Origin of the sequence: Bacillus sp. Au-Bac7 (assembly GCF_021341655.1) — a bacterium.
GTDB lineage: Bacteria > Bacillota > Bacilli > Bacillales > Cytobacillaceae > Niallia.
The window spans coordinates 403,700-519,042 of record NZ_JAJTTG010000001.1; the positions used below are offsets into that span (position 1 = coordinate 403,700).

At 38.0% G+C, this 115,343-nt stretch carries 127 protein-coding genes, 1 tRNA gene, 1 pseudogene and 2 riboswitches (2 of these 131 running past the window's edge); of the genes and pseudogenes, 92 read left to right on the plus strand and 37 right to left on the minus strand.

Annotated elements, in window-relative coordinates:
• The 6 genes from LXM54_RS02140 to LXM54_RS02165 form a co-directional block, all read left to right on the plus strand.
• Positions 1-432: the 3' portion of a TerD family protein gene (locus tag LXM54_RS02140; protein ID WP_233313452.1), read on the plus strand. It extends 150 nt beyond the left edge of the window; the window shows 432 of its 582 coding nt (coding positions 151-582); the start codon falls outside the window, past its left edge; its stop codon occupies positions 430-432.
• 109 nt (positions 433-541) lie between these two features.
• Positions 542-1,321, plus strand: a complete 780-nt coding sequence (locus tag LXM54_RS02145; RefSeq protein WP_233313453.1) for a TerC family protein — start codon at positions 542-544, stop codon at positions 1,319-1,321.
• 223 nt (positions 1,322-1,544) lie between these two features.
• Entirely contained in the window at positions 1,545-2,744 is a 1,200-nt protein-coding gene (locus LXM54_RS02150) for an HpcH/HpaI aldolase/citrate lyase family protein (RefSeq protein WP_233313454.1), read from the plus strand.
• Positions 2,683-4,038 (plus strand): phosphoribosyltransferase family protein, encoded by a 1,356-nt coding sequence (locus tag LXM54_RS02155; protein ID WP_233313455.1) that lies wholly within the window; start codon positions 2,683-2,685, stop codon positions 4,036-4,038. Before LXM54_RS02150 ends, LXM54_RS02155 begins: the two co-directional genes overlap by 62 nt.
• 5 nt (positions 4,039-4,043) lie before the next feature.
• Positions 4,044-5,156, plus strand: coding sequence for a cysteine protease StiP family protein (locus LXM54_RS02160; RefSeq protein ID WP_233313456.1), 1,113 nt, complete (start codon positions 4,044-4,046; stop codon positions 5,154-5,156).
• A complete protein-coding gene (locus tag LXM54_RS02165) occupies positions 5,153-5,977 on the plus strand; it encodes an HAD family hydrolase (protein WP_233313457.1) in 825 nt (274 codons plus the stop codon). Before LXM54_RS02160 ends, LXM54_RS02165 begins: the two co-directional genes overlap by 4 nt.
• Here LXM54_RS02165 and LXM54_RS02170 read toward each other — a convergent pair.
• Complete coding sequence (locus LXM54_RS02170) at positions 5,952-6,206, minus strand: hypothetical protein (protein WP_233313458.1); 255 nt, start codon at positions 6,204-6,206, stop codon at positions 5,952-5,954. The two genes, LXM54_RS02165 and LXM54_RS02170, sit on opposite strands and share 26 nt — an antisense overlap.
• Before the next feature lie 291 nt (positions 6,207-6,497).
• Here LXM54_RS02170 and LXM54_RS02175 point away from each other — a divergent pair, with 291 nt between their 5' ends.
• The 7 genes from LXM54_RS02175 to LXM54_RS02205 all read left to right on the plus strand — a co-directional run bounded on the left by LXM54_RS02175 (position 6,498) and on the right by LXM54_RS02205 (position 12,782).
• Positions 6,498-8,141 (plus strand): YceG family protein, encoded by a 1,644-nt coding sequence (locus LXM54_RS02175; RefSeq protein ID WP_233313459.1) that lies wholly within the window; start codon positions 6,498-6,500, stop codon positions 8,139-8,141.
• Positions 8,142-8,149: 8 nt separating this feature from the next.
• Entirely contained in the window at positions 8,150-9,247 is a 1,098-nt protein-coding gene (locus LXM54_RS02180; RefSeq protein WP_233314726.1) for a toxic anion resistance protein, read from the plus strand.
• A gap of 62 nt (positions 9,248-9,309) precedes the next feature.
• Positions 9,310-9,924: a TerD family protein gene (locus LXM54_RS02185; RefSeq protein ID WP_233313460.1), complete on the plus strand. Its 615-nt coding sequence runs from the start codon at positions 9,310-9,312 to the stop codon at positions 9,922-9,924.
• A gap of 42 nt (positions 9,925-9,966) precedes the next feature.
• Positions 9,967-10,545 (plus strand): TerD family protein, encoded by a 579-nt coding sequence (locus LXM54_RS02190; protein WP_233313461.1) that lies wholly within the window; start codon positions 9,967-9,969, stop codon positions 10,543-10,545.
• Between the two features lie 218 nt (positions 10,546-10,763).
• A complete protein-coding gene (locus LXM54_RS02195; protein ID WP_233313462.1) occupies positions 10,764-11,471 on the plus strand; it encodes an anthrax toxin lethal factor-related metalloendopeptidase in 708 nt (235 codons plus the stop codon).
• Positions 11,472-11,502: 31 nt separating this feature from the next.
• On the plus strand, positions 11,503-12,297 hold the full coding sequence (locus LXM54_RS02200; RefSeq protein WP_233313463.1) for a thymidylate synthase: 795 nt from the start codon (positions 11,503-11,505) through the stop codon (positions 12,295-12,297).
• Positions 12,294-12,782 (plus strand): dihydrofolate reductase, encoded by a 489-nt coding sequence (locus LXM54_RS02205; RefSeq protein WP_233313464.1) that lies wholly within the window; start codon positions 12,294-12,296, stop codon positions 12,780-12,782. The genes LXM54_RS02200 and LXM54_RS02205 overlap by 4 nt, the downstream gene beginning before the upstream one ends.
• A 34-nt stretch (positions 12,783-12,816) precedes the next feature.
• Here LXM54_RS02205 and trhA read toward each other — a convergent pair whose 3' ends face one another.
• Positions 12,817-13,440, minus strand: coding sequence for a PAQR family membrane homeostasis protein TrhA (gene trhA, locus LXM54_RS02210; RefSeq protein WP_233313465.1), 624 nt, complete (start codon positions 13,438-13,440; stop codon positions 12,817-12,819).
• A 121-nt stretch (positions 13,441-13,561) separates the two neighbouring features.
• Between trhA and LXM54_RS02215 the strand changes: the two genes are divergently transcribed.
• The 7 genes from LXM54_RS02215 to LXM54_RS02245 all read left to right on the plus strand — a co-directional run bounded on the left by LXM54_RS02215 (position 13,562) and on the right by LXM54_RS02245 (position 20,285).
• Positions 13,562-14,269, plus strand: a complete 708-nt coding sequence (locus tag LXM54_RS02215; RefSeq protein ID WP_233313466.1) for a tubby C-terminal domain-like protein — start codon at positions 13,562-13,564, stop codon at positions 14,267-14,269.
• A gap of 125 nt (positions 14,270-14,394) precedes the next feature.
• Positions 14,395-15,660, plus strand: coding sequence for a threonine ammonia-lyase IlvA (gene ilvA, locus LXM54_RS02220; protein ID WP_233313467.1), 1,266 nt, complete (start codon positions 14,395-14,397; stop codon positions 15,658-15,660).
• A gap of 187 nt (positions 15,661-15,847) precedes the next feature.
• Positions 15,848-16,690: a DegV family protein gene (locus tag LXM54_RS02225; RefSeq protein WP_233313468.1), complete on the plus strand. Its 843-nt coding sequence runs from the start codon at positions 15,848-15,850 to the stop codon at positions 16,688-16,690.
• 117 nt (positions 16,691-16,807) lie between these two features.
• Positions 16,808-16,966: a YflJ family protein gene (locus tag LXM54_RS02230; RefSeq protein WP_233313469.1), complete on the plus strand. Its 159-nt coding sequence runs from the start codon at positions 16,808-16,810 to the stop codon at positions 16,964-16,966.
• A gap of 115 nt (positions 16,967-17,081) precedes the next feature.
• Positions 17,082-18,641, plus strand: a complete 1,560-nt coding sequence (locus LXM54_RS02235; RefSeq protein ID WP_233313470.1) for an ATP-binding protein — start codon at positions 17,082-17,084, stop codon at positions 18,639-18,641.
• A gap of 232 nt (positions 18,642-18,873) precedes the next feature.
• Complete coding sequence (locus tag LXM54_RS02240) at positions 18,874-19,704, plus strand: SGNH/GDSL hydrolase family protein (RefSeq protein WP_233313471.1); 831 nt, start codon at positions 18,874-18,876, stop codon at positions 19,702-19,704.
• A 2-nt stretch (positions 19,705-19,706) separates the two neighbouring features.
• Positions 19,707-20,285 (plus strand): YpmS family protein, encoded by a 579-nt coding sequence (locus tag LXM54_RS02245; protein WP_233313472.1) that lies wholly within the window; start codon positions 19,707-19,709, stop codon positions 20,283-20,285.
• A gap of 37 nt (positions 20,286-20,322) precedes the next feature.
• Here LXM54_RS02245 and LXM54_RS02250 read toward each other — a convergent pair whose 3' ends face one another.
• The gene (locus LXM54_RS02250) at positions 20,323-21,078 is read right to left on the minus strand and encodes a DUF4397 domain-containing protein (RefSeq protein ID WP_233313473.1); all 756 of its coding nucleotides are present in this window, start codon (positions 21,076-21,078) and stop codon (positions 20,323-20,325) included.
• Positions 21,079-21,395: 317 nt separating this feature from the next.
• On the opposite strand from LXM54_RS02250, the gene rsgA reads away from it, so the two are divergent.
• The 3 genes from rsgA (at position 21,396) to msrB (ending at position 23,567) form a co-directional block, all read left to right on the plus strand.
• A complete protein-coding gene (gene rsgA / locus LXM54_RS02255; protein WP_233313474.1) occupies positions 21,396-22,454 on the plus strand; it encodes a ribosome small subunit-dependent GTPase A in 1,059 nt (352 codons plus the stop codon).
• Positions 22,455-22,609: 155 nt separating this feature from the next.
• Positions 22,610-23,149 (plus strand): peptide-methionine (S)-S-oxide reductase MsrA, encoded by a 540-nt coding sequence (gene msrA, locus LXM54_RS02260; RefSeq protein ID WP_233313475.1) that lies wholly within the window; start codon positions 22,610-22,612, stop codon positions 23,147-23,149.
• Positions 23,142-23,567, plus strand: coding sequence for a peptide-methionine (R)-S-oxide reductase MsrB (gene msrB, locus LXM54_RS02265; RefSeq protein ID WP_233313476.1), 426 nt, complete (start codon positions 23,142-23,144; stop codon positions 23,565-23,567). The genes msrA and msrB overlap by 8 nt, the downstream gene beginning before the upstream one ends.
• Before the next feature lie 60 nt (positions 23,568-23,627).
• Here msrB and LXM54_RS02270 read toward each other — a convergent pair whose 3' ends face one another.
• Positions 23,628-24,716 carry an SGNH/GDSL hydrolase family protein gene (locus LXM54_RS02270; RefSeq protein ID WP_233313477.1) on the minus strand — a complete coding sequence of 363 codons (1,089 nt, stop codon included), beginning with the start codon at positions 24,714-24,716 and terminating at the stop codon, positions 23,628-23,630.
• 203 nt (positions 24,717-24,919) lie between these two features.
• Here LXM54_RS02270 and LXM54_RS02275 point away from each other — a divergent pair, with 203 nt between their 5' ends.
• Positions 24,920-25,156, plus strand: a complete 237-nt coding sequence (locus LXM54_RS02275; protein WP_233313478.1) for a YozE family protein — start codon at positions 24,920-24,922, stop codon at positions 25,154-25,156.
• A gap of 390 nt (positions 25,157-25,546) precedes the next feature.
• Entirely contained in the window at positions 25,547-26,242 is a 696-nt protein-coding gene (locus LXM54_RS02280; protein ID WP_233313479.1) for a hypothetical protein, read from the plus strand.
• 17 nt (positions 26,243-26,259) lie between these two features.
• Here LXM54_RS02280 and LXM54_RS02285 read toward each other — a convergent pair whose 3' ends face one another.
• Positions 26,260-26,412, minus strand: coding sequence for a hypothetical protein (locus LXM54_RS02285; protein ID WP_233313480.1), 153 nt, complete (start codon positions 26,410-26,412; stop codon positions 26,260-26,262).
• Positions 26,413-26,598: 186 nt separating this feature from the next.
• Here LXM54_RS02285 and LXM54_RS02290 point away from each other — a divergent pair, with 186 nt between their 5' ends.
• Entirely contained in the window at positions 26,599-26,769 is a 171-nt protein-coding gene (locus LXM54_RS02290) for a YozD family protein (RefSeq protein WP_233313481.1), read from the plus strand.
• A gap of 180 nt (positions 26,770-26,949) precedes the next feature.
• Positions 26,950-27,723 (plus strand): sporulation protein, encoded by a 774-nt coding sequence (locus LXM54_RS02295; RefSeq protein ID WP_233313482.1) that lies wholly within the window; start codon positions 26,950-26,952, stop codon positions 27,721-27,723.
• Between the two features lie 39 nt (positions 27,724-27,762).
• Here LXM54_RS02295 and LXM54_RS27850 read toward each other — a convergent pair whose 3' ends face one another.
• Positions 27,763-27,888 (minus strand): hypothetical protein, encoded by a 126-nt coding sequence (locus LXM54_RS27850; RefSeq protein ID WP_267913268.1) that lies wholly within the window; start codon positions 27,886-27,888, stop codon positions 27,763-27,765.
• A 240-nt stretch (positions 27,889-28,128) separates the two neighbouring features.
• On the opposite strand from LXM54_RS27850, the gene deoD reads away from it, so the two are divergent.
• The 5 genes from deoD to LXM54_RS02320 all read left to right on the plus strand — a co-directional run bounded on the left by deoD (position 28,129) and on the right by LXM54_RS02320 (position 33,226).
• Positions 28,129-28,833, plus strand: coding sequence for a purine-nucleoside phosphorylase (gene deoD / locus LXM54_RS02300; RefSeq protein WP_233313483.1), 705 nt, complete (start codon positions 28,129-28,131; stop codon positions 28,831-28,833).
• 35 nt (positions 28,834-28,868) lie between these two features.
• A complete protein-coding gene (locus tag LXM54_RS02305) occupies positions 28,869-29,735 on the plus strand; it encodes a M15 family metallopeptidase (RefSeq protein WP_233313484.1) in 867 nt (288 codons plus the stop codon).
• A gap of 107 nt (positions 29,736-29,842) precedes the next feature.
• The gene (locus LXM54_RS02310) at positions 29,843-31,333 is read left to right on the plus strand and encodes a S41 family peptidase (protein ID WP_282581396.1); all 1,491 of its coding nucleotides are present in this window, start codon (positions 29,843-29,845) and stop codon (positions 31,331-31,333) included.
• Between the two features lie 74 nt (positions 31,334-31,407).
• Entirely contained in the window at positions 31,408-32,313 is a 906-nt protein-coding gene (locus tag LXM54_RS02315) for a CobW family GTP-binding protein (protein ID WP_233313485.1), read from the plus strand.
• 85 nt (positions 32,314-32,398) lie between these two features.
• Positions 32,399-33,226, plus strand: a complete 828-nt coding sequence (locus tag LXM54_RS02320; RefSeq protein ID WP_233313486.1) for a hypothetical protein — start codon at positions 32,399-32,401, stop codon at positions 33,224-33,226.
• Between the two features lie 46 nt (positions 33,227-33,272).
• On the opposite strand, the gene LXM54_RS02325 is transcribed toward LXM54_RS02320, so the two are convergent.
• Positions 33,273-33,515 (minus strand): DNA alkylation repair protein, encoded by a 243-nt coding sequence (locus tag LXM54_RS02325; protein WP_233313487.1) that lies wholly within the window; start codon positions 33,513-33,515, stop codon positions 33,273-33,275.
• Positions 33,516-33,938: 423 nt separating this feature from the next.
• Between LXM54_RS02325 and LXM54_RS02330 the strand changes: the two genes are divergently transcribed.
• Both LXM54_RS02330 and LXM54_RS02335 read left to right on the plus strand, forming a co-directional pair.
• Complete coding sequence (locus tag LXM54_RS02330; RefSeq protein ID WP_233313488.1) at positions 33,939-34,691, plus strand: CAP domain-containing protein; 753 nt, start codon at positions 33,939-33,941, stop codon at positions 34,689-34,691.
• 223 nt (positions 34,692-34,914) lie between these two features.
• Positions 34,915-35,418 (plus strand): GNAT family N-acetyltransferase, encoded by a 504-nt coding sequence (locus LXM54_RS02335; RefSeq protein WP_233313489.1) that lies wholly within the window; start codon positions 34,915-34,917, stop codon positions 35,416-35,418.
• Between the two features lie 47 nt (positions 35,419-35,465).
• Here LXM54_RS02335 and LXM54_RS02340 read toward each other — a convergent pair whose 3' ends face one another.
• Together LXM54_RS02340 and LXM54_RS02345 are read right to left on the minus strand one after the other, a co-directional pair.
• Positions 35,466-35,891, minus strand: coding sequence for an Hsp20/alpha crystallin family protein (locus tag LXM54_RS02340; RefSeq protein ID WP_233313490.1), 426 nt, complete (start codon positions 35,889-35,891; stop codon positions 35,466-35,468).
• 28 nt (positions 35,892-35,919) lie between these two features.
• Positions 35,920-36,396: an Hsp20/alpha crystallin family protein gene (locus tag LXM54_RS02345; RefSeq protein ID WP_233313491.1), complete on the minus strand. Its 477-nt coding sequence runs from the start codon at positions 36,394-36,396 to the stop codon at positions 35,920-35,922.
• A 550-nt stretch (positions 36,397-36,946) separates the two neighbouring features.
• Between LXM54_RS02345 and LXM54_RS02350 the strand changes: the two genes are divergently transcribed.
• Genes LXM54_RS02350 through LXM54_RS27855 form a run of 4 tightly spaced genes read left to right on the plus strand, consistent with a single transcriptional unit; the run spans position 36,947 to position 37,601 of the window.
• A complete protein-coding gene (locus tag LXM54_RS02350; RefSeq protein ID WP_233313492.1) occupies positions 36,947-37,177 on the plus strand; it encodes a hypothetical protein in 231 nt (76 codons plus the stop codon).
• Positions 37,177-37,320 carry an HD domain-containing protein gene (locus LXM54_RS02355; protein WP_325169553.1) on the plus strand — a complete coding sequence of 48 codons (144 nt, stop codon included), beginning with the start codon at positions 37,177-37,179 and terminating at the stop codon, positions 37,318-37,320. Before LXM54_RS02350 ends, LXM54_RS02355 begins: the two co-directional genes overlap by 1 nt.
• Positions 37,321-37,375: 55 nt before the next feature.
• Positions 37,376-37,483: an HD domain-containing phosphohydrolase gene (locus LXM54_RS28385; RefSeq protein WP_396953798.1), complete on the plus strand. Its 108-nt coding sequence runs from the start codon at positions 37,376-37,378 to the stop codon at positions 37,481-37,483.
• Positions 37,470-37,601, plus strand: a complete 132-nt coding sequence (locus tag LXM54_RS27855) for a hypothetical protein (protein WP_267913269.1) — start codon at positions 37,470-37,472, stop codon at positions 37,599-37,601. Before LXM54_RS28385 ends, LXM54_RS27855 begins: the two co-directional genes overlap by 14 nt.
• 63 nt (positions 37,602-37,664) lie before the next feature.
• Here LXM54_RS27855 and LXM54_RS02365 read toward each other — a convergent pair whose 3' ends face one another.
• Both LXM54_RS02365 and LXM54_RS02370 read right to left on the minus strand, forming a co-directional pair.
• On the minus strand, positions 37,665-39,020 hold the full coding sequence (locus tag LXM54_RS02365) for an MATE family efflux transporter (RefSeq protein ID WP_233314729.1): 1,356 nt from the start codon (positions 39,018-39,020) through the stop codon (positions 37,665-37,667).
• A gap of 91 nt (positions 39,021-39,111) precedes the next feature.
• Positions 39,112-40,194, minus strand: coding sequence for a mechanosensitive ion channel family protein (locus tag LXM54_RS02370; RefSeq protein ID WP_233313494.1), 1,083 nt, complete (start codon positions 40,192-40,194; stop codon positions 39,112-39,114).
• Between the two features lie 154 nt (positions 40,195-40,348).
• On the opposite strand from LXM54_RS02370, the gene LXM54_RS02375 reads away from it, so the two are divergent.
• Positions 40,349-40,756 (plus strand): DUF4362 domain-containing protein, encoded by a 408-nt coding sequence (locus tag LXM54_RS02375; RefSeq protein WP_233313495.1) that lies wholly within the window; start codon positions 40,349-40,351, stop codon positions 40,754-40,756.
• Positions 40,757-40,798: 42 nt separating this feature from the next.
• Here the strand turns inward: LXM54_RS02375 and LXM54_RS02380 are convergent, their stop codons facing one another.
• Together LXM54_RS02380 and LXM54_RS02385 are read right to left on the minus strand one after the other, a co-directional pair.
• Positions 40,799-41,356, minus strand: coding sequence for a GNAT family N-acetyltransferase (locus LXM54_RS02380; protein ID WP_233313496.1), 558 nt, complete (start codon positions 41,354-41,356; stop codon positions 40,799-40,801).
• A gap of 262 nt (positions 41,357-41,618) precedes the next feature.
• Positions 41,619-42,212 (minus strand): DedA family protein, encoded by a 594-nt coding sequence (locus tag LXM54_RS02385; RefSeq protein ID WP_233313497.1) that lies wholly within the window; start codon positions 42,210-42,212, stop codon positions 41,619-41,621.
• A gap of 265 nt (positions 42,213-42,477) precedes the next feature.
• Here LXM54_RS02385 and LXM54_RS02390 point away from each other — a divergent pair, with 265 nt between their 5' ends.
• Positions 42,478-42,813 (plus strand): DUF4870 domain-containing protein, encoded by a 336-nt coding sequence (locus LXM54_RS02390; protein WP_233313498.1) that lies wholly within the window; start codon positions 42,478-42,480, stop codon positions 42,811-42,813.
• Positions 42,814-43,015: 202 nt separating this feature from the next.
• A complete protein-coding gene (locus LXM54_RS02395; RefSeq protein WP_233313499.1) occupies positions 43,016-43,870 on the plus strand; it encodes a patatin-like phospholipase family protein in 855 nt (284 codons plus the stop codon).
• Between the two features lie 55 nt (positions 43,871-43,925).
• Here the strand turns inward: LXM54_RS02395 and LXM54_RS02400 are convergent, their stop codons facing one another.
• On the minus strand, positions 43,926-44,480 hold the full coding sequence (locus tag LXM54_RS02400) for a YdcF family protein (protein ID WP_233314730.1): 555 nt from the start codon (positions 44,478-44,480) through the stop codon (positions 43,926-43,928).
• A gap of 103 nt (positions 44,481-44,583) precedes the next feature.
• Between LXM54_RS02400 and LXM54_RS02405 the strand changes: the two genes are divergently transcribed.
• Positions 44,584-45,372: a hypothetical protein gene (locus LXM54_RS02405; RefSeq protein ID WP_233313500.1), complete on the plus strand. Its 789-nt coding sequence runs from the start codon at positions 44,584-44,586 to the stop codon at positions 45,370-45,372.
• Between the two features lie 84 nt (positions 45,373-45,456).
• Here LXM54_RS02405 and fabF read toward each other — a convergent pair whose 3' ends face one another.
• A complete protein-coding gene (gene fabF, locus LXM54_RS02410) occupies positions 45,457-46,692 on the minus strand; it encodes a beta-ketoacyl-ACP synthase II (RefSeq protein ID WP_233313501.1) in 1,236 nt (411 codons plus the stop codon).
• A 113-nt stretch (positions 46,693-46,805) separates the two neighbouring features.
• Here fabF and LXM54_RS02415 point away from each other — a divergent pair, with 113 nt between their 5' ends.
• Together LXM54_RS02415 and LXM54_RS02420 are read left to right on the plus strand one after the other, a co-directional pair.
• Positions 46,806-47,651, plus strand: coding sequence for a helix-turn-helix transcriptional regulator (locus LXM54_RS02415; RefSeq protein ID WP_233313502.1), 846 nt, complete (start codon positions 46,806-46,808; stop codon positions 47,649-47,651).
• A gap of 64 nt (positions 47,652-47,715) precedes the next feature.
• On the plus strand, positions 47,716-48,993 hold the full coding sequence (locus LXM54_RS02420; protein ID WP_233313503.1) for a sensor histidine kinase: 1,278 nt from the start codon (positions 47,716-47,718) through the stop codon (positions 48,991-48,993).
• A gap of 28 nt (positions 48,994-49,021) precedes the next feature.
• On the opposite strand, the gene LXM54_RS02425 is transcribed toward LXM54_RS02420, so the two are convergent.
• Complete coding sequence (locus LXM54_RS02425) at positions 49,022-49,837, minus strand: EcsC family protein (protein WP_233313504.1); 816 nt, start codon at positions 49,835-49,837, stop codon at positions 49,022-49,024.
• Between the two features lie 183 nt (positions 49,838-50,020).
• Positions 50,021-50,168, plus strand: a riboswitch (FMN riboswitch).
• 403 nt (positions 50,169-50,571) lie between these two features.
• Between LXM54_RS02425 and ribE the strand changes: the two genes are divergently transcribed.
• The 9 genes and pseudogenes from ribE (at position 50,572) to LXM54_RS02470 (ending at position 58,614) form a co-directional block, all read left to right on the plus strand.
• On the plus strand, positions 50,572-51,225 hold the full coding sequence (ribE, locus tag LXM54_RS02430; RefSeq protein ID WP_233314731.1) for a riboflavin synthase: 654 nt from the start codon (positions 50,572-50,574) through the stop codon (positions 51,223-51,225).
• A gap of 37 nt (positions 51,226-51,262) precedes the next feature.
• Positions 51,263-51,865: pseudogene (ribB, locus tag LXM54_RS02435) on the plus strand (3,4-dihydroxy-2-butanone-4-phosphate synthase); the annotation flags it as partial.
• 20 nt (positions 51,866-51,885) lie between these two features.
• Complete coding sequence (gene ribH / locus LXM54_RS02440; RefSeq protein ID WP_233313505.1) at positions 51,886-52,353, plus strand: 6,7-dimethyl-8-ribityllumazine synthase; 468 nt, start codon at positions 51,886-51,888, stop codon at positions 52,351-52,353.
• 234 nt (positions 52,354-52,587) lie between these two features.
• Complete coding sequence (locus tag LXM54_RS02445; RefSeq protein ID WP_233313506.1) at positions 52,588-53,883, plus strand: NCS2 family permease; 1,296 nt, start codon at positions 52,588-52,590, stop codon at positions 53,881-53,883.
• Between the two features lie 227 nt (positions 53,884-54,110).
• Positions 54,111-55,346, plus strand: coding sequence for an EAL and HDOD domain-containing protein (locus LXM54_RS02450; protein ID WP_233313507.1), 1,236 nt, complete (start codon positions 54,111-54,113; stop codon positions 55,344-55,346).
• Positions 55,347-55,492: 146 nt separating this feature from the next.
• Entirely contained in the window at positions 55,493-56,482 is a 990-nt protein-coding gene (gene dapF / locus LXM54_RS02455; protein ID WP_233313508.1) for a diaminopimelate epimerase, read from the plus strand.
• A gap of 149 nt (positions 56,483-56,631) precedes the next feature.
• Positions 56,632-57,270 (plus strand): FMN-dependent NADH-azoreductase, encoded by a 639-nt coding sequence (locus tag LXM54_RS02460; protein WP_233313509.1) that lies wholly within the window; start codon positions 56,632-56,634, stop codon positions 57,268-57,270.
• An 86-nt stretch (positions 57,271-57,356) separates the two neighbouring features.
• On the plus strand, positions 57,357-57,545 hold the full coding sequence (locus LXM54_RS02465; RefSeq protein ID WP_233313510.1) for a hypothetical protein: 189 nt from the start codon (positions 57,357-57,359) through the stop codon (positions 57,543-57,545).
• Between the two features lie 136 nt (positions 57,546-57,681).
• Entirely contained in the window at positions 57,682-58,614 is a 933-nt protein-coding gene (locus tag LXM54_RS02470) for an ATP-dependent DNA ligase (protein ID WP_233313511.1), read from the plus strand.
• 37 nt (positions 58,615-58,651) lie between these two features.
• Here the strand turns inward: LXM54_RS02470 and LXM54_RS02475 are convergent, their stop codons facing one another.
• Positions 58,652-59,233 carry an HD-GYP domain-containing protein gene (locus LXM54_RS02475; protein ID WP_233313512.1) on the minus strand — a complete coding sequence of 194 codons (582 nt, stop codon included), beginning with the start codon at positions 59,231-59,233 and terminating at the stop codon, positions 58,652-58,654.
• 466 nt (positions 59,234-59,699) lie between these two features.
• Between LXM54_RS02475 and LXM54_RS02480 the strand changes: the two genes are divergently transcribed.
• Both LXM54_RS02480 and LXM54_RS02485 read left to right on the plus strand, forming a co-directional pair.
• Complete coding sequence (locus tag LXM54_RS02480) at positions 59,700-60,350, plus strand: LuxR C-terminal-related transcriptional regulator (RefSeq protein ID WP_233313513.1); 651 nt, start codon at positions 59,700-59,702, stop codon at positions 60,348-60,350.
• Between the two features lie 112 nt (positions 60,351-60,462).
• Positions 60,463-61,965: a helix-turn-helix domain-containing protein gene (locus tag LXM54_RS02485; protein ID WP_233313514.1), complete on the plus strand. Its 1,503-nt coding sequence runs from the start codon at positions 60,463-60,465 to the stop codon at positions 61,963-61,965.
• Positions 61,966-62,029: 64 nt separating this feature from the next.
• On the opposite strand, the gene ligD is transcribed toward LXM54_RS02485, so the two are convergent.
• Positions 62,030-63,238 carry a DNA ligase D gene (gene ligD, locus LXM54_RS02490; RefSeq protein WP_233313515.1) on the minus strand — a complete coding sequence of 403 codons (1,209 nt, stop codon included), beginning with the start codon at positions 63,236-63,238 and terminating at the stop codon, positions 62,030-62,032.
• A gap of 163 nt (positions 63,239-63,401) precedes the next feature.
• Between ligD and ku the strand changes: the two genes are divergently transcribed.
• From ku to LXM54_RS02545, 11 genes are all read left to right on the plus strand, one after another.
• A complete protein-coding gene (gene ku / locus LXM54_RS02495; protein WP_233313516.1) occupies positions 63,402-64,250 on the plus strand; it encodes a non-homologous end joining protein Ku in 849 nt (282 codons plus the stop codon).
• A gap of 114 nt (positions 64,251-64,364) precedes the next feature.
• The gene (locus LXM54_RS02500) at positions 64,365-65,018 is read left to right on the plus strand and encodes a phosphatase PAP2 family protein (RefSeq protein ID WP_233313517.1); all 654 of its coding nucleotides are present in this window, start codon (positions 64,365-64,367) and stop codon (positions 65,016-65,018) included.
• 14 nt (positions 65,019-65,032) lie between these two features.
• Positions 65,033-65,572, plus strand: a complete 540-nt coding sequence (locus LXM54_RS02505) for a glycerol-3-phosphate responsive antiterminator (RefSeq protein ID WP_233313518.1) — start codon at positions 65,033-65,035, stop codon at positions 65,570-65,572.
• Positions 65,573-65,783: 211 nt separating this feature from the next.
• Positions 65,784-66,602, plus strand: a complete 819-nt coding sequence (locus tag LXM54_RS02510) for an MIP/aquaporin family protein (protein ID WP_233313519.1) — start codon at positions 65,784-65,786, stop codon at positions 66,600-66,602.
• A gap of 52 nt (positions 66,603-66,654) precedes the next feature.
• Entirely contained in the window at positions 66,655-68,148 is a 1,494-nt protein-coding gene (gene glpK, locus LXM54_RS02515) for a glycerol kinase GlpK (RefSeq protein WP_233313520.1), read from the plus strand.
• A 175-nt stretch (positions 68,149-68,323) separates the two neighbouring features.
• Positions 68,324-70,000 carry a glycerol-3-phosphate dehydrogenase/oxidase gene (locus LXM54_RS02520; protein ID WP_233313521.1) on the plus strand — a complete coding sequence of 559 codons (1,677 nt, stop codon included), beginning with the start codon at positions 68,324-68,326 and terminating at the stop codon, positions 69,998-70,000.
• 581 nt (positions 70,001-70,581) lie between these two features.
• Positions 70,582-70,666: riboswitch (ZMP/ZTP riboswitch) on the plus strand.
• 38 nt (positions 70,667-70,704) lie between these two features.
• Positions 70,705-71,541, plus strand: a complete 837-nt coding sequence (locus tag LXM54_RS02525; protein WP_233313522.1) for a bifunctional 5,10-methylenetetrahydrofolate dehydrogenase/5,10-methenyltetrahydrofolate cyclohydrolase — start codon at positions 70,705-70,707, stop codon at positions 71,539-71,541.
• A gap of 200 nt (positions 71,542-71,741) precedes the next feature.
• Positions 71,742-71,942, plus strand: coding sequence for a cold-shock protein (locus LXM54_RS02530; RefSeq protein ID WP_233313523.1), 201 nt, complete (start codon positions 71,742-71,744; stop codon positions 71,940-71,942).
• Between the two features lie 357 nt (positions 71,943-72,299).
• Positions 72,300-73,754, plus strand: a complete 1,455-nt coding sequence (locus LXM54_RS02535) for a DEAD/DEAH box helicase (protein ID WP_233313524.1) — start codon at positions 72,300-72,302, stop codon at positions 73,752-73,754.
• Positions 73,755-73,860: 106 nt separating this feature from the next.
• The gene (locus tag LXM54_RS02540) at positions 73,861-74,061 is read left to right on the plus strand and encodes a cold-shock protein (RefSeq protein WP_233313525.1); all 201 of its coding nucleotides are present in this window, start codon (positions 73,861-73,863) and stop codon (positions 74,059-74,061) included.
• A gap of 127 nt (positions 74,062-74,188) precedes the next feature.
• Positions 74,189-74,587 carry a cytosolic protein gene (locus tag LXM54_RS02545; protein ID WP_233313526.1) on the plus strand — a complete coding sequence of 133 codons (399 nt, stop codon included), beginning with the start codon at positions 74,189-74,191 and terminating at the stop codon, positions 74,585-74,587.
• Positions 74,588-74,629: 42 nt separating this feature from the next.
• Here LXM54_RS02545 and LXM54_RS02550 read toward each other — a convergent pair whose 3' ends face one another.
• Positions 74,630-74,917, minus strand: coding sequence for a DUF6509 family protein (locus LXM54_RS02550; protein WP_233313527.1), 288 nt, complete (start codon positions 74,915-74,917; stop codon positions 74,630-74,632).
• A gap of 340 nt (positions 74,918-75,257) precedes the next feature.
• Between LXM54_RS02550 and LXM54_RS02555 the strand changes: the two genes are divergently transcribed.
• A complete protein-coding gene (locus LXM54_RS02555) occupies positions 75,258-75,461 on the plus strand; it encodes a cold-inducible protein YdjO-related protein (RefSeq protein WP_233314732.1) in 204 nt (67 codons plus the stop codon).
• A gap of 31 nt (positions 75,462-75,492) precedes the next feature.
• On the opposite strand, the gene LXM54_RS02560 is transcribed toward LXM54_RS02555, so the two are convergent.
• From LXM54_RS02560 to LXM54_RS02575, 4 genes are all read right to left on the minus strand, one after another.
• Entirely contained in the window at positions 75,493-76,182 is a 690-nt protein-coding gene (locus LXM54_RS02560; protein WP_233313528.1) for an LrgB family protein, read from the minus strand.
• Entirely contained in the window at positions 76,179-76,556 is a 378-nt protein-coding gene (locus tag LXM54_RS02565) for a CidA/LrgA family protein (protein WP_233313529.1), read from the minus strand. Before LXM54_RS02565 ends, LXM54_RS02560 begins: the two co-directional genes overlap by 4 nt.
• Positions 76,557-76,740: 184 nt before the next feature.
• Positions 76,741-77,616, minus strand: a complete 876-nt coding sequence (locus tag LXM54_RS02570) for a LysR family transcriptional regulator (protein ID WP_233313530.1) — start codon at positions 77,614-77,616, stop codon at positions 76,741-76,743.
• A 383-nt stretch (positions 77,617-77,999) separates the two neighbouring features.
• A complete protein-coding gene (locus LXM54_RS02575) occupies positions 78,000-78,326 on the minus strand; it encodes a hypothetical protein (RefSeq protein ID WP_233313531.1) in 327 nt (108 codons plus the stop codon).
• Positions 78,327-78,555: 229 nt separating this feature from the next.
• Between LXM54_RS02575 and LXM54_RS02580 the strand changes: the two genes are divergently transcribed.
• The 4 genes from LXM54_RS02580 to LXM54_RS02590 all read left to right on the plus strand — a co-directional run bounded on the left by LXM54_RS02580 (position 78,556) and on the right by LXM54_RS02590 (position 81,664).
• Positions 78,556-79,086 carry an HAD family hydrolase gene (locus LXM54_RS02580; RefSeq protein ID WP_233313532.1) on the plus strand — a complete coding sequence of 177 codons (531 nt, stop codon included), beginning with the start codon at positions 78,556-78,558 and terminating at the stop codon, positions 79,084-79,086.
• 285 nt (positions 79,087-79,371) lie between these two features.
• The gene (locus LXM54_RS02585; RefSeq protein WP_233313533.1) at positions 79,372-79,992 is read left to right on the plus strand and encodes a TetR/AcrR family transcriptional regulator; all 621 of its coding nucleotides are present in this window, start codon (positions 79,372-79,374) and stop codon (positions 79,990-79,992) included.
• Positions 79,989-80,123, plus strand: coding sequence for a hypothetical protein (locus LXM54_RS27860; protein WP_267913270.1), 135 nt, complete (start codon positions 79,989-79,991; stop codon positions 80,121-80,123). The genes LXM54_RS02585 and LXM54_RS27860 overlap by 4 nt, the downstream gene beginning before the upstream one ends.
• A gap of 29 nt (positions 80,124-80,152) precedes the next feature.
• On the plus strand, positions 80,153-81,664 hold the full coding sequence (locus LXM54_RS02590) for a DHA2 family efflux MFS transporter permease subunit (RefSeq protein WP_233313534.1): 1,512 nt from the start codon (positions 80,153-80,155) through the stop codon (positions 81,662-81,664).
• 64 nt (positions 81,665-81,728) lie between these two features.
• Here LXM54_RS02590 and LXM54_RS02595 read toward each other — a convergent pair whose 3' ends face one another.
• Positions 81,729-82,013: a late competence development ComFB family protein gene (locus tag LXM54_RS02595; RefSeq protein WP_233313535.1), complete on the minus strand. Its 285-nt coding sequence runs from the start codon at positions 82,011-82,013 to the stop codon at positions 81,729-81,731.
• Positions 82,014-82,145: 132 nt separating this feature from the next.
• Between LXM54_RS02595 and LXM54_RS02600 the strand changes: the two genes are divergently transcribed.
• Positions 82,146-82,616: a hypothetical protein gene (locus LXM54_RS02600; protein WP_233313536.1), complete on the plus strand. Its 471-nt coding sequence runs from the start codon at positions 82,146-82,148 to the stop codon at positions 82,614-82,616.
• 104 nt (positions 82,617-82,720) lie between these two features.
• Positions 82,721-82,966: a spore coat protein gene (locus tag LXM54_RS02605; protein WP_233313537.1), complete on the plus strand. Its 246-nt coding sequence runs from the start codon at positions 82,721-82,723 to the stop codon at positions 82,964-82,966.
• Positions 82,967-83,010: 44 nt separating this feature from the next.
• Here LXM54_RS02605 and LXM54_RS02610 read toward each other — a convergent pair whose 3' ends face one another.
• A complete protein-coding gene (locus LXM54_RS02610; RefSeq protein WP_233313538.1) occupies positions 83,011-83,517 on the minus strand; it encodes a YhcN/YlaJ family sporulation lipoprotein in 507 nt (168 codons plus the stop codon).
• 154 nt (positions 83,518-83,671) lie between these two features.
• Entirely contained in the window at positions 83,672-85,129 is a 1,458-nt protein-coding gene (gene hpaB / locus LXM54_RS02615) for a 4-hydroxyphenylacetate 3-monooxygenase, oxygenase component (RefSeq protein WP_233313539.1), read from the minus strand.
• Positions 85,130-85,301: 172 nt separating this feature from the next.
• Between hpaB and LXM54_RS27865 the strand changes: the two genes are divergently transcribed.
• The 7 genes from LXM54_RS27865 (at position 85,302) to LXM54_RS02645 (ending at position 91,186) form a co-directional block, all read left to right on the plus strand.
• Positions 85,302-85,430, plus strand: coding sequence for a hypothetical protein (locus LXM54_RS27865; protein WP_267913271.1), 129 nt, complete (start codon positions 85,302-85,304; stop codon positions 85,428-85,430).
• 176 nt (positions 85,431-85,606) lie between these two features.
• The gene (locus tag LXM54_RS02620; RefSeq protein ID WP_233313540.1) at positions 85,607-85,789 is read left to right on the plus strand and encodes a hypothetical protein; all 183 of its coding nucleotides are present in this window, start codon (positions 85,607-85,609) and stop codon (positions 85,787-85,789) included.
• A gap of 254 nt (positions 85,790-86,043) precedes the next feature.
• On the plus strand, positions 86,044-86,487 hold the full coding sequence (locus LXM54_RS02625) for a disulfide oxidoreductase (RefSeq protein WP_233313541.1): 444 nt from the start codon (positions 86,044-86,046) through the stop codon (positions 86,485-86,487).
• A 165-nt stretch (positions 86,488-86,652) separates the two neighbouring features.
• Positions 86,653-88,131, plus strand: a complete 1,479-nt coding sequence (locus tag LXM54_RS02630) for a sugar porter family MFS transporter (RefSeq protein ID WP_233313542.1) — start codon at positions 86,653-86,655, stop codon at positions 88,129-88,131.
• Positions 88,132-88,379: 248 nt separating this feature from the next.
• Positions 88,380-89,369, plus strand: a complete 990-nt coding sequence (locus tag LXM54_RS02635) for a ketoacyl-ACP synthase III (protein WP_233313543.1) — start codon at positions 88,380-88,382, stop codon at positions 89,367-89,369.
• Positions 89,370-89,541: 172 nt separating this feature from the next.
• On the plus strand, positions 89,542-90,027 hold the full coding sequence (locus tag LXM54_RS02640; protein ID WP_233313544.1) for a GNAT family N-acetyltransferase: 486 nt from the start codon (positions 89,542-89,544) through the stop codon (positions 90,025-90,027).
• Positions 90,028-90,379: 352 nt separating this feature from the next.
• Positions 90,380-91,186, plus strand: a complete 807-nt coding sequence (locus LXM54_RS02645) for a glycosyltransferase family 2 protein (protein ID WP_233313545.1) — start codon at positions 90,380-90,382, stop codon at positions 91,184-91,186.
• A gap of 52 nt (positions 91,187-91,238) precedes the next feature.
• Here LXM54_RS02645 and LXM54_RS02650 read toward each other — a convergent pair whose 3' ends face one another.
• Positions 91,239-91,826, minus strand: a complete 588-nt coding sequence (locus LXM54_RS02650) for a nitroreductase family protein (protein ID WP_233313546.1) — start codon at positions 91,824-91,826, stop codon at positions 91,239-91,241.
• Positions 91,827-92,239: 413 nt separating this feature from the next.
• Here LXM54_RS02650 and LXM54_RS02655 point away from each other — a divergent pair, with 413 nt between their 5' ends.
• Both LXM54_RS02655 and LXM54_RS02660 read left to right on the plus strand, forming a co-directional pair.
• Positions 92,240-92,776, plus strand: coding sequence for a cysteine hydrolase family protein (locus tag LXM54_RS02655; protein WP_233313547.1), 537 nt, complete (start codon positions 92,240-92,242; stop codon positions 92,774-92,776).
• Positions 92,777-93,118: 342 nt separating this feature from the next.
• Positions 93,119-93,733 carry a lysozyme family protein gene (locus LXM54_RS02660; protein WP_282581393.1) on the plus strand — a complete coding sequence of 205 codons (615 nt, stop codon included), beginning with the start codon at positions 93,119-93,121 and terminating at the stop codon, positions 93,731-93,733.
• Positions 93,734-93,784: 51 nt separating this feature from the next.
• On the opposite strand, the gene LXM54_RS02665 is transcribed toward LXM54_RS02660, so the two are convergent.
• Together LXM54_RS02665 and LXM54_RS02670 are read right to left on the minus strand one after the other, a co-directional pair.
• Positions 93,785-94,504, minus strand: a complete 720-nt coding sequence (locus LXM54_RS02665; protein ID WP_233313548.1) for a GntR family transcriptional regulator — start codon at positions 94,502-94,504, stop codon at positions 93,785-93,787.
• Positions 94,505-94,569: 65 nt separating this feature from the next.
• Positions 94,570-95,769, minus strand: a complete 1,200-nt coding sequence (locus tag LXM54_RS02670; protein WP_233313549.1) for an enolase C-terminal domain-like protein — start codon at positions 95,767-95,769, stop codon at positions 94,570-94,572.
• Between the two features lie 309 nt (positions 95,770-96,078).
• Here LXM54_RS02670 and LXM54_RS02675 point away from each other — a divergent pair, with 309 nt between their 5' ends.
• On the plus strand, positions 96,079-97,476 hold the full coding sequence (locus LXM54_RS02675; protein ID WP_233313550.1) for a PTS transporter subunit EIIC: 1,398 nt from the start codon (positions 96,079-96,081) through the stop codon (positions 97,474-97,476).
• Between the two features lie 43 nt (positions 97,477-97,519).
• Here LXM54_RS02675 and LXM54_RS02680 read toward each other — a convergent pair whose 3' ends face one another.
• Complete coding sequence (locus tag LXM54_RS02680; protein WP_233313551.1) at positions 97,520-98,446, minus strand: LysR family transcriptional regulator; 927 nt, start codon at positions 98,444-98,446, stop codon at positions 97,520-97,522.
• 715 nt (positions 98,447-99,161) lie between these two features.
• Here LXM54_RS02680 and LXM54_RS02685 point away from each other — a divergent pair.
• The 3 genes from LXM54_RS02685 to LXM54_RS02695 all read left to right on the plus strand — a co-directional run bounded on the left by LXM54_RS02685 (position 99,162) and on the right by LXM54_RS02695 (position 102,003).
• A complete protein-coding gene (locus tag LXM54_RS02685; RefSeq protein WP_233313552.1) occupies positions 99,162-99,434 on the plus strand; it encodes a hypothetical protein in 273 nt (90 codons plus the stop codon).
• A 249-nt stretch (positions 99,435-99,683) separates the two neighbouring features.
• A complete protein-coding gene (locus tag LXM54_RS02690; protein WP_233313553.1) occupies positions 99,684-101,402 on the plus strand; it encodes a methyl-accepting chemotaxis protein in 1,719 nt (572 codons plus the stop codon).
• Positions 101,403-101,424: 22 nt separating this feature from the next.
• Complete coding sequence (locus LXM54_RS02695; RefSeq protein ID WP_233313554.1) at positions 101,425-102,003, plus strand: DNA-binding protein; 579 nt, start codon at positions 101,425-101,427, stop codon at positions 102,001-102,003.
• A 27-nt stretch (positions 102,004-102,030) separates the two neighbouring features.
• On the opposite strand, the gene LXM54_RS02700 is transcribed toward LXM54_RS02695, so the two are convergent.
• Together LXM54_RS02700 and LXM54_RS02705 are read right to left on the minus strand one after the other, a co-directional pair.
• Positions 102,031-102,459 carry a hypothetical protein gene (locus LXM54_RS02700; RefSeq protein WP_233313555.1) on the minus strand — a complete coding sequence of 143 codons (429 nt, stop codon included), beginning with the start codon at positions 102,457-102,459 and terminating at the stop codon, positions 102,031-102,033.
• Positions 102,460-102,482: 23 nt separating this feature from the next.
• A complete protein-coding gene (locus tag LXM54_RS02705; RefSeq protein WP_233313556.1) occupies positions 102,483-103,172 on the minus strand; it encodes a DUF421 domain-containing protein in 690 nt (229 codons plus the stop codon).
• 396 nt (positions 103,173-103,568) lie between these two features.
• Here LXM54_RS02705 and LXM54_RS02710 point away from each other — a divergent pair, with 396 nt between their 5' ends.
• The 3 genes from LXM54_RS02710 to licT all read left to right on the plus strand — a co-directional run bounded on the left by LXM54_RS02710 (position 103,569) and on the right by licT (position 107,942).
• Positions 103,569-105,485, plus strand: coding sequence for a beta-glucoside-specific PTS transporter subunit IIABC (locus tag LXM54_RS02710; protein WP_233313557.1), 1,917 nt, complete (start codon positions 103,569-103,571; stop codon positions 105,483-105,485).
• A 77-nt stretch (positions 105,486-105,562) separates the two neighbouring features.
• Positions 105,563-106,984 (plus strand): 6-phospho-beta-glucosidase, encoded by a 1,422-nt coding sequence (locus tag LXM54_RS02715; protein ID WP_245399873.1) that lies wholly within the window; start codon positions 105,563-105,565, stop codon positions 106,982-106,984.
• Positions 106,985-107,111: 127 nt separating this feature from the next.
• The gene (gene licT / locus LXM54_RS02720) at positions 107,112-107,942 is read left to right on the plus strand and encodes a BglG family transcription antiterminator LicT (RefSeq protein ID WP_233313558.1); all 831 of its coding nucleotides are present in this window, start codon (positions 107,112-107,114) and stop codon (positions 107,940-107,942) included.
• 45 nt (positions 107,943-107,987) lie between these two features.
• Here the strand turns inward: licT and LXM54_RS02725 are convergent, their stop codons facing one another.
• The 5 genes from LXM54_RS02725 to LXM54_RS02745 form a co-directional block, all read right to left on the minus strand.
• The gene (locus tag LXM54_RS02725) at positions 107,988-109,364 is read right to left on the minus strand and encodes an MFS transporter (protein WP_233313559.1); all 1,377 of its coding nucleotides are present in this window, start codon (positions 109,362-109,364) and stop codon (positions 107,988-107,990) included.
• Positions 109,365-109,396: 32 nt separating this feature from the next.
• Positions 109,397-110,410 (minus strand): quercetin 2,3-dioxygenase, encoded by a 1,014-nt coding sequence (locus tag LXM54_RS02730; RefSeq protein WP_233313560.1) that lies wholly within the window; start codon positions 110,408-110,410, stop codon positions 109,397-109,399.
• A 68-nt stretch (positions 110,411-110,478) separates the two neighbouring features.
• Positions 110,479-111,054, minus strand: a complete 576-nt coding sequence (locus LXM54_RS02735; protein WP_233314735.1) for a TetR/AcrR family transcriptional regulator — start codon at positions 111,052-111,054, stop codon at positions 110,479-110,481.
• 172 nt (positions 111,055-111,226) lie between these two features.
• Positions 111,227-112,210, minus strand: coding sequence for an AraC family transcriptional regulator (locus tag LXM54_RS02740; RefSeq protein WP_233313561.1), 984 nt, complete (start codon positions 112,208-112,210; stop codon positions 111,227-111,229).
• A gap of 290 nt (positions 112,211-112,500) precedes the next feature.
• Positions 112,501-112,574, minus strand: a tRNA-Arg gene (locus LXM54_RS02745).
• 330 nt (positions 112,575-112,904) lie between these two features.
• Between LXM54_RS02745 and LXM54_RS02750 the strand changes: the two genes are divergently transcribed.
• The 3 genes from LXM54_RS02750 to LXM54_RS02760 form a co-directional block, all read left to right on the plus strand.
• Positions 112,905-113,618: a GntR family transcriptional regulator gene (locus tag LXM54_RS02750; protein ID WP_233313562.1), complete on the plus strand. Its 714-nt coding sequence runs from the start codon at positions 112,905-112,907 to the stop codon at positions 113,616-113,618.
• 227 nt (positions 113,619-113,845) lie between these two features.
• Positions 113,846-114,670: an ABC transporter permease gene (locus LXM54_RS02755; protein ID WP_233314736.1), complete on the plus strand. Its 825-nt coding sequence runs from the start codon at positions 113,846-113,848 to the stop codon at positions 114,668-114,670.
• A 39-nt stretch (positions 114,671-114,709) separates the two neighbouring features.
• Positions 114,710-115,343: the 5' portion of an ABC transporter ATP-binding protein gene (locus tag LXM54_RS02760; protein ID WP_233313563.1), read on the plus strand. 470 nt of this gene lie beyond the right edge of the window; only the first 634 of its 1,104 coding nucleotides appear in the window; it begins with the start codon at positions 114,710-114,712; its stop codon lies off the right edge, out of view.

Consider the following 115,343-nt stretch of genomic DNA (forward strand, 5'->3'; position numbering starts at 1 on the left):
GACAACGGTAAAGTAACATCTGAAGCTGATTTTGTATTCTACAACAACACATCTGGCGGAAACGGATCTGTCGTTCACTCTGGTGACAACCGAACTGGAGCAGGAGACGGTGATGATGAGCAAATTATTATTGACCTTCAAGCAGTGCCTGCAAGTGTTCAAAAGATTGCTTTTACTATTACAATTCATGACGGTGACGCACGAAACCAAAACTTCGGACAAGTTTCTAACTCATATGCGCGTATTCTGAATGAACAAAATAATGAAGAGCTTATCCGCTATGACTTAGGAGAAGATTTCTCTATTGAGACAGCGCTTGTTGTCGGAGAACTTTATCGCCATAACAACGAATGGAAATTCAGTGCAATCGGAAGCGGCTACCAAGGCGGCTTGGCAGCATTAGCAACAGATTTCGGACTGCAAGTCGGCTAATCTGTTAGTTGCTTTTAGAGGGGATAACCTTTTCAATTGCCTTTCCATTTGATTGCAGATAAAAAAATACAAAACTGATACAGCGATCAATGAGGAGGAACTTACACGAATGGATGCTATTATTCAATCCTTTATCGAAACATATTCTATGTTTTTTGATTGGGAAGCGTGGGGAAGAGTACTGTCAGACCCAGTGAGCTGGGGATATATTGGAACACTTATAATTTTGGAAGGACTGCTATCAGCTGATAACGCACTTGTGCTTGCTGTTATGGTTAAGCATCTTCCGCCTGAAAAACGTAAAAAAGCTCTTTTCTACGGTTTGCTTGGAGCATACATATTCCGCTTCATCGCAATTGGAGTCGGTGTATTACTAATTAAATTGTGGTGGGTAAAGGTACTCGGTGCAGCGTACTTGGCGTATTTAGCAATCAAGTACTTTATCGATAAACGAAAAGAGAAGGAAGCAGCAGAAAACGAAGAAGAATCGCATGGCATTAACCAAAATGGTTTGTTAATCCGCTTGTTCGGTACATTTTGGGGAACAGTTGTCGCTGTTGAGCTAATGGATATTGCCTTTTCAGTAGACAGCGTTCTTGCCGCTTTCGGTGTCAGCAACGAAGTATGGGTGCTGCTTGTCGGCGGTATGCTCGGCGTTCTGATGATGCGCGGAGTTGCAGGTGTATTCCTGAAATTGATTGACCGTGTGCCAGAATTGGAAAGCACAGCATATATTTTGATTTTAATTATTTCTGTAAAGATGTTCTTAGGTGTGTTTGGTGTTCATGTACACCATATTGTATTCTTTGGCATATTAATTATCGCTTTCGCAGCAACATTTGTTGTTCATAATCGTAATAAGAAAAAAGCAGAGCAAGGCGAAGCTTAATAAAGTAACGAGAGAGAAGGGGTATGACAAGTTGTCATCCCTTCTTTTTTCCATCTAAAGATATAATCCTCATGTTATTACAAATTTACCCATAACAAGAAAATATTAATGCAAGAAAACCGATATTATATTAAAATAAAAGGTAATTTCTAATTTTTTTTATATAATAATTATCAGAATAGTCTAATCACAAAAGGCTTTATAGTGGAATGGAGTTACTGAAATGAAATTATTTTCCGATTTAAATAATCAGCTTGTTGAAAAGCTTTTTTATAAGGAGCCTGAGGAATTGTCGATAACTTCTGATAAGGAGATTTTATCCTATGCCCTTGCCTCCACCCTGTATATGCCTGCAACTAGACCAAATATTTATCATGATCTTCTGATAAACAAGCATCCCGGCTTAACATCAATGGTTATATGCTTAGAAGATTCTATCGGTGATCATGAAGTAGAGCTTGCAGAAGCGAAATTAAAAGAAGAGCTGCTTAACATAAAGGCAAGTATCGAGCAGGGAATATTAGTGAAAAGCAAAATGCCAATGATTTTTATTAGAATTCGCTCTGTTGACCAGTTTTTACGGCTGATGAACGCTCTTAAAGATTGTATGCATTTGCTGACAGGTATTGTGATTCCTAAGTTTGATGCCCAAATTGGCAGCATCATTTTGCAAGAATTGGATTCCTATAATACGAAGGGGAATTTGCTGTATGCAATGCCGATACTAGAAACGAAGAAAATAATAGAAAAAGAGACTAGGCTCGAAGAACTGTTATCGATTAAAAAAGTTCTTGATACATATAAACATCTTATTTTAAATGTCCGCATTGGAGCGACTGATTTTTGCGGTCTTTATGGCATTCGGAGAAACAGTGATACAACGGTGTATGATGTGGCCATTATCCGCGATTGCATCACAGATATCATCAATGTATTTTTACGCGCTGACAGTCCATATGTTGTTTCAGGACCAGTTTGGGAGTACTTTTCTTCCAAAGAGAGAATGCTGATACCACAGCTGCGGGAAACGCCATTTAGAAAAAGATACGGCAAGGCAGGCATGCAGATGAGAACACAGCTTATTGATAAGCATATGGATGGCTTGATTAGAGAAGTACTGATGGACATTACGAATGGCCTGACAGGAAAAACAATCATTCACCCAACCCATATTAAGCCTGTACAAGCGTTAAATGTTGTCAGCTATGAGGAATATTTGGACGCGGCAAATATAATTGCAAGCAGTAATGGAGAGATTGGAGTAATGAAAAGCTCCTTCTCCAATAAAATGAATGAAATAAAGCCCCATTTCTATTGGGCTCAGAAAATCATGCTAAAATCTAGAGTTTATGGGGTGTTCCATGAAGAATTTACATACATTGACTTACTCAAACAAGAAAATTTTATTGCCAATTCTAAATGATTTAAAGATGCATATTGAAATAAAGGAAAATCCATTTGAGCTGCATGCAGAAGAACTATTTCAAATGGCGGCAAGAATCAATAAAAAAAGGTCGTTTTTGTTTGTCAGCAGGCTATTAGGAAAACATATTCCGATTAAACCACAGCTTGGATTATGGACGGGTTTCGCGCTTGCTGCCAGATATGAAGAATTAAAGATAGATAGTCTATCTGCAAAAAGAGAGGAATTGCTTGACTGCTATCATCATTCCATTGCGAATTTTCAGGATGCCCCTTTCATCAGGAAGGAGACGGCTGATCCTGTTATTATCGGGTTTGCCGAAACAGCAACTGCACTGGGCCACAGTTTCTATAAAGGATTTCAACATGCGTCCTTTTTTCACACGACTCGGGAGTTAGTAGAAGGCATGGAATCGATAATTTCTTTTGAGGAGGAGCACTCCCATGCTACGTCTCATCGCTGCTATATAGATGTTTCCATGCTTGATAATACTCGCGAAGTCATTCTTGTTGATGATGAACTGACGACAGGAAAGACTGCCATTAATATTATTAAGGATATTCAGGGGAAATTCCCGCGGAAAGAGTATACAATTGTCTCCATTCTGGATTGGCGCAGCAAAGAAAATGACCAAAAGCTAAAACAGTTAGAGCAGGAGCTCAAGATTAATATTCGCATTGTGAGTCTATTAAAGGGAGAATTCAGTCTTGAAGGAGCGCTGCAAATCGAAGATATTCAACAGGAAACAAATCCTTTAATCACGGATAATGTGGAGACGGAGTTTATTTCGCTTGATGATTTTACGGAAAACAGCCAGCTTCCTTATTACTCACGAACATTAGCAGGCAAGGAAAATCCTGGCTATTACTTAGGAGATACTGGAAGATTCGGACTTCTGTCAAGTGAAAATCACTGGATGGATAAAGCAGCTGATTACTTGGCTAAAAAGAGACTTGGCACCCAAACACTCTGTATTGGAACTGGCGAGTTTATGTATATTCCAATGAAAATTGCAAGTCTAATGGGACAGGGTGTTTCCTACCAATCCAGCACGAGAAGCCCGATTTATCCTCATAATGAAAACCATTATGGAGCCAAAACAGCCATCCATTTTCTAAACCCTGAAGATGAGCATATAGACCATTATTTATACAATATTCCGTCTTATGCATACGATGATATTTTTATATTCTTTGAGAGAAAAGTGGAAGAAGATAAGCTTCAGCTCTTGCTTGCAAAGCTTAAAGAAACGGGAGTAAAAAAAATAAATGTGGTGCATTGCAGTGGGAGGTAGTGTAGATGATGGAAAAGACCGATCTAAAAAAATTTGGCTCTTATAAAGAGGAAGATGTTGTTTTTCTGTTAAAGGATTTAAGCAGCTTAAATTTAGAAGGCGATACAGAGGAGCGGGAGCGCCGCATTCAGGGTGGACAGCATTACAGTGAAACGCTGCCGAAGGAATATAATCCTCCAGAAAAATATCTCCAAGTTTTTTGGGAAACTCTGGATGAATATAAGGAGAAGGTTGCCTTTTGCACTGCTGTTGTTGCTGAGCAGATTTACAGAAAAAAGGGCAATAATACGGTGCTTGTCTCTTTAGCTAGGGCAGGAACACCGATCGGTATATTGATTAAACGTTACTTAGAGCAGAAATACAGCATGAGCTTCCCGCATTATAGCATTTCCATCATCAGAGACAGAGGGATTGACGAAAATGCTCTTCTGTACATCCTAAAAACACATCCTGAGGGCAATATTCAATTTATCGATGGCTGGACAGGCAAAGGAGCCATTTCCATCGAATTAACTAAATCTCTAGCTGAATTCAAAGACAGCCACGGATTTGAGCTTGATGATGCACTCGCTGTAGTGGCAGACCCTGGGCATTGCACAAATTTATATGGAACAAGAGAGGATTTTCTAATTCCAAGCGCATGTTTAAATTCAACAGTCTCTGGTCTTATCAGCAGAACCGTGCTGAATGATGCCTATATAGGTGAGTCAGATTTCCATGGTGCAAAATTTTACGAAGAACTAACAGAATATGACGTCTCAGAGAAGTATTTGGAAGAAATCACTTCTGAGTTTCATCATATTGATACAGAAAAATTGGAGCAGGCAATTTCGGATGTTATAAAAGAAGAGGAAGTTTCTTTCAAGGGAATGAAGGAAGTCCTCGAAATGAAAGAATCTTTCGGAATTGAAACAGTTAATTACGTAAAGCCAGGAGTCGGAGAGACGACTAGGGTGCTTTTAAGGAGAGTTCCGTGGAAAATTCTCATGAAAGACCCAAGTAGCCCATATGTGCGCCATATTGTTTTGCTTGCAAAAGAACGAAATGTGGAAATCATTCCATATCCTCAAATGAGCTATACATGCTGCGGTCTTATTAAAAAGGTTGGTGCTAAATGATGATGATGTTCGCGTCAGACTTAGACAGAACCTTGATTTATTCAGAACGCGCTCTGTCTGAAATGGGAACTCCATTAAATGAAAGCATGGTACCTGTTGAAAGATTAAAGGGAAACTATATCTCCTATATGAAGATAGATGCACTAAGAAAATTAAAGGAGCTTGCATCTCAGCTGCAATTTGTGCCTGTGACGACAAGAACGTATGAGCAATATAAGCGTATCTTTATTTTCGAAGAGAACATTCCAATCACCTACAGTGTGACCTCCAATGGTGCGAATATCCATTATAAAGGAGAAATATTGTCAGATTGGACGAAAGAAGTTCAGGTAAAGCTTGCAGAGCAATGTATTGAAAAAGAAAAACTGATGGAATTAGTCAACGGGCAAGCCTTACCTGGTTCTATGAAAATAGCAGATGATCTCTTCTTTTATTATATATTAGAACAGCAAATAACTTCTGAGACGAAAAAACTGATTGGAAAGATAGCATCAGAAAATGGCTGGAAGGTTTCCCTGCAAGGGCGAAAGCTGTATTTTATGCCAGCACCTGTGTGTAAAGGAGAAGCCGTAAAATTTATCCAAAAAAGAGAAGGCATCAAAATTACAGCAGGGGCAGGAGACTCTCTCCTTGATTTTCCTTTACTGGATGCTTGTACTCATGCTTGGATGCCAAAGCATGGTGAATTAGCAGACGAAGTGCGAGATGCTAATCGTTATAATCTTACTAATTTCTCTGGTGCTGATGCTGGTGAAGAAATCATCGAAACGGTGCACCGGCTTTATAAGAGGAGTGCTACTCCTCTGTTGGAGAATCTTTAAACCATTTGGAAAGCAAGCGATAGATGCCAATAAAAACAGAATAAAAAATAAAAAAGGTGAATATTCCTAGCAAAAGAGACTTGAAGGTCACACTTATGGCAAAACTGATTATTAAACTGATAAAAAACAAATCAAAGAAAAGATAGGTTTTGGAACTTATAACTTGCTCCAATTGTTCCAGTTCTGACTCGAGTTCATGATAAGACTTTTTTCGATATAATGATCTCATATTATAACACCTGCTTAGCCTAGATTTACTGTATAATATGCAATTGCTTCAAAATGGTGAGACGTTAAAAAGGATTGAACATAGGTATATAAAGCCCAAAAGATATTGCTTGGAAGGCTAGAAAGTTAAGCAGTGCTTAAAAAATATGAAACTTTTTAGACTAGTAAACGTACTAATTTATATACGGTAAATATTTAGCAATATCTATATACTTTTGCTATGATACATATAAAGCCTTTTCAAATCACAAGGCCATATTTAACAGAGCAGTTCGTTTAGGGAAGTGGGAAAATGAATGTTAATTTACACACGCTGAATGGGCAGATACTTCCTGTATCAATGGAAAACTGGTATACAACATTGCAGCAGCCGCCAAAAAGCAGGCCGCTCTATAAAGAAGAAAATGGTGTCATCACATTCGGACAAGTGCTTGTAAAGCTGCTTGGCGTTCCGATGGATGAAGACGAATACTACAACCAGCTGTATGATTGGGTCAGTCAAGATGACAGCAGGCTTGTGCTTATCAGCAACCATCACTTGAATAGGGTGCTTGACAACAAGCATTTTCAGGCGATTCAAAGAGTGCTGAATTTGCTGCAAGAACAAAATCTTTCGGTCAATCGCTTTGTCGCTTTTTTAGATGGAGAGAATTTGCTGTTGAAATCTCAAGTCCCGTCCATTCATAGGAAATTAAGGGAAGGGATGATTAAGGTTTTGGAGCGATTTGCAGAAGCAGAGCCGAGTGGCTTAAAAAGCAGCGAATTGCGAAGAATTCTTGTCGATGTCATTAAATGGTCCATCAATCATCTTGAACCGAGTCTTGAAGCGTGCAGAGCGGAAGACAGGCTGCCGCAATTTTTGTGGTACGGGACAGGCAGCAAAAGCCAGGCTTATTTTTTGACATACTTGGCTACAATAGGCTGTGATTTAGTGGTCGTCAGTCCAAATGGTGATGACATCCTCACACAAATATCCGGTGAAGGACAGCCGGCTTTTACACATATATATCCGCAAGCAAAAGAGGCAGAAGAGTTTCCAACTGAAAAACGGCGGAGAACGGCAACGGTTGCGTACAGAGCGTCCAAAGAAATTGAAAGCATTCTTAACCATGAAGGTTCTGGCCTATATAAACCATGGCAACTAAGGGATTATACTCCTACTTCTGTCACCTTAAAAACGACATATGATGAGCTTTTTTTGTTGGAGAAAGAAAAAGCAATGATTCGCCCTAACTTTGAAGTCAGCAATGGAGTAGTGAAAATTCCAACTATTTTTGCTAAAGTATTTGGTGTAAGCAGCAATAGAAAGGAATACTGGGATCGGATGCATAGTCTTGTAAATGTCGACCATGCTCTTTTAATCAAGAATTTCCCGTTTACAAGAGCTGTTGTCAGTGATTACCGTTTCCACTACCGAAGTGCCCTCGACAGAGAAGGGAAATTAGATATTAACAAAATGATGACAGCCAATTACTGGAACTATAGCCGCTTGCCGCTAGGGCTGCAAAAGGGAATTGCCTCAAGCATACGCACAATATGCGATAAGCCGCAGCTGAAGCCCTTGCCGAATGAGACAGAAGAGGAAGCAGCTATATTTCTGTTTACACAAGGGCTGATTATTCCTGCAGATATCCTGAAGCTGCTTCAGAAGTTTGACTATTCACAGGATGTGCCGAGTGTCATTCTCTACAAAACAGAGCTTAACGGTCTGTTCACAAGGGAAGATGCGGCTATATTGCTTTTACTGAATTCATTCGGTGTAGATATTATCGTTTATAATCCGCCAGGTCATTCAGATATGGAGACATTCATTCAAGAAGGCTCCTATGATGCTCACTGGCTGGAGGATGTTGTTTTCGATATGGAATATAAGGAAGAATCATTCTTTAAGAAAATGATTCTAAACGGCTTCAAAAAAAATAGAAGGGGAGATTAGCAGTGAATATGCAATCATCTAATTCTTCAAGTAATGAACATCAAGTGATAGATGTGTTAACGGAAAATAAGGTTTCTGAAATCAAGCTTTCGTTAAGAAATGAGCCTGAAGTGCAGCAATTGGCAAGATCGATTGACGAAAGAGACCAAATTCAAATATTGGAGTTCGGAAAAGAGCCTGCTGTCCAAATTTCGAAATTCTCTGATCAAATATTAGGGAATATGAGAATGACAAAAGTTGAAGACTCGGGTGAACTTTTGAAACAGCTCGGCAGAATCATGGATAAATTTGATAAGAAGGATTTTGAACAATCCTCAAAAGGACTTTTCGGGAAGCTATTTAAGAAAAGCGAAAAATTAATGGAGAAGCTATTCGGCAAGTACCAGTCTATGGGGCAGGAAATCGATAAAGTATATGTCGAAATCTCTAAGTACCAAAATGAAATGGTCGAGTCGACAAATATGCTCGATAATATGTATGAGCAAAACTATCAGTATTACTTAACACTCGAGAAGTATGCTGTTGCAGGTGCGATGAAATCTGACCAGCTGAAAGAGGAAGTGCTACCTCCAATTGAAGCAAAAGCAATTCAAGGCGATCAGCTTGCAGCCATGCAGCTCGATACATTGCGCAATGCAATCGAGCTTATCGACCAACGAGTATATGACTTGGAAATGGCTAAAATGGTTGCCCTGCAGACAGCACCGCAAATCAGATTGCTGCAGCGGGGAAATACGAAGCTGATAGGTAAAATAAACTCTGCATTTGTAACGACAATTCCAATCTTCAAAAATGGTTTGATTCAAGCTGTTGCCGCTAAAAGACAGAAGCTTGTAGCAGACAGTATGAGCGAGCTTGACCGCCGTACAAATGAGATGCTTGTCCGCAATGCGCAGAACATATCTCAGCAAAGTGTTGATATCGCAAGGCTGGCAGGTGCGCCGAGCATTAAGATTGAGACAATCGAAGAGTCTTGGAATATCATTATGAAGGGTATGCAGGAGACAAAGTCTATCGAGGAAGAGAATAAGCGACTTCGTGAAGAAGGCACAAAAAAACTCGAGCAGCTGCAAAACAATTTCAAGCAAATGAAATTAAAAGGCTAAATATAAGGGCAGAACATTTCTGCCCTACTATATAAAAAAACAAATACATAGGGGTGGACAATATGGCAATCAATCTGCAAAAAGGACAAAAAGTTGATTTGACTAAAGGCAATCCAGGTTTATCAAAAATTATGGTAGGACTAGGCTGGGATCCTGTTCAGCAAAAGGGTGGCGGCGGTTTATTTGGCTCCTTGTTCGGCGGCGGCGGTTCTGGCGGAAATGTCGACTGTGATGCATCTGTGCTTATGCTTGATGAGAACGGGAAAGTAAAGGGCAACAGTGATGTTATTTACTTTGGCAACTTAAAGAGCAGAGATGGCAGTGTGCAGCACTCCGGCGACAACTTGACTGGAGACGGTGCAGGGGATGACGAGCAAGTTTTCGTAGAGTTGAGCCGAGTGCCTGCATCTGTTCATAGGCTTGTATTTGTTGTTAATATTTATGATGCAATCAAACGAAAACAGCATTTCGGCATGATTCAAAATGCCTTTATCCGCATTGTTAATCCAAGCTCAAACGATACTATGCTTCACTATAACTTGACCGATAATTATAATGGGATGACAAGCTTGATTGTTGGTGAACTTTACAGACACGGCCAAGAATGGAAGTTTGGCGCAATCGGATCTGGCACATCTGCTGGCAGTCTTGGTGAAGTCGTAAAATCTTATTCTTAAGGAATAGTGGCTTTAACCAGAAGAAAAAAGGAGGAGAAAAGGATGTCCATTAATCTATCTAAAGGACAAAGAATCGACTTAACAAAAACAAACCCGGGCTTAACTAGAGCGGTAATCGGATTAGGCTGGGATACGAACCGCTATGATGGCGGAGTTGATTTTGACTTAGATGCATCTGCTTTTTTGGCAGATGCAAACGGCAAGGTAGTAAATGATGTGGACTTCATTTTCTATAATAACCTTGCACATCCGAGCGGTGGTGTCGAGCATACAGGCGACAACCGGACAGGCGCAGGAGACGGAGATGATGAGCAAATTGTCATCGATTTTTCTAAGATGCCTGCACATGTAGAAAAAGTAGGCATTGCTGTAACAATTCATGATGCCGATTCAAGAAACCAAAATTTCGGCCAAGTTTCCAATGCGTTTGTCAGAGTCGTTAATGAAGAAACAAATGTGGAAATTCTTCGCTTTGACTTGGGAGAGGATTTCTCTGTGGAAACAGCAGTCGTTATTTGTGAATTGTACAAACATAATGGTGACTGGAAGTTTAATGCTATCGGAAGCGGCTTCTCAGGCGGACTTGCTGCATTATGCCGCAACTATGGACTCGACGTTTAAAGAAAAGTTATGGTAAGTTAATAACGACAAGTTAGCCTTTCAGAATAGAAGCCTTCATTGGTTCTGTTTGAAAGGTTTTTTTTGAAGGTATTTCCAATATCCTTTACTGCTCTCTTACGATTTAATATATGCTATAATCTAGTAGATTATTAATTTAGGAATCTACTTGAACCTCAAACATAATGTATAGACATCGCAAGAAAGATGGGGAGAAAAGGATGAAGCATATAAGAAGATTTATGCCGTTTTTTATGATTGGCATAGTCTCCTTCCTTATGGGGAATTCTCAACAAGACATAGATGGCATATTTCTAAAGGATTTTCCAGTTCAGTCCATTATTAAGGGAGAGCTGACTCAATCTGAACAAACGAACCTGCAAAATATTATTTTGCTGCCAAAACCAGCCTTTGACCAGAAAGAAGCAGCAGCAATTGCGAAACGTATAAATAGACTGCCGCAGTCACTTCTGCAGAAAATCGAGAAAAAAGGCATAAAAGTGAAGCTGTTTACGGGGAAGCTGACAGATAATCCAACGGCACAACAGTTTGCCGGAATTGTACCAAGAGGCTATCGGTCCGAAAAAACGTGGGATGATGTCCCAGGAATCGGCGGCGGCCAAACAGTGCTTGTAAAAATTGGAGCGAGCCCAAAGGGCAGCGGGCATGGCTCCGTTAATTTGGAGTTTCATGAGCTTGCCCATTCCATTGACTATAAGGTTTTGAATTATTATAGTAAAACGGAAGCTTTTACCGCTGCTTGGAATAAGGAGAAAGCAACGCTGTTTCCGTACAGCCAATATTTTTTGAACTATCCAGAGGAATATTTTGCCGAAACCTTTGCCATGTATTATTTGGGCGGTTCAACGAAGGAAACATTAAAGGAGCTGGCACCTTTAACTTACAAACAGATTGCCAGCATTAACTAAGAAATTTTAGCAGGAAAAGGATGTTGAATAAATGAAGCAATATTTAGATCTATGCAGGCATGTCTTGACGACGGGAACAAAGAAAGAGGACCGCACGGGAACTGGCACAGTCAGTACATTTGGATATCAAATGCGTTTCGATTTGGCAGAAGGATTTCCGCTGATTACGACAAAGAAGCTCCACTTGCGTTCGATTATTCATGAGCTGTTGTGGTTCTTAAATGGAGATACGAATATTAAATATTTACAGGACAATAATGTGCGAATTTGGAATGAGTGGGCAGATGAGGACGGAAATCTTGGCCCTGTGTATGGACATCAGTGGAGATCATGGACCGCACGCGACGGCAGCACAATAGATCAGATAGCTGAATTAATTCACACAATTAAGAACAATCCTGATTCTCGCAGGATGATAGTCAGTGCATGGAATGTCGGGGACATACCTGATATGGCATTGCCGCCATGTCATTGTCTGTTTCAATTTTATGTAGCTGACGGAAAGCTTTCATGTCAGCTGTATCAGCGTTCTGCTGACGTCTTTTTAGGGGTGCCGTTTAATATTGCGTCCTATGCACTTTTGACTTATATGATTGCCCAAGTATGTGACCTTGAGGTTGGAGAGTTTATTCATACGTTCGGTGATGTTCATATTTACAATAATCATATCGAGCAAGTTGAGCTTCAGCTTACTAGAGAACCAAAGCCGCTGCCGCAGCTTGTGATGAATAAAGATGTGAAAGATATATTCTCATTCAAATATGAAGATTTTGAAATAGTTAACTATGAAGCACATCCTCATATTAAAGGAGTGGTAAGTGTATGATTTCCATGATCGTAGCGATGGATGACAAGCAGGCAATAGGGTTTAATAACCAAATGCCTTGGCATCTGCCGGAAGATTTAAAGTACTTCAAGAAAGTAACAACAGGACATCCTATAGTCATGGGTAGAAAAACGCGGGATTCTATCGGGCGGAATCTGCCTAATCGCGAAAACGTTATACTGACAAGAGACAAGCACTATTCTTGTGAAGGCTGTACCGTTCTGTATTCCATTGCTGAATTCAATAGTTGGCAGGCAACGAAGGATGAGGAAATCTTTATTATTGGCGGCTCAGAAATATTTAAAGAAACGCTTGAAATTACAGACAGAATGTACATAACGGAAATCAGTGGTGAATTTGAGGCAGATACTTATTTCCCCGAAATTGACTGGAATGAATGGCGTGTTATCAGTGAAGAAAAAGGGATTAGAAATGAACAGAATGATTATGATTACCGCTTCCTTGTATATGAACGAAAAAGCTAAGAAAAAAACCAAATCAGCTGCTGATTTGGTTTTTTTATACATAAAATAAGATACAAAAATACATGAACGAGCTTCCAGCTAAGACGAAAACATGCCAGATCGCATGGAAGTAAGGTGTCTTTTGCAGTACATAAAAGATGCTGCCGATTGTGTAAAGGATACCGCCAATTACGAGCAGCACCGCACCTTGTGTTCCGATAGCCTGAAATAAAGGAACTATCGCTGAAACAATCAGCCAGCCCATAATAACATACAAGATGGTGGATGCGACAATAAACTTTTTCACAAAGTAACATTTAAAGACAATTCCGGCAACAGCAAGTCCCCAAACAATTCCGAATAATGTCCAGCCAAGGGGTCCTCTAATAGCTACAAGCAAAAAGGGTGTGTATGTCCCTGCGATGAGCAAATAGATGGCAGAATGGTCCAGGATTTCAAAAAAATCCTTCAGTTTTTCATATGTTGTGCTGTGAAGAAGAGTCGAGCATAGATACAGGAGCAGCATGGTCGTACCGAAAATCGAAAAGCTGACAATCCTCCACGGATTTTCTGTTTCAGCTGCATTAACAATTAAAAAAACAAGCGCTGGAATACTTAATAGTAAGCCGATTCCATGGGTGATGCTGTTAGCAATTTCTTCTTTTACAGAGAATTTCATTCGATCCCTCCTTCTTGTTTATTTTACTGGATTGAAGCAATTAAAACAAATGAAGCAATAAAATGGAAACTAAAAGCTTACTTGACTCGTACATAAAGAAGAGATAAGGAGGGGAAATGCTTTGCTGCATTTATATATTCTGTTTTTCCTAATACTCTCTGGTACTGTCGTCAGGTATTTTATCATCGGACAGATTGATGTGACAACGATTATGATAGCATCGCTCTCCTTAGTTGCTGCTGTTGTGCTGTATATCGTTGCGAACATTCTTTCCAAAAAGGAACAGGCTTATATACCGGCTAACACAGAGAACTGGTCTATTTATGTGCTACAAAAATTTCTGCACACACCAAAACCTCTATTTAAAGGAAGAGAGCAAAAGGGTGTCTATCAGCGCCTATTTACAAAGCGCTGGCACAGAGTAGTAGACAGCTGTATAGAAGGAAAAGCGCCATGGTATTTATCCTTTAGACTTTCGATTGGTGACAATGTGTATAGCGTAGAATGGGAGCGGGAGAAATTACTGGCAAACAATGAAAGCTGGCTTATTTATAAAAATGGAAAATTGTTCGGAAAAGCAGCGACTGTTTTTAACTTGAAAAATGCTGTTCATCTGAAGGAATCCATGAGAGGAACGTTAGGTGAGGAAGGATTCACCATCACTTCAAGAACAATCAATGGAGAAGCTAAAATGATGTGTGACAATAAAGTTGTCGGCAGCATCAAAAGAAACAATCTAGTCAGTGGTGTTCATACAATAACGGTTAATGACGATCAGGATGTCTATATTTTAGCATTATTGCTATTTGACATGTATTTTAAATCATAAAAATTTTCTGATTCCAACGATTGATTTGTAGAGAAAAAACAAAAAATTTAGAATTATTATGATGGATTTCCTTCTCTGACATGTTATAATGTACAAATTAAAAGCTGTGAAATGAGGGTGTGGATATGGAACAAAATGTAATGAAAAAAACGGTGCAGTTGGAGGATATTCTGATTGCGTACCAGCGAATTAAAGACATAGTGGCCCATACTCCTTTACAAAAAAATCATAGATTGTCAGAAAAATATGATTGTAATATCTATCTGAAAAGAGAAGACTTACAACATGTGCGTTCCTTTAAATTAAGAGGGGCCTTTTATTCTATGGTCATGCAGGAAAAAGAAAAGATGAAAAATGGAGTAGTCTGTGCGAGTGCTGGCAACCATGCACAAGGAGTGGCATATGCCTGCAGATATTTAGGTGTGCACGGGAAAATCTTTATGCCTGCAACAACACCGAAACAAAAAGTAACGCAGGTGAAGATGTTCGGGAAAAGTAATGTAGAGGTCGTTCTTGTAGGTGATACGTTTGATGACTCCTATGAAGAAGCAGTCGCATGTGCAACACAGGAAGAAAGAGCGTTCATCCATCCGTTCAATGATGAGCATGTCATTGCAGGTCAAGGAACGGTAGGCATTGAAATCATGAATGACATCGAGGAGCCTGTCGATTATGTGTTTGCAAGCATCGGCGGTGGCGGGCTGATGGCAGGGTTAAGCACTTATATTAAAGGTGTTTCACCTGGGACAAAAATGATCGGTGTCGAACCTGCCGGAGCACCTTCGATGAAAGAATCGGTTCTGCAGCGCAAAGTTATTACACTAGATAAAATTAATAAGTTTGTTGACGGTGCTGCTGTTAAGCGTGTTGGGGAGAAAAGCTATGATGTATGTAAACAGCTGCTCGAGGATATCCTGCTCGTTCCGGAAGGAAAGGTATGTACTTCGATTCTTTCTCTTTATAATGAGCACGCAATCGTAGCAGAGCCAGCCGGAGCGCTTCCTGTCGCAGCGTTGGACTTATATAAGGACAAGATTAAAGGCAAGAATGTTGTTGTTGTTATAAGCGGCGGAAATAATGATATTGACAGAATGCAGGACATTAAGGAAAGATCATTATTATATGAAGGGCTGTTGTACCATTTCATCGTTAACTTCCCGCAAAGAGCAGGAGCACTTAGGGAATTTCTTGATGAGGTTCTCGGTCCTGATGATGATATAACAAGATTTGAATATATCAAAAAGAACAATAAAGAAAATGGTCCAGCATTAGTCGGCTTGGAGCTGAAGCACAGAGAAGACTATAAAGGACTTATTGAAAGAATGGATCTGAAAGGCTTTCCGTATACAGAGCTGAATAAGGATTCAAACCTGTTTAACTTGCTTGTATAAAGGCGTTAACAGTTTTTAGAGAAACCCCTGATTCCATTAGGGGTTTTTTTATATAGTTGTAGACGGTGTTTTATTGCCAGATTGCCAGTTTAGGATTCTGCTTGCCATTTATAGGACTAATGATGTATAATTTTAGTTTAAGAAAACGCTTTACAAAAGGCAAGATTTTTACTAAGGGAAGTGTGAAATGAAAAAGATTAAAATTGTTACAGACTCAACGGCAGATTTGGCATCAGAATTAATTGAAAAATATGACATTGAAGTAATCCCGTTATCAATATCAATAAACGGAGAAACCTTTTTAGATAGAGTAGATATAAACCCAGCAGAATTTATTCAAAAAATGAAGGAAGCAGAAAATCTTCCGAAAACATCCCAACCTCCAGTGGGAGTTTTTCTTGAAACGTATAATAAATTGGCAGACGAAGGATATACGGTTATTTCCATCCATATGACTGGAGGAATGAGCGGAACAGTTGACTCTGCAAGAAGCGCTGCAGCACTAACAGAGGCAGATGTTACCGTAATTGATTCTGAGTATATTTCTAAAGCCTTATCCTTCCAAGTTATTGAGGCTGCTATGATGGCACAAAACGGTGTCGATAAAGAGGACATATTAGCAAAAATTCAGCATGTCAAAAAGCATACTAAATTATTTGTTGTCGTCGATACCCTTGAAAACCTAATTAAAGGTGGAAGGATTGGTAAAGGAAAAGCCTTTATAGGTTCACTCTTAAACATTAAGCCGATCGCCTCCTTGGAAGACGGAGTATACACACCCGTTACAAAAGTGCGAAGCAGAGCACAGGCAGTAAAGTTCTTAGCAAATGCGTTCGCGGAGGAATGCTTTGGGAAAACGATTAAAAGAGTAGGCATAACTCATGCCGACAGCCTTGATTATGCGAAAATGCTTTCAGATGCAATCGAAAAAGTTTCAGGGTTTAATAAAATAGAAATTGATTTCACAACACCTGTTATTAGCACACACACAGGTCAAGGAGCTTTAGGTTTTAGCTATTATGCGGAATAGCTTTTTTTAGAGATTGATATTAATCAATCTCTTTTTTTTGTACACAGCTTTAGGTCATAGGAAATAACCTATTAACATATAGTGTAAAGGGGATCTTTTTTTAAGGGGGAGAGAATAATGGCATATTATGGTTCAAAAGGCTGGTATGTTGCCCGATTAAAAGAGTTAGGGTTGAACCGGCATCCACAAGAACAAAGAAAATTAGAGTTATATAAAGTCTATATATTAAGAAATTTATATGAGGAGCAACTCGCTAAAATGAAAGGGGACAATTAAACGTCTCCTTCTTTCATAAAAAAAGTTAGCGGAATAAGAGGAATTTCGTTTAATTCTGTCGAATTCTTTTAGTTATATTTCTAGAAAAAGGAATTAAAAGGATTTGGTGGGTAACATGATGAAAAAAGTGAAGCAATTTCCTCTTTTAAATAAAATTCAATTATTCTCTTTTTGTATGCCTTTTTTCCTGTTAATTGCTGCAATAATATCCATCTATGTCATCACTTCTCATGAGTGGAAGAAAGCTGTCTCTGAACACACGGACAGTCTGTTAAACTTTGCAGCACACCATTTAACGGATGGGGAGTTTTACGCCAGCGGCTCTATGAGTGATGATGATAAGGAACACCTCTTATCGAGCTATACATTCCAACAAGAAAAAGTGCTTCAAACATATATTTGTATATATGACGAAGCTTCCTCCTGCAAGGAATGGTCAGTCCTTCAACAAGATGGAGCCTATTTCACATCAAGCAGTGCAGCGTTAACGAGCAAAATTCCTCTAATAAAAATTCCGGATTACAGCGGCTTCCGCAAGGAGAATGGCAGCCATATTTATACTGCATTCATACCTATAACAGACGAGCGCATGAATGTTATCGGCGCGATAGGAATGGATATTTCAGCAGATAGTTTGTTTAGCAGCATTCACAAGCTGTCATTGTGGCTTGTGGTTCTATTCTTGTTTTTGGCTGCACTTCTGTTTATCTATACGAAAAGAGCAATCAGCAAGCTTCTATTGCCTTTAAAAGAGGTAATATGGGGACTTAAGGAGATTAGCAGCGGCAATTTGGAAGTGGAGCTAAACAGCCATCATGCATCCGATATAAGGGCAATCAGCGACAGTCTTAACGAAATGGTTAGAAAGCTTGCTATGCTTTTTACAAGACTTTCTAAAACCTCGAAAGAATTAGGGACATTGTCTCGGGATATTGAGCTGAATTCAGTAGAAGAAGCTTTAAACGAGATGGACAATATTATGAACTACACGAAAATCCACCGGGAGCTGCAGCGTGCGGAAAAAATGAATGCGATTGGCCAATTAGCAGCCTCTGTAGCCCATGAAATAAGAAATCCAATGACTGTTGTTAAAGGTTTCCTGCAGATATTTCTTGCTAAAGAACATATTAGTGAAGAGGAACGAATGTACATAAAACTTATGATTGAAGAAATGAACAGAGCAGAGACAATTATTAATGATTACTTATCTTTAGCGAAGCCTGGAATTGAACAAAGTGAAAAAGTCGATGGAGAAGATTTAATCATGAAGGTAATTGACTTAATGCATTCTTATGCATTGATGTCGAAAAGCATTACTTTTGAACGTGACATCCAGCAGGTTTATATACGCGCAAACAGCAGTGAATTGAAGCAAGTGCTGATCAATATTCTTAAAAATGGAATAGAATCCATGCTTAACGGAGGTGTGTTAAGCGTGTGTTTATACAAAAAAGCTGGTTTTGGGGTTTTTGAAATTAAGGACACGGGTATTGGAATGACAGAAGAGGAATTAGGCAGACTAGGAACAGCTTTTTATTCCTTAAAAGAAAAGGGTACTGGCATGGGATTGATGGTCAGCTATCAAATGATTGAACAAATGAAAGGCAAGATTGAAGTCGAAAGTGAAAAAGGCAAGGGTACAACTTTTAAGGTTTATATCCCACTATATAGTTAAGTGCTTGTTTTCAAATGCCTATTCAATCATACATACTAAATGGTTTAGCTATTTTTTACCTATCATTCATTCTGTAAAACAATATAAGGCCTAATGAATAGGTCTTTTTTCAATAAAGGCAAAAAGTATTTGCATAGTTTTGGCCTAATGGTAGAAGGATAAAAATGTAAAAACCATTCTTTTATCCATATGTTATAATGATTAAAAATGCAATAAAGGTAGGTGTTAGCCAATGAGACCATTTACCTTACTGATTTCAATTATAACGCTTTTTTTGCTTACTTCTTGTACAACCAACACTTCCTTTCATAGGAATGATTCGAAAGAAACGGTTGTAGCCATGAAGCAGGAAGTCCCAGAAAGCTTTATATCGGAGGACTTGAATGTTGTCGCAGCCGGTGATTCCTTGACACAGGGTGTTGGTGACAGTACTGGCAAAGGCGGCTATGTCCCTTATCTGCAGCAACTATTTAAGCAGGAAGAGGGAGTAGGGAACGTCACTATCAGCAACTTTGGTGTTAAAGGCAATCGGACAGACCAGCTGCTCAAAAAAATTAAATCTGATGAAGTCAAGAATTCCATCAGAGATGCAGATATGGTTGTTTTAACAATAGGCGGCAATGATATTATGAAAGTTGTTCGCGATCATATCTCAAATTTGCAGCTCGATGATTTTACAGGGCAAATGAAGACATTTGAGACGAATCTTTATAATATACTGAAGGAAATTCGCAAAGATAATCAAGAAGCTGCGATAGTCCTCGTTGGTGTATATAATCCCTTTACAAAATGGTTTTCTGACGTGGATGAAATGAATGATATTGTGACAGAATGGAATATGTCGGGAGAAAATATTCTTACTCTATATAACAATACTTATTTTGTGCCCATTGAACACATTTTTGCTGATTCATCTGAAAACCTTCTTTATACAGACTATTTTCATCCGAACGATAAAGGCTATAAATTGATTGCTGACGAAATTTATCAGACAGTAAAAGAAGAGGCGATTGGGGAAATATTAGCAATGAAGCGCTTGAATAGAGAAAACAGAGGAGAATGAGTTTGTTTAAGAAAAAATGGAAAACAGCTTTTTTAATATTAGCAACCATCAATATAATTATCCTGTTAGTCCTTGTCACCCTTGTGTTTTTACCTGCTGACAAATCGGCAGACAGGGTGGATTCACAGAACGAAGATGTTATTCCGTTTCAAGTGACAACAAATAAAGAAGACTTAACTTTGCTTATCAACAATTATTTGGAAAAAGAAGGCTTAAATGGGCCTGTTCATTATGAAGTAAATCTTAATGACGAAGTAGAGCTTTTTGGCTATTTGCCGATCTTTAGCAGTGATATAGAAATGAAGCTTACATTTGAACCAATTCCATTGGACAATGGGGACCTTACATTAAGACAGAAATCGATCAGTATCGGACAGCTGTCTCTTCCCGTTTCCTATGTAATGAAATTTATTGAGAATCAGTATAAGCTTCCATCATGGGTTAATATTAATCCCGATGATGAGACTATTGATGTGCATCTTACTAATATGAAAATCGGCGACGGTATGGCGGCGGAAGTAGAGGAATTTGATTTGGAAAACAATCGAATTCGCTTCAACTTGCTCTTGCCAACGGAATAATCAATTGTAAAAAGGCAGAATGGATATTCTGCCTTTTTTATATAGATATAAGCAAGATATCTGTGGGAGCTTCCTCTGAGGAACCTTCAAGAATCAAAGCAGAATACGCTTTGTTTTCCTTTAATGTTAAAGGAGGAAGAGTTGCAATTTGTCTATTTGTGTCTGCATCTCGCGCTTCTAAATAGACAGTCATCGGGTATAGCCCTAAGTAAGAAGTAGATGCCTTCAAGTGTAAACCAGGAAAAACAACATCTCCTTTTTGGACAGCAATATTTAATGCTGGCAATTTTGGATGAAGATGAATGAAACGCAGTTTTGTTTCAGCTGCATGCACAAAAGGATCTTCCCGGTAGGAGTAAAGCTTTAAATATTGATTGGCAGATTCTAAAAAGGTAATAGTATGATAGATGTTACTTTCTACAAGGATTTTTTGGCTGCAGAGCGAATCAACCATCTTCCCTGTTTCATAAATGTCTATTTGATAGCGGCCTACTGGCAGGGTCATATCATTTGTAGTGCTTTTAAAGGGTACCTCTTTAAATATTTTTACTCCATTGATGAAAATATCAACAGCTGGCTTTTGAACAGATGCATGGATAAAGCGGATTTTGCCGTATTCTGCTTGCCTTTCCGTATCTGCTGTTATGTTTTGCGGAAGTGCCATTTTCAGGCTTTGAAGATGTTTTTGGTAATAGTAAATATGAAGTTCAGGATTTGTATACTTATAATAATCGCTTAACAGATTGTACATGCCCGCTTCATGAATGGGAAAGCTGTCTCCTTGTTTATTCATAGTATCACTCCTATTTGCTCAATTTGCTTCATCTTATGCAAAGCGAATGATACAGTGCCTATCTAAAAAATAATCTTCTAATCGGAAATTATATGTACAAAAAGAAAAAAATGGTATATACTATAACTAATTATAACGGAAAGGGTGATGTACGATGAAAAAGTTAATCAGTGTAAATAAGGCAATTGCATATATCGTACAGCCCTACGCTTACTTTATGAAGTAAGTGAATTACATTCTGCATTTGAATGCATGTGAAAACCATGGGCTGTACGTGCTTATGGTTTTTTATTATGCAAAAAAAATGGAGGATTAAAATGGATTTAAATAAAATCGGGTTCAATGAAGAGCTAAAAAGCGCATTAGCGCACTTAAATAAAGAGGGTATTATTGCAGGTCGGGTTGCATTAGAGCATAAGAGGATTTACCGGATTTTTACGGAATTCGGCGAGCTATTGTGTGAGGTGTCAGGAAAACTTTCCTTTGAAGCTGTCGGAAGAGAGGACTATCCTGCAGTAGGAGATTGGGTCGCTGTGCTGCCGCGGCTTAATGAAGGAAAAGGCACGATAATGGCAGTTCTTCCGAGAAAAAGTAAATTTTCAAGAAAAACAGCTGGCCAGACTACAGAAGAGCAAATCGTAGCAGCAAATGTGGATACGATATTCTTAGTTAATTCTCTGAATGAGGATTTAAACTTGCGCAGAATCGAAAGATATTTGACACTGACATGGGAAAGCGGCGCTAATCCAGTGATTCTCCTTACTAAATCAGAGCTTTCTAACAATGTAGAGGATTCAGTCGCTTTAGTTGAAGCAGTCGCATTCGGTGTGCCGGTAATCGCGGTAAGTGTCCATGAGAATCGGGGGCTTGATCTTTTGAACGACTACTTGCAGCCGCAAAAAACAATTGCCCTCTTAGGATCTTCCGGTGTAGGCAAATCTACATTAACGAACTATTTATTAGGTTATGAGAAGCAAGCGGTGCAAACAATTAGGGAAGACGATGACAAAGGCCGTCATACGACAACTTACCGGGAGATGCTCGTGCTGCCTAATGGCTGTGTTTTAATTGATACACCAGGGATGAGAGAATTGCAGCTGTGGAACAGCAGTGCCGGTATCTTAGAGAGTTTCACTGATATCGAGGAATTGGCTGAAAATTGCCGGTTTAGAGACTGCGGTCATACGGGGGAAGCTAATTGTGCTGTCAAACAGGCAATAGAGGACGGAGAGCTGGAGTCAGGCCGCCTGAACAGCTATTTCAAAATGAAGCGAGAACTTGCTTATCTTGACAGAAAGCAGAATAAAAAAGCTCAGTCAGATGAGAAGAAGAAATGGAAGAGTATCAAAAAAACGATAAAAGCAAAGCGAAAATAATAAAAAGGAGTGCAGGCATGCACTCCTTTTTATTATTCAGCAAGCCTCTTTTTTGCTTTCTCAGGCGATTTTGTTTAAGCTAATAAAAGAAGTGTTGTTACACTCCCTATAGGGAAAAGATAGTATACATACTAAATGGAATAGAGGTGTATCGTATGGAAAAACAATATGAAAAAGCAACATTTGCCGGCGGCTGTTTCTGGTGTATGGTGAAGCCGTTTGATCAGGAGCCTGGAATTATTTCTGTTGTTTCCGGCTATACGGGCGGCCATAAGGAAAATCCTACTTATAAGGAAGTCTGCTCTGAAACGACAGGTCATTATGAGGCAGTCCAGATTACATTCGATCCCGAATTGTTCCCTTACGAAAAACTGCTTGATATATATTGGCAGCAGATTGACCCGACAGACCCAGGCGGCCAGTTTTTTGATCGAGGACAATCCTACCAAACAGCTATTTTTTATCATAATCAAGAACAGAAACGACTTGCTGAACTTTCAAAGAAAGCATTAGGAGAAAGCGGCAAATTTAACAAGCCGATTGCAACGAAGATACTTCCGGCATCTGTTTTTTATGACGCAGAGGATTATCACCAAGATTACTACAAAAAAAATTCGCTGCATTATAACGCCTATCATGTAGGCTCAGGAAGAGCTGCTTTTATTAAAAACAACTGGGGGGAAAAGCATGAATAAAAAAGAATTAAAAGACAAACTGACACCAATTCAATATGAAGTAACTCAAAACAATGGAACAGAGCCTCCTTTCCATAATGAATATTGGAACGAATTTGCTGATGGTATTTATGTCGACATCATTTCTGGCAAGCCTTTGTTCAGTTCAAATGACAAATATGATGCAGGCTGCGGCTGGCCGAGTTTTACTAAGCCTATTAGTGAGGAAGATCTTGTAGAAAAAACAGATACTAGTCACTTTATGGTTAGGACAGAGGTTAGGACGAAAGAATCTGATTCCCATCTTGGCCATGTATTCAATGATGGCCCTGATCCAACAGGCTTAAGATACTGCATGAACTCAGCCTCTCTTCGTTTCATCAGAAAGGAAGATCTGGAGCAAGAAGGCTACGGCAAATACAAAGTGTTGTTTGATTGAAGATTAATCAATACAAAGAAAAGGGCAATCCGTTTTAGAGGATTGCCTTTTTTATGTTAACTATTTGTCTTGAACAATCACAGACGAAATCTGCACTCTGTGATACCCTGAAGTGTTATGGGAGGAAGCTTTACCTGTTGAGCGAAAGATTACCTTATGTGTTTCATCTGGAAGTCCGCCGGCAATAAACTCAGACCTTGGTTTTTCAAATGGCCACCATGTCGAAATACTTGTTACAAATTCATCGTCGATATAGACATCAACTAAGCCGCCCAGCGGACCTCTTATTACATTTGCGCCAAGATAGGTGCCCTTAAAGGTAAAGCCAAGTTCGGCACCCTTATCATCAGTAGTATAATATCCTTGCTTTTTCACATAAGAGCTGTCTTTAAATGTATAATCGTTGTTTGTTACCATATTGATTGCTTTAGCCGCATAGTCATTCAAGGGCAGTTCTGTACTCTTTTCCTTGTTCTGTATCTGTTTGTTGAAATGCTTGTAAATATATTCAGCATAAAGCTGATAGCCATTATCATTTGGATGAACCAAATCCTTCGTTAATTCTTCTGCTCTTTTTCCTGATTTACGAAATGGAATTCTCATGTCAAGATTTGTTGCCTGGTATTCCTCAGACACTTTAGAGATGACGTCTGCAAAATTTTCATTATCTAAACTGCTTTCTGTAAGGGTAATGATTTCAGCTGCAGGATATTTTTCTTTTACTTGGAGAAGAAGCTGGCTGTATAAATAATAAAAAACGTCATTATTCATGTATTTACGGTCATTTTCTCCAAAGACGATAAAGATTAGATCAATATTCTGGATACTGGAATTCTTGAATTTATATAAGCCTTCAAAAGCTGTGGCTCCACTTTGAACAATCATGTTCCGTTTTAATGGAGAACCATAATTGTCATATAATTTATCTTCAAGCAAATAAAACCATTTAGTCTGATCCTTGCTCGCACCAGAACCTCTTCCGATACTGTCTCCGATTACAAGATAGGATACTGGTTCACTTGCCTTTATTTTGTCGTAGACGTTTTTAGTACTGGAGCTTGTTTTGCCGGGATGATAGAGGCAATACAGCAAAAATAAGGCTATCCCAAATACACTGGTAATTACTAGAATAAAAGTTTTGTTTTTCATAGAAGTTACTGTATTTCCCCGCTTTCTTAAATATCGCCATGCTATATTATATCCTGCCTTTTCTGAATTAAACATAATAGGAACCAAGAGGAGCGTTAAATAGGCATAGATTGGAAGTCTTATAAAAAGTGAATAATGCTTGCACCATTATTTCTTGTTATGTATAGTATACGGTATATTATTTCGGATAAGGAAGAGGAACGATGACTAAATCTTTTTATCATTTTTTAATGAAATTCCGCAATCCCCAGCCAAAAGATAACATAAGTCACTTTGCCAATCATGCTTATTTAGATCACAGCTTCCCAAAAAACAGCTTTGATTATGATGAAATAAGCAATTATTTAGAGCTAAATGGTCATTATTTGGATAGTATGAGAATCTTTGATGAAGCTTGGGAAACGTATCTGTTTCAAGAAGAAAAGGAAATCCGTTATTAGCATTTTGCATTTTTTGCGAAATGCTTTTTTATTTGCCCATTTTTTAATGAAACCCGTGTTTTGGTTAAAGTGTATTCTAAAATAGTTTGTCAGCTACATATATTGGATTAACAAAACGTCCATTCCCTGTATAATGGCTGATTTAGAAAAAAACGAAATGAAATAGAACATGAGTATTGGCGATTAGCAAGGATGATGCATATATTATCTCAGATAAGAAAAACAGCGAACAAAAAAAGGATGAAGATGAGATGTGGATTTATGAAAGGGTAGTTTCTTATTAAAATCCCCCACTTTAGTTGTTAAGTCTTTAAGCATGACTGTGGGGGCAAGGGTGCTGCTTTTTGCGGACCGAATATCGCACAATCTGTTTAGAGAGGACTTTTTACTATGGGAAACCGAAAAAAACCGAAGTTTAAAATTGGCGATACTGTTGTCATCACTATCTATGGAACCGTTGGCAAAATCACAGACGTGAAGTGGCTTGATGACATGCATGTCTACGAAGTGAATAAAAGTGAAGGATTATATTTGGAATCCAGTCTGCAGATGCTGTCAGAATTCGAAGGAGAGCTGATGGATACGGAAAAAATAGACATTGAATATCGCTATTTTATAGGTGACCTTGTCAAAGTAAAAGGCTATGGATCCAATCTTTTTAAAATCATGGGTTTCCGCACAGAAATTTGGCGTTACAAATCAGATGCATGGGAAGATATCATTTATGAACTGTCAAGAGTTAGTGATGGAGAATGGCTTGAGGCAGGGGAAGAAGAACTCACTTTAGTGGCAGATGCAGAAAATGCTGACAGCTTTATTCAAAAGCTGGGTCTCTTATATATAATGGATAAGAAAAAGAAACCGGTAAACTTGCAAAAAACTAACAGCTCTTACCGTAAGTCGGAAAAAGAGCTGCTTGAAAGCACGAAGGAAAAGCAAGAATTGATTGATGGTTTGCTTGATATATATAATGACTATCAATTATTGTATGAGATGTTCGAAGATTTAGAGTATGAGCATGCAATGAGACTGACCATTAGAAAGCTAAAACAGTTAAGCAGCAAGGATGATAAGCAAAAGCTCTAAGCTTGTCCTACACTAGATTAGAGAATAAGGTATAGGAAGTAAGGAATACAGCCGAACAATACTAATGAAAACAATGCTTTGAGTCCTTTGTCAAATATTCCTAAAATACTGCTGTTATCTTCATTCACATCTTCTTTAAAAGCTTCGACTAAATGCTGGAACTTATTCACAGTATTTTCCCCCATTATTCACGATATTTTAGGTTTTGCAGTGTCAATAGTAATAAATATGAACCTGGCCCTCTAAACATGTCTCTTTTTTCTTGAAAAATATTTTAATTTATCCGATAATTCGTACAAAAGCTTTGCATGTTTTACCTTATGTCACATATATTCTTACAAAAGGGGGCGATATGCTTGAAAGAGATTGACGTAATAATAGATACGGAGGAAATTGCTGAGTTTTTCTTTCGTGAGCTATTAAAAAGGGGATACGTTCCCACAGAAGATGAAATGGAAGAATTAGCTGACATAACTTTTGAATATCTTCTTGAGAAATGCATTATTGATGAGGAATTGGATGAATAGTGAATGTAAGTTTGGAAAAAACAGTTTAATATAAAAGCAGGTTATTTCGTTCATATGGCAGGAGAATGCTCTTGCCATTTTTTATTGTTTTTTTTTAGTTTAATTGAAACTTTTATAACATCCCTTCCGTAAATGATTACAACAAAATCATTTTGCAAATAGCGGGAGGAAAAAATTATTATGTCTATATTTAAAAAAGCCTTGGCAAGTGTAGGCGTTGGCGCAGCAAAACTTGATACGGTGCTGAAAAAATCCGATTATTTACCAGGTGAACAGATAGAGGGAGAAATAAATATTACAGGAGGCAATGTTGCTCAAAATATTGACGCCATATATGTCAGACTGTATACACAATACGAAATAGAAAGAGACGATAAAAAGGAATCACAAACGGCCTTGATTGGAGAATTCCTTGCTGCAGGAGCCTTTACTATTGAGGCAAAAGAGAAAAAGGTTATCCCATTTTCGAGTGTGCTTCCATATGATATTCCCTTTACGATAGGCAGAACAAAAGTATGGATCTCAACAGGCCTTGATATTAAACAAGCTATTGACCCGAATGATGTGGACCATATTAATATCGTTCCATCTCCATTCACTAGAGGAGTGTTCCACGCTTTTGAGGAGCTGGGTTTTCATATGAAAAGCGGCGGCTGTAAAGAGGCAGGCCGGGCACATCGAATGCGACTTCCATTCGTGCAGGAGTTTGAATTCGTTCCGGTCTCCGGTTCTTTTAGGGGTAAGCTGGATGAGGTTGAATTAGTCATTCTAACAGCTACAGAAAATGAGCTCGATGTTATGCTTCAGATTGACAGAAAACAAAGGGGGCTGTCTGGATTATTCGCAGAGGCTCTTGATATGGATGAAAGCTATGTCTCCTTGCGTATTCATAAGCAGGAGCTGGCAGACTTAAAGGGGAATCTCTATCATTTAATCAACAAATATGCAGGTTAAAAAAGCAGGTGTGACTGTTTTTGGTCACACCTGCTTTTTTTAGTTCTTTCTTTCTCTAGCAGACATTTCTTTGCCATGTGCTTCGTGTTCAGCAATAATGGCTTCTTTCGGTATATGATTATTTTTTTTAGGAGAGTTAATTCGATTGCGATGCTTTTTTTCCATAATAATATCTCCTTCAACATTTAAATTTTAAAAGTTACTTGTGTGTATTAGCATGTTTTCCTAACCCAAAGGAAAAGCTAAAATTAGTATTGCCGATTAAAGTTTTGTTATCCTGCTATTAATTGTATTTATCCCAAATCTAGAATATGATATAGTACAAATAGTGAATGTTTAGGATATGGAAATGATTCCTAATATATTTTTTTATTGAAATGTTCTTATCAATGGAGGTACTTAAAAATGAGTGTACATATTGGCGCAAAAGAAAACGAAATTGCAGAAACGGTACTCCTTCCTGGAGATCCTTTGAGAGCAAAGTATATCGCGGAGAATTTTTTGGAGAATGCGGTATGCTATAACGAAGTGAGAAATATGTTTGGATATACAGGTACATATAAAGGAAAAAGAATTTCTGTTCAAGGAACAGGCATGGGAGCTCCTTCAATCGCAATTTACGTGAATGAATTAATGACAAGCTATAACGTTCAAAATCTAATCAGAGTCGGAACTTGCGGTGCTATCCAGCAGGATGTTAAAGTTCGCGATGTCATTTTAGCAATGAGCGCTTCAACTGACTCGCAAATGAACCGCATTACTTTCGGTGGCGTAGACTATGCACCGACAGCAAACTTTGATCTGCTTAAAAAGGCATATGATGCAGGCATTGAAAAGGGCCTTTCTCTTAAAGTCGGGAATGTATTTACGGCAGATATGTTCTATAACGATAATTCTGAGCTGGAAAAATGGGCTAAGTACCAAATTCTAGCGATTGAAATGGAATCAGCAGCACTTTATACATTAGCAGCTAAATTTAACCGCAAAGCGTTGTCTGTATTAACTGTAAGTGACCATGTTTTGACAGGAGAGGAAACGACAGCTTCAGAAAGACAGACAACTTTCAATGAAATGATTGAGGTGTCACTCGAAGCTGCAATTAAAGAATAAGCGTACTTTTGTACAAGTGTAATATGGGGTGGAGAATGAAAAAACTAGCGCTGCTGCTGTTGCTTACTGCCCTTTTGACAGGGTGCAGTAAACTGGATGGCATTACAGAACACATTCCCTTTTTAAATAAGGATAAGGCTTCAGAAGAAACAACGGGGAATGGAGATAAAGACACAGAGCAATCAAATGAAGAAGGAACTGCAGACAGCACACAGGAAAATGACTCAGAAAGCGAAGGTTCTGAGGAGGAAATCCCTTGGACTCTTGAAGCAGCATTTTTTAATGACATTAAAGTGGTGGACGGCCGGAACATTATTCAAAATCCGACGAATACTGTCTCTCTTGTCAACAAGGATTTCGGTTTACCTGATGGTTATGCACCGGAAGATATGGTAAGGCCAGATGTGCTGTTTTCCTTTGGAGATCAAGACATCGAAAAAAGCTATTTGAGAAAAGAAGCAGCATCTGCCTTGGAAGAAATGTTCAATGCTGCAAAAAAAGACGGTGTCATCCTGTATGCAGTGTCAGGTTACCGATCCTACGACCGTCAGTCCGTTCTGTTTAAGGCAGAAGTTGATAAGGTCGGAGAGAAAAAAGCAGAAGAAGCAGTCGCATATCCAGGAAACAGTGAGCATCAGACAGGGCTTGCAATGGATATCTCTGCTGAAAGTGCCGATTTCCTGCTCACCGAAGAGTTTGAAGACACGAAAGAAGGAAAATGGCTCCATGATAAAGCCCATCTTTACGGGTTTATTCTTCGCTATCCGAAAGGAAAAGAGGATATCACCAAATATAAATTTGAGCCATGGCATTACCGGTATGTCGGCAAAAAATCAGCAAAAGATATCTTTGAAAACAATTGGACATTAGAGGAATATTTTGAACAAGTTAGAAAAATCTAAAGAAAAGATATTTGTTCAAAATTTATTCATAATTATGTCATAAATTAACCCAATTTTTTTGATACTGTTGATTATAAAAGGCATGTATCGCGGTGCCAAAAGGGCAAATGAAAGTGGTGAATTATTTGGAGAATGAAAAGAACATAAATGAGGAAAACGAAGCGGGAGATAAAGATCACAGTTTTATCCGCATAAAGAAATTTCACTTTGTCATGCTTATTTTCTTTACGGTTATATTAGCTGCAGGGATTACAACCGTTGCACTCGCGTTTGGCGAAGAGCCAGCTGTTACGGTTGGTACAGACAGAAGCGAATTTTCTAAGCTTTACTCTGCGTACGATACGATAAAGGATAAATTTTATCAAGATGTCGACACAGAAGACTTGGTGAATGGAGCCATTGACGGTATGTTCACAGCATTAGATGATCCTTATTCTGATTATATGAACCAGGAGGAGGCATCTAGCTTTAATGAAAGTATTTCTTCTTCATTTGAAGGAATTGGAGCCGAAATACAAGAAAAGGATGACAGCATTATTGTTGTGTCTCCAATAAAAGGGTCTCCTGCAGAAAAAGCCGGAGTGAAACCGAATGACAATATTTTGACTGTAGATGGCAAAAGCCTGCAAGGCATGAGCTCATCTGAAGCTGTCACACTTATAAGAGGCAAAAAAGGGACAACTGTAAGCCTTGAAATAGAGAGAGCTGGCAGTGAAGATACGTTAAAAATTGATATTGTCAGGGACACCATTCCAATTGAGACGGTTTATGGAGAACTTCGTGATGACGGCATAGCTGAAATTCAAATCACAAGCTTCTCGTCAGACACAGCCCAAGAACTTGTTGATAAACTGAATGAGTTCAAAGAGAAAGGCATGAAGGGGATTGTTCTTGATTTAAGACAAAATCCAGGCGGATTGCTGACACAAGTTCAAGAAATAGCCAACCTGTTTATTCCTGAAGGAGAGCTTATTTTCCAAGTGGAGCATAAAAATGGTAAAATTGAACAAGTTGCTTCAGAAAACACGAATGCAAACAAGCTGCCATTAGTAGTATTGATTGATGAGGGAAGCGCCAGCGCTTCTGAAATCCTTGCTGCTGCTGTAAATCAGTCTGCAGACGTTCCGTTAGTCGGAGTGAAGTCTTTCGGTAAGGGTACTGTTCAAAGTGCTATTGAATTATCAGATGGAAGCAATATTAAATTCACCACTGATAAATGGTTGACACCAGATGGCAGCTGGATTCATGAAAAAGGAATTGAACCGACCTATAAAGTAGAACTTCCAAGCTATGCAAAATTGACGATTATTAATCCAGATACGAAGTTAAAACTGGATTCGAATTCCAATGAAGTGAAAACTGCACAGGAAATGCTGAATGCACTTGGCTATAAAGTTGAAAATGCGAACGGCTATTTCGATGAAAGTACAGAGGAAGCAGTGAAGGAATTCCAAGAAAAAGAAAAATTAAAGGTAGATGGCGTCATTACTGGAGATACAACGCTTAAGCTCATGGAAAAGTTAAGTGAAAAAATCCAAAAGAATGATACGCAAATGAAAAAAGCAATCGAAATACTAAATAAAGAACTGAAAAAGTAATATGGAAAGGAGCGGCATTTTCTACTTGCCCTCCTTTTTCCATTGTTATGCTTTTATAGTTAAGGAGGATAACGATGAAAAAAACGGAAGTATTTATATTATCAGGGTTTTTAGGGAGCGGGAAAACAACTTTGTTGAAGCGACTGCTCACTCATGAAAAGGAAGAAGGCAGAAAAGTTGCAGTCTTAATGAATGAATTTGGTGATATATCGATTGATTCAAATGAAGTCGAAGCAGATGTACCGCTGAAGGAGCTGTTAGGAGGATGTGTGTGCTGCACGATTCAAGATAAGCTTGAAGGCCAGCTGCAAACACTGCTGATAGAGGAAAAGCCAGATGTAATTTACCTAGAGACTACTGGTGCGGCACATCCTGTTGAAACGATGGACAGTATCCTTTCACCCATTTTTGCTGATAAACTATTGCTTAAAGGAATTATAACGGTTATGGATGGGAAGCTTTGGCTAGAGCGTTCCAAAATGAGTCCAGCAGTTGGGCAGCTTCTAATTGAGCAAATACGTCATGCCAACATGATATTAATAAATAAACAGGACCAGTTAACAGAGGCGGAAAAATCAAAAGTCACGTTTGAGCTTCAAAGCATCAATCCGAAAGCATTCGCTATATTAACAAGTTATTCAAAGCTTCCAGTACAAAAATTGAAAGATATGACGATGCAATTCGCGAAAGAAACAGTCAAAACAACAATTCAAACGTTACAGCTTAGTTCGTTTGTCTATCATTTTAAACATACAATTGCTTCAGATAAATTTGAAGCATTTCTTAAGGAGCTTCCTGACACTATATATCGCATTAAAGGCTATGTGCAATTCCATCAAAATCACTACCCTGATTTATTTCAGTATTCCTACGGAATGCCCTTAATGATGAGAGAAGATATGAAGATGCCATTAAATCTAGTCTTTATCGGTGAAAATATTGATTGGCAGCATATCAAAGAACAGTTAGACAATCTGTAATCTGACAAGTTGCCGCAATAACTTAGAATGAACTATCAATAAAACGGGCAAACTTTCTTTAGCTAAAGTGTAGAGGAGGGTAATTTTGTTCAAAAAGCGAAAGTTCATTCTTTTTGTTGCTGTTGCCGCAAGTCTTTTTATGGTGTCAAACGTCCATGCTGAAACAAAGGAGAATGCTCCAATCACATACGGCATTCAGCTGCTCGAATGGAAGGAAGCAGATAAGGTCATTCCACGTTACAGCAAGTTTTCCATTTATGATATGGAAACAGGCAAGTTATTTCATGCACAGCGGAGAGCAGGGTCACAGCATGCTGATGTCCAGCCACTTACAACAGCTGATACAAAGATTATGAAAGAAATCTACGGCGGAAAATGGAGCTGGAAAAGAAGATCGATTCTTGTTTTGAAGGATGATCAAGTGCTAGCTGCATCGATGCATGGGATGCCACATGGAGCAGGAGCATTACAGAATAAGTTTCCAGGCCATTTTTGTATTCATTTTTTAGGAAGCACTACCCATAAGACCGACAATATGGATTTATCACATAAGCTCATGGTATATAAAGCAGCTGGTATTTTAAAAATGGAGCTAGACAAGCAAGATCCAAATGATACTGTGCGCTCCTTTGTTGCAGGAATGAAAGAGCAGGATAATACAATCTTAAACCACTTAAGTACAGAAAAACTGGATTGGCGAGCTGCTTTGGAAGAACTGGAAAATGTAAAGCTGTTTAAAGTGGAGGAGACAAAGGACTATCAATTTGAAACTGTTTTACACATAAACTTGGAGTGGCAGCTTTATATTCAAAATGAAAAAAGAAAAAGTGAAATGAAAAGGCTGACGTTAGTCAGAACTTCACCTATTGAGCCGTGGAAAGTTTTAATTGATGACGAGTTTTTTCCATTATAGAAACAAAAGCCGTATGCAGATGCATACGGCTTTTCTTGTTTGTTTATTAGCGCATCTCTCCAAATTTAGCAAAAGTTCTTTCTTCATCTACCAGTCCGCAAGCTGCACATTGGATACGATTGTCAGGACCGTTATAGCCAATATGAAAGGGGGAAAGATTATCTGCTGTATACTCTTCTACAATATTTCCAGTTTGAGGGTCTAACTTTACAGATTGGGGCACTTGGCGGATAATATTGAATCTGCTTCTATTTGTCCGGCAATTTGGGCAAGCATAAGGTGTACTCATAACTATACTTCCTTCCATCTTTATATCTTCTTCTTCCTTTTTACTATTCCACCTTTTTTTGGATATATACAGCCCTTTTTTCAGTAGTAACAATTATTGATTTGCTGTTATGTAAGTCAAGTTATTGTCATATTTGTTATGAACAGACTGTGCTTCAAAACTTGTCAATACTTAATTTCATACTTAATATGTATCTGCTGGATAATTAAGTAAAATAATTTGAACTTCTAATGAATTAGAAAAGTTTTCACCATGCTTTGGGCGATAAGTGGTTTAAGCGAAATAAAAGCTGCTGCAGCTAATTAGCTTTTACTTGTTGGATATTTTATCCACAAATATGACAAAAATCGTATGATATGATTTTTCTGTAAGCAAGCCTTTAATACGATATTAAGAAATTCATATTTTAGGAGGATTTTTTAGATGAAGAAAAAGTTAATCTTTTCAACAGCAGCAGCTGCAGCTCTATTCATGTCAAATCCGGTTATGCATCAGGCAGATGCAGCTTCTAATCAAGAGAGAGAAGCGGTGAAAGTAACGTATCAATCATATAATCTTAATGAAGAGCAAATCAATGCCTTAATGAAGCAGTTTTCAGGTAATATTGATATAAATAAGTTGCTTAAAAACTATTATGGCAGCACAAGCAACACTGTAAATAAGGAGACAGCAGCGACAAAAGCACCTACAAACACAACAGCAACTGACAATAAAACAACTACAACAGCAAACACTGCTAATGCACAGGATACAACGGCAAACCAACAGAAGACGGAAGCCACACAAACTTCTTCAAGTGTGAGTGCATTTGAAAAAGAGGTTGTTGAATTGACAAATGCAGAGAGAGCTAAACAAGGTCTTCCTGCTTTAACTCTAGATACAGAGTTAAGCAAAGTTGCAAGAGCTAAGTCTGAGGATATGAGCAAGAACAATTATTTTGATCATACAAGCCCGACATATGGCAGCCCATTTGATATGATGAAGCAATTTGGTGTTTCCTATAAAGCAGCTGGCGAAAACATTGCTAAAGGTCAAACAACACCAGAGCAAGTGGTGAAAGCATGGATGAACAGTGAAGGCCATCGCGCTAATATTTTAAGCAGCAATTTCACTCATATTGGGGTAGGCTATGTAGCTGACGGGAATTACTGGACACAGCAATTTATAGGTAAATAATAGTTGTTGAAAAAACCAAAGGAATAGTTCCTTTGGTTTTTTTCTTTATGTGAAAATTTCCGCGTTTTTGAATTTTATTTTATTTTCTGTAGCTGTGTACTTTAGTGGTTTTTTTGATGAGAAATTTATATAATGGTTTTTCATATAGTTCATTTTAGAAAAAATGAAATAGTCTCAAGTAAACGGGGAATAATAAAGAAATACTATAATAGGAGAATTGAGCGTGGAAATTAGACTAGCAACGATAAATGACTTAGATGCAATTATGAATATAGCAGCAAAAACAATAAAAATAATGAATGAAGAAGGAAATGACCAATGGTCTGATAAATATCCTGCTGAAAAGGATTTTAAAACAGATATTGAAAACAGTTCTGCTTTTGTTGCAATCATGGATGAAGAAGTAGTCGGCTCTATTGCGATTGACCGTATCGGCGGTAAAAACTATGATTTAATTGAATGGACATTAACGGAAAAAAACTTTTATGTTATTCACAGGCTAATGGTTGATCCTGAAATACGCGGCGGGGGAATAGCAAGCAAGCTCCTTGCTTTCGCTGAAATTTTTGCTATTGAAAATGACACATTCTATTTAAAAACAGACACATATGCCATCAATGAAAAAGCACAAAATCTGTTTCTGAAAAATGGCTTTAACAAAGTAGGAGAATTACATTTTCCTGGAAAAGAACGACCTTTCTACTGCTTCGATAAAAGCTTTAAATAATGGGTAACAAACAAGAAAAATCAACTCAAAGCAACCGAGTTGATTTTTTATTTCGATGCAGGCGGTATTTGGATGATTAGTATTCCGTTTTTAAATTGGAAAGAAAGCTCTTCCTTCCTAATGGCATATGGCAATGTAATCACTTTATGGAAACTCCGGTTTTGCCTTTCTTTTAAATAATAGGCATACTCTTCACAAAGTGTCTTAAAATGCCCAGCAATATGAAGCGTATGATCTTCACACTTAACGGCAACATTTTCCGGGGTCATGCCCGGAAGCTCTACTTCAATATAACAAACTCCATTCTTTGTATAAAAATCACAAGGGGGAAACTGATTATTGCTTTTAATGGCATTCCTACCATTAAAAAAATGCTGCTGGCTTGGCGAGTCTTGAAATAAGTTATTCCAGAGCATATCATTAGTTGGATTTTCATGAAACTGATAAATTTTTTCCAGGTTTTCAAACGACATAATTTTCGGCACACCCTTTCTCGGAAGATTAATGTAGATCCGACACTTCGATCTCAGAATATTGCACCTGTGTGTTTTTTTGAATCATGATTTCTAATACACCATCTTTATAATTGGCTGTTGATCCCTTTCTTCTGACAAGGGAAGGAAGATTAATTGTATGTTTGCTTTCTTCATCTGGTATATGTTGAATAATCAATTGACTGGAGGTGTAGTATACCTTTACTCTTTCCAGCCAAATTTCTTCCTTAATAGGAATTCGTACATAGACGTGATGGTGTGTTTCAAATACTAGATAATCAAATTTGTTCGGCTCAGCTCCTGTTTGTCGATTCGTCATTTGTGACATGTTTTGGAACATTTCATCAGTGTTCATTTTCTGCAGAGATTCTGGCATCAGCTTATCCATCATATCATGTACATACTTTTGAATCTCGGCAGGTCTCATTTGCTGCATTTTGTTTTTCGTGTCTTTATTAAAAGGGAATAAATTCCATGGGAACATTGGAAATTCATCCTTTCTTTCAGAAGTGCTCGATTTTTTTATATCATATTCATTTGCACCCAATTCGTGTTATTATCGCTTGTATTAATTTTCCACTCTGTTGACGGGTAAAAGGAACAGTTGTTTTTATCCTATTGATGATAAGATAATATTATTTTACGAAAATTAGGTGCATGGATTTGGATACTTATAAAAACTGATGAACAGTTTGTTATATAACTACATGATTGGATCTTTTTTAGCCGTTTTTGGGGTTGGCGGTGCCTTTATGTTCACCAGTTTAAATATTAGGACAAAGATATGCGAATACTCTGTTTTATTATAGTTATTTCAGAAGTTTTTAACTACGGTAGTCAGCATCAGTGTTCTTCCATTAGTAATTATCTTGCTGTCCACAAGAGTCAAGCTGATTGACAGTGGTGATATTCAAGATTTTCCGTTTTGGAATTGGGCCATTATAAGCCTTTTTATAACGATTGTTTAATCCGTTTTAACGGCAAGATTCCTCTCTAAGGATATAATCACACCTATCTATCAGCTGAAAAATTTAATGGAGAGTGTTGGCACAAGCAAGTATTCCGAGCCAAACAGCATGGTATATACAGACGAGTTTGCTGAATTGTTCAAAGGCTTTCATGAAATGAATGAAACAATCATTCAGCGTGAAAAGTTTAATAAACAGCTCTTAGACAGTTTTATGATGGTGCTCAGTACCACCCTTAATGCCGAGACCAATACACCGCAGGCCATTCAAATAGGGTTGCCGTCTATTCGCAGTTAATTGGGCAAAACTTAAAGCTGCCTACAAGTGAGTTGGAGTTATTGTATAAATCAGCGATATTGCATGATATTGGCAAAATAGATATTCCTGATAATGTTTTGTTAAAAGAAGGGAAGCTGACAGAGGAAGATTCATGCACATAAAACACATCCAGTCATTGGTGAAAACATCCTTAAACAAGTACAGCCGCAAAAAGAAATGGCCACCATTCTTGAAGATGTGCGAAGTCATCATGAAAGATTTGATGGAAAAGGCTATCCTGACGGACTAAAAGGCGAAGAAATATCCTTCTTTGGCAGTTACTGATGCGTTTGATGCAATGACGTCAGACAGGACATACAGAAAGGGGATGCCAGTTTCTAAGGCCCTGTCCATCTTGCATGAAGGCAGAGGCACACAATGGTGGATGCATTTATTGAAATGATGGCTAAAAATGAGCCAATAAATAGTGTGAAAGAAAAAAGGAGGAATCGTCTTGATTCCTCCTTTATTTATGTGCCAAGGCCTGTTTTTTCTGAACGGAATACAGTCTGCTGCTTAAAAAAACAGCACCTGTTGCCAAACCGGCAATTAAGCCGATCCAATAGCCGAAAGGACCGAGACTTGAATAATTGGCAAGCAGATAACCGCAAGGAAGTCCAATCACCCAATAGCTGACAAGTGTCATAATCAAGGTAATATTAACATCCTTATAACCTCGTAATGCTCCTTGAACAGGTGCCTGGATGGCATCTGAAAGCTGGAAGAATATCGCATATATAAGGAAGCTTGCTGTCAGCTTTAACACCTCAGCATCATTTGTATAAATGCCTGCTATCGGACCTCTGAAAGCCATCAGTATGATGCCGCTCACAAAAGCAATGCTGATGGCAGTGAAAACACCCATCCAGCTGTATTGTTTTGCATCCTTCAGCCTGCCTGCACCAACTTCGAAACCAACCAATATTGTCAGCGCCGTTGAAATGCTCAGCGGAACCATATACAGAAGGGAAGCGAAATTAATAGCTGATTGATGAGCAGCAATGGTATTCGTGTCATAATTGCTCATTAACAATGTCACCGCACTGAAAATGCTTGTTTCAAAAAAGATCGAGAATCCGATTGGCACACCAATCTTCAAGATTTCCTTCCATTTTTCCCAAGAGACAGCATGGAATTTACTAAGCAATTTAAATCCAGCAAATGGCTGATTATGATAAACAATATGGAGTGCAGTTAACAGCATGTACCAATATGTAATACTTGTAGCGTAGCCTGTGCCGACACCGCCCATCTCTGGGAATATCCAAATACCGTTAATGAATACGTAATTCAGCCCAATATTGACCGGCAGTGCAGAAAGCGTAATAAACATTGTTACTTGTGTTTGGCCAAGGGCATCGATGAAGGACCGCAGCACAAAATAAAAGAAAATCGGAATAATGCCTGTGCTCAATGCAGCTAAGTAATGGAAGGCAATGTCTTGAACCTCTTGTTCAAGACCCATACTCTGCAAGATAGGTTTTAGGAAAACGGCTCCTAGAATGATTAATAGAACTGCCATTGATAATGACAGATAGATTGCTTGAACGACGGAGAAACTGACCTTCGATTCCTCTTTTCTGCCGACTGCTTGAGCGACAATCGGAGGGACAGCAAGCAATATACCGCTTAAGCCAGTATAAATAGGGGTCCATAAAGAACTTCCGACAGCAACTCCAGCAAGATCAATCGGACTGTAATGACCAGCCATCGTTGTATCAAAAAAAGTAAGACCGAACATGCCCACCTGTGTGACTAGAACAGGCAGTAAAATAACTAACATTTGCTTGAGTTTTTGCTTTGTTGTAAAGGTTTGATTCATCATATTTCCTCACTTTTGTTCAATAACGTTTCGATTATATCACAGATAAAAGGAAAATATGGCAAAACAGCATGACTTTTCTGTTGTTAATTTAGCCATGAGAGAATAATCTGTCTGCGGTGTTTAATTCAGCTGGCATCTCTACATGGACAGTGCTTTTCGGAACAGCAAATGCTACATCTTTTTTCTCGATAATTTCGATAATTTGAAAATTAATATCTTCTTTTGTTTGTAAATACCCATTATAATCGGTAGCTTTTGTGAAAAAGTAAATTAATATATCAGCACTGCTGTCATTTAAGGACTCAAGAGAAACAAGAATGGTTTCAGGGTGAACACCAGGATGACGCTCGAGCACTGCTTTCATATTGGCAATGGTAGCTTGTAATCTTTCTTTTTTCGTGTGAATATCAACCTTTAAGTAAAACGAAACTTGCCGTTTTCCCATTTTAGACCAATTAATAATTGGTTCATTGGCAAGCGTTGAATTTGGAACCGTTACAAGTGCTTGTGCGAAAGTCCGTACTTTGGTGCTTCTAAACGTAATATCTTCAATTGTACCTTCTACACTCGGCGTTTTAATCCAGTCCCCAATCGTAAATGGCTTTTCTGTCACCAGGACTACTCCGCCAAAAAGGTTGCTGACCGTTTCCTTTGCTGCAAGAGCAATCGCAAGTCCCCCAAGCCCAAGTCCTGCGATAAATCCATTTATATTAAAACCCCATTCCTGAGCAATAATGCTAAAACCGAGCATAAGAACAAGTGTTTTTAACATTTTTGTTATAAAAGGCACGATAATCTTATCTACATTAATATCCAGCTTTGTCATAAGCTTAGGAAACAATAGGGTGGTCACACTGCTCAAGTTAAACAATCCCCACGTTAACAGCCCGATAAAACAGGAGCGGACGAGACTAGATTCAAAACTTACAGTCTGAATAGGGAGGAACAGGAAGGCTAACTGTATGCCAATGACAACGAACACCCAGCGTACAGGCTTTTCAAAAGCAACAAGAACAGTGCTTGCAGCATGAATTTTTTTCTTTTTTGTGTAGCTGAGAATTAACTTGAAAAAATAGTTAGTAAACCATTTGCGCAGCAGGAGGCTTGCTCCAAATACGATTGCTGCAAGCAATATACTTGCCCAAATATGAGTATTCAAAAATTCAATCATAAAAAAATACACTCCTATATAGAAAGTTGTCCTATGTGTACTATATTAGGAAGGGAAGGTAAGTATGACTCACGAAGTAAGCTTGTATGCTAAATAAGTGTAAGTAATAACTATTTATGGTATTATATGTATAAAATTACAAGGAGATAGGTTTATGAGACGAGCTACTATCGGTCTGCTGTTGCTTCTTTACATGATGTCTGGTTGTCAGCAATATGGGATAAAAAATATAGGTGTAGAACAGGTTGTTGACAATCATAATCAAATTGAAAATTTAGATGGATTAAATAGATTTATAGATAAGGTAAAGAAGGGAAAAGAAGCAAAAGTGAACTTTGTTTCATACGGGATAGAAGGACAGCGTATGGTTGAAAGATTAATCTTTAACGGAAAGCAAATCAATATTTCTGCAAGTGTTGATGGTGATTCTCTTGAGGAATACATGTGTAAGGATATTTTTATGAAAGTGGAAGAAACGGAAAAAAAGTACATACTAAGCGAATGTACTGGAAGTTCAGGTGAAAGTGATGGGAAGGAAATATTGACTGTACCAAACGAGTAAATGCCCAGGAATAAATCCTGAGCATTTTTTTGACCTTTATAATTATGCCTCCATCAGATCGTCTGTCTGTTCCTGGTTGGAGCGCATTGTATATAGTGTAAAAACATCTTTAGGGACTTCAAATAATTCGTAGCTTACTCCTGTTTCTTCCTTGAGTTTTTCTACAATCGATTTTCTTGTCTCATTAGCATGTACGGCATAAGGGAGTTTTTCTGCTGCTTTAACGGAACGGAGATTATGCTCTCTTATGCGCATTAAAATACTGTTAATATTCAGCTCAAAGAAGGCTTCTGAAAAAAACAGTTCCTTGGCTATTTTATTATATCCTTTTCCATGATAAGGTTTGCCTATCCAAGTTCCTAAAAACCCGATGCCGTCTTGAATATCATAAAGATTAATGGTTCCTATCGGATTATGCCATTCATCAAGAATGGTACGAGAGATCAGTTCACCTTTTTCTTCTGCTTCTATCGTCTGTTTTGTGATAAATAAATATTCTTCATAAGATGCCGCTTTTTGGCGGACAAAGGGAAATACATCCGGATGCTTCATCATTTCAAATAGGACAGCGCAATCTTCCAATTCACGTTTTTTCAGCATAAAAATACCCTCCTTATACATGAGGGCAGTGTGTGCAAAGGAAAAACAAAAAGTGCCTCCGCCCTCGAAATTTTTTATCAACTTGTAGCTTGTAAAAAATTTCGGGGTGGGAATCGAACCCACTAGAACCTAATTAGGTGGCGCACCATTTGCCTTCCCTATATTTTATTTATTGTTTTCCTGCAATAATATCGTACTGCTTCTATTTTACAAAAAAAGTCTTGAAAATAATATAGGTAATTGTAATGTTTTTGTAAATACTTTATTTATTTTTTTTCTTGCGGAATTGCAGAAGTACGTATGCAGCCAGCAGCACAACAGCTCCAATAATAATTGGTGTAATATAAGGTTTTGCATATGTTTCAATATTTTCCCAATGATCACCTAAACGCATTCCCAGCAACAGAAATAAGACGGTCCATGGAATAATCGCTGCAGTCGTATAAAGGGTGAATTGGCCAATTGGCATTCTTGCAAGCCCGGCTGGAATCGAAATAGCATGTCTGACAACAGGGATAAACCGAGCCAGAAAAATCATGCCCGTCCCATATTTAAGAAACCATTTTTCAGAAGCATCCACATGAGAGCTTTTGATTAAAATATACTTCCCGTATCTGTCGATAAATGGTCTTCCGCCATACAGCGCAATCCAATATAAAAACAGTTGGGCAATCGTTCCGCCGATAACACCGGCAATGAGAGCACCGAAAAAATTAATATGGCCAGAATGGATTAAATAGCCTCCATAGCTTAAAACAATTTCACTTGGTATTACTTCGACCATTAAACCTAAAGCTATACCCATATAGCCTAAGGATGATAAAAAGTCAAAGATTGTATGTACTAGTTCAGACACTTACATCTCTCCCGCTTATTGAAAATATTTGTATTTTATTTGTAGAATAGACAATCATTAGTATACATGACGTGTAAGAAAAAATGAAATAAGAATTTAGGATGAAAGATTAATAGGTGAATACCTAAAGGAATAATAGTCCATTTACCTTAAAATTATCTTAACATCCCAATTAAGAAAAAAGGGCAAAAAAACTGAAACATATTAACACTATGCTCGTATATAATAAGACAACATATTATTGAAACCCAAAAGGGAGGACAAAATGAATTTCCACAAAGAAGTAACTCATGATGAAAGAATATTTGCCATGCTTATTTATGTTTCCAGTTTTTTTACAGCATTTCTTGGTCCATTAGTTATTTATTTAATAAAAAGTGATTCAGAATTTGTAAAATATCATGGTAAAGAGTATTTTAATTTCCTTATCTCGTACGCCATTTACAGTTTTATTAGCTGGTTGCTGATTTTTGTGCTTGTCGGCTTTGTTCTAATGCCAATCGTTGCACTTCTTGGCTTCATCTTTACGATTATAGCTGCTATTAAGTCATATGAAGGTTCTGATTATCGTATACCTCTTACCATTCGTTTTATTAGGTAACTGGAGAAAAAGAGACAATTTTTTAACTAAGGAATTTTCTTTTAAGATTAGTTGCCGTTAAAAATGCTCGGTTTGGGAGCAACTATATATTCTGATGCGTTTTTAAGACTTCTTCTTAACGAAGAAAGTCTTTTTTTTTTCCTTTCATGAGCTTAATCGATTATGATAGTTAAGAATGAAGGTAAGAGAAAGAAGGATAGAAATGAAGGAAAATATCGGTTTAGTGCTGGAAGGGGGAGGCATGCGCGGGGTTTATACTGCCGGTGCGCTTGAGTGCTTTCTGGAGCATAATGTCTATTTCCCATATGTAATCGGAGTTTCAGCAGGGGCAAGCTATGGGGCCTCTTATATGTCTCAGCAAGCTGGCAGAAACAAAAAGGTAAGCTTGGATTATGTTACAGATCCAAGATATATGTCATGGCGAAATTTTCGACAAACAGGTCAATTCTTCGGGATGGACTTCATTTACAATCAGATTCCTAACACGATGGTTCCGTTTGATTATGAAGCGTTTTATGGCAATGAAGCAGAATTTAAAATTGGTGCAACAGATATTCAAACAGGCGAAAGTGTATTTTATGGCAAACAAGATTATAAAGAGGAGCTCCTAAAAGCTTTGGAAGCCTCTAGCTCTCTGCCATTTTTAGCACCCGTTGTTGATTTCAAAGGGAGGAAACTGCTAGATGGCGGCATTTCCGATCCGATTCCCTTAAAAAGGGCGCAAGAGGATGGCTTTAAAAGAAATGTTGTCATTTTAACAAGGAATCTCGGTTATCGTAAATCTAAATCACGTTTTGCTTTTTTTGTGAGACGAAAGTATCCCCAATTCAAAGGATTGCAGCAAGCAATGGAAGCAAGATACAAATTATATAATGAAACACTGGAATATGTGGAACAGGAAGAGAAAAAAGGAAATATCATGGTAGTAAGACCGCAGGAAAAGCTGGTCGTTGGACGCATGGAGAGAAATCCGCAAAAGCTGGAAAATCTATACATGCAAGGCTATCGCGATGCGAAGGCAGCTCTGGGAAATTGGAAAGAGCAACAATTTATTTAAAGTTAGAAACCCCAATGGTAATATTCCCATTGGGGTTTTTCGATTAGTAGAAGAGTCAAAAACCTAGTATCTTCATTTTGCCAATTGCCAAAAATTCACGAATAGTAAGCGGGATAATAACAGAAGCGGGTGTTTTAGCTGCAAGAGGATAGGCCTTCATCCCTTTTTTCTCGGCTATTGTGACAGCCCTGTATAGGTGGAAGTCGCTGCTTGCGATAACCGCTTCTGTAATATTATATAAATCCATGCTGTTTTGCAGGTTTTCATACGTCGATGTAGACTGATCTTCTAAAAGGATTTTATCTTCTGCAATATTATTTGCGAGCAGATAGTTTTTGAGAGCCGCAGCCTCTGTTATATTTTCGCCATTTCCTTTGCCTCCTGTAACAACGATTTTTGCCTGTTTATTATTATTCCAGTAGGAAATAGCAGCGTCAGCCCGGTTTTTTAATACTTTGGACAACTCGTCACCATCCACCTTTGCTCCGAGAATAATGATATAAGGAATACCTTCAGGGGGAACAGCAGAAGCAGTTCTTTTCATCTTCACATAATAATAAGACGTAGAAGCAAGCAATAGAACAGCACAAAAAATAATAACGAATTTCATTTTTTTCAAAAATATCACTCCAATCAATCATAGATGATAGAGGCTGTTAATAGAATATAGAATACTAGATTATAACGGAAAATATCAGTAAGGAGCCATGTTTGTGATGAATATAGAAAAGTACTACAGACAATCAGCCACTGCCTTCTTAAACGCGAGCCTTATTAGCTGTATTCCAGTCATCTTCTTTATTGCACTGTTCATTAGCGTTAAGCTGAATCGTCTATTTCTTCTTCTAATCATACCATTTTGCTTATACAGCATTACAGCGTTTGCCTCTTATTTAATTCAAAGAAGGCGCTGTGAGAGGCTTACAGATACATTGGAGGCGCAGAAGGTTACCTCTATTCTCCAATCGAAGACGGTCTTGTTATCCTTTTTACCTGCACCTTCTTTAAGAATGCTTATCTTTGATAGTGAGGGCACAGTGCTCGGCGAGATTAGGGATGACAAATTTACGTTATTTCGATGGTATTTGCCGCCGTTTTTCGATATATTCACAGCAAAAACGTATGGGTTCTATAATGGGGAAAACATGCTGCAATATCAGTTTACAGTCAAAAAACAATGTGTTGAAATTAGAAACAGAAAAAAACAGCTTATCAGCAAGTTGGAAGAGAAGCGGACAGACAAAGCAACGAAAATTGTTTATAAATATGAAAAAAAAGAGCTGTGCTTGAAAAGATCGCTTGCTTTTACCGATTATTGTTTAGAAGATGAACGAGGCATTGCCATTGTAAATGTCAAAAAGGGATGGATGCCAAAAGATTGGCAAAAGCGATTTCTAGATCCGAACCATCCTGTTGTTTCCATCCATCATTCTGCTTCTAATAAGGATATTATTCATATTTATGCCATATTGGCAAAAATATTTGCTTATAAGGATCATTAATAAAAATACTTGATTGGTGAATTGCTCCTTTCAAACACATATGGAATAAAGTTAAGGCTGGCAAAGTGATTGCCAGCCTTAACTTTATTGATAGCTTTTCAATACAATTGCCGAGTTATGGCCGCCAAAACCGAAGGAATTAGATAATCCAATTGTTATTGGCGCTTTTCTCGCTTCGTTTGGCACATAGTCCAAATCACAGTCAGCGTCATTCTTTTTCAAGTTGATAGTTGGCGGAATAAGCTGATGCAAAAGACTTTTAATAAGAGCGACTGCTTCTGCGCCGCCTGCTGCGCCCAACATATGGCCAAGCATTGATTTATTTGCTGTTACAGGTATGCGATAGGCATCTTGGCCAAACAGTTTTTTGATCGCAAGCGTTTCTGATAAATCACCAACCTTTGTGCTTGTTGCATGGGCACTGATTACGTCAACATCTGCAGGTGAAATGTTGGCTTTTCTCAAGGCATTTCGCATGGCTGAATAAGCACCTGTGCCTTCAGGGTGGGAAGCAACCATATGATAAGCATCAGAGCTTGCTCCGTATCCAATTACTTCACAGAGGATAGGCGCATTTCGTTTAACTGCATGTTCTAATGATTCTAGCACTAAAATCCCTGCACCTTCACTCATCACAAACCCATCTCGTTCTTCATCAAATGGACGGCTTGCGAGCTCAGGTTCCTCGTTTCGTGTCGATAGAGCTCGTGCATTTCCGAAACTTGCGAGAGATAATGGGGATATGGCAGCTTCTGCACCACCAGCAAACATAATATCTGCATCATCATTGCGAATCGCGTTAAAAGCTTCACCTATTGACGTATTTCCAATGGAACATGCCGTAACAGGGGAGAGGGAAGGACCTAATGCGCCTAGCCTTATGCTGATTTGCGCCGCAGCCGCATTAGAAATCATCATCGGAACTAGATTTGGACTAACCCTGTTTGGACCTCTGTCATTTAATATATTTACATTATCAATGAGTGTGTTCAAGCCGCCGATTCCTGAACCGACGTATACTCCAAGCCTTTCTTTGTCGACTACTTCCAAATCAAGTTCTGAACTATTTAAAGCTTCTTCTGCTGCCGCTAATGCAAATTGTGCGAAGCGGTCCAGTTTTTTTGCTTCCTTTGCTCCCCATCTGCCGACTGCATCAAAATCTGCAATCATTCCTGCAATAGTTGTTTTGGAATTAGATACATCAAACTGGTCAATTTTGCGAATGCCAGATATTCCGTTAGAGAGATTTTCCCAAAACTGCTCTACATTATTTCCGATTGGTGAGATAACACCCATTCCAGTCACAACGACTCTTTTCATTATACATTCCTCCAAAAGCTTGTTTTTTTCTTTATTTTATCGTTTACTTATCCTATTACAAGTTGTAGTTTATCCTAGTATAAATAGTACTATCTTAAAAAGGAGTGAAAAGAATGAATGACGAGATTCGATTGCGAGCATTATCTGAGTTTCTAAAGATGAAACGGGCAAAGCTTCAGCCGGCGATGGTCGGACTGCCTTTAGGCGGGAGGCGAAGAACAACAGGGCTTCGCAGGGAAGAAGTAGCCCAGCTTGCCGGTGTAAGCACCACATGGTATACATGGCTTGAGCAGGGCAGAGACATAAAAGTGTCCATTTCTGTATTAGAAGCCGTTTCAGATGCATTACGATTGAACAAGGATGAAAAGCGGTATTTATTTGGACTGGCATTGGAGGAGGCAAAAAATGCTGGTATTCCAATGGAGGAAGGGGAACTGATTACACCTTCTATAAGGAGAATATTGAGCGAACTTCACTACTGTCCGACCATCATTACAGACAGGCGAAGCTATATCGTCGGCTGGAACGAAGCAGCTGCACAAGTTTTTTTGGATTTTAATATGCTTTCCCTTGAAAATAGAAACTTAATTGAGCTGTTATTTGCTAGAAAAGAATTAAGAGCCCTAGCTGTAAATTGGGAACATTTCGCTAAAGGTTTTCTCTCTATTTTTCGCACGTACCTAGGGCAGTATATGGCAGATGATTGGTACTCTGAATTTATCGAAACAATGATAGATAAATACCCTGATTTTGAAGTGATGTGGAATGAAAGTGAAGTCAGCTCAGCTCCAGAGGTGATGATTGAATTTCGCCATTCAAAGGCTGGGAAAATGCTGTACAATCTCACTTCGCTTCAGGTTCATGGGATGAATGATTTAAGATGCAGCATCTACACACCAGTAGATGGATCAGGAACAGAGGAAAAGCTGAAGCAGCTGCTTAAAAGGGAGAGCAAATAGCCATTGTGAAACAATTTCCCTTCATATAAAATGAAAGAAAAAGGATAAGAAAGGTGAATACATCATGCTTGACGACTTTTTAGTAAACGGTTTCTTTCTTTTTTTGTTTTGCTGCTTTATTCCGCTGTTATTTGTTTTAAGGAATGGCCAAATGGAAAATAAGAAATCACTCCTCATCTTATCATCTTCTGCTGCAATTATAGCATGCATAAGTTTTCCTATTAAGGTTGGTAATGGTATTCTTTTTGATTTGCGATTGGTCGCTCAGATTTTTGGTTCCTTGTATGGAGGTCCCATTGCTGCTCTCGTTTTAGCTTTAGTAAATATATTATACAGAAGCTTGTTTGATGGAATAGGTGTAATCAATACTCTTGTTGTTGCTCCCATTCATTTGATTGGACTGTTATTTGTGCGAAGGTGGTTCTTGCAGAGATCTATTAAGCAGAAAGTCTTTTACAGCTTTTTAATCGGGATTTTTTCTACGATAATTACTTTAGCGGCAGTCAGATGGGTGTCTGGTATTGGTATTCCTATTAAGCTCGCATTGCAATATGCGCTAATCCAATCTATCGTATTATGCTTAATTATTTATGTAGTAGAGGTCATTCAAAAACTGTGGAACGTTCAAAATAAAATATTTCAAGCTCAAAAGATGGAAACAGTCAGTCAACTGGCAGCTTCCATTTCCCATGAAGTACGAAATCCGTTGACATCTGTAAAGGGTTTTATGCAGCTTTTGCAGGAAACAGCTTTAAATGATAATCAAAAAAATTATTTAGACATATCGTTAAGTGAGCTTGACAAGGCAGTTAAGGTAATTGAGGACTATCTGGCATTTGCTAATCCCAACCCAATGGATGGAATAGAAGCATTAAACGTGGAAGAAGAAATACAGCGAATCACTCAGGTGCTTCATCCTCTGGCGAATAAGAGCTCCATACGTATGGAAGTGGAGACAAGCACCATACATATTATGGGCAACCAGCAATATTTCAGCCAATGCCTTGTGAATATATGCAAAAATGCAATCGAGGCAATGGAGGAGCACTCCAGCGGCATTCTTGTGATAAAAACAATAAAACAAAAACAAGAAGCCGTGATATCCATAAGTGATACAGGTATTGGCATGAGTAAGGAGGAAGTGTCAAGATTGGGAGAACCATATTATTCTACAAAAGGAAAAAATGGCACTGGTCTTGGTATGATGTTTGTATACAATTGTATAAAAGAAATGGGAGGGAGCATTCAAGTTGAAAGTGAAAAAGGAAACGGCACTAAATTTGTAATTCGGCTCCCGATATTATATCCTGCAAAACTAGAAAAAACGGATCAAGCTTCTTGATCCGTTTCTTTTTTTGTATGCAGCTCTTTTAATCACCGGCAACATTATTTGTTGGCTTGCTTAGCCTCTCGATAACTTTACGTTTTCTGTAAAACATCTCGCCTGTTTCGGCTATGTCGTGAATCATCGAGCGGTTGGAAAAGGCGCCGAATACAATCCCGAAGACCGGCACCATCTGAAATAGCTTTTTCCAGCCGAAAGCATCCCGATAGGCGAATACAACCTCTTTCCAGCCTTGCATTTCAAGGACAACCTCTCTTTGGACCTTCTCAGAATTATCATCAAAATGGGATAGCTGGTCCAGAATGGTGTTTTTGCCCATAACGTCTGCAGAAACATATTGTAGGCATTTAATAATAAAGATTCTTTCTTTTTTTTCATTTGGATTATAGCCATAACAAATGGCGATGTCTTGAAGAATTTTTATTTGCATCGACAGCAGCAAGGGAATATCGATGCCTAAAGTAAATAAGCCGCCAATCCCTGTACTTGCACCTTGTAATGTTGCTATTGTTTTCCGGCTTTTTGTGAGCTTTCCGACAGCTGCTTTCATTTCAACGAGGGGGAGATCCTTTACTTCTTCAAAATTTTCAACGTTAAGATGCTTATAATATTTTTTGGAAGAAGAGATGTCGCTCAGCAATTTTCCGCCGCTTTGAATGTAATTTCCCATTTCATCAAGCAATTGGCCGATTTTATTTTGAATGAAAGCAGGTGTTAATTTATCAATCAACTTGAAGGGCAGCCGGCTTAGCTTTTCCCAAAACCAAAGACCGCTTTGATCCTTCTCCCATTTCTTCACTTCATCCAATTCTTTTAATAAAAAAGCTTCATTTTCTGTCATACATTAGCTCCATTCTTACTAAATATTTTTCGTTTGTTTATTGTTAATACGTCTAATACTATCAATAAGTTACATTTATTTTCTCAAATAAATGCACTAAAAAAATTGAAGCAGAGTAGTTGCATTATGCGTATATCTAGTGTAAACTAGCAACAATTAAATAGTAAAGGACCACGACGTTGTGGTCGCCTTCGGGGTAGGGTGAAATTCCCAACCGGCGGTGATGAGTGTATAAATACTCTAAGCCCGTGACCCGGCTTATGAATAATAAGACGGTGGATTTGGTGAGAAACCAAAGCCGACAGTATAGTCTGGATGGGAGAAGGCAAACAGAAGCTGCTATCATTCTAAAATGGAATGAAAGTGTGTTTAGTATGAACAGGTGTATTTTCAGGTACGCTTTTTTGACGATGACTTTTTAGTTAAAAATCAAAAAAAGCTGCTCTTTTTTGGCGTAACCTTTAAAATATGAAGCCGCTTATTTGTTGTACAATCTCCCGTATAAATATTTATACGGGATTTTTTATTTTTATTTGATTTATCAACTGTAGGCAGGCACTGCATGATTTTATGAAGGAATGGTCAAAATGAAAAAAACTGGATTACATACAGCAGCGGTTTATATTTTGTTCTCATTAATAACTAAACTAGATTTGCTTTTAAACGCCCCAATTATGGTGTTAAGGCAGCTATTTAATAAAAATCCTGCAATATTAACTAGAGGAGGAAGCTTATTGTTTACTGGTATTGTCGAGGAAACGGGTGTGGTAAAAAATATTTCAAAAACTGGCAAAACCCTTGTCCTTGCCATACAAGCGAAAGTCATCATGGAAGATATGAAATTAGGGGACAGTATTTCCGTAAACGGAGTTTGCCTTACTGTTACTAGCTTCAAACAACATGAATTCACAGCAGATGTAATGCCCGAAACCTTTAAGGATACATCTCTATCCCGCCTGTCAAATGGTTCGTTTGTCAACCTAGAAAGGGCTATGGCAGCAAATGGCAGGTTTGGTGGTCATTTTGTAACAGGCCATATAGATTGTGTTGGCAGAATATTGGAGAGAAAAACTATCGAAAACAGCATCAGCGTGGAAATAGAAGTCCCAGAACAATTCTCTCATCTTATTTTAGAGAAGGGATCTATTGCAGTGGACGGAACGAGCCTGACCATTTTCGAGACGAAAGACCATTCTGTAGGTGTAAGCATCATTCCCCATACTTCTTCCGAGTCGGTTGTCGGTAAGAAGCAGGTCGGAGATATCGTAAATCTTGAATTTGATATGATGGCAAAATATTTTTATTCGTTTATGAACAGAGACAAGGCAAACAGCAGCCGTGCCAGCAACATTACCCCTGACTTTTTGAAGGAAAACGGCTTCTATTAAGGCAAAACATTTAAACTCAAAAAAAGGGGGAAATAATATGTTTCATTCCATTGAAGAAGCGTTAGAAGATTTAAAAGCAGGTAAACTGATCATCGTAACAGATGATGAAGACCGGGAAAACGAAGGGGATTTAGTCGGTCTGTCGGAGTTAGTGACACCTGATATGATTAACTTTATGGCAAAAGAAGGCAGAGGGCTTATCTGTGTTCCGATAGAAAAGGAGCTTGCAGACCATCTTGAACTGTCGCCGATGGTAAGCAACAACAATGATCCTCGTGGGACAGCTTTCACAATCAGTATAGACCATAAAGACACAACGACAGGAATCAGCGCTTTTGAACGGGCACTGACAATTGAAAAAATGGTAGAAAAAGATGCCAAAGCTGCTGATTTTACTAGACCAGGTCATATCTTTCCTCTAATTGCACACAGCGGTGGAGTTCTTTCAAGAAATGGCCATACAGAAGCAGCGGTTGACTTGGCAAAATTGGCTGGCAGTTTCCCATCTGGTATTATCTGTGAGATTTTAAAAGAGGATGGGACGATGGCTAGAGTAGATGACTTAAAATTAATAGCTCAAAAGTTCGATTTGAAAATGATTACAATAAAAGACTTAGCAGAATACAGACAAAAAAGAGAAGATGAAAAGGAGACAGTAAAATGACTAGAATATTCGAAGGTAATTTAATTGGAAGCGGCTTAAAGGTAGGAATCATCGTTTCAAGATTTAATGAGTTCATCACAACACGACTATTATCAGGTGCTGAAGATGCTTTGAAGCGTCATGGTGTGGAAGCAGAGAATATTAATGTTGCATGGGTGCCAGGAGTATTTGAGATTCCTCTTGCTGCGAAAAAGCTAGCTGAAACAAATAAATACGATGCAATTATAACTTTAGGTACAGTTATTCGCGGAGCGACTCCACATTTCGATTTTGTCAGCAATGAAGTAGCTAAAGGGGTTGCAAGCACGTCTCTTGCAACAGGAGTACCAATTATCTTTGGCGTATTAACAACGGAATCGATTGAACAAGCGATTGAGCGCGCAGGTACAAAGGCTGGAAACAAAGGCTGGGAAGCTGCAACTAACGCTATTGAAATGGCGAATCTATATAAAGAAATGGTTTAACATATAAAGGATATAATCTTAGTTATTGGCCAAATTCTTTTCTGGAAGCGGAAAGGGATTTGGCCAATTTTATTGTAAAAGGATTGGCAAAGTAATGGAAATCTGCTATCATATTCAATTGTGGCTCACCTAAAGTGGTAAGTAGTTTTTGGACTGAAATTTATGTTCAAAGAAGTAAAACTTCTATAGAGTGATGCGGGTAGGGAGAGGGCTATATTTAAACAGGTTTAATAAATGAAAAACTATATAACAGAATTCTTTAAAATGAAAGAAAGCGAAGCTACTTTCAAAGGGGAATTTTTTGCAGGTCTGATTGGGTTTTTTACAGTTGTCTATATTGTCGCTGTCAACTCGCTTATTTTATCAGAGGCTGGAATTCCACTTGAAGCTGCTATTATCGCGACCATCTTGACATCTGTTTTCGGCTGTTTGTTGATGGGGTTTCTAGGGAATGTACCGGTATTGCTTGTACCAGGAATGGGCATTAATGCGCTTTTCTCGTATACAATCGTTCAGTCAATGGGATTGAGCTGGCAGGAAGCGCTTGCTGTCGTGTTTGTTTCAGGGCTTTTGTTCATGCTGATTGCGTTTACAAAGCTGGCAAGCATTGTTAGTCAGTCCATACCATCTTCCCTTAAAGAATCGCTTACAGTTGGACTTGGCTTATTTTTGATGCTAATTGGCCTCGAAAAGGGCGGAATTGTCCAAAAAGGCAGTAATTCTATTATTGCACTTGGTTCCTTTAGTGATTTGCATGTATTGGCAACAGTCATTACATTAATCATCAGCATTATCTTATTTTTAAGAAATGTAAAAGGAAACTTCCTGATTACTATCTTAGTTGGAACATTGATTTCATGGATGTTCGGTTTGATAGACACAGGAGCTGCTGGCGATTCAGTACAGTTAAAGGATTATTGGAGTGTATTTGGTCATATGTCCTTTGATAAGATTATTACGATACCATTTTGGGTAGCGGTGTTCTCTTTATCAATGGTATTAGTTTTCGAAAATATTGGACTCGTTTCCAATCATGTTCAATATATCGGAAAACCGGAACGTTTTAAACGAGCTTTTCAAGCAAATGCTGTATCTGTTTTTCTGTCCGGCTTTTTCGGCAGCAGCCCAACTGTATCTACGGTTGAAAGCACTGCTAGCATGGCTGCAGGTGGGAAAACAGGCCTGACATCTGTTACGACAGCGGTGCTTTTCATTTGCTCTGCTTTCTTTATCCCTGTGATAAAGCTGATTCCGAATAGTGCTGTTGCACCGATTCTTATTATTATCGGCGGGCTGATGCTGCAAAATATTCGTAATCTAGATCTTAAGGATTTAAGTGAAAGTTTTCCAAGCTTTTTTATCATTGCGATGATTCCTTTCACTTACAGCATTGCAGATGGAATGGCAATTGGATTTATTTTATATCCAATCTTGAAAATAGCGCTCGGAAAAGCAAAAGAAGTATCTTTACCTTTATACTTCATTTCTTCCTTGTTCCTAATAAATTTTGTCCTTCAATATACACACTGATAATAACTGGCTTCTATAGGTTTTATGCCTATGGCGGCCAGTTTTTATTGAAGATATTGGGGAAAATCTGCCACATAAATTTGGGCTGAGCTAAATTACCCATTAAAATAGAGCATATAGTCACTTTTTAGAAATGCTACAGAGTTCGACAGCCTTTGAAGGCCTTGTTTATTAGAATAATACTAAATATTTTGAAATGAGTAGAAAAGAAGTTCGGAGGTATTTCAATGGAAGTTTTTGTGGCTAGGCAGCCGCTGTTCAACAGAATGGAAGAAGTGTACGGTTATGAATTGTTATATCGAAATAACGAAGTTAATATGTTTCCAAATATTGACGGAGACCATGCGACAGCAGATGTTATCATAAATAGTTTTTTAAATATAGGAATAGAAAAGTTATCGGATGGAAAACCTTGTTTTATTAACTTTACAGAAAATCTTTTGGATCTAGGGCTGCCTACATATTTTCAACCGAGAGAAATCGTGATAGAGATATTAGAAACTGTCGAGCCAAGCAGAAAAATAATCAATATATGCAAAGAGTTAAAGGCATTAGGATATAAAATTGCGCTGGATGATTATATTTTTGACAATACAAATCCATATGCCTATGAATTGCTTATCACGGCAGATATCATTAAAGTTGATTTCATGAATACGGATGAAGCTGCAAGGATTGAAATTGAGACCCTCGCCAAACAGCTTGGCAAAGAGATGGTTGCTGAAAAGCTTGAGACTAGGGAAGATTATGAGACAGCAAGGACTGCCGGCTATCATTATTTTCAAGGTTATTATTTCTCAAAGCCTTCTATCATGTCTACACATGATGTACCTGCTTATATTCATACATATTATGGTATCTCCAAACATATTCGTTCCATTGATCCAGACATTGATATGATTTCTAATTTGATTGAACAGGATATTTCTTTATCGTACAAGCTCCTTAAATTAATTAATACACTAGGTTTTGGCCTTAAGCATAAGGTTACAAGCATCAGGCAAGCGATTGTTCTTATCGGGCTGATGGAACTGCAAAAATGGCTGTACGTTCTGGCTGTAAGAGAAAAAGACTGGAATAATGGAATTTCGTATGAGATTATGTCTAACTGTCTTATAAGGGCGAGAATGTGTGAGTCTGTTGCAAAACTCATTCCAGGGAAAATTAATACCTCCGGACATTTCTTGACAGGAATGTTTTCATTAATGGATTCAATCTTGAATCTTGATATGGAAGAGATATTAGTTCAAGTTCCCCTTGATGAAGCAATCATGGATGCGCTCTCTGGAAAAAGCAATACACAAAGGGATGTGCTTGATCTAGTGCTTGCAGTCGAAAAAGCAGACTGGGTTCAAATTAGCAAAGGCTGCAGAAAGCTTGGGATTGAGGAAAAAGACTTGTTCAAAGTATATGCAGAATCCCTTAATTGGGCAAAAGAATTAATGGAAGACAAAAAAATGTAATGAAGAGCCTGTGTCCTAAAGCTAAACAAAAGGACATAGGCTTATTTATTTAGCGAATGTCCATAAAACAATGGTTTTATGATTGCAATAATGGCAACTGCAGAAGTACAATGTAACATATAAGTTAACGTTGGAGGAAATTACAGATGAATATTAAACTTACTAAATGCCACGGAAGCGGGAATGATTTCTTGATAATCGACGAGATTTCCAATCCTAGCTATTCCTTCTCAGAAGAAGACCGCGCAAATTTGGCCATTGCCTTTTGCGACCGGAGCTCCCAATTAGGAGCAGACGGAATATTGTATGTGATGCCGAGTGATAAAGCAGATGCCCGCATGAGAGTTTTTAATGCAGATGGGTCAGAAGCATCTATGTGCGGCAATGGGATACGCTGTGTTGCCCGCTATGTTTGTGAACTTCTTGATGTGAAAGAAGCGGTTATAGAAACAATGAAAGCGAATCTTGAAGTGAACAACGAAGCAGACATTTTCCCAGAGATTCCAACATATTTGGTGGAGATTTCCCCCGTTTCCTTCCAAACAACAGATTTGCCATTACGTATCGAGCAGAAGACGCTTTTAAATGAAAAGATTGAAAGCCTTCATCCGGAGCTTACATTTACTGCCTTAGCTGTGCCAAATCCTCATCTGATTGCAATTGTCGACAAAGAGACAATCGAATCTTCGGTGCAAGAAGAGATAAGCAGCTATGTAAATGGACCTAATGAACTTTTCCCTGATGGAGTGAATGTCAGCTTCGTTTCTATATTAGACAAAGGCAATATTTATGTTCGCACATATGAGCGTGGCGTTGGATTTACAAATGCATGCGGAACAGCTATGTCAGCATCATCACTTGTGTCCATCTTAAACGGCTTCAATAACACAGGTGAATTTATCGAGGTCTACAATAATGGCGGAAAAGTCCGCTGTTACGTTCATGAAAATGATGGCAAGTATCGTATTGATCTTATCGGCAATGCAACATATGTTTATGAAGCAGGTGTGGAAGCGGATCTTAACAATCTAAGTGATTTTATTCTTCATGATAAAGTTGTCAATGAACAGGAAGAGTCTCAGTACAGTAAACTGCAGGAAGCAGCACAAACATACTTAAAAGAAAAGCTTGTATAAAATTTTGCCTGGAAGGACTTGCCTTCCGGGTTTTTTAATTGGTAACAATGTTTATCGATTGGAAGAATCTAAAACAGCAACAGCAGTATTTTTTTCTTCCTTTCATCAAAAAATAAGTGCCTAAACTAATGGAAAGAAGGCAATAAACAATGGCAAAATTACTATATATCACAGCACATCCGCACGACCATTCCCAATCCTTCAGCATGGCTGCAGGACAGGCATTTATTGAATCATACAAAGAGCAGAATCCAAATGATGAAATTGTTCATATCGATTTGTATAAGGAAAACATTCCTGAAATCGACAGTGATGTGTTCAGTGGATGGGGCAAGCTTCAATCAGGAAAAGGGTTTGATGAGCTTTCTAATGAAGAAAAGTCTAAAGTAAGCAGACTGGCTGAATTAAGTGATCAATTTGTGGGCGGCGATAAATATGTTTTCGTCACACCGATGTGGAACTTTTCTTTCCCACCTGTTATGAAAGCATATATTGATTCTGTTGCTGTTGCAGGGAAGACCTTTAAGTATACAGATCAAGGTTCTGTCGGATTGCTGACAGACAAAAAGGCCCTTCATATTCAAGCTCGCGGAGGCATCTATTCAGAAGGTCCAACAGCCGATTTAGAAATGGGTCACCGCTATTTAAACGCTATTATTAAGCACTTCTTTGGGGTGCCGACATTTGAAGGTCTGTTTATTGAAGGCCATGCAGCAATGCCGGATAAGGCGCAGGAAATCAAGGAAAACGGCATAGCACGAGCAAAGGATCTGGCAAAAACTTTTTAATTTAATGGAGCTGCATTTTAATGCAGCTCTTTTTTTATGGTATAATTTGTAATAAACAGCTAGGAAAATGAAGGAGGTAAACAGCTTTGAATTCTTTTTTTGTGTACCTTATTATCATATTAGCAGTTGCAGGGGATTTCTTCTTATTGGATAGAAATCGTAAAAGATGGGGCTGGATGGATAAATGGTCTAGCAAAGGAAAAATTTTGTTTTTTGCTGTTATTTTACTATCCTCTGTTGTCGTGTATTTTGGGTTAAGTGTAAAGTATATATAAGTTGTTTAGATTTGAAAGGGCTTCCTAGTTCATTTACTTACATATTCATACTTTAATTAGTCCTGGTGATTTCTTGGTTCGCCAAAGCATAAAAACAGGCGATTTGAGGAATCTTAAAGAAAAAAGGACTGAAACAATGAAACCAATTGTCCCTTTCGAACCAATCGTAACGGAAACTATACCTACAGGTGATAACTGGATCGCCCAAGTGAAATGGGATGGCACAAGAATACTAACATACCATGAATTTGGTGAAACAAAGCTCTTTAATCGTAAATTAAATGAGCGGACTAAACAGTATCCAGAACTGATCGATACAACTGCTTACTTTTCAGCAGCTTCTTTTATTTTGGACGGAGAATTGATTGCTTTAAAGGAAGGGAAGCCATCTTTTTACGAAGTAATGAGACGGGATCGGCTAAAAAGTGTCGGCGTTAATGGAGGAATGCTAGAACAAGTGCCAATAACCTATATGGTATTTGACATAATACAGCTAGATGGCGAGTTGCTGACAGGTCATAGTCTTGCAGAAAGGCAGGAGCTTTTAAAGAAGTACTTTATACCGAATGAGCATGTGCAGCTTGTCGAAAGCTTTCACGACAAGGAGGGGCTGCTGCAAGCCTGCCTTAGCAATGATTTAGAAGGGGTAGTTTTTAAGGATTTGACAAGCAGCTACTCCATTGGAGGCAAGGATAAGCGCTGGCTGAAAAGAAAAAAACAACATGACTTGATTGCTGTTATAGGCGGAGTAACATATAAAAATGGTGTAGCCAATTCCCTGCATCTTGGTCTTTATGATCAAACAGATCATTTGGTTTATATCGGCAGTGTCGGCAATGGCAAATTAACAAATAAGGATTGGGCAGAACTCACAAAAATTCTTAAAACCATTGAAACTGGCAACTGCCCTTTTGCGAGTATGACAAACAAAGGCAATATGGTTTGGTTAAAGCCGCTGCTTACAGTGAAGGTCAGTTTTCTAGAATGGATTGAGAATCATACATTAAGACATCCTATAATTGAAGCATTCGTAACAGCAGATCCCCTGGAGTGCAGAATGGAAAATTAGTTTTTTTAAAGCGTTGCGAGTCTCATGCAACGCTTTATTAGGAGTGTTGCAATGCGCCCTTGAGCAAGCGAAGCTTTTTTGTTTCCAGATAACTAAAATAAGAGTAAAGAAGCATATCATCAAATACAGTTCTTATAAGCTTTTCCATTTTTAGTTTTACCTGGTCTTCACATAACGGATCTTGATAGACTCGTCCGTAAGCCATAGCATCATATGTGTCAATGATGCGAATCATCCTCGCAAAAAGAGGTATTTCTTTGCCTTTTAATCCGTAATAACCGCTCCCATCTATATTCTCATGATGATATAAAATAGTATTTAAAAATTCATCGGAAAAGATTTGTCTGTCCTCCAACAGCTGTCTACCATACAGAGTGTGACGCTTAAGCTCCCGCATTTCCATTTCAGTCAGCTTTTCCTTCTTGTTAAGCAAGGAAGGGTCGATTTTCAGCTTCCCTATGTCATGTAAAGCCCCCATATAAAAAATCTTCGCAGATGAACCCATACCAATAAAAGCACTAAACTGATGCAGTTCGTCAGCAACGCGCATGGAGTGTCCTAATGTCCTGCGGCAATGTTTCAATAATTTGCATGTTAAATCCTGAATATGGTTATTCAAAGCATGATTCCTCCTTCATAAGAAAGGTTAACAAGTCTTCTATGCAAGAATAGCATGTAAATGGCATAAGTTGATGCTCTCAAACGGAACGAATCGTTTTACATTTGAGATAATTCTTTGCCGGGATTTATTTTTAATATATAAAAATCTAAGAATGTATTGCTTTAACAGAAATTTTTCAATTTTTATAAGATAAAAACAAGTATTAAAGAATTAATGATAGATAATGAAAAGCTGCATTTCATTATTGGGATGAAGCTAACTTAATCCTCATTGTAAAATGTAGATTGTTATTAATTTCATTCACATTCAATTCCTTATTTTTTAATCAATAAGCACCCTCTTTCATCAAAATTTCTAGCTTTTTCAACATTTGCTTATTGTTCAAAAAGTTGGGATTTGGTTACGAATTTTTGGCTGTGTTTGGAAATAAGCAACAAGTATTTCAAAGGGGAGTCAATAATTGATGGCTACAATAGCACTTTTAGACAATAATCCGCGTGCCAGAGAGAAAATGCGACAAATGCTGAGAGAAGACCAGTCCTTTCAAATTATTGCAGAAGGACAAGATGGCAGATTTGCTCTGCCAATTAAGAAGGCTCATAACCCGGATGTCTTTATTATTTCAAGCTTAATGCCTAATGTTGATGGCATAGAAGCAGCGAAAGAGCTATTGGATGAAGATCCAGCAGCGAAGATTATTATGCTGTTTCAGGAAGATGAGGAAAAAGACTTTAATGCCTCATTAAGAATTGGTGTAATGGGGTTTGTCAAAATGGAGAAAATAGAGATTTGGCTGAAGGAGGCAGTTAGAAGTCTGCTAGCTGAGAAAAACTATATGGACCCGTTTATTACAAGCAAGGTGCTGCAGCAATACCGTCATATAACACAGCGGAATGATAATAATTCGGCTGGTCTTCATATCTTTTCAAAACGAGAGCTTACTGTTCTTCAGCTTCTCGCAAAGGGAAAAAGCAATTTTGATATAGCGGACGATCTTCAAATCAGTGATAAGACGGTTAAAAACCATATTAGCAGTATATTAAAAAAGTCTAGGACAAAAAGCCGGACTAGGGCTGTTGTCAAAGCAATTAAGTACAGATGGGTCAATCTTTGATAAGGCGTTTAATAAAAAATCTTAGTAACTACATTCAAAAACTGGTCTATTCTGCATTAATTTCATTAAATTAAACAAAATAGAATATATCTTTGGCATAAAGGTGATGTGGATGAATCGATTTTATAAACGTTATTCTGACTTAATTTTTCAGCTGCTTAGTGAAGATAAGTGGAACAGCCTCGCGGTTCTTTCGGATAAAACAGGTTTTTCAAAAACGACCATTTGGCGTGATTTAGAGTTTTTGGAAAGTATCCTGCCGCAGGATTGGGTTTTTGAAAAGAATGAAACATTTGGAGTAAGGCTTATCAAGCCGGAGAATGGAACGCTGGAAAATCTATTGGGACAAATCAGAGAAAAAAACACGTATTTGCACACATTGAAGATCATTTTATTAAATGATGGAGTTGATGTTTCGCAAATATGTCAGGAAGTCCATATCAGCAGATCAACCGCTTATAGGCATCTTGAAAAGCTGCAGGAAGTTGTCGAACAGGCAGAAGTAATGCTGACTGCGAGTCCCTTCCGTTTGGTCGGGGACGAGAAGAAGATTCGTCGTTTCATTATGCAATATTTGGACTTCATGTCCTTTGAAACAAATATTGTGAAGGAAGGGCTTGATGCCGTTAAGTTCCAAGAGCATTTAGTCAGGCTGTTTTCCAACTTTTCCATGTCATACAGAACCGGGGCGCTGCACAGACTGACTATTATTCTGTTTATAGCCAATCATCGGGCTTCAATGGGTCATTATATTTCTTATCCTGATAAAGTGTTGAATACACATGCTGGAAGCAAATACTTCGAATTAACTAAACTGCTGTCGCCATATATGGTCAAATGTCCGCGCAGAGAGGTTCAGCTCCAGGAAATCCTTTATTTTTCCATATTTATAATGAGCGAGGAAAGGCCACTTAACCGAACAAAGCATCTAAAATATATTCATAGCTCGATGAAAACGGAAAGAGGCTATCCAATGGCTCAATATTTGGCAAAGCTTGATCGGTTTATTGGTTTTCCGATTTCACAGGATGATATTTTCTTGTTCCACTTGTATCAGTCACTAAAGCGAATATCTGTTGAAACGGAATTTGAGACAGAAACAGTGAAAAATTCTGCTCTGCAATACTTAGATTTTTTTGAAGAGAACGAGCTTTTTCAAGCAATAGAAAAGCTTGCTGAGGAATGCCTGACTCCATACTCACTCCTATTTAAAAAGCTTGATACACTTGAGATTTTCTCCTTAGTACAAGCAGCTGTAATAAGGAGATGGAACCATCACAAAATCCAAGTAGCTGTTGTGTGTAGAACATACAGTGAAAAAGATTATATTCGTGAAATATTAGCCTATCATTTTGACAGTAAGCTAAAAATATCCAGCTTGGACCCTTCCAGTTTAAATCTGCTGTATATGTATGAGGAGTTTGATTTACTTATATCGGCCGGTGAATTAAATCCTGTAAATACATGTATTGAGCATATACCCAAAATCAATATTTCATCTTTTCCGACTTCTTCTGAATTGAGAGAAATAAGTTACTTTATTGAGCAGCATTTTTTTGAGAATTTAGGAATTACAAAGGAAATGATTTATCCATTTAATGAAACGCTTATGTAAAATCTTTATATAAACAAAAAAAGGAGAACTCGCTGGTTCTCTTTTCTTTGTATGCCGTTTCATTTCATGAGTTATTTGACTGAATGAACTGCAGTACAGCTTTTAAGGACTGCTTTTTTTTCGCCTCAAAATAATCTGCAAACGGGTTTATGTTGTTTTTTATCCGCTTTTGTACGGATTTCATTGAGTATGACTGCGGTGTCAAGCTGTCTGTCAGCTCTTCCCAATGAATTGGGCAGGCAACATATCCGCCTTCATTTCCTCTTATAGAATACGGAGCAACAATCGTTTTTCCTTCACTATGCTGGATATAATCAATATACAGGCGGTTATGGCGATTTTTTTTCAAGCGCTCAATCGTAAATAACTTTGGTTCCATAGTTACCATATAATTAGCGATAAATTCAGTAAAGACTCTCGCCTCTTCATATGTGTACGTTTTTTCTGGAAGCGGGATATAAACTTGGATACCTTTATTGCCAGATATCTTTATAAAGGCGATTAATTTTAGGCCGTCCAGAATGGTCTTTAATATTTGGGCCGCTTTAATGGCAAGTGAAAAATGATCTCTTGATGGCGGGTCGAGATCAAACACAATTTCAGACGGCATGCTATCTGACAGAATCGTTTCAAATGGAATATGGAACTCAAATGCAAGCTGGTTGCCAAGCCACATAAGTGTCTGCTCATTATTGCAAACAATGTAATTAATATCCTCCTTCCAGCTTGTCTGGACAAAGGGAGGCGCATACTCTGGACATTGCTTCTGGTAAAAGGAATCGCCAAACAATCCATGCGGGAAACGAATAACAGTTAGCAAGCGGTTATGTAAAAATGGAAGCATTACATCTTTCACTTCTGTTAAATATTCAATAAAGTCGATTTTGCGCAACTCATTACCCGGAAATAATGGCTTATCTGGGTGGGTAATTTGTTGCTCTATGCCAATTTGTTGTAGTAATTTTTCATAGGTGCATTCCTGCCAAGACTTTTCAAAAACAAATTGGAGAAATACTGGATTTTCAATTTGCCCATTGGCAAAGGAAGTAAATTCTAAATCTACACAAATTCCAGGTGTGACTGTCATTACGCCTTTTTCTTCAGACTGTTTATTCTTTTCTAAGATGCCTGATAAGGCGGTTAACTCTTTTGCTGTTAATCCTTCACTGAATTGTCCGACATTTTTGATGTTTCCATTGTCAGAAACACCTACTGAAAAGAGCATATCAGCTTTGCGGTACTCTGTTATTGTAAAGGAAGCAGTATATTTCATAAAACCAGTACTCCTAACAATGTTTATTTACGAAATAGTGTACGCTAGTGAGACTAATTCATTCATTTCCAAGATTTCATTGCATGAAAGACATGCGGAATAGCCAACTTATTAATAAGAAACACATTAACTAAGAAATATTTAGGATTGGAGAATAGATGGTATGCACACAATGTGGAAAGGAAGCATCAGCTTCGGATTAGTTAACATCCCGATAAAACTGCACACATCAACAGAGGATAAAGATATAAAGCTGCGGACATTGCATAAAACATGTCATGCGCCGATTAAATATGAAAAAAAATGCTCTGCATGTGAACAGGAAGTGGCACCTGAGGATATTGTAAAAGCATATGAATATGCAAAAGGTAAATATGTTGTTCTTGATAAAGAGGATTTGGAAAAGCTCCAAAAAGAAAATGAAGATAAGGCAGTAGAAATTATCGACTTTGTTAAGATGGAAGAGATAGATCCTATTTATTATGATAAATGTTATTATATGTCTTCTGGTGATGGAGGTAACAAAGCTTACGGACTACTCCGTGAGGCATTAATAGAATCAGGCAAGGTCGGTATCGCCAAAATAATCATTCGCTCGAAGGAGCAGCTTGCAGTCATTAGGGTGTATGAAAATACACTAGTAATGGAAACTATTCATTTTCCTGATGAAGTCAGGAAAGCTGAAGATGTCCCTAATGTCCCTGCAGAAGCAACTATCGCCAAAAAAGAGCTGGAAACAGCGATCCTGCTAATTGATCAGCTTACAACAGCTTTTGATCCGACAAAGTATACGGATGAGTACCGTACAGCCCTCCTTGAATTGATTGAAGCCAAGAAAACTGGCCAAGAAATTGTTACAAGTAAAGAAAAGGTGCAAACTTCCAATGTCATGGACCTAATGGCAGCATTGCAAGCATCAATAGACAACACTAAACCGGAACAGCCAGCAGCAGAAGAAAAAAAGGTAAAGACAAAAACAAAAACAAGAAAAAAAGTCGCGAAAGAAGCATAATGCAAGGGGGGATTGCCCCTTTGCATGCTTTTGTTTGACAAATTTTCCTTTTTAGGTAATTATGTCTACAGTTCTATGTAAATGGGCAATCCATTATAAGAAAGGTGAGAATTATTGAATAAAACAGAGCAAATGACATTAAAATATGTAACTACCATATTAACCATAGTCGTATTGTTTATCGTCATGTTTATTTTTGTTGCCTCGAGAATACAGGGAGCGGAAATAATCGCATTTGATCAAGTTATTATTGATTACATTCAGTCTTTTGAAAGTGATGCTACAACCGAATGGACAGTGATATTGACCGATTTAGGCTCAATTAAGTTTATCGCGGTGGCAGTCGTGGTTGGCACAGTGCTTTTATGCCTTTACAGGAAATTTTCTCTTGCCGCTTTTCTGATTTGTGCACCGGCTCTTGGAGGCTTGCTTAATAAGTTTTTGAAATGGATATTCAAACGGGAGCGGCCGGATATTTTGCCGCTGATTACAGAGCATGGTTACAGTTTTCCGAGTGGACATAGCATGGGTTCCTTAATTTTTTATGGAAGTGCCGCATATGTATTCTTGCATATCTGGAAGACAGCAGGAAAAAAAGCAGCAACGATTATTATTGCATGCTTGGTCATTCTGATGATTGGCATAAGCAGGATTTATTTAGGTGTTCATTACCCGACAGATGTTGTTGGCGGCTTTGCAGTTGGGTTTGCATTTTTGCTAGTATGCATCCTTGTTTTCCGCTATTATGAAGAGAGAAAAAATAAATGACTAGAGGGTAAAAGATGGACCAAAAAATAATACCTGCATCATCAAATTTAAAGGAATTCGAAGCCTTTTTGGAAAGCGATTATGAAGTAGGAGTCTTCTTGGAAATACATATTTCTCAATTGAAAAATATCAGCAAGCTGGCAAGAAGTGCAGGCAAGAAAATGATTTATCATGTGGATTTAATCCAAGGGTTAAAGAGCGATGACTTTGCTACAGAATTTATTTGCCAGGAATTTAAGCCGTATGGACTGATTTCGACAAAATCATCTGTCATTCTAAAAGCTAAGCAAAAGAATGTAATTGCCATACAGCGAGTCTTCCTTCTTGATAGCCACGCCATTGAAAAAAGCATTAAACTGGTTCAAAGGACAAGACCTGATTATATTGAACTTCTCCCAGGGACGATGCCATGGATGATTGAAGAAATTAAACAACGGCTGGATGTTCCGATATTAGCAGGCGGACTAATACGGTCGGAAGCGGATGTCAATAATGCGATTAAAGCTGGAGCAGCTGGCATAACTACTTCCAGACGGACATTATGGGATAAATAGGTTCTTACTATTTTTCTAGAGAAAATATTGTAAATGTGTTGACAGCGTTTTCATAGTAGGTTATGATGAACCTACAAGTTAATAAAACGTGTCGGAGATAAGGAGATGCACACAGATTTTCACATTTTGATGTGATATTTTTCTGTTGTGCTCTCCTTTTTTGCTGTTTTTTAACTTTGTTTTTCATTCGGTGTATAGGGGGAGATTTTGAATGTCTGCATTTTTAGGTGAAATTATTGGTACAATGATCTTAATCGTTTTTGGGGGAGGAGTAGTTGCGGGCAGCAACTTAAAGAAAACGTTTTCTAATAATAGCGGGTGGATTGTGATAACGGTTGCCTGGGGATTAGCTGTTGCGATGGGTGCTTTTGCTGTCGGCAGTATCAGCGGTGCCCATTTAAATCCTGCCGTAACAATAGCACTTGCTCTTAATGGTGATTTTGCATGGAGCCTAGTGCCTGAATATATCATAGCTCAAATGCTTGGAGCATTTATCGGAGCAGTCATCGTATACTTACATTATTTACCTCACTGGAAGGCAACAGACGATCCAGGCGCGAAATTAGCTGTATTTTCTACAGGCCCGGCAATCCCGCACACATTTTCTAACTTGCTTGGAGAATTAATTGGGACATTCATGTTAGTTTTAGGCTTGCTTTACATTGGAGCTAATTCGTTTGCAGAAGGTTTAAACCCAATCGCAGTTGGACTATTAATTGTTGTAATCGGTATGTCTCTTGGCGGAACAACTGGTTATGCCATTAACCCGGCAAGAGATCTAGGGCCCCGTATCGCTCATGCATTGCTTCCGATAGCAGGCAAGGGAGATTCAAACTGGAAGTACGCATGGATTCCTGTAGTAGGTCCAATTCTTGGAGGCGGATTAGCTTCTGTATTTTATCAATATTTCTATAAAGGAACAGTATCTACTTATTTTTGGCTAGTTATCATCGTAAGTATAGTGGTGTTAGTGCTTGCATTTTTTGGCACAAAAAGCAACAATTCTATTAAAATGAAAAAAGCAGCATAATACTAGTTTTCACATACTAGATTAATTTTTTAACTAATTAGGGGGTATTTTTGTGGAGAAATATATTTTATCTTTAGATCAAGGGACAACAAGTTCAAGAGCGATTATTTTTAACAAAAAAGGGGAAATCGTTCATACAGCACAAAAGGAGTTTACACAAATTTTTCCTAAGCCAGGCTGGGTGGAACATAATGCTAGTGAAATTTGGGGTTCGATTCTCTCTGTAATCGCAACAGTTTTATCAGAATCAGATATTAAGGCAGATCAAATTGAAGGCATCGGTATTACGAACCAACGGGAAACAGCAGTAGTATGGGATAAAGAGACTGGTGTGCCTGTCTATAATGCGATTGTGTGGCAATCGAGACAAACGAACGGAATATGTGAAGAATTGAAAGCACAAGGATACAACCAATTGTTCAGAGATAAAACGGGTTTGTTAATTGACGCGTATTTCGCAGGCACAAAAGTTAAGTGGATTCTAGATAATGTCGAAGGTACAAGAGAGAAAGCGGAAAACGGTCAATTGCTGTTCGGGACGATTGACACTTGGCTTATTTGGAAGCTGTCTGGCGGAAAGGCGCATGTAACAGACTATACGAATGCATCTCGCACATTAATGTTTAATATTTATGACCTTAAATGGGATGAGGAACTGCTTGAAATTTTAACTGTTCCAAAGTCAATGCTTCCAGAAGTAAAGCCGTCATCTGAAGTTTATGCTCATACAGTAGACTATCATTTCTTCGGAAAGAATATTCCAATTGCTGGTGTGGCTGGCGACCAGCAGGCAGCATTATTTGGTCAGGCATGCTTTGAGGAAGGTATGGCAAAAAATACGTATGGAACAGGCTGTTTCATGTTGATGAACACAGGAGAAAAAGCTGTCCGTTCCAATCATGGTTTGCTGACAACAATTGCATGGGGATTGAATGGAAAAGTGGAGTATGCCCTAGAAGGTAGTATCTTTGTAGCAGGATCTGCTATTCAATGGCTTCGTGACGGCTTAAGAATGCTGAAGGATGCAAAAGACAGTGAAGCATATGCGACAAAAGTGGAGTCAACAGATGGTGTCTACTTAGTGCCAGCATTTGTTGGGCTTGGAACTCCGTATTGGGACAGTGATGTGCGGGGAGCTATGTTCGGAGTAACAAGAGGAACAACAAAAGAGCATTTCGTCAGAGCTACACTTGAATCACTTGCATATCAGACGAGAGATGTTTTATCTGCAATGGAAGCGGATTCGAACATTAGCGTAAAAACATTACGAGCAGATGGAGGAGCAGTTAAGAACAATTTCTTGATGCAATTCCAAGGAGATATCTTAAATGTACCTGTTCAAAGACCTGTCATCAATGAAACAACCGCTCTTGGTGCGGCCTATTTAGCGGGATTGGCTGTCGGCTTCTGGAAGGACCAAGCTGAAATCGCTGAACAATGGAAGTTAGAAAAATCGTTCGATCCTGCCATGGAGGAAGAAAAGCGAGAAGAGCTATATGCTGGCTGGAAAAAAGCAGTCAACGCTACAATGGCATTCAAAAACTAAAATTACATCATTTAATTCAAAATACTGTGAATATATAAAAAAGTATGTTATACTAAAAACAAGTTAATAAAATGTCCGGAGATCAGGAGAGACCACAAAGTCGTTATCAAATAATGGTAATGATGCTTTGTGGTCTCTTTTTTGTTGGACATTATTCCTTAGGAGGACTTCCAAAATGAAAACAAACCGCAACTTACTGAAAAAACAACTTAAAGAAAACAAATTTGACGTGCTTGTAATCGGAGGGGGAATTACTGGTGCTGGTATTGCCCTGGATGCTTCTACAAGAGGCATGAAAACTGCTTTAGTTGAAATGCAGGACTTCTCGGCAGGCACATCTAGCCGGTCTACAAAGCTTGTTCATGGCGGACTCCGATATTTGAAACAGTTTGAAGTAAAAATGGTAGCAGAGGTCGGAAAGGAAAGGGCTGTTGTTTACGAAAATGGACCTCATGTTACAACACCAGAATGGATGCTGTTGCCTTTTCATACAGGCGGCACTTTCGGCAAGTTTACGACAAGCATTGGATTAAGGGTGTATGATTTTCTTGCAGGAGTGAAAAAAAAGGAAAGACGGAAAATGTTTTCGAAAGAACAAACCTTGGCATATGAACCGCTAGTTAAACAGGATGGATTAAAAGGCGGCGGTTATTATGTGGAATACAGAACAGATGACAGCAGATTAACAATAGAAGTAATGAAGGAAGCGATAGACAAAGGGGCGGCAGCATTAAACTATACAAAGGTAGAAAATCTCCTTTACGATACAGAAGGGAAAATCAATGGAGTAGCAGTAACAGATGTTTTAACTGGCGAGAAGTATTCTGTTTTCGCAGAAGTTATCGTTAATGCTGCCGGTCCTTGGGTTGACAGCATTCGGGAAAAAGATGGCAGCAGAAAAGGGAAAACATTGCAGCTTACAAAAGGAGTCCATCTTGTTATCGACCAATCGGTTTTTCCTTTAAAGCAAGCCATTTATTTTGATACACCAGACGGCAGAATGGTTTTTGCCATTCCGAGAGATGGGAAAGCTTATGTAGGAACAACAGATACTTTCTATAAAGAAGACCCTGTTAACCCAGCTATGACAGTGGAGGACAGAACATATATCTTAAATGCAATTAAATATATGTTTCCTTCTGTCAATGTGACAGAGGATGATGTGGAATCAAGCTGGGCTGGAGTTAGACCGTTGATTTTAGAAGACGGTAAGGATCCGTCTGAAATCTCAAGAAAAGACGAGATTTGGGAATCGGAGTCTGGACTTGTGACAATTGCTGGCGGAAAGCTGACTGGCTACCGTAAAATGGCGGAAACAGTTGTCAATTTAGTCAGTGGGAAATTTGCAAAAGCAAATAAAAGCTTTTCAGAATGTCAGACAAAGCATTTGCCAATATCTGGCGGGAAAGTGGGGGGATCGAGCAAGTTTGACAGCTATGTTGCCGGTATTGTTCCAGATGGAATGGATGCTGGCTTGACGAAGGAAGATGCAGAAGCTGTTGCGAGAATGTATGGAAGCAATGCTCCGGTTGTTTACCGCATTGTTAAAGAACAGAAAGCATCTGCTGAAAATAATATGCCTGTGCTTTTATGGGCAAAAGTGCATTATGCATTGGAACACGAGCTTGCGATGACTCCAGTCGATGTGCTCCTGCGCAGAACAGGCTTGCTGCTGTTTGGCATCAAAGAAGCAGTTCAATATAAGGAAGAGGTATTGGCATATATGGCGAGCTACTATGGATGGGATCAAGCAGAACAGCTGTTTTATAAAAAACAGCTTGAAAAGGAAATCCTCCATGCTACAGTGCCAGCTGATTTACAGTCAGAAGAGCTATTGGATCATATAATGTAAAAAAATTAAGTCACGGGCAATCCCGTGACTAATCTTTTGGTTTAAATAGAATTGACAAACTGTAAATAATAGGATATGATATTGCTTGTATGTATTTGAGGTAAGAACGGAATTGATCATAAAGAACTTGTGTAAAGTTATGTAGAAGCAAGACAACAAGGAACAGTTGATATATAGAACAAACACCACTTTAACAATCTTCTCCAAAAATCACATTAAAATAATCTCCTAAATGCGGATTAACCCTTCCAAAAAATTATTCTAGTTAATGTTATTTTTGCCACCGTTCTAATTCATAGAACTAATTCACACTGGCACGGCCTCGGAGCCGTAAGGATGAAAGAGAGGCAGGGCTTTCATTGTTTTAGGTATGGCACGTTTCACGGTGCATGACCCTTAAGTATATGCCAAGAAGTGCGGTTTTTACATAGGTCTAATTATTTTCGAATAATAAATGAGTAAAGATCTATCACAAGCACGAAACAGCAGGCATCTCCCAAATATGCGGAGATGCCTTTTTTATTGTCGAAACATGTTTTCATGAAATTAAAGCTATGTTATGATTACGTAGTAAAAACGATTCGTTTCGCAGTGACTGACGACAATAATGGAATGAACCATATGGGAGCTGTGAAAAGTGTATAGCCGGTCGTCTGGGCAAAAGGTAAATTAACCTTTCTAACACAATACCTGGAGGGATATACATGTCTGAAAAAGTAATACTGGATGGAAACGTGGTAGCGAATGCTGTTAAGGAAGAACTGAAAGGCCGAATTGAAGCGTTAAAGACAAAAGGCGTAACACCTTGTCTGGCGACAATTCTTGTTGGAGACGATCCATCTTCCGAGACATATGTGCGCATGAAAGGAAATGCGTGTGCAAAGCTAGGAATAGACAGTAAAAGAATCCATCTTGATAAAGAGACAACAACAGAACAATTACTTGAAACGATACAAGCCTTAAATGACGACAATAATGTCCATGGAATTTTGCTGCAGCATCCTGTTCCTGGTCATATTGACGAAAGAAAGGCATTTGAAACGATTGCAATCGAAAAAGATGTTGATGGGGTAACAAGCTTCGGTTATGGGCAAACGGCTCTTGGATTTGGCAAATTCCCATCTTGTACACCTGCAGCCATTATGAAGATAATGGAGCATTACGGTATTAAAGCGAGCGGAAAACATGCTGTTGTTGTCGGCAGAAGCCCGATTTTAGGTAAACCGGTATCTGCATTGCTGTTAAATGAAGATGCAACAGTAACTACATGCCATTCCCGCACAACAAATTTAGCAGACCACGTAAAACAGGCTGATATCGTAGTGGCAGCAGTCGGCAAGCCGAACTTCATCCAAGGAGACTGGATTAAGCCAGGCGCGGTAATATTAGACGCAGGCTATAATAAAGGCAATATCGGTGATGTCGATTATGAGGCATGCCTGGAAAACGCATCTGCAATAACTCCAGTACCAGGCGGAGTAGGTCCTGTTACAATAAGTATGCTGCTGAAGCACACAGTGGATTCTGCTGAAGGAATTTAATTAAGAAAAAAATATGTTTGACAAAAGTCACTATTGAATATATGATGTATTTAACGCTTGTAAGTTCGGTATATGTTTTTTAAGGATAGATGGTCATAGTTGCAAATATAGCTTATGTCCGAAAAGGTAGCGATGCTTCACTGATTCCTAAAGATTTATATAAGTTCTTAAAGGTGTAACACAATTTTGGAGGTTTTACAATGAACACAGGTAAAGTAAAATGGTTTAATGCAGAAAAAGGTTTCGGTTTCATCGAGTCTACTGAAGGACAAGACGTATTTGTTCACTTCTCCGCTATCCAATCAGAAGGTTTCAAAACTTTAGAAGAAGGTCAAGACGTAACTTTCGAAATCGTTGAAGGTAACCGTGGACCTCAAGCAGCTAACGTTACTAAAGCTTAATAATTTTTAGATTAAAGGTGATGCCTTTCCTTAATGCATCACCTTTTTTTAGTGTAGTACAAAAAGTGCTTCGCCATTCTCCATAAACCCAATCATTTTCATCAGGAATTTAAATCCCCTAATATTTTTTTCCAGAATGTTTTAGAACATGAAAAAAAGTGAATGGAAGTGGAGAGTATATATTTATTATTATTTATAAAACGCTCTTGCTCCAATATTTTTCAAGATAAGATTATTTAAATGCCTACTAATTTGGGTAAAATAGGCTAGGGTATCCAAAATGGACAATCATAACAGATAACGTCCATTCTTTATAAGTATTAAATGCAATGAGCAATAATGAAGGAGGAAAAAGTATTGACCACTTTTTCAGATTTTAATTTAAGCAGCAGTTTAGAAAAAGCATTATCCAATATGGGCTTTGAAGAGCCAACACCAATCCAGGCACAGGCGATTCCAATCGGTCTTGCTGGCAAGGATATGATTGGACAAGCACAAACAGGTACTGGTAAAACTACAGCGTTCGGTGTGCCTCTTTTAGAAAAAATTGAAGTGGGTAAACCAGTTCAAGGTCTTGTAATCGCACCTACTAGGGAGTTGGCTGTACAGGTTGCAGAAGAACTTAACCGTATCGGTGCAGTGAAAGGCATCCGTACATTACCAATTTACGGTGGGCAAGACATTAACCGCCAAATTCGCGGATTGAAGAAAAAACCAGAAATTATTGCAGCGACTCCTGGTCGTCTAATCGATCATATCGAACGTAAAACAATTCGTCTGCAAGATACAAAAATGATCGTCTTGGACGAAGCAGATGAAATGTTAAACATGGGCTTCATTGAAGATATCGAAAGAATTCTAAGTGAAACACCAAAAACACGTCAAACATTGCTTTTCTCTGCAACAATGCCAAAAAGAATTCAATCATTAGCAGAACGCTTCATGGTTGAACCAGAGCTTGTTAAAATTAAAGCAAAAGAAATGACGGTTACAAATATTGAGCAAAACTTTATCGAATTACAAGAGCGCCAAAAGTTTGATGTGTTGTGCAGTCTTCTTGACATCCAATCACCAGAACTTGCAATTGTATTCGGTAGAACAAAAAAACGTGTTGATGAAGTGGTTGAAGGCTTAATCAAGCGTGGATATTCTGCAGAAGGAATTCATGGTGATATTCCGCAAGGCAAAAGGGATCAAGTAATCCGTCGCTTTAAGGAACAAACAATTGACATCATGGTAGCGACAGATGTAGCTGCCCGCGGATTGGATATCAGCGGTGTGACACATGTTTACAACTTTGATATTCCGCAAGACCCTGAAAGCTATGTACACCGTATCGGACGTACTGGCCGTGCAGGTAAAAAAGGTTATGCTGTAACATTTGTATCTCCAAGAGAATTGGATCATCTTCGCATCATTGAAAATGTTACGAAGAAAAAAATGGTGAAAAACCCGATACCTTCTACTACAGATGTATTGGCTGGAAACCAACAGGCAACAATTAACAAAATCCAAAAAACAGTTGAAGAAAATCAATTTGCAGAATATAAGCGTCTTGCTGAAACATTATTGGAAGAAACTGATTCTGTGACATTGCTTGCAAGTGCATTGAAGCTTCTTACAAAAGAGCCAGATGCAACGCCAGTTAAATTGACTGCAGTTGAACCGCTTCGTTCTAAGAAGCCGAAAGGTGACCGTTCTGGCGGACGTCGTCGTAATGACAGAGGCGGACGTGGATATGACCGTAACCGTGGCGGCGGCAGCGGCGGCGGAGAAAGAAGAAGCAGAAACAGAAACAGAAATAGAGATTAATAAAAATATTTCTCTTTTATGTTTAATTTCTCTTCCAATTGGTTAATATAAACAAATGAAGGATATAAATGTATATCCTGGTTATTTAAATCTAGGAGGCAATAAAATGGCAACAGGTAAAGTAAAATGGTTTAACTCAGAAAAAGGTTTTGGATTTATTGAAGTAGAAGGTGGAGATGACGTATTTGTTCATTTTTCTGCTATTCAAACAGACGGATTCAAAACTTTGGATGAAGGCCAAGAAGTTAACTTCGATATAGAAGAAGGCGCACGTGGCCCGCAAGCTGTTAACGTAACGAAACTTTAATATGCTGATGATAAAGAACCCTGCTAATGACAGGGTTCTTTTTAGCATAATTTTTTAGAAGCAATATTTTTGTTAATTGGACAAAGTCTGTTACAATAAAGGCTGATAAAGAAAGAGGTGCTACATAATGAAAGAATTTACTGTTGAATTTCATAAAGAAGATGGAATGGAAAACATTACAGTCCAAAAATTGAGTGAAGAAGATTTTAACCGAGTAACTAGCGGTGGAACTAGACAGCTGTTTGAGTTGGATACGAATATCGGCTACTTCATCTATTTTGATGCAGTTGATGAAAGTGGAAAAGAATCGTATTTAGTTCTTCAATATCTGGAAGAAAGTGAAACACCATCTGCTTGTTTTTCCTTTGAATTAAAGGACTTCTACCAATTTATAGCACTTCATTTAAATGATTTGCAAATTGATGAGGATGAAGAGGAAGAAGCAGAGGACGCTTTTGGTCCAATCCACTATCTTGCGCATTTAATGCATCATATTGTGGAAGATGGCAAGTCGGTCGAAGTATAATAAAAAGAGCAGGAGACATGTCTCCTGCTCTTTTTATGTAATTTAAGCCTCTTTGTAATGACTGCTGCAAAAATTAAATACTTCTTGAAGCTCGTCCTCTTCTAAAGCAAAATCCAAGTACTTGTCTTGGCTGCTGTTATAAAAGTCATAATTTAACACTTTCATTTCTGACTCCTCAACGAAGAACAATATCTTTAATTGAATGGTGCCGTCCTCAAACAGCTCGTCCTCCTCATCCTCTTCCAGAGTTAAAAAGAATTCATATCGTTCTCCTGATAAAATGCCAGTTGGATCTTCGATCTTTTCCACTGTATACTCTGTTATATTCATTATTGATGACCTCCTATATCTATCACTGCATAGTATTTCAAAGTATGGGTGAATTTATTGCATACTCGAAAATAATATCATATTGCTTACAGGATAGCTAATGCTTTTCAATTGAAATGGAATATGATAAGATGGAATTTTAATTATTTGACTTTTTATATATGTATGTTATAATAGGAAGATAGGTTAAAAGAAAGATAGATATGTTTGGTCACTTGTTTTTAAGGTCTAGTCTGTAGATTTCTTACGTTTGCAAGTGATTTTTTATGTTTTACGGGCTCTTTTTTTTTGATAGTGGGCTCTAATCAAACAAAGCTTCATGGAGGTGTTTCATTTGGCAATGGGATTTGGCCGAAAGAATAACGAGGAAATTGTAAAAGAAGAAGTTGTAGTTTGGGATTGTGTATCTGAAACATGCAAATGCTGGATTCGGGACAATTTTAAAAGCACTGAAACACCAAAATGCCCAATATGCGGCAGTGATATGGAAAAAACGACTAGAGAGTTGCAAGTCGTCAATAATAATAGCATTTACTCAAAATAAAAACTAAAATCCTTTGGATTTTAGTTTTTTTTTAGCTTGTAATATTCATTAACAAAGGAATGAGCGAACTGCCCCAAATCACCGTAATCCAAGCAGCTAATATCATTGCCAAGGTCGAAAAGGTTGCTTCCTGTTCGCCAAATTCCATCGCTTTTGTTGTTCCGACACCGTGTGCACCCATTCCTAAAGCTAATCCTTTAGCAATAGGCGATTTCAAGGATAAAAGTTTTATTGCATATGGTCCAATTATCCCGCCGATGATTCCAGTAATGATGACAAACACGGTTGTTAATGTCGGAAGTCCGCCAATTTCCTGCGATACTTCAATTGCGATTGGCGTTGTGATGGATCGCGGCAATATGCTTATAATGAAATCTGCTCGCAAATTAATTAATTGTGATAGAAAAAAAGATGACGTGATAGCTACTACTGTACCGGTTGTGACACTTATTAGCATAACACCGAAATATTTTTTCAACAGATGCTTATGTTTATATATCGGCACCGCAAAGGCGATTGTTGCAGGGCCGAGCAGGTGTGTCAACAACCGCGATGATTCTAAATAGCTTCCTGCTGGAATATGGAGACAGCTGATAAACAGAATTAAAAGCAGTGGTGACAGCAGGAGCGGATGTAGCAATGGATTTTTCCATTTTTTATAACTCCATTTTGTCACTCTGTAAAATATATACGTTAATACAGTAAACATTATAATGTTCATTTATTTAAACTTCTCTTTCTATTATAGATTTTTTCTGCTGTAAATCCGGTTGCTCCCATCACGATAAAGGTGCTGACAGCAATGAGAAGAACCGTTTCAATTCCTTTCATATTAAGGATTTCTTCATAGTTGACGATACCAACAGCAGATGGAATGAAAAACAGCAGCAGTTCAGCCAGCAGCCAGGCTGCACCAGTTTCTACCCACTTCAGTTTAATCCACTTAAGCTGTAAACCTATAAATAAAAAAATGAGACCAATCATGGATGCTGGCAGCGGAACTGACACAACCATTTTTACTCCCATTCCAAGAAAAAGAAAAAGATGTATAAAAGCAATTTGCCCGATAATGATTAGAAATTTCAATACGATCACCTTCCCTGTCAATCAATGGAATAAATGCTCGCCCTTAAACCTTAGATTAACTATATAAGTTATCATACGCTGAATGTTGCTATTCGTAAAATACATAATTATTATAATTATAATAACCAATAGTTATAATGGGTGCGTGCAGAAGGTGATGCGTAAATGGGGGAGGAGCAGGGGAGATGATCATTTATTGCTGAAGAATAAAATCAATAAATCTTCTCCCGGCGACAGATAAATAACGGTCTTTTTTTGTTATGACAGCAAGCTGCCAATTAGTTACTGGTTCTAAATCAATAAATCTTACTTGATTGTTTGTTGTGCGGTTGCAAATCGATTCTGGAAGCATGGAAATCCCTAAATTCGCAGCAACAATTTCAATCATGAAGTCCCATTGTGAGCTTTTAAAGATGATGTTCGGCTCAAATCCTGCGTTGATGAATCCACGTTTCATCATTTCATATAAGGCGAAATCCTCACTGTAAAAAATAAACTCTTCATCTATAAGTTCTTTCATATGGACTTTTTTTCGATTGGAAAGAGGATGCTGTTTGTGGACAATTAATTTAATTTCTTCACTCACAAGGTGGAAGACGTGGAACGAAGACTCATCCATTATTGGCAATACGGCAATACCAATTTCAATTTCTCCTTCTTCGACACTCTTGACTACTTTAGCCGCTCCATACTCTTTAATATTGATTTGAATATTCGGATACGCCTTGTGAAATGCAGATATAACTTTAGGGAAAAAGAGGCTGCCGATCATTGGCGGAATACCGATGTTAATGTTCCCGCGAGCAAGATTAGTCATATCGTGGAGGGTAGTTGCCATCTCATCCATTTGAGCCATTATCTTTTGCGCGTAATCGTAAACGATCTGGCCAGCATCTGTTAGTTCATGTGTTTTATTTGATCGATTAATTAGCGTGATGCCGATTTCTTCTTCCAAACTTTTGACACCTTTACTAAGGGCAGGCTGGGAAACATGCAGTTTTTCAGATGCTTTCGTCATGCTTTTCTGCTTTACTACTTCAACAAAGTACATTAATTGTCTAATTTCCATTTAACTGCTCCATTCCTATTTTCACTGTTTATTATTGTACTCCAACAGCTGAAAAAGAGACAGCGAATATTTATTATTTTGAAATAAAAAAAGATGTTTACAGAATGATGTAGGCGGGTAAAACTTTGTTAGAATGATTGGAAAGGTGTGGAAACCTGTGAATACTTATGAGTTGAAAACAAAAAAATGGCAAGCGGATTGGAAATATAACTTAATGTCTCAAAGAAAATATGAGAATTTACTTGCAAAGAAAAATACGGTGGAAATAATCGTAAGTAATCTAAATCGCAACAAACGGACTCGATAAGGACTTAATATATGGAGAGTTCAGGCCGTTGGGTATGCCCTCAACAGCCTGAAAACATTTATCTAAAGAGCGCAGGTTAATTAAGCGCGGAAGGTTCCATTATATAATCTTCAAAAACTTTTTCTATAAGTGCATTTTCCTCGAAATTATTAGGGCTTTCCAAATGTTTGATTCGTACAATATAAACGGATTTAACAAACATATGAAGTGCTTCATCCTCGGTTAAAGCATCAATCTTATTAATCAACACTTGATCGGATATATAGTTGACAATTCTACTCAGAAATTCTTTTGGATAATCCTTTGGCAGTTTTCCAGTTTCTTCTGTAAAAATACCCCCTTGACCTTCGACTTCTACATGACGTACAACCTCTGACAATTCTTTAACACTGAATATATCCACTGATTCAACACCTCTTTCCTCTAGTATTATAACAGGGGTTTAAATACTAGTAAATTAATGTTTTTTCACATTGCTTTGTTGGTTCAGGCCGCGGTGGCCAAAACGTTGTTATATAAAAGGAAATCGCATATTCTCTTACAAGGATTACAAAAAAAACAGAATGGAAGTCCCATATTGGTAGCATTAATGGTAAAATACTCATGGAAGAATTTTTTTAAAGGGAGTCATTATGGGAAACGAACAAAATAAAGACCTTAATATTATGTATAATATGGTGAAAGATTTTCACCAAGCATTCGGACATCAAGTCGGAGAAACACCTGCACCGATTGAAGAAAAAACAGCTGTAAACAGAGCTGTATGGACAGGAGAAGAGCTTGTAGAATTTCTTTATGCAACAGCTGACGGAAAAGAAGAAAAATTTCAGGAGCTGTTTCAAGCATTTCTTGCTGGCCTTCATAAAGCCGCTGCTAAAATTACGACAGAGAAAAAGCCTGTCGATGATGTGCTTGTTGCACAAATGGACGCATTGACAGATGTGGAGTATTTTAACCAGGGAAGCTTTGTCATTGCAGGCGTAGAGCCATTTAATCTGTTTAAGATTGTTCAAGAAGCAAATATGGGCAAGCTGTTTGAAGACGGTAAACCAAGATTTAGAGAAGAAGACGGAAAAATCATTAAGCCGCCGAACTGGGAAAAGGACTTCGCACCGGAAGGTCGTCTTAAGCAGGAAATAGACAGACAAAAAGGAAACAAATAACAGGCTCATTCAAAGATAGCCAGAACAAGACCTTTTTAGAAAGAGTCTTGTTCTGGTTTTTTTTGTTTTTCTCTTGCAGGGCTTTTGTGCCACTGTGTAATCTTTTAGACCTATAATCGATTTGAAATAATAGGAAAATGCTAACTTGTATCTGTTTAAGATTTTTTCCGAAAAAAGTGACATGATGTCATCTTAATATATTGACAAGATGACACGCTGTCACATATAATAAATTTTGTTATCAGATGTGACACTGTGTCATGTATAGGAAGTAGGAGTTGTCTTATGCCAAAACAAACATTTTTCCATTTAGCAGCAGATAAGCAAGATACGTTGATTCATGCTGCAAAAGAAGAATTTTCAAGAGTTCCGCTACATGAGGCATCTATTGCCAATATTATTAAAAGCGCAGGTATTCCGAGAGGAAGTTTTTATCAGTATTTCGATGACAAAGAGGATTTGTATTTTTATTTATTAAGTGAAATCTCCAAGAAAAATACGAAGCGATTCCTTTCCATATTAGAGGAAAATGACGGAGATTTATTCGCAACCTTTATTAAGTCCTTTCAATTTATGGTGACAAATCATAAAGAACAAAATCATGAAAACTTTTTTAAAAACGCCTTTTTGAATATGAACTATAAATTGGAGAACACATTAGCTAATAATGTATACGAAGAAAAGCAAAAAAGTCTTTTCTTAAATATCTCCCAATCGATTAACAAAAGCAACCTGAACCTAAAGGATGAAAGTGAATTGCATCACATGGTAAGAGTTATGACAGCCGTTACCTTCCATAATATTGTTCAAATGTATGTGAAGGATTTAACCGTTGCAGAGGCGACTGACAGTTATCTGAAGCAAATGGATCTTCTTAAAAGGGGATTCGGCAGGGAAGAAGTATGATGAAGGATTTAATCAACATGCAATTAAAAAAGCTTGTCGACACACTTCAGAAGCAAAACATTTCTGCGCAAATTATCAAACGTCCTGACATACTCCAATTAGCATGTGCAGATAATAAAAAGATAAATTAATTTACTAAGGGTAAGGAGACAAAAACTATATGGATTCCAGTTTACAACAAAAGAAACCTCCATATTTGATGATTGCCATTCTATTTGTAGGTGCATTTGTATCATTTCTAAACAACTCACTTTTGAATGTTGCATTACCATCAATTATGGTTGACCTAAAAATTGACGATTATTCGACGGTACAGTGGCTGTCAACAGGCTATATGCTTGTCAGTGGTGTATTAATACCAGCTTCAGCCTTCCTGTTAACTAGATTTTCGAACAGAAGCCTATTCATTACCTCCATGGCCATTTTTACAGCAGGTACTGCATTGGCAGCATTTGCTCCTAACTTTGGCACATTGCTTGCAGGACGAATGATCCAAGCGGCAGGGTCTTCGGTTATGGGCCCGCTGTTAATGAATATCATGCTAATTAGCTTCTCCCGTGAAAAACGTGGTGCTGCTATGGGGATTTTCGGATTGGTTATGATTACAGCTCCTGCAATCGGACCAACATTATCTGGTTATATTGTTGAATTTTATGACTGGAGACTTTTATTTGAAATGATTCTTCCGCTTGCTGTAATCAGCTTGCTGCTGGCAGCATGGAAGCTTGAGAATGTTATGACACAAAATAAAAATGCAACACTAGATTATACATCGGTTGTATTATCTTCCATCGGTTTCGGCGGATTGTTATATGGTTTCAGCTCCGCAAGCTCCGACGGCTGGTCTGATCCAGTTGTATTAATATCATTGATTGCCGGTGCTATAGCATTGGCGGTATTCATCATGCGACAATTAAAAATGGAAGAACCGCTGCTTGATTTGCGTGTTTATAAATATCCAATGTTTGCGCTAGGCTCTGTTATTGCGATAGTTAATGCGGTTGCGATGTTTTCCGGGATGATTTTGACACCAGCATATGTACAAAACGTCAGAGGGATATCGCCACTTGATTCTGGTTTAATGATGCTTCCTGGTGCAGTTATTATGGGGATTATGTCGCCGATCACAGGAAGGGCGTTCGATAAATTCGGTCCCCGTGTTCTTGCCGTTATAGGTCTGGCTATTACAGGTGTATCGACATATATGCTGGCACATTTGCAAATAGATTCAACACATGCCTATATCATTCTTGTCTATACATTGCGTATGTTCGGAATGTCAATGGTAATGATGCCAATCATGACAAACGGCTTAAACCAATTGCCAACACGTTTGAATCCTCATGGAACGGCTGTTAATAATACAGCTCAGCAAGTTTCAGGATCAATCGGGACAGCGATACTTGTTACAATTATGAATACAGTCACAAAAAACGAAGCGGAAAGTATGATGGCTGGAGTAGATCCAGCTTCTGTGACAGAAGCTTCAGCTGCACTGCTTACACAAAAAGCGCTGCTTGAGGGAATTCAATATTCCTTCTACGTGACACTTGCTATTAATGCTATTGCTTTAATTCTGGCACTGTTTGTTAAACGAGTCGATACAAGTCAAGAAGCAGTTAAAGAGCTTGAGAAGCAAGGAAGCCCAAATAGAAAACCAGCAACAAACTAACAGCAAAAAAGGAATGATCTGGTGAGTCCAGTTCATTCCTTTTTTATTTTTCTATAACAGCTAGTTACTGCTGCTCATGCTTTGGGTAGTTTCCTACAAGATAGATGGCGCTAATAAGTCGTTTATTTATCCATTTTCTGTTTTCTTCTGTGTTTAAGTGGTCAAACACATGTTGTCTGCCTTTTTCTGTTGTTACATAATGGTGAGGCAGGTTGTTTAGGCTGTATGCAATTATATCCATTTTACACTTTTCGCACTTGCAAAAAAGCTGAAAATCTGGACTTAGTAATAAATAGGTAACAAGAGACTCTACAATTTCTTCCATCACATTTAAATATTTTCTTTCCATATCTATTACCCCTTTTGTCTTACTATATATTTATATCGGCTATTTTGTTGATTTGTTTAAATGAGATAATGATTTATTCATCCTTAAAGGTATTTTATACTGAAGTTAGGTGTAAAGGAGGGAGATGGTCAAGTGACAAGTGACGAACTTTATCAAGAGTTCCTCTATATAGGAAAGGCCTTAAATAAAAACCTTGGTATAACTCCTGTTTTATATGGGTCATTAGGGCTTGAAGTCGTAACGGGTATTAACTTTAACCCACAGGATATTGATATTCTTGTGCCAATATCTTATATAGAGGAGAAATGGCCCCTTTTAAAGGAAATGATGGAAAAGCTGTCGTATGAACTGACAGATTTACACGAGCATAAGTTTGAGAAAAATGGGTTTGAAATAGGGTTCGCCTATGAAGAAGACCTGCCTCACTTTGCAGGAGTTGCTTATAACCTGTTAGAAATGAAGGTGGAAGCAGAAGCGAGATTTAAGGTGTTGTCTGTTAAAGACTTCTTAGCCGTTTACCGGAAATCATCAAAAGACAGCTACAGGAAAACAAAAAACAATAATAAGGATTTAAAGAAAATCGCTATTCTTGAATGCCTCTGATTTTGTCTCCGATTTTTTTCCGTAATGACTAGTGCTTTTACCTAAGCAAGACGCTGGGTGGGTGAATATCTTATTAGGGATTATAAAGAGGAGGTAAACTACAGATGAATGAGATAGCTGCAAATTATGGATTTTACCAAAATGATTTAAGAAGACCAATTGGCTTTGGCAGACGCCCATTTTATCGTCCATGGGGTTTTCGGCCTGGCTTTGGTGCACCTTTCGCTGCGGGACTACTAGGGGGTCTAGCTGCTGGTGCTCTTATTGGCGGCCCGTATTATGGAGGATATCCGTATTATCCATATCCGCCATACCCATACCCTTACTCATACCCATACTATCCTTATTAATAAACTAAAAACGCCCAAACCACTGGTTTGGGTGTTTTACTTTTCTAGCGGGAATTAGGGAAAATCCTTGTTACTGTCTCAACAAATTCATCATATAAACCGCTGATTGGTTTGCCATTTTCAATATCATCAGCATAATTAGTGAAGCGATCATAAAAATCTGGATTTGAAGATACATACACATTATCAATTTCACTATCCGTATCCTTCACTCTGTCAGCGATTTTATCTTCTAGTTTATTTGTTACACCGTCTTCTTGATTTCCTTCAAGCTGTACAGCAACAAAGGCATTTTCATCTGTCTTCATGACAACTGCACGTTTCACTTCTTTCATATCTTTTATCTTTTCAGCCGCTTTATCAGCTACGTCAAGGTCCGCTTTATTGCGTTCGTCTGAGTTATTGCCGATATTGTCAGCGTTCAAGTTGTTTTCGGTATTGTTATTATTATTATCATTCATGGCAGTGCCGTTATTATCATCATCATTGCCGCACCCTGTCATAACTGCTGTCAAGGCTGCGACTGCAAGCAAATGTTTTACTTTTTTCATGGCGCTAGAACCCTCCTTAATAAGTTTCAAATTCAGTTTTCCCTATAACAAACTTGAATATGTATGAGGAAGATTTGTGCCATTTATTGTATAGAAGGGCAAAGCAATGAGATAATAAAAAACAAAAAAGCCTATTATCAAAAGATACAGGCTCTTATGAACTGTGCTCATCTGGTTGCTGCAAGTTTAAAAACTCGCTTACTTGTTGTACATGCTGCTGCAATGAATAATGTTTGTATAAACTGGTTGCTGAGCGTATTGGGTCACCGAAAAAGAATCGTTCGTATTGAGTCTGTCTTGTGCCAAAAGCGCTCATCGTCAAATCCCAGCCTAACCGAAATATTTTATTGCGATCTTCCGCTTTTTTACTTGCACCTTGCATGTATTGAAGTAAATCATTGCGAATAGCAGAATGAAAAGACTTCTCTTGCGGCAATGTCACAAGTCCGCTTGCACCAATCAACTGAATAATTTCACTAAAACGGGGATAACTTTTCGAGAAAATATTGCTTGCAACTTGAAGAGGAAGGATATTTGGTACGAGATGTCCACATTGATCAGGCTGTGCATCATGCTCAGACTTTTCTAATAAAGCTTTCATAGTCTCTAATGCGATGATAATCTCTGCCATTTTTTCCTGTATATGTGAATATTCTCTAATGTCAATGGTGTCAATTATAGATTCGGCTATGCCTAATATGAATTCTGTTTTCTTTATTTGTCTTATCAGCACTTGATGCAATGCGTAATGGTGAAAGGAGCTCCTATTCAAAAAGTCATTGGCTGCTTTAAGATTGTCATAGTAGAACACCCGATTCCACGGAACAAGAACATTGTCAAAGACGAGAATACAATCCATCTCCTCATATCTTGCGCTTAAAGGGTAGTCAACGAGTGAATCTCCGCCTGCAAAGGATTCTCTGCATATAAACTTAAGCCCTGGTGTATCTGATGCAATACTGAAGGCGAACGCTTCATTTTTATCAAATTTAGGTGCTCCGAAAACGAGTACCTCGTCTGTAATACCGCCTTGAGTGGCCAACAGCCGTGCCCCTTTAATTATTAAGCCGTCCTTGGTTCTTGCTACAACTTTTGCGGAAATTGGTTCCTTGCTGTCTTCCAAAAATACCTGGGACCGATTAACCTGTGGGGTGATAAATGTATGTGTAAAAGTCAAATCTTTTTCACGTGCTTCTTCAAATAAATTTTTAATATTTTCTGGAAAACAATTTTCTTCACCAGCCAGCAGTCCAGCAGATGAAGCCAGACTCATTATCACCGTATTTAAATAATCAGGGCTTCTGCCCATCATTCCATAAGTCGCTTTAGCCCAGGCTTCCATCATTGTACGTCTTTTCCGTAAATCCTCCATCGTTTTTGGCTGCAAATAGGATAAACCGACAGGATTGCCTGTAAGAGGAGAGGGAAAGGTCATGTCCTTTAATCTGTTCGGATTTGTCTGCATATCATATAAAGCAGCCTTTGCTTGAAGAATTCCTTTAAATGCTGGATGGTTGGAAGGCTTTTCCACTAGCTTGGAGCCGTCCAGCCAAATTTCTGTATTCATTCTGTCAATACGTTCAATTAAAGCTTTGCCACTGATTACACCCATAAAAAATCCTTCCCTTTATTTGTTATTTAGTGAACCAGACTTATTTAAATTATTTTATTATAAAGTTTTGATTCTGTTCCAATACAACGACGGAAAAGTTAGATTATTCGAAATAAAGAAATTTTTATGGTAAAATATAGTAATGTTTAGTGAGAGGATGGTGTGAAAAGATATGAAAAAAGTATTCAAATACTGTTATTTAACAGTAGCTATTCCAATTTTGTTTTTATGGTCAATCTTTTTTGATTCGAGCGGAAATTTAGGGTTATTTATCCGAGATGTATTGGAAGATACAAAATAAGAATTTATAAAAACAGCATAGTACATAACCAAAAAGATTAGAAAAAAGCAGGACAGCAATGTCCTGTTTTTTTCCATTTAGCTTGCTGACGAGATATAGCTGTAACAGAAAAAATTGTCATAAATAACAAAAAAAATTATATGTTATGGGGAGCACACTGTTAGGAGGTGATCCTTTTGGTAAGATTAAATACACTGTATCAAGACAAAGAGAGAGGCTGGCAATCCAAACAGATCATCTTTCAGACATCTCCATCCATAGGAGAAACCATTAAAATCGACAAAAAATTTTACAAAATCACTAATATCATTCATTATGCAGAGGATAGCAGTCTGGAAGTGATTGCACAAGCAGAGTGAAATAAATAAAAGGTATTGGCAAAAGTCAATACCTTGTTTTCATACCTACATTAATTGCCGCAAATAAACTATAATAAGTGAGTAAAATGTTTGGCAAACAAAGAGTTAATTCCTATGGTTGTCTTAATACCCATAATTGGATAGACAAGCCATGTTTAATAGGAGAAAATTATGTTATCGTATTAAGAATGTGAAGACATGGATGACAGTTATAAAACAATAACTTTTCGTCTGCAGCAAGGAGGATATGTTAGGTGAAAAATAAAAATAAAGAGAGACTTTTGATGGCTGTATGGCTAGTCTCGACTATTGCCACATTCGGCAGCCTGTTTTTTTCAGAGATTATGAAATATGAACCATGTAAGCTTTGCTGGTTACAGCGTATATTTATGTATCCTCTGCCGGTCATTGTTGGATTAGCTCTTATAAGGAAAGATTATAATCAAATCTGGAGCTTTTTATCATTAGCGAGTATAGGGTTTATCATTTCTCTTTACCATAATTATATTATGCTGTTTCCACCGGAATTAGGCTCATGTGGAAGAGTATCATGTACGACCGATTATTTTAACTTATTTGGGTTCATTACGATTCCTCTGATGGCATTGATTGCCTTTCTTCTTATTATTGTTTTATGTGTTGCTGGTTTAAAAATGGACAAGCAAGCAAAATTCATTGTCGAAAATGAGCAAGAATAAGTCGTCCGACACTAAGCTGCCAAAATGGCAGCTTTTTTTCATTTACCTTATATTTTCTGTCTCTATGTTTAAACAATCTCCTGAAAAGGTAATTAACTTGTATACACTTCTTAGAATAATGGAAGTATAACTCACAATTTTTTCTTATAAGGGAGATAGTAGTACATGAAAACAAGCGAAGAACCTGGTTTTGTGAGAACATCTTCTACAGACCGCACAAGTAAGACAGGAAATGTGCAGAAAAAACAGAAGCTTTCACAAAAGGCATACTTAAAACTCATTACATTCATTTCAACTTTTGGAGGTCTTTTATATGGTTATGACACCGGCGTAGTAAATGGTGCTCTTCCCTATATGTCAAGAGAAGACCAGTTGAATTTGACTCCTTTTACACAAGGGCTAGTCACTAGTTCTCTTTTGTTCGGGGCAGCTTTTGGTGCTATTTTCGGAGGCAGGCTGGCTGACAGGAAGGGAAGACGGAAAACAATCATCAGCGTCGCATTTATATTTCTTATCGCAACAATAGGCTGTACATTTGCACCTAATATGGAAATCATGGTGTTAAGCAGATTTGTTTTAGGTCTTGCCGTCGGAGCTACATCGGTGACAGTTCCTGCTTTCCTAGCAGAAATGGCTCCTGCAGAGAAAAGGGGAAGACTTGTTACACAAAATGAATTAATGATTGTTACAGGGCAACTGCTCGCTTACATATTTAATGCAATCCTTGCGAATTCTTTCGGAGAAATGGGTAATGTTTGGAGATATATGTTAGTTATCGCAACACTTCCAGCAGTGCTGTTGTGGATAGGAATGCTAATCGTTCCGGAAAGTCCGCGCTGGTTAGCTTCGAAAGGTAATATAAAAGGAGCACAGGCAGTGCTTGAAAAGATAAGAGAAAGAGTTCAAGCACGAAGAGAGCTGAAGGAAATTGAAAATACAATCAAAGAAGAAGGAAAGCTTAAAAAAGCTACTTTTAAGGATTTAAAACTTCCGCATGTTCGCAGAATTATACTTATAGGAATTGGAATCGCCATGATACAGCAGTTAACAGGAGTAAACTCCATTATGTATTATGGAACAGAAATATTAAAGGATGCAGGATTTTCAACGGAAGCTGCCCTTATCGGCAATATTGCCAATGGAGTCATTTCCGTATTGGCGACTTTCGTAGGAATAGCCTTGCTTGACAAGGTGGGCAGACGCCCAATGCTATTTGTCGGCATGGCAGGGACAAGCACATCTCTGCTGCTTATCGGTATCATTTCGATTGTAATGAAAGGATCTGCCATGCTGCCATTTATTATTCTCAGTTTGACGGTGTTATTTTTAGCATTCCAGCAAGGTGCCGTTTCACCTGTCACATGGTTGATGCAATCTGAAATCTTTCCCCTTCATATGCGCGGGTTAGCGATGGGAATATCAATATTCTGTCTGTTTATGATGAATTTCCTTGTAGGATTGCTATTCCCTGTTTTATTTGATGCATTCGGATTATCGACTACCTTCTTCCTGTTTGTAGGATTAGGAATATTGAGTCTAATTTTTATAAAACGATTTGTTCCTGAAACGAAAGGACGCTCACTTGAAGAAATTGAGCATGCCTTCCGCAGTTCCAAGAAAAAACTTGCAGCAAAACAAGGATAAGAATGAAGACGTTCCTATTTAGAGGAGCGTCTTTTTTATGGTAATGGCCCGTTTTTGAAGAGCTGAGTCGCAGATGCAAGGCTTTAAACATTTTATATAAAATAGCTTTTTCTTATTTAAAGGACAGTGCCTTTTCCAATACTAGTATGTTGACAAATGAAGCGAGAAAATAATATTATAAATTTAGTACCTGATACTAATAGTTGGATATATAAACTGGTTATAAATTAACAAAGGGAGAGACAATCATGATATCTAAAGCAAGAATAACGGCAATCGGGACATACGTGCCTGATAAAAGGCTGACAAATGATGATTTGGCCCAAATGGTAGAGACAAATGACGAATGGATTGTGCAAAGAACCGGCATAAAAGAAAGAAGGATAGCAGCAGAAGACGAGTTTTCTTCCACATTAGCAATCAAGGCGATTGAACATTTGGCTGCAAACTCAAAAAAGTCACTTGAAGACGTAGACTTTATTATTGTTGCGACAACTACAGCTGATTTCAGCTTCCCAAGTGTAGCTGCCCAAATTCAAAAACATTTTCACATGAGCTCTACTGGAGTATTCGATTTAAGTGCTGCATGTGCGGGCTTCACATATGGCTTGCATCTCGCGAATAGTCTGATTACTTCAGGAATGCATCGAAAAGTGCTCGTCGTAGCTGCAGAAACGCTGTCTAAGGTGACTGATTATACAGATCGGACGACATGTATTTTATTTGGAGACGGTGCTGGTGCCATGCTCGTTGAATATGATGAGGAAAATCCTAGCTTTCTGGCATCCCATATGGGTACAAACGGAGAGGGAGGAATTCATGTGTACCGAACTGCCATGTCGGAGCAAATGAATGGTGAGTCTTTAAAGACAAACGGGAAGATGGTTCAAAATGGCCGCGAGGTTTATAAATGGGCGACAAGAACGGTGCCTGGAGCAATGGCAGAGCTTTTAAAAAAGGCAGATATGACGATAGAGGAACTGGATTGGTTCGTTCCCCATAGTGCGAATCTGCGAATGATTGAGTCTATTTGTGATAAATCAGGTGCGGCAATCGAAAAGACTTTAACAAGCATGGTACCATATGGGAATACATCCTCCAGTTCTATCCCACTGGCGATTCAACTAGGATTATATGACCAAAAAATTAAAGAGGGAGACAGCCTGCTTTTGTATGGTTTCGGAGGGGGACTCACACATCTAGGTCTTATTATCAAATGGAATTTACCTTCATATTGAATGATGTCAGGAAAGAGTTAACAGGCTTTTTCCTGTTTTTTTATGTAAGAAGTAATTCTCTCTTTACAAGAAGTAGGTGAAAAAATAGAATAATTGTTAGACGGTATGTTACTAGAAAAAATACATAATAAGCTTGAACGGATAATAGATAAACGGAAGGTTGATAGGAAAAATGATTCAAATAAGGAATGTGAAAGAAACGGATTTGGAAAGATTGCTAACCATTGAAAATGAAGGGTTTACAAAAGAAGAAGCAGCAACAAAGGAAGCCTTTTTAGAAAGAATTGCTTTAATAAAGGATACGTTTCTTGTTGCGGAAAAAGAGGGGAAAATCATTGGCTATATTAATGGTCCAATCATTCCTTATCCATATATAACAGATGATTTGTTTGAAAGTATTCAGCAAAATCCGTCTGCAGGCGGATTTCAAAGTATTCTTGGATTAGCGGTAGCAAAAGAGGCCCGTTACAAAGGGGTTGCCCTGCTTTTGATGAACAAATTAAAAGAGCTTGTAATTAAAAATAACAGACTAGGAATTACATTAACGTGCAAGGAAGAATTGATTCCTTTTTATGAGAAATTAGGATTTAAAAACCATGGTCTATCAGAGTCCCAGCATGCAGGGACAGCTTGGTATAACCTCATTTATAAAATATAGACAAGGATGGATAGTGCAAAGAAATATTCCTTATTGATTTGCATAAAATACTTTTAATACTGAAGGGATTTTAGCGATTGAAGCTCATTATTAATACCTTATAAACAATATGGACATTTAATTATAAGAATTAAATATTTATATTTTTATAGTACATATAACAGAATAGGTTTTAAGTAGGTCTTTTCTTTTAAAGTAAAAGGCCTTTTGCTTATATTAAATAGACATATAAATATTGAAATCTACTACGCGAATGCCAAAATTGCGAAAGGAAGATGTTTGAACATACATTTTTATACTTCCTCTCATAGAATAAATATGTATTTAATATGAAAGGTTGGAGGGAATAAAGATGGATAATATTATTACAGTCCTGATTCCGTTTTATAACCCCGGGAGATATATACTTGATGCAATCAGCAGCATCTACGCACAGCCTTATTTCTCTTGGAAAATCTTGTTGGTTGATGATGGTTCTACCGATGAAAGTCCAGAGTTAGTAAAACAGTTTCTTGTCGATCCTAGAATTTCATATGTAAGACATCCAGAGAATTTAGGACAATCGGCTAGCTTGAATACAGGGCTGAGCCATATAGATACACCTTTTTTTGTACAGCTCGATCCTGATGATTGGCTTTATCCGAACACATTGCAAAGCATGGCTAATGAAGCGAAACAACAGCCGGAAGATGTTGCTGTAATCAGCGGCAATATCAATATTAGCTTTGAAGATGAAAATGGACAGGTTTATATGTCGCGAATCAAACAAGGCAGACATTATACTAATCCATATGATTTTTTACTTGCAAACACGTCTATATGGCCAAGATGCTACAGAACCTCTGCAGTAAGAGAGGTCGGCGGCTGGCCTGTAGATGATCCATATGGCGGAAGGTATGTCGAGGATATTAGAATATTGCTAAAGCTTATTGTCTCACACCGTTTTTATTGGATTGACGAGCTTATGCTTTATCATCGCAGACATAAAACGAATAATACGAACGAGAAAGACGAAACGGCTTCTTCCTTGCGTATGCTCATTGAAGAAACATTAAAAAGCTGGGGAGATGTTTATAGGCCAATTTTTAAATATGAAGAAGGCTATATGATTTTGGATGGGTTAGAACCGACACAAGAAAATGCGGAAGATAATGCTTAAAGGAAGAAAAGGGAATATTGCTCTATCTTCCCTTTTCTTATGTATTTAATCGTTATTTAAGAGCTTCATTACCAAAGGTTCCCTCGAAAAGAGATTCTTTTAATGGGCGTCTGCCACTTGGTATTTCCCGTTCTTGCAAATTTTCCGGCAAGGCATCTTTTTCGCCTTGAAAGCCGATTGCAATTACTGCATGAAGTGCATACTCCTCTGGCACATTCAAAACTTGACGAGCTTTTTCTTTATCAAAGCCGCCCATAGCATGGGTAACCAAGCCTTTATTGGCAGCTTCTAGTGCAAGATGACTCCATGCAGTACCAGCGTCAAATGCATGCCACGCATTTTCTCCTCTTTCCGTCTTTGTTTCTGAAATAATAACAGCTAAAGCAGAAGCATGCTTGGCCCAAGTAAGATTTCCTGGCACAATAAAGGAATGAAACTTTTCTAAATCTTCCTGTGTACGAGCAATAACAAATCTCCAAGGCTGCATATTTGAAGCTGAAGGAGCCCAACGTGCTGCTTCAAAGACACTGAATAAAACCTCTTCGGAAATGTCCTTCTCTACAAAAGACCTCGGCGACCAGCGATTAATAAATTGGGGAGATATCTCAAAATCAGGCTTGCGAAAATCATTTACTGTCATTCTTATTCCTCCTAGCTAATTTTAATAGCTAAAATATACCATATAAAAAGTTTAATAAGAAGTAATCTGTTGTAATTATCAGAAATCATTCCGCAAGAACTAGATAATCCAGGAAGAAATTCTTCCATAGCCCCTATTAACAAATTGAAAAACATGGTAAGATTATCTGCGAGGAAATTGTCGGAGGAAAACTATGTCATTTTTAACTGGTGCTTGGCAGCTATTAAACTTACTAGTGCTGCTTGCTTTAGTTTATGGATTATACAAATTTTTAACATTTAGATACAAAAAAGCGAAACGTTAATCTCATATGGAACTTAAAAAAGGTTTGGTGCGTATAAGCAGCAAACCTTTCAAATTTATCCTAATTTATCAAATAAAGCTTATTATCGTGTTAAAGGAGAGGGAATACAATGGGCAAAACAGTCTTGCTGGTAGTTGACGTTCAAGAGGCATTGATGGCAGAACATCCATATAATGAGCAAAAATTGGTGGAGAATATAAAGCTGCTGATAAGTGCTGCAAGGGATAATAATCAAGAAGTAATCTATGTGCAGCATGAAGACGATCCAGGCGAGGAACTTGAACGAAACACAGATGGGTGGAGAGTCTTTTCTGCCATTGCTCCCATAAATAATGAGAAGAGATTTGGAAAACGTTATAATAGTGCTTTTCTAAAAACCGGATTGACACAGTATTTACAAGACAATGAAACGAGCACGATTGTTTTAGTTGGCCTGCAAACAGAATATTGTATTGATTCGACCTGCAAAAGCGCTTTCGAGCTAGGATTCGAAGTAATCATACCAGAAGAAACGAACAGTACATATGATAATGAGTTTTTATCAGGGGAAAAAACCTATCAATTTTATAACTACAAAATTTGGAATAAGCGGTTTGCGAAAGTTGTTCCAGTGAAAGAAGCAGTCGAACTATTAGCAAGAAGATGATTGTTAGTTTAATAGTACAGCCTAGTAAAAGCAGCTTTCTCACTCTACACCATGTAACTTAAAGGATAGCTGCTCTTTTTTTATTCTTCAAGGATTTGCAAAGGATAATATGTACCGAAGAGATTTGTGTTAGGCTCTCGCCTGTCCCATTCATCCTAAGTAGCAGTCTTTCCTTTACGCTCCAATCAATCTCCTTTTTTTAATAATCTCCTCTCAGAAGAACAAAAAGGTAAAAATATTCTGACCTTTCTGTTGAAGAAAGAAATTTCTGCTTATATCCTGTATAATGGAAAACGTAAATAACGACGAAAAATTATTATATTGCTTTAATGAGGGGTTAAATTGAAGAAAAGAAGAAAAGTAAGGAAACTGCCGATTCTTATTCTGTTAATAATGATTGTGTATATTGGATACTTAGTGACCGCTAAAACCATTAAACATACGGAACAAACTAGATTAGTGAATTATTTGCCTGATATCATCAATGAATTAGAAAGAAATGACCTCGAACCTGATGAGTTTGCACCTGTTTTGCTTGCGATTATGGATCAGGAAAGTCATGGGAAAGGCACTGACCCGATGCAGTCATCAGAATCTGCGGGCCTGAGCCGAAATGAAATCACCGATCCGACTGAAAGTATTAAACAAGGAGTCTTCCATTTTTCTGAAATGTACAAATATGGAGAGGCAAATGGGGTAGACATTGATACGATTATTCAAAGTTATAATATGGGACCAGGCTATATTGATTACGTTGTCAGCAAGGAGACAAATCACAGTGAGGAAATAGCCAAATCCTACTCTGAATACATGGTAGAAAAATCGCCTGAGCTGTATACTTGCAATAACGATAAACTAAACTTCCGGTACCCTTATTGCTACGGTGATTATACATATGCCGGGAAGGTTACGGCAAAGCTTGAAGATATGAATAAGATTGTAGAGCATCACTCTTAAACTATGGAATAAGAAAATACAGACCAGTGGCATAAATTGCACCTGGTCTTTTTAATTTTTTCTATATTCATGACTGTGTTTGTTGAACGGAGTGAAATAAGATACAGAGTAATCCAAATTAATGATTTCACTGTATTCAAACACTTTACCATTTTCTAAAATTCCTCTATTAATAATCCGCATAGCTGCGCTTCCTTTTTTACAGTTAAGCAGTTCTGCATCTTCTTTCGTAATATTGATCGCATGATATGTTGTGATAAAGTGGGATATGTGATAACCGCATTGCTGAACATAATCATGAACAGAGCTTTTTATCTTTTCTTCATTAAGATCTGGAAAATAGGTAAAAGGAAGAACCGACGTTTCAATCTGCATTTTTTGATAGTCGACAATCCTGACTCGTTTATATTCCCATAATCGTGCATGAGGCAATTGGCGCAAATCAAATATCTTTTCTAATTCTTGATTAGGCTTAATTTTTTTGAAATAGATTATTTCAGAAGTGATTTCGTTGAACTTTTTTTCAGTTAATGAATTATAAATCAAGGGGCTTTTATATTTAGTGTCTGAAACAAAGATACCGGAACCTTGAATAATGGATACACACCCAATATTGACAAGTTTTTTTAACGCTTCTCTAATGGTATATCTTGAAACAGCATATATACTAGAAAGCTCCCGTTCTGTAGGGAGCTTTTGTCCAGCCTTGTATTTATTTTGATATATTTTACTAAGAATATCTTCTGCAATGAAATCTCGTTTTTTCATCATTATACCTCTATGATAAGATTAGTTTCCTCATATTCATGCAGGAGGCTAAGCAATAGATGTAGCTGTTACGGTGTGTGAATGCTGCCGTTTGGAATACGTGATTCTGTCCACTCATGCTTACGGTAGATGACAGGATATTTGCGTGCCAAATCCTCATTAAATTCAACGCCAATCCCATTTCTCTCGATAGGATAGATATAGCCATCCACTACTTCAACATTTCCTGGGAACATTTTTTTCGTTTCTTCATCAGGTTCCTGTACTTCCTGGATCGCCGCATTATGTAAATGAATATTTAAGTGTGTATTAACAGCAACACCTATTGGAGTCATATCCGAAGGTCCATGCCAAGCTATTCGCACACCAAAATTTTCGCATAAGGCAGCAAGCTTTAATGCAGGTGTGATGCCACCAATTTGGGAGACATGACAACGGATAAAATCGATGTGTCTGTTGACAATCAGATTGCGCCACTCAAGTGGGTTGTTGAACAATTCTCCTGTGGCAATCGGAGTGCTGCATTGACTTCTCAATCGTGCAAGCCATTCATTTTGATCAGGCGGAAGGATATCCTCCAGGAAGTAAGGTTTATATGCCTCTAAGTCCTTCGCAAGCTGCAGGGCATCATTAGGAAAAAGCCTTTCATGCACATCGTGCAGGAAATGAATGGAGAATCCGTATTTTTCCCGCAAGGCGCTAAACATTGCGACAACATCCCTGCGATAGATGTCCTGATCAAAAAATTCCCCTCCGCTAATTTGCGTAGGCAAATGCATCTTATGGTTCTTCCCGCCATATTTGCCGAGCTGGCAGCGAATATGACGATAGCCTTTTTCAATCAGCTTGTCGACTTCACTGAATAGCGCTTCTATCGTTAGGCCGTCCGCATGTGTGTAGGCAGCAATGGCATCCTTAGACTTACCTCCAAATAACTGATAAAGTGGCATATTAGCAAGCTTTCCTTTAATATCCCATAACGCCATATCAATACCTGCAATCGCATTATTGATGACAGGTCCGTTGCGCCAATACGCATTGACCATCATTACTTGCCAAATGTCTTCAATATGATTGGCATCCCGGCCAAGGAGCAATGGTTTTAAATATTCCTCAATAATTGTTTGAACTGCTAATGGGCGCTGTTGAAAAGTCGCACATCCATATCCATAAATTCCTTTATTTGTTACTACTTTCACCACAATAAGATTATGGCGATGCGGGTTAGTGACAAATGATGCAATGTCAGTAATGATTGTCGGTTCCAACTATTAATCTCCTTCTCTCTTCATTTCATTCGTGTCCAATCAAGTCATTTAGTGATTTCATTTAAGCACAGAGCCAATCTAGAAGTCAATTTGGTCAGGTAAGTAATCAGTATAAGTTCATTTACCATACCAATTTGCGGAGACAGGAAGGTTGAAACCCAAGTGAATAAAGGGATTCTCTCTTTTTTTGGTTATTTTTAAACCGTTTTCATAAATGCTGATGCTATGCTATTATTTGCTTGTCAAATCAAGGCTCCATTTAGCAAGTTTTACTTTGTTCGTTACCTGAATTATGAAAGGATGCTGAATATGAAGGAAAAAGAAGCTGTTAAAAAAATCATAGCCTATGTTGGCGGAAAAGAAAATATAAAGAAGGCCTGGCATTGTATGACGAGACTTCGCTTTGATTTAATAGACCAGTCTATGATAGATCATGAAAATATGAAAAAGATAGACGGAGTAATCGGAGAGCAATTAAAGAGTGATCAGTATCAAGTCATAATCGGAACAAATGTACAATCCTACTATTCTTCTTTAATGGAGGAACTGGAGATGAATGAGAATGATGAAGGGAGCCAATTGAAGGAAGATAAAACGCAAAAAGGCTTATTCGGGAGACTGCTGGACGTAGTTTCTGGTGTTTTTGGACCTATTGTTCCTGCTATAGCAGGTGCAGGTATGATTAAAGGAATTTTGGCAGGCTTACTGGCACTCAATATATTGCCAAAGGAAAGCGAAACAGTAGTCATTCTCGATTTAATTGCCAGCGGTGTCTTTTATTTTCTGCCGTTCTTTTTAGCAGCATCGGCAGCCAAAATATTTAAAACAAATCAATACTTAGCTATAGCAGTAGCAGGCGGTTTTATGTACCCATCCTTGCTTGATGCAGCAAAGCTTGGCGAGGTAAGTCAATTTCAATTTATAGGCTTGCCTATTCCGGTAATTAATTACTCAGGCACTGTTATTCCTATTATTCTTTCTGTATGGGCGTTAAGTTATATTTATAGATTGGTAGATAAGTTTATGCCGTCTGTTTTGCGCACAGTTTTTACACCAACACTGACATTATTTTTAACTATTCCATTTACACTTATCGCATCAGGTCCGCTGGGCAGTTATGTAGGAAAAGGGCTGGCTTATATGGTAGAACTGCTGTTTGACATCTCTCCAGTATTAGCAGGGGTTGTAATGGGAGGAGCAAGACCAATTGAAATTGTGTTCGGAGTGCATCATGCCATTACTCCGATTGCCTTGCAGAACTTTGCAGATAAGGGCTATGATATGCTGATGCCAATGATGTTTATGACAAATATGGCCATAGCCGGAGCAACCTTCGCGATGTTTTTTAAAGCGAATAATAAGACAGAAAAGTCTATTATATTATCTGCGACAATCTCTGCCATTTTAGGAATAACAGAGCCGGCCTTGTTCGGAGTGCTGATAAAAAACCGTAAGGCATTTATTGCTTGTACAATTGGAAGTACTGTTGCAGCAACATTTTTTGCAGCAATGGGAGTTAGAATTTATGGATATATTCTCTCAAGCATTGTCAGCCTTGTTGCCTATGTTGGTCCATATTTTCCATACGCGATTATAGGCATTATCCTCGCCATCGGAACTGCATTTACTATTGCGTTTATTACAGTTAAAAAGAATTCATATGGAGTGGTCCAAAGAGATAATGCTGCCATAAAAATAGAAGGATGAAGCGGGATAGGAGGGCTTCCATTATGGACCCTCCTAACAAATGTCATCCTAATGCTTCTAATGGGCATCCTTGCCGTATTAAGTTTTTGACTGTGTTTAAGTAGTTCATGACATTCTCATTTTTAGCACTTTCTTTAGGATATACCGCCCACATTTCGCGATAAATATAATGTGGATTTCTAAAAGGCAACACGATAATTTCGCCATTCAGTGTGTCTGGATGATTCATTAAGGAAAAATCGTCAAGTACACAAATAGCATGACCATCTTTTACAACCTTTCTGATTAGGAAACTGTTATTGGATGTTACAAACACAGAATTGTCTTCTAGTCCTGTCTTTTTCACTAGTTCTCGATGTGTTGCCGTTTCAAATATAGCGATGCTTTCATTTGTTAAATCAGCTGTGGTCAGAAACTTCTTTGATCGTAAGGAGGAGTTTTTGCCAACTGCAACACAGACATAGCTGCTGTAAAGGGGCTCTATATGGAACAAGTCATCATAAGCATACAGATTTCTGTTTTCTACAATAAAGGCAATGTCGAATGCGCCATTATTTTTAATAATTGTTTCCATAATCTCCTCATGCATTCCCTCTTGTATTTCAACCTTCAGCTCTTTATGTTCTGCCTTCAAAGCCATGAAGGCATTGTAGCCTACATTTCCAAAGGTTGGTGTGAAGGCAATTCGCAATGGAACACTTAAGCTTCCTTGGGCAATGCCTTTTACTCCCTCATACAGCTCTTTAAATTTGCACTGGAGCTCAAATGCCTGCTTTAAAACAATACTCCCTTCTGATGTAGGAATGGTTCCTTTATTAGAACGCCGAAAAATAGTCACTCCAAGTGTTGCCTCTATTTGAAGGATGGATTGGCTGATTGCCGAAGGGGTTATATGCAATTTGTCTGCTGCTTTACGGATAGATTTTTCTTTTGCTACTTCTAATAAATAATCAATTTGTTCCAAATTCATCTTGGTCCTCCTGCTTGTAATAGACAATGGATTTAAGGCTTACTACTGAAGTGATGGATATATAACATTTGCACTATCTCAATAGTACTAAAAAAAATTTTTCTCGTTGTCTCAATTTTAGAACGGGAAGTTTCATGTTAGAGATAACTGACAGAAATATAGAAGATGATGGAATATTTGAGAGTAGAACTAAAAACTAATGATTGGCTTTGTTAGAGCATTAAGCCTCTGTTTTCCTTCCTAAACTAGCTTTGAGAGTAAGTTTTTCTTTACACTGTGTTTAGTTTTCTTACATTTACGCTTCGGTTTTTCTATATTAGACTTCAGTTTGCAGGCACTAGTAAAAAGTTGTGCTTGCATTTACCTATTCAAACTTAAAGGAGGACAGGAGACCGGTTGGTGAAAAAGAACTGCTTGGAAGAACAAATCACCATGATTACACATCAATTTCAACCAATTTATTGCTGTCAGTCAGAACTATATGCAGCTATGCAGCCCAAATAAGTCTTGAGTGACTTTTAGAACAAGTTATCTAAAAGCATCCATACACTATTGAAAACGTTATCTATTTATCAGTATATATCCATCTAATTTCATTCACGAAGGTGTGGAAACACATGAAGCTTATCTGCTGGCCAAGCAGTTAGGAGCAGACATTTGAAAAGGATATTATTAAGCTTTCATTCATTATTTTAAAAATTATAGGAGGTTACGAATGACTGGTTATTTATTGACTCTTATAGGAGAGGACTTTTTCGCCTTGTCACTGAAAAATATGAAAACATTGTGTTTGACAGATTCCATTCAAGACTCTGAGTTTTTTAATAGAACGATAAAGGATTCTTCCAGGTTTATTGGTTTTACCAAGCTTAAATACACGCCGCTATTAACAATTAATCCTAATCAAGAAGCAGAAGAGCTGCTTACAGGAATCATTGATACAAGTGAACTTTTGTTCCAAAAGAAATCTGATTTATCTTCCTCTTAAAAAACTTGTTGTGTATGATGTTGGCGATCAATATCTTTCATTTGTAATCGACGATGCTATTTATATTGAGTATTTAAAGGAAAATGGTATTAAGAAAACGGCTTTGGACATGCCTTATGGAGCGTTCTGCGAAGGAACAATAGAATTCAATCAGAATCTGTTTACGATTATTAATTTGATAGATTACTATCAGACCATTAGTGAAGGAAATATTTTTAATAGTATGAATAATAATGGAAGGTGTGGAAAATGAAAATTTTCAAAAATATAAAAGTTAAAAACAAATTGTTGACACTGTTTGTCACTTTTTTTGTGCCATTAATAGCACTCGGAGTATTCAGTATTGTCACTATAAATAAGATATCAGAAAGTTCTGAGATTATTTTTAAAGAAAACCTTGGGCCGATTAAGTTAATACACGATATGGAAACTAAAAGCTTAATGATTAATATGGAAATTTTTAAGCTGATGCTTGCGAGTGATGATAGCTTGAATGAACAATATATAGATAACTTAAATTTATTGAAAATAGACCAGGAGCAGTTAACAAAACAATTTCCTTCAACCGAATATAATCATACGAAAGAAGTGAATCTTCTATTTGCTGATTATATGAAAGCAAGAGGGGAATTAATTGAAACAAATAACAAGATTATAGAACTGGCAGTTAAAAATAAAAACAAGGAAGCTTATGCTATTTTTTTACAAGAGGTAGAATCAATTAGAAAGAAAGTAAACGGTCTGTTGCACGAAATTACCAGCTTATTAGAAGCAGAGTCAGAACAGGCATATCATGATTCCATAAATATGCAAAAAAAGGTAACCATCCTTCTCATCATCACCATTAGCGTATCAGCAATTACCAGTTTTGTGATTGGTCTGTTCATCGTTAAAGCAATAAATGTGCCGATTAGAGAAATTGTCAAGCTTCTAGGAGAAGTCGAAAAAGGTGATTTCACGGTGAAAGGAACGTATGAGGCAAAGGATGAATTAGGCTTTTTAAGCAAGTCATTTAATAACATGATTCAAAATGTAAATAACATAATGATGAAGGTAAAAGTTACGTCTGAGCAGGTGGCTGCGGCAGCAGAACAATTAAGTGCCAGCGCAGAGGAGAATACGAAGGCGAGTGAGTTCATTACCGCTACAATTGTAGATGTCTCGGAAGCAAGCGGAGTACAAGCGAGCAATATGAATCATGTTTCTGTTATCATCGACGATAATGCAGTCATGTCAAAGCAAGTTCTTGCCAATACAGAGGTTATCACAGAAAACGTCCAAAATGCTGCAGAGGTTTCAGCTGATGGAAGAAAAGTGATTAATAAAGTCAGCGGTCAAATGACACAAATTAATCATACCGTTCATTCTGTGGCTGAATCGTTCAAGGAATTTACAGAAAGATCAAAGGAAATCGGCAATATTAACGATGTGATTACTAGTATTGCTGGCCAAACGAACCTTCTAGCGCTTAATGCTGCGATTGAAGCAGCACGGGCAGGGGAGTCTGGCAAGGGATTTGGTGTAGTCGCCGAGGAAGTAAAAAAGCTGGCAGACGAATCCGCGGCTTCAGCGCAGCAAATCTCCAGGCTTGTCAGCCAAATTCAAAAGGATACAGATTCAACAATGTACATGGTCAATCAGGCTACAAAGGAAGTACAAGAAGGTTTAGTGGTCGTCCAAGAAGTTGGTGTTAATTTTACTAATATTGAAACAATTATTTCTGATGTGACGCCGCAAATAGAGGAAGAAAAGCAGCTAGTCCATAAGTTGCTTGCATCAAACGAACAAGTGCACACATCTGTTGATGAAGTTAAATCACTTGCGGATACAACTGCGACTGGCACGCAAAATGTTACTGCCGCGACAGAAGAACAGCTCGCATCCATGCAGGAAATTGCTTCTTCCTCCACTAGTCTGGCTCAGCTTGCAGAAGAATTAAACAATCTTATTAAGCAATTTAAAATCTAAAACTAAAGTTTGGTGAGAATGTATGAGCAAAAAACCATGGAGAGCGGAAGAAATTAATCTTCTACAAGCATTAGTTGGACAAAGGTCAGTGACTGCAATTGCAAAAGAGCTCGGGCGGACACCAGGAGCAGTTTCCAACAAACTGAGCCGCCTTGGTCTTGGTGCAACAAGGAAGCAGACAGGCATGTTAACGGCAAGAGAACTCGCAAACAAGCTTGGCGTAACGACGAAAACGGTTGTAAGCTGGGAAGCATATGGACTTAAGACAGTTACGAGGGTAACGAGATATAAAAAGCAATTTATTCTCATTAAAATGAAGAATTTTTGGGAATGGGCCGAACAGAATAAAAGCTTAATTGACTTTACGAAGCTGTCAAAAAAAGATTTTTCAACCCTGCCTGAATGGGTGTCTGGCAACATAAAAGCGGCGAGAACAAGTGTTCGCTACCGTCATTGGACAACAAGCGAGCTAAAAAAGCTGCATGTGCTGATTGAAAAGGGATTAACCTATAAACAGATTAGCAAGCTATTAAACAGGTCTGAATCTAGTGTAGAAAAGAGATATTCACGTCTAATTAAGGGCATTAGAAAAAGTGGTTAAAAGGGCTGCCAGCGAGGCAGCCCTTTTTTAGTTTCCTTTATAATATTTAACAAGCTTGATCTCAATGCCGCTTACCCCATCTTTTTCGAGCCGAGGAGCTGTTCCGCCAATATTAGGTGCATCAATTTCTAAAATGACGGTGTCCATATTCGTTTCGCCATCAGGTTCGCCAACTAATACGGACAGCTTAACCTCAAACCAGCCGTTATATTTGCCTTTTTCTATCTGTTTTTGCATCATGGCAACATCTTCAACCTTAACTGGATTAACGATCATGTCTTTGTCGTATTGATTATGTACGATTCTGATTAATTTTGGTTCAATAATAGAAAATAAGATATCCTCCGCTGTAAAATACCCATCTACTTTTTCAGATTTCTCTTCTGTTTTTGCAGACACAAGGTCACCATTATAAAGGAGTATTGTTAAAAGCAGCAACATGAACATTTTTTTCAATATAATCACCTTCCTAAATAAAATTAAGTACTTGATGAATATTCATATTTCGATAGTTGTAATCCGCTGTCTTCCTGCCATTCTGCATAAAGGACCTCTTTATAATCTTTTATTTGCAGCTGAGATAATTGCAGCTTAAGCCAGTTTTCATCAAAGCCCAGCTCCTGTAAATTTTGCTTGTCCACTTTTCCATCAAGTATGAGTGCATAAGAAAGCTGGACTTTTTGTTCATCAATATGTAAATCCTCTTTTGTGGGTGTGGCGTAACGATGCTTAGGTGCCACACTTATATTACCATCCTGCTCTAAGATGACATACTCCGCCTCATATAAAGAAAAATATCCTTGTTTTCTTAACAGATGCTGCAGTTGATTGAGATCGAGATGATTTTTTTTTAACTTTTTATAGTCTATATGACCTTTATTAATCAATATGGACGGCTTGCCTTCAAAAAAGCTGCGTAAAACAAATGATTTCTGTGTTAAAAACTCAACTATGTAAATAAGCAGTCCCCAGAGCAAAATGCTAAAAATAATTTCCAAAACAGTTGTTCTTTCATCGAATATCGAATCACCTACAAAATTTCCTAATACCATTCCTGTAATGAAATCGAAAGGTGTTATTTGGGAAAATTGTATTTTACCGAGTACTTTTAGCATAAGCAGCAGTGTAATGAAGCCGACACTCAATTCGATTGCTATATCCTTAAACATGTTCTCACCTATTATTCAATATGTTCTAATCAAGTCCAGCAGACAAGGAATGCTCAAGAAATATGCCTATTTATCCCTACAAATAGATTGCGACCCAATTTTAAAAATATACATAAAATAACTTGAAAAATGATAATACAAATAAATCTATTCTCAATAATGCAACTAATCTGTAAAGTTACAAAAATATTTTTATTGAAAGCGTTGACATGTAATCGTTCTCATGATAAATTTAACCTATCAAATAACAACTTAATAAAAGTTCCTAGATGGAATGTTACCTTAAGTGGGCATAACCTGAACTGACTAGAACACGCTGTTAATAGTGTGATTTAGTGGGCTCAGGTTTTTTATTTGGCAAAATATAAAAATAGATAAAAGAAGGAAGGGTCAAAAATGAAATATGAGCAGCTGGCAAAAGATATTATTGCTAATGTGGGTGGAAAAGAAAACGTTTCCAATGTAGTCCATTGTATTACACGCCTTCGCTTTAAGCTGAAGGATGAAGGCAAGGCAAATACAGAGGTTCTAAAAAATATGGATGATGTTGTCACAGTGATGAAAAGCGGCGGGCAATATCAAGTAGTTATCGGAAACCATGTACCAGATGTATACAAAGCTGTAGTCACAGTAGGTGGATTTCAAGGTCAAGAGCAAGTTGATGAAGAGGAAGGACCAAAAGGTTCCCTATTCAGCCGCTTTATTGATATGATTTCAAGCATCTTTACACCAGTCCTTGGCGTTTTAGCTGCATCAGGGATGATCAAAGGCTTTAATGCACTATTTGTCGCACTTGGTTGGCTGACAAACACATCCGGCACGTATCAAATCTTAAATGCAGCTGGTGATGCTCTGTTTTATTTCTTGCCAATCTTCTTAGGTTATACAGCAATCAAAAAGTTCGGCGGTACACCATTCATCGGTATGGCAATCGGAGCCGCATTAGTGTATCCGACCCTTTCAACTCTAACTACAGGTGACCCGCTTTACACAGTATTTGCAGGAACCATGTTTGAATCACCAATTTATGTAACATTTTTAGGAATTCCAGTGATTTTAATGTCTTATTCATCATCGGTTATACCAATTATTTTGTCTACATTCTTTGCAGCAAAAGTGGAAAAATGGCTTCGTTCCTTTATTCCAGATGTTATTAAAACATTCGTAGTGCCATTATTAACATTATTAATTGTCATTCCAATAACATTTATGGTTATCGGCCCAATTGCAACATGGGCAAGCAGTTTGATCGGTGCAGGTTCATTATTCATTTATAACTTAAGTCCATTAATTGCAGGGATTTTGCTTGGCGGACTATGGCAAGTAATCGTTATTTTCGGTCTTCACTGGGGCTTAGTGCCAATTGCGATCAACAATGTGGCGACAATGGGCTTCGATACAATTCTTGCAACAGTATTTGCAGCATCCTTTGCACAAATAGGTGCAGTTCTTGCCATCTTAATTAAAACGAAAGATAAAAAATTGAAATCATTGAGCATTCCAGCATTTATTTCCGGCGTATTCGGTGTAACAGAGCCTGCTATTTATGGTATTACATTGCCATTGAAAAAACCATTTATCATCAGCTGTATTGGTGCTGCTGCAGGTGGAGCTGTTCTAGGATTCGCTAATGTAAAGGGTTACATTATTGGCGGTCTTGGGATATTCGGAATACCAACTTACATCAGTCCTGATGGGCTTGGTATGGATCTATGGGGTGCATTAATCGCAATTGTTGTGGCATTCGTAGTTGCTTTCATTTTAACATACTTGTTTGGCGGAATCGGTAAAGAACAGAAAAACAGCTCAAATTCAGAAGTGAAAGCAGCTTCTAATGAAGTAGCAGCTGCGGTTGTACAGCATGAAGTAATTACAAGTCCTTTAAACGGAGAAGTGAAATTATTATCTGAAGTAGAAGATGCAGCATTTTCAACTGGTGCATTAGGTCATGGCTTAGCAATTGAACCGACTGAAGGAAAGCTGTATGCACCAGTATCTGGTACAGTTTCAGCTCTTTTCCCGACAAATCATGCAATAGGAATTACAACAGATTCTGGTGCTGACATTTTAATTCATATCGGAATGGATACTGTTCAGTTTGAAGGAAAGCATTTCAGAGCACATACAGTACAAGGGGAATATGTCGAGAAAGGTCAGCTGTTGATTGAGTTTGACATGGAAGAAATCCGTAAAGCTGGCAAGCTGTTAACAACTCCTGTTGTTGTGACGAACTACAAGGATTTCAACATGGAGCTGACGAATAAAAAACAAGTAACTACAGTGGATGAGTTATTGAAACTAGATGTAAAATAAAAGGAAAAGACTGGTTAAGTAAGGAAGGAATCAGCTCCTTACTTAACCAGCGTTAAATATGAAGGAGGAGAAGTATTTTGGCATTTCAAAAAGGATTTTTATGGGGCGGCGCGATCGCTGCAAACCAAGCTGAAGGAGCATATCTTGCTGATGGAAAGGGATTAACAACAGTTGATCTTTTGCCGACGGGTCAAAAAAGATTTGACATTATGATGGGTAATCTGACTTCTTATGAACCAATTGAGGGTGAGTTCTATCCATCACATGAAGCAATTGACTTTTATAACCGTTATAAAGAGGATATTGCCTTATTTGCCGAAATGGGCTTCAAGGCATTGCGTTTATCGATTTCTTGGGCAAGGATTTTCCCAAATGGTGACGATGCCGAACCGAATGAGGCTGGCTTGAAATTTTATGATGATTTGTTTGATGAGTTGAACAAGCATGGCATTGAACCAGTTGTGACAATCGCTCATTTCGATGTACCTGTTAACTTGGTGGAGAATTACGGCAGCTGGAGAAACCGCAAGCTTGTCGGGTTCTTTGAAAAATATGCAACAACTTTGTTCAACCGCTATAAAGATAAAGTAAAGTACTGGATGACCTTTAATGAAATCAACATGCTACTTCACTTGCCGTTTGTTGGAGCTGGCCTTGTGTTTAAAGAGGGTGAGGATAAGTTGCAGGTGAAATACCAGGCAGCACATCATCAGCTTGTGGCAAGTGCACTTGCTGTGAAAGCTTGCCATGACATTATTCCAGATGCAAAAATCGGCTGTATGCTTGCTGCAGGACAGACATATCCTTACAGCTGCAACCCAGACGATGTTCTTGACGCAATGGAGAAAGACCGTGATTCGTTCTTCTTTATTGATATTCAGTCCCGCGGTAAATATCCAGGCTATGCGAAAAAATTCATTAAAGACAATAATATTACGATAGAAATGGAAGCAGAAGATGAAGAGATTCTGCTTAACAATACAGTAGATTATATCGGTTTCAGCTATTATGCGAGCAGAACAACAAGCACAGACCCAGAAATCAATAAGACTACTTCAGGAAATGTGTTCGGTTCCATTGAAAATCCGTTTCTCCAAAAATCAGAATGGGGCTGGACAATTGATCCAAAAGGCTTCCGCATTACAGCTAATCAATTATATGACCGCTACCAAAAACCGTTGTTTGTTGTGGAAAATGGCTTAGGAGCTATTGATGTTCCCACAGATAATGGGGAAGTTTCGGATGACCACCGCATCGATTATTTAAGTCAGCATTTAAAAGAGCTGTCTCAAGCAATAGATGAAGGTGTGGAAGTGCTTGGCTATACTAGCTGGGGACCAATCGACCTTGTAAGTGCATCAACAGGAGAAATGAAAAAGCGTTATGGCTATATTTATGTGGACAAGGATAATGACGGAAACGGCACGCTTGCCAGATCACGGAAAAAGAGTTTTGACTGGTATAAAGAGGTTATCGCTGCAAACGGTGAAAATCTATAATCAGCATCATTTTAGGAAAGCAGAAGGTTGCTTTCCTTCTTTTGAATTTTCGAAAAATAGTCCTTTTAGATCACTTTTTCTATTATAATAAAGAGAAACATACGATATTAAACGAATAGGTGGTTACATGAAAATAACCAGAGTATTTAATAATAATGTCATTAGTGTACTTGATGACAAGCAGGAAGAGCTCATCATTATTGGAAAGGGGCTCGCTTGGCAGAAGAAGCCAGGAGATATCGTGGATGAAGAAAAAATTGAAAAGATTTTTGAGCTGAAGAATAAAGATATATCGCAAAAGTTCAAGACCCTTCTTTATGAAGTCCCCATTGAATATATGGAAGTGACAGAAGAAATCATTAAGCTTGCTAAAGACAGGCTCGGCAGAAGCTTTACTGACAGTTTTTATATTTCCTTAACAGATCATATTCACTTCGCTGTTGATAGAATAGAAAAAGGACATATCATTACCAATGCTTTATTATGGGAAATCAAACGTTTTTACAAAGATGAGTTCACAATTGGTAAGGAAGCTTTGCAGCTCGTAAAACAAAAGCTGGGAGTAGATTTGCCGGAAGATGAAGCTGGCTTTATTGCAATGCATATTGTCAATGCTGGTTTAAGTGAGGAAATGCCTAATATTGCTAACATAACAAAGGTCATTCAGGATATTATGAATATTGTTAAATATCATTATAAAATGGAATTTGATGAAGAATCGCTGAACTATTTCCGGTTTCTCACCCATTTGAAGTTTTTTGCACAACGGCTGTACAGTAAAACATACTTGGCGGATGATGATTCATTTTTATATGATGCTTTTAAACAGAAACATCCAGGAAGTGTTGAATGTACAGAAAAAATCTCAGAATATATAAAGAAACAGTTCGACTACGATATTACAAACAATGAAAAGCTGTATTTAGCTATTCATGTTCAAAGGCTAGTTAGTCGATAGCAAAAGGAAGGCTTTTTTTAGCCTTCCTTTTTTGTATACTCTTATTTATCCACGCACCGCACTATATCTTTTAAAGCGGAAATGGTAAGTGAATGTGACGATAATAATTAAAACAGTAAGCACTGTATAAATATTACTGTAGTTTAAACTGTCTTGTGCTTGAAGGAGCGGATTCAGCTGAACTGAAAAGCTGCCTTTTTCGAGCGCTTTGCTCATTAATGTAGTGAAAAGAGCACCAGAGATAAAATTCGTCATCATTAAAATCCCCATTCCGACACCAACGTCTGCTTTTACGAGTGTGCCTGATACAGTATTGGACAAGGCAATTTGCATAAAGGTTTGCCCGATACAAGCAAACATTAGTACAAACATAATAATATACGGTGACAAGCCTGCCACAATGGAAAGGATGCTGTAGCCGACAAAGAAACCGAGCAGAGCGATATAAGTAAGAACATGATTCCCTTTTAAATCAGCAAGTTTTCCGCCGCTTCGCCCTAAACTTGCTGCAAGTAAGGCACTCGGAAACATATACAAGCCGCTCAAAATCGGTGACAGTCCATTAACATCCTGCAGCAGCAACGGTGTCAAGTAGGGAATTCCGAAGCCGATTCCTGAACAAAGTCCAGAAATGACAATTCCTAAGGAGAACTGTTTATTTTTGAATAAAGAAAGCTGTACAAATGGGTCTCTTGCTGATTGAATCCGCCATAGAAACAGCATAAAAAATAAACCACATAAAGCAGCATACCAAATGGAGCTTTGTGTTATAGCCAGCAGCAGAAAAGCGAGTGTTCCAGCAAGGAAGGCAGCACCGACCATATCTATTTTTCCATATCTCTGCTGTTGTTCTTCTTGTAAGTATTTGCGGAAAAACGGCAAGGTAACAAGAGACAGCAAGGAGACAATAAATAAATAATGCCAATTAAAGAAGCTAGTCACACAGCCAGCTACAATTGGACCGATCGCCGTTCCTAACGCCATGCCAGCAGATGTTAAACCTAATACTCGTCCTCGATTTTCACTATTGAAGTAGCGAGTGGGAATAATCATTGACACAGTTGGCATGACAGATGCTCCCATCGCTTGCAGACAGCGGCCTGCAACAAGCAAAGGAAAGCTGCTTGCTGCAAAACCGAGAATGCTCCCTGCTGCAAAAGTGCATAAACCAAAGGTTAGCAATGTTTTTAGCATATATTTGTCAGCCAGCTTTCCATAAATGACAGACCCGATTGCATAAATAATAATGTAAGCTGTCACAATCCAGCCTGCCTCTGTTGGCAGCAGATTGAACTCTCTAGTAATAGAAGGAATGGCCATGTTGAACATAGTGGAATTCATGACAGAAATAACTAATGCAAAAACAAGAACTGTTACCAGCCTGTCTATACCTTGTTTTTCTTTATTTACAGCGACAACCATTTTTCTTCTCCTTTTAATCGTTTATTAGCTATTTATTTTGGTTTGTTGACCACTTTTAGATCAAGAACATCTAAGTTTTCGATAACCCGGTCGAAACGAAGCGGCATCGCCTCACTTGGGAAGGTGTAATGCTCAAAATCGTCGCCAAGAATGCGGAAAAATGGTTCAAATAAACCAGAAGCGAGCAAGCCGACCATCTTAGTATAGTGAGAGTCTAGGCGATAGGAGTGAACGGTGCCTGCTGGAACATGAAGGAAATCTCCTGGAAGCATCTCAATCTCTTGGCCGTCAGCCCACATCGTCATCTTCCCTTCAAGGCAGAAGAATGTTTCCGTATGATGTTCATGATAATGTTCAACAATCCTGTCACCAGCAGGCCCGTCTGAAGCAACAATAATAAATTGGCCATCTGTATTTTTTTGTGATGCAATAATGCGATGAAGCTGATCTCCTGTCAAAAGACGGTCTCCTTCACCTGAGTAGATAACATAGGGAATTGCGCTGTCAGGCAGGCTCGTGACACTTGCTACTTCTGAAGTTATCTCAGGCTGTTTTTTTAACTGTATATCTGTATGTAAAGTAGCATCCAGCAAAACTTCAGTTGGGATGTCACTATTAACATTTGGCGGATATTCAGGTTGGTTGTAGGGTTTACCAATAATTCGGTAAAGCTCTGCGATTTCACCATTGGCAGTATAAGAGACAAATCTTGTTCTGTGGGCTTTCATAACATAGCTGTGCACAGTTCCAGCAGGTATGTGGGCATAGTCGCCAACTGTAAGCAAATACTTGATGCCATCAAGCTTTATTTCCAGTCTGCCGCTTAAAATCAATATTCCTTCATGTGTGTTTTCATGGATATGAGAAGGAAAGGAATCCTCTTTACCTCCAGTAATCATCACCATCCCAAAAATATTATCTGTACTAGGTGAATCTGCCATTATGGTGGCAACTTGTCTGCCGAAGAGACGATGTTCCCCAGCACCGCTTCTTAGTAAATAAGGTTTTTTTTCTGTTGGTAGTCCTGTTTCTTTTAATAAGTTCATGCTTTTATCTCCTTTGTAATTGACTAGACCGGTCTGTCTAGTATCATAATACAAAGGGATAAAAAATTCTACCCTTTGTTGTTAAAAATTTGCGGAATAATTTCACTGATGGCCAGCAATGGTGCTTTGTCCTTACGGGTTATCGACTGCATAATCCCCCCGCCGATCATGGAATTAATCAGCATGCCCATCTTTAATGCATAATCTTGGTTGTATCCGTTTTGCACTAGTTTAGCAGCAATAATTCTTTCCCATTTTGCAAATGCCTCAACGCATGCAAGACGCAACGGCTCACTAATAAGTGCCGTTTCACTTGCCAGCAATCCGATTGGAATTCCTTCAATATGTTCAGGTGATTCAAATTGACTTGAAGTATCGGCAATAAACGCTTGAATTGCTTCAATAGGGTCATTTATTTCATCCATAATCGTTTGCAGCTTTCTTTCAATGTAACTGCTTGTATAGTGGACGGCTTCGATTGCCAATGATTCCTTTCCTTGAGGAAAGTGGTGGTAAATAGAACCTTTTGGCAGTCCGCTTTCACTGATAATTTGATTCATGCCTGTCGCGTGGTATCCTTGCAGCTGAAAAAGCCGAGAAGCTGTTTGCAGTATTTTGTCACGAGAATTTAATTTCGTTTCCATCATTATTTTCCTCTCCTTCAATTGTGAGAATAGTCCTACCTAACTATAGAAAATAGATAAGCTATTGTCAAAGAAGCAATTCTCCATTTAAAGCTATTTCTGAGTTTTATAAAAAAAAATGTACCTAAACCGCTGGTTATTTCAGTCGGCTTAAGGTACATAAACATGTTAGTTATTCAAGAATATTTTTTTCTAAAATCACACGTTTACGGTAATCAGCAGGAGTTGTATGATAATACTCTTTAAATTTTTTATAAAAATGATTGAAATTAGTGTAGCCTGCTTCGTCAGCAATCCGATTTATTTGCATTTGTGTGTTTTCGAGGAGAAGCTTTGCTTGACGGAGGCGAAGCTCTTGCACCATTTCACTGAATGTTTTACCGATATTTTCTTTCAGCAGCCTGCTCAAATAATTAGGATGGAAGTGAAAATGCTTCGCAACCTCCTTTAAGCTTGTTGTTAAATAATGCTCTTCAATATATTGGAGTATATCAACAATGGCAATACTTGAGACATCTTCTGCCAACGTCTTCGGTTGTTGTTTAGACATTCTCATAAGTTCTGTAAACAATAAGACGATATGGCAGCTGAGTACCTCTTGGCCGCCAATATCAGGATTGTAATATTCTAATAATCCAGCATCCACACAATTTCTGATTTTTTCATTTCCTGATGAAGGAAAGTAAAGGTAACGGCCTTTCATTTTCGGTTTGTAGATGGCATCAATCACAAATTTAGAAATGAGATCATTCTCAGTCAAACGGGCAAGAATATTATGATTGAAATAAGTTTTGCGGAGGAGAATATTAATAATGACGGTGTCTTTATCTGCCTTTTGGATGGTATGCATGACATCTGTATCCAATATCGTCAAGTCGCCTTCCTTCATCACAACTGTCTCTCCATTAATCCATTGTGTAAATCCGCCAATATAGGCATAGCTTATTTCTAGAAAGTCATGCTTATGTACTTTAATATCGACATAACGGGGATGTTTCATGATGGTAATCTTGTCTGTCTTGTTCATTAAAGAATCTGCTGACAGAACTGCATCCTCAGCACTCTGTGAAGCTGAATTTAGACTGGATAAAATCTCATGCAGATCATCCGTTCCAGATGCCAAGGCAAATGCCTCAATTTCATTTTCTGAAAGCAATTTTTCCCTCAAATTATTAACCAACATAGCCTCACCATACCCTTGTCTTTAAATAACTGCTTTTTTAGGATAATGATTTAAATAAGTAAAACTAACACTATGATAATGATATAAAATGATTATGACACCGCTTACAAGTTTTTAGCAAGCGTTTTATTTAATAATTACTATTTTTTTAAAATGGCTGTAAACAATTAGGGGGAGAAGCAATAAATATAAGCAGTTTTTTGCAGAGAATTTAAGACGCAGACAGAAAAAAGCCGGCAGCAAAGTGCCAGCTTTTATGATGACGTCCCTGGAGGGAATCGAACCCACGACACACAGCTTAGGAGGCTGCCGCTCTATCCTACTGAGCTACAGAGACATGAAATATGCTACCTTAAGAGGATACAACATCGGTCGAATTCTGTAAAGTAATTAGCTCTGGAAACCATTCTTTAGATGATGTTAGCTAAAACTGTTATTAAATAAAAGTTGTAAGAAAGGGGGAAGATTCCCATGAAAAAGAGTATTATCTATAACAGCTCCATTATATTTTAGAATTGTATTTTTATGTATAGTAGAAATGATGATAATCATTTCTACTATATTATTGCCTAGGATAACAATTAACACATATAATACCAATATCAGAGGGTGATTTACCCTACATAAACTAGCATAATATCTCTACTAAATTAGAGGGAGGAATATAGTGCAACCTCTTTACATGTTCATTAAAGAAAAAATTGAGGCGGACATACATTCAGGCAAATTAAAGTCAGGAGATCGTTTGCCTTCTGAAGTAAATCTTGCAGCAGAGTTTAAAGTGAGTCGTGAGACAGTTCGATCGGCAATTCGGTTACTAGAAGAAAAGGGAAAAGTGTATGTTAAGCATGGGGTAGGAACTTTTGTTGTTAACCCTTTGCCTAAGACGCCAAATAGTTTAGAAAAACTAATGAGTGTCACTTCGATGATAAAGTATGCAGGTTTAGAGGATGGAGAAAAACGAGAGAGAATCAAGATTGTAGAACCTACAGATGAATGGAAGGAGCTTCTTCAGCTTAGAGAAGGAGAAGAGGTAATCATTCATGAAAGAATACGAACGGCAAATGAAGAACCAGTTGTGTTTTCTCAGAATATTTTAGCAGAATCACTTGTGAAGAAGAATATGATTAATGAAGGCTCAATCGGTTCTTTATTCGACTACTTAAAAAAAGAGAGTAGTATTGATATCAGTAGAGCTACAACAGAAATTGTTGTTCCATTACATACAGATCGCAATTGTCATAAGCTTCTTATTCATCCTGAAACGACTGTCTTATTGTTAAAGCAACTTCATTATGATTATCAAAATCGTCCTGTTCTTTATTCATTAGATTATTTTAGAAATGATGTTTTTACATTTACCGTTAATAGAACTAGATAAATAATAGATTCAATCTGTTGAGAAAATCGATCAAATTTAATTGGTCGATTTTTTTATTTTTATTAGAGGTCTAGACAACTTAATGAAAGAATAATGAAAGTTATGAATTTTTACAAGAATACTACAAATAGAATAAAGACTATTAATATTTGTTTGCTAAATTAAAAACTAAGAGGTATAGACTTCTAATGTTTTTAAAGCATTATTTAAAATGGAGAGGAGAAGAGATATTGTGGTATTTTAAAACACTTGGTAAGGGGAAAGTAATTGAATTTATTCTACTTGCGATTTTCCTGCTGTTCTTTTTTGGACCTTTATTAAATTTATTGTTACTAGCGTTTTCAGGAGAATGGCAATACCCTGATATTTTGCCTAAGTCTTGGTCATTGGAATGGTGGAGCTTCGTTTTAGCAGATGAGTCAATTGTGAGATCGATGTGGTTATCTTTTCTTATAGCAAGTATTGTTACATTAATTTCCCTTATTATTTGTATTCCTGCAGCATATGCTTTTGCCCGGATTAGTTTTCCATTAAGGAGGTTTTTTCTTTTCTCCTTTTTACTGACTAATGCATTTCCAAAAATGGGTTTATATGTTGCAATTGCCGTTTTGTTTTATCAATACAACCTTATGAATACATTCATTGGAATTATTTTAATACATCTAATCAATACGCTTATGTTAATGACATGGATTCCTTCTGCTGCATTTGAGAATGTTCATCGTTCTCAAGAAGAATCGGCACGCGATGCAGGCGCATCTCCTTTAAAGGTATTTTGGTATATTACGTTGCCGATGGCTAAGCCGGGAATTATTGTAGCTTCTGTTTTTACCTTCTTATCTTCTTTAGATGAAGCACAAGGAACTTTACTAGTAGGGATACCAGATTATAAAACGATGCCAGTTATTATGTATTCCATAATAGCAGATTATCCAAGTACAGCAGGTGCGGTGTTTTCTGTGATATTGACACTCCCAACTATCATCCTGTTATTTGCAGCTAGAAAATTTGTCGGAGCTGATTCATTTGCAAACGGAATGCGCCTTAAATAATGATTTCAATCGAACGAAGAGAGAGGAAGGTAACCAAGAGTGTCAATTAGCTTATCAATAACTAACTTAAGCAAGATCTATCCTACAGGGGAAGGTGTTAAGAGTTTTTCCTTGGACATTCAAAATGGGGAAATGGTTACGTTACTTGGACCCTCAGGATGTGGTAAATCCACTGTTCTGCGCAGTGTTGGCGGATTTATTGAGCCTGATGAAGGGTCCATAATAATTGCTGGAAAGCAAGTGAATCATCTCCCTCCTGAAAAGAGACCTAGTGCTATGGTTTTTCAAAGCTATAATCTTTGGCCGCATATGAATGTATTTAATAATCTAGCATTTAGTTTAAAGCTTAAGAAAACCAAAAAAGCTCAAATCATGGAAAAAGTGAAATGGGCTTTGAATTTAGTACAGCTTCAAGGATATGAGAAAAAGTATCCAAGTGAGTTATCAGGAGGTCAACAACAACGGGTTGCACTGGCACGAGCATTGCTTCTTGAACCGAAAGTACTTTTGCTGGATGAACCATTTTCGGCTCTTGATGCAAAGTTAAGGCATGAATTACGTGAGGAGTTAAGAGAAATTCAAGCAAAACAGCAGCTTACCATGCTGTTTGTAACACATGACCAAGAAGAAGCACTTTCCATTTCCGATCGTATTGTCGTTATGAACAAAGGAG

Coding starts and splice junctions, on each gene's coding strand:
- LXM54_RS02145 (WP_233313453.1), top strand. CDS start 542: ATGGATGCTATTATTCAATCCTTTATCGAAACATATTCTATGTTTTTT.
- LXM54_RS02150 (WP_233313454.1), top strand. CDS start 1,545: ATGAAATTATTTTCCGATTTAAATAATCAGCTTGTTGAAAAGCTTTTT.
- LXM54_RS02155 (WP_233313455.1), top strand. CDS start 2,683: ATGAAGAATTTACATACATTGACTTACTCAAACAAGAAAATTTTATTG.
- LXM54_RS02160 (WP_233313456.1), top strand. CDS start 4,044: ATGATGGAAAAGACCGATCTAAAAAAATTTGGCTCTTATAAAGAGGAA.
- LXM54_RS02165 (WP_233313457.1), top strand. CDS start 5,153: ATGATGATGATGTTCGCGTCAGACTTAGACAGAACCTTGATTTATTCA.
- LXM54_RS02170 (WP_233313458.1), bottom strand. CDS start 6,206: ATGAGATCATTATATCGAAAAAAGTCTTATCATGAACTCGAGTCAGAA.
- LXM54_RS02175 (WP_233313459.1), top strand. CDS start 6,498: ATGAATGTTAATTTACACACGCTGAATGGGCAGATACTTCCTGTATCA.
- LXM54_RS02180 (WP_233314726.1), top strand. CDS start 8,150: ATGCAATCATCTAATTCTTCAAGTAATGAACATCAAGTGATAGATGTG.
- LXM54_RS02185 (WP_233313460.1), top strand. CDS start 9,310: ATGGCAATCAATCTGCAAAAAGGACAAAAAGTTGATTTGACTAAAGGC.
- LXM54_RS02190 (WP_233313461.1), top strand. CDS start 9,967: ATGTCCATTAATCTATCTAAAGGACAAAGAATCGACTTAACAAAAACA.
- LXM54_RS02195 (WP_233313462.1), top strand. CDS start 10,764: ATGAAGCATATAAGAAGATTTATGCCGTTTTTTATGATTGGCATAGTC.
- LXM54_RS02200 (WP_233313463.1), top strand. CDS start 11,503: ATGAAGCAATATTTAGATCTATGCAGGCATGTCTTGACGACGGGAACA.
- LXM54_RS02205 (WP_233313464.1), top strand. CDS start 12,294: ATGATTTCCATGATCGTAGCGATGGATGACAAGCAGGCAATAGGGTTT.
- trhA (WP_233313465.1), bottom strand. CDS start 13,440: ATGAAATTCTCTGTAAAAGAAGAAATTGCTAACAGCATCACCCATGGA.
- ilvA (WP_233313467.1), top strand. CDS start 14,395: ATGGAACAAAATGTAATGAAAAAAACGGTGCAGTTGGAGGATATTCTG.
- LXM54_RS02225 (WP_233313468.1), top strand. CDS start 15,848: ATGAAAAAGATTAAAATTGTTACAGACTCAACGGCAGATTTGGCATCA.
- LXM54_RS02230 (WP_233313469.1), top strand. CDS start 16,808: ATGGCATATTATGGTTCAAAAGGCTGGTATGTTGCCCGATTAAAAGAG.
- LXM54_RS02235 (WP_233313470.1), top strand. CDS start 17,082: ATGATGAAAAAAGTGAAGCAATTTCCTCTTTTAAATAAAATTCAATTA.
- LXM54_RS02240 (WP_233313471.1), top strand. CDS start 18,874: ATGAGACCATTTACCTTACTGATTTCAATTATAACGCTTTTTTTGCTT.
- LXM54_RS02250 (WP_233313473.1), bottom strand. CDS start 21,078: ATGAATAAACAAGGAGACAGCTTTCCCATTCATGAAGCGGGCATGTAC.
- rsgA (WP_233313474.1), top strand. CDS start 21,396: ATGGATTTAAATAAAATCGGGTTCAATGAAGAGCTAAAAAGCGCATTA.
- msrA (WP_233313475.1), top strand. CDS start 22,610: ATGGAAAAACAATATGAAAAAGCAACATTTGCCGGCGGCTGTTTCTGG.
- msrB (WP_233313476.1), top strand. CDS start 23,142: ATGAATAAAAAAGAATTAAAAGACAAACTGACACCAATTCAATATGAA.
- LXM54_RS02270 (WP_233313477.1), bottom strand. CDS start 24,716: ATGAAAAACAAAACTTTTATTCTAGTAATTACCAGTGTATTTGGGATA.
- LXM54_RS02275 (WP_233313478.1), top strand. CDS start 24,920: ATGACTAAATCTTTTTATCATTTTTTAATGAAATTCCGCAATCCCCAG.
- LXM54_RS02280 (WP_233313479.1), top strand. CDS start 25,547: ATGGGAAACCGAAAAAAACCGAAGTTTAAAATTGGCGATACTGTTGTC.
- LXM54_RS02295 (WP_233313482.1), top strand. CDS start 26,950: ATGTCTATATTTAAAAAAGCCTTGGCAAGTGTAGGCGTTGGCGCAGCA.
- LXM54_RS27850 (WP_267913268.1), bottom strand. CDS start 27,888: ATGGAAAAAAAGCATCGCAATCGAATTAACTCTCCTAAAAAAAATAAT.
- deoD (WP_233313483.1), top strand. CDS start 28,129: ATGAGTGTACATATTGGCGCAAAAGAAAACGAAATTGCAGAAACGGTA.
- LXM54_RS02305 (WP_233313484.1), top strand. CDS start 28,869: ATGAAAAAACTAGCGCTGCTGCTGTTGCTTACTGCCCTTTTGACAGGG.
- LXM54_RS02310 (WP_282581396.1), top strand. CDS start 29,843: ATGAAAGTGGTGAATTATTTGGAGAATGAAAAGAACATAAATGAGGAA.
- LXM54_RS02315 (WP_233313485.1), top strand. CDS start 31,408: ATGAAAAAAACGGAAGTATTTATATTATCAGGGTTTTTAGGGAGCGGG.
- LXM54_RS02325 (WP_233313487.1), bottom strand. CDS start 33,515: ATGAGTACACCTTATGCTTGCCCAAATTGCCGGACAAATAGAAGCAGA.
- LXM54_RS02330 (WP_233313488.1), top strand. CDS start 33,939: ATGAAGAAAAAGTTAATCTTTTCAACAGCAGCAGCTGCAGCTCTATTC.
- LXM54_RS02340 (WP_233313490.1), bottom strand. CDS start 35,891: ATGTCGTTTGAAAACCTGGAAAAAATTTATCAGTTTCATGAAAATCCA.
- LXM54_RS02345 (WP_233313491.1), bottom strand. CDS start 36,396: ATGTTCCCATGGAATTTATTCCCTTTTAATAAAGACACGAAAAACAAA.
- LXM54_RS02350 (WP_233313492.1), top strand. CDS start 36,947: ATGGAGAGTGTTGGCACAAGCAAGTATTCCGAGCCAAACAGCATGGTA.
- LXM54_RS28385 (WP_396953798.1), top strand. CDS start 37,376: ATGGCCACCATTCTTGAAGATGTGCGAAGTCATCATGAAAGATTTGAT.
- LXM54_RS02365 (WP_233314729.1), bottom strand. CDS start 39,020: ATGAATCAAACCTTTACAACAAAGCAAAAACTCAAGCAAATGTTAGTT.
- LXM54_RS02370 (WP_233313494.1), bottom strand. CDS start 40,194: ATGATTGAATTTTTGAATACTCATATTTGGGCAAGTATATTGCTTGCA.
- LXM54_RS02375 (WP_233313495.1), top strand. CDS start 40,349: ATGAGACGAGCTACTATCGGTCTGCTGTTGCTTCTTTACATGATGTCT.
- LXM54_RS02380 (WP_233313496.1), bottom strand. CDS start 41,356: ATGCTGAAAAAACGTGAATTGGAAGATTGCGCTGTCCTATTTGAAATG.
- LXM54_RS02390 (WP_233313498.1), top strand. CDS start 42,478: ATGAATTTCCACAAAGAAGTAACTCATGATGAAAGAATATTTGCCATG.
- LXM54_RS02395 (WP_233313499.1), top strand. CDS start 43,016: ATGAAGGAAAATATCGGTTTAGTGCTGGAAGGGGGAGGCATGCGCGGG.
- LXM54_RS02400 (WP_233314730.1), bottom strand. CDS start 44,480: ATGAAATTCGTTATTATTTTTTGTGCTGTTCTATTGCTTGCTTCTACG.
- fabF (WP_233313501.1), bottom strand. CDS start 46,692: ATGAAAAGAGTCGTTGTGACTGGAATGGGTGTTATCTCACCAATCGGA.
- LXM54_RS02415 (WP_233313502.1), top strand. CDS start 46,806: ATGAATGACGAGATTCGATTGCGAGCATTATCTGAGTTTCTAAAGATG.
- LXM54_RS02420 (WP_233313503.1), top strand. CDS start 47,716: ATGCTTGACGACTTTTTAGTAAACGGTTTCTTTCTTTTTTTGTTTTGC.
- LXM54_RS02425 (WP_233313504.1), bottom strand. CDS start 49,837: ATGACAGAAAATGAAGCTTTTTTATTAAAAGAATTGGATGAAGTGAAG.
- ribH (WP_233313505.1), top strand. CDS start 51,886: ATGACTAGAATATTCGAAGGTAATTTAATTGGAAGCGGCTTAAAGGTA.
- LXM54_RS02445 (WP_233313506.1), top strand. CDS start 52,588: ATGAAAAACTATATAACAGAATTCTTTAAAATGAAAGAAAGCGAAGCT.
- LXM54_RS02450 (WP_233313507.1), top strand. CDS start 54,111: ATGGAAGTTTTTGTGGCTAGGCAGCCGCTGTTCAACAGAATGGAAGAA.
- dapF (WP_233313508.1), top strand. CDS start 55,493: ATGAATATTAAACTTACTAAATGCCACGGAAGCGGGAATGATTTCTTG.
- LXM54_RS02460 (WP_233313509.1), top strand. CDS start 56,632: ATGGCAAAATTACTATATATCACAGCACATCCGCACGACCATTCCCAA.
- LXM54_RS02470 (WP_233313511.1), top strand. CDS start 57,682: ATGAAACCAATTGTCCCTTTCGAACCAATCGTAACGGAAACTATACCT.
- LXM54_RS02480 (WP_233313513.1), top strand. CDS start 59,700: ATGGCTACAATAGCACTTTTAGACAATAATCCGCGTGCCAGAGAGAAA.
- LXM54_RS02485 (WP_233313514.1), top strand. CDS start 60,463: ATGAATCGATTTTATAAACGTTATTCTGACTTAATTTTTCAGCTGCTT.
- ligD (WP_233313515.1), bottom strand. CDS start 63,238: ATGAAATATACTGCTTCCTTTACAATAACAGAGTACCGCAAAGCTGAT.
- ku (WP_233313516.1), top strand. CDS start 63,402: ATGCACACAATGTGGAAAGGAAGCATCAGCTTCGGATTAGTTAACATC.
- LXM54_RS02505 (WP_233313518.1), top strand. CDS start 65,033: ATGGACCAAAAAATAATACCTGCATCATCAAATTTAAAGGAATTCGAA.
- LXM54_RS02510 (WP_233313519.1), top strand. CDS start 65,784: ATGTCTGCATTTTTAGGTGAAATTATTGGTACAATGATCTTAATCGTT.
- LXM54_RS02520 (WP_233313521.1), top strand. CDS start 68,324: ATGAAAACAAACCGCAACTTACTGAAAAAACAACTTAAAGAAAACAAA.
- LXM54_RS02525 (WP_233313522.1), top strand. CDS start 70,705: ATGTCTGAAAAAGTAATACTGGATGGAAACGTGGTAGCGAATGCTGTT.
- LXM54_RS02530 (WP_233313523.1), top strand. CDS start 71,742: ATGAACACAGGTAAAGTAAAATGGTTTAATGCAGAAAAAGGTTTCGGT.
- LXM54_RS02540 (WP_233313525.1), top strand. CDS start 73,861: ATGGCAACAGGTAAAGTAAAATGGTTTAACTCAGAAAAAGGTTTTGGA.
- LXM54_RS02545 (WP_233313526.1), top strand. CDS start 74,189: ATGAAAGAATTTACTGTTGAATTTCATAAAGAAGATGGAATGGAAAAC.
- LXM54_RS02550 (WP_233313527.1), bottom strand. CDS start 74,917: ATGAATATAACAGAGTATACAGTGGAAAAGATCGAAGATCCAACTGGC.
- LXM54_RS02555 (WP_233314732.1), top strand. CDS start 75,258: ATGGGATTTGGCCGAAAGAATAACGAGGAAATTGTAAAAGAAGAAGTT.
- LXM54_RS02560 (WP_233313528.1), bottom strand. CDS start 76,182: ATGAACATTATAATGTTTACTGTATTAACGTATATATTTTACAGAGTG.
- LXM54_RS02570 (WP_233313530.1), bottom strand. CDS start 77,616: ATGGAAATTAGACAATTAATGTACTTTGTTGAAGTAGTAAAGCAGAAA.
- LXM54_RS02580 (WP_233313532.1), top strand. CDS start 78,556: ATGGGAAACGAACAAAATAAAGACCTTAATATTATGTATAATATGGTG.
- LXM54_RS02585 (WP_233313533.1), top strand. CDS start 79,372: ATGCCAAAACAAACATTTTTCCATTTAGCAGCAGATAAGCAAGATACG.
- LXM54_RS27860 (WP_267913270.1), top strand. CDS start 79,989: ATGATGAAGGATTTAATCAACATGCAATTAAAAAAGCTTGTCGACACA.
- LXM54_RS02590 (WP_233313534.1), top strand. CDS start 80,153: ATGGATTCCAGTTTACAACAAAAGAAACCTCCATATTTGATGATTGCC.
- LXM54_RS02595 (WP_233313535.1), bottom strand. CDS start 82,013: ATGGAAAGAAAATATTTAAATGTGATGGAAGAAATTGTAGAGTCTCTT.
- LXM54_RS02605 (WP_233313537.1), top strand. CDS start 82,721: ATGAATGAGATAGCTGCAAATTATGGATTTTACCAAAATGATTTAAGA.
- LXM54_RS02610 (WP_233313538.1), bottom strand. CDS start 83,517: ATGAAAAAAGTAAAACATTTGCTTGCAGTCGCAGCCTTGACAGCAGTT.
- hpaB (WP_233313539.1), bottom strand. CDS start 85,129: ATGGGTGTAATCAGTGGCAAAGCTTTAATTGAACGTATTGACAGAATG.
- LXM54_RS27865 (WP_267913271.1), top strand. CDS start 85,302: ATGAAAAAAGTATTCAAATACTGTTATTTAACAGTAGCTATTCCAATT.
- LXM54_RS02630 (WP_233313542.1), top strand. CDS start 86,653: ATGAAAACAAGCGAAGAACCTGGTTTTGTGAGAACATCTTCTACAGAC.
- LXM54_RS02635 (WP_233313543.1), top strand. CDS start 88,380: ATGATATCTAAAGCAAGAATAACGGCAATCGGGACATACGTGCCTGAT.
- LXM54_RS02640 (WP_233313544.1), top strand. CDS start 89,542: ATGATTCAAATAAGGAATGTGAAAGAAACGGATTTGGAAAGATTGCTA.
- LXM54_RS02645 (WP_233313545.1), top strand. CDS start 90,380: ATGGATAATATTATTACAGTCCTGATTCCGTTTTATAACCCCGGGAGA.
- LXM54_RS02650 (WP_233313546.1), bottom strand. CDS start 91,826: ATGACAGTAAATGATTTTCGCAAGCCTGATTTTGAGATATCTCCCCAA.
- LXM54_RS02655 (WP_233313547.1), top strand. CDS start 92,240: ATGGGCAAAACAGTCTTGCTGGTAGTTGACGTTCAAGAGGCATTGATG.
- LXM54_RS02665 (WP_233313548.1), bottom strand. CDS start 94,504: ATGATGAAAAAACGAGATTTCATTGCAGAAGATATTCTTAGTAAAATA.
- LXM54_RS02675 (WP_233313550.1), top strand. CDS start 96,079: ATGAAGGAAAAAGAAGCTGTTAAAAAAATCATAGCCTATGTTGGCGGA.
- LXM54_RS02680 (WP_233313551.1), bottom strand. CDS start 98,446: ATGAATTTGGAACAAATTGATTATTTATTAGAAGTAGCAAAAGAAAAA.
- LXM54_RS02685 (WP_233313552.1), top strand. CDS start 99,162: ATGACTGGTTATTTATTGACTCTTATAGGAGAGGACTTTTTCGCCTTG.
- LXM54_RS02690 (WP_233313553.1), top strand. CDS start 99,684: ATGAAAATTTTCAAAAATATAAAAGTTAAAAACAAATTGTTGACACTG.
- LXM54_RS02695 (WP_233313554.1), top strand. CDS start 101,425: ATGAGCAAAAAACCATGGAGAGCGGAAGAAATTAATCTTCTACAAGCA.
- LXM54_RS02705 (WP_233313556.1), bottom strand. CDS start 103,172: ATGTTTAAGGATATAGCAATCGAATTGAGTGTCGGCTTCATTACACTG.
- LXM54_RS02710 (WP_233313557.1), top strand. CDS start 103,569: ATGAAATATGAGCAGCTGGCAAAAGATATTATTGCTAATGTGGGTGGA.
- licT (WP_233313558.1), top strand. CDS start 107,112: ATGAAAATAACCAGAGTATTTAATAATAATGTCATTAGTGTACTTGAT.
- LXM54_RS02725 (WP_233313559.1), bottom strand. CDS start 109,364: ATGGTTGTCGCTGTAAATAAAGAAAAACAAGGTATAGACAGGCTGGTA.
- LXM54_RS02730 (WP_233313560.1), bottom strand. CDS start 110,410: ATGAACTTATTAAAAGAAACAGGACTACCAACAGAAAAAAAACCTTAT.
- LXM54_RS02735 (WP_233314735.1), bottom strand. CDS start 111,054: ATGGAAACGAAATTAAATTCTCGTGACAAAATACTGCAAACAGCTTCT.